95 protein-coding genes and 3 tRNA genes (1 of these 98 running past the window's edge) are annotated in these 115,343 nt (G+C 53.6%); 48 read left to right on the forward strand and 50 right to left on the reverse strand.

Going from position 1 to position 115,343, the window contains the following annotated elements; translation table 11 throughout:
• Positions 1–200, forward strand: a 200-nt coding sequence (locus DDZ13_RS09170) for a transposase (protein WP_146209314.1), incomplete at its 5' end; no start/stop codon positions are given.
• Positions 201–303: 103 nt separating this feature from the next.
• Here the strand turns inward: DDZ13_RS09170 and DDZ13_RS09175 are convergent.
• The 6 genes from DDZ13_RS09175 to DDZ13_RS09200 all read right to left on the reverse strand — a co-directional run bounded on the left by DDZ13_RS09175 (position 304) and on the right by DDZ13_RS09200 (position 4,335).
• Positions 304–380, reverse strand: a tRNA-His gene (locus DDZ13_RS09175).
• A 92-nt stretch (positions 381–472) separates the two neighbouring features.
• Positions 473–664: a transglutaminase family protein gene (locus tag DDZ13_RS09180; RefSeq protein ID WP_110131161.1), complete on the reverse strand. Its 192-nt coding sequence runs from the start codon at positions 662–664 to the stop codon at positions 473–475.
• Positions 665–739: 75 nt separating this feature from the next.
• The gene (locus DDZ13_RS09185) at positions 740–1,336 is read right to left on the reverse strand and encodes a PqiC family protein (protein WP_110131162.1); all 597 of its coding nucleotides are present in this window, start codon (positions 1,334–1,336) and stop codon (positions 740–742) included.
• A gap of 12 nt (positions 1,337–1,348) precedes the next feature.
• Positions 1,349–2,353 (reverse strand): MlaD family protein, encoded by a 1,005-nt coding sequence (locus DDZ13_RS09190; RefSeq protein ID WP_110131163.1) that lies wholly within the window; start codon positions 2,351–2,353, stop codon positions 1,349–1,351.
• 42 nt (positions 2,354–2,395) lie between these two features.
• The gene (locus DDZ13_RS09195; RefSeq protein WP_110131164.1) at positions 2,396–3,181 is read right to left on the reverse strand and encodes an ABC transporter ATP-binding protein; all 786 of its coding nucleotides are present in this window, start codon (positions 3,179–3,181) and stop codon (positions 2,396–2,398) included.
• A 2-nt stretch (positions 3,182–3,183) separates the two neighbouring features.
• Complete coding sequence (locus tag DDZ13_RS09200; protein ID WP_110131165.1) at positions 3,184–4,335, reverse strand: MlaE family ABC transporter permease; 1,152 nt, start codon at positions 4,333–4,335, stop codon at positions 3,184–3,186.
• A 109-nt stretch (positions 4,336–4,444) separates the two neighbouring features.
• Here DDZ13_RS09200 and DDZ13_RS09205 point away from each other — a divergent pair, with 109 nt between their 5' ends.
• Together DDZ13_RS09205 and DDZ13_RS09210 are read left to right on the forward strand one after the other, a co-directional pair.
• A complete protein-coding gene (locus tag DDZ13_RS09205; RefSeq protein ID WP_158279860.1) occupies positions 4,445–5,092 on the forward strand; it encodes an HAD family hydrolase in 648 nt (215 codons plus the stop codon).
• A gap of 14 nt (positions 5,093–5,106) precedes the next feature.
• Complete coding sequence (locus DDZ13_RS09210; RefSeq protein ID WP_110131167.1) at positions 5,107–5,757, forward strand: HAD family hydrolase; 651 nt, start codon at positions 5,107–5,109, stop codon at positions 5,755–5,757.
• 53 nt (positions 5,758–5,810) lie between these two features.
• On the opposite strand, the gene DDZ13_RS09215 is transcribed toward DDZ13_RS09210, so the two are convergent.
• Positions 5,811–7,049 carry an aminotransferase class V-fold PLP-dependent enzyme gene (locus tag DDZ13_RS09215; protein ID WP_110131168.1) on the reverse strand — a complete coding sequence of 413 codons (1,239 nt, stop codon included), beginning with the start codon at positions 7,047–7,049 and terminating at the stop codon, positions 5,811–5,813.
• A gap of 95 nt (positions 7,050–7,144) precedes the next feature.
• Here DDZ13_RS09215 and DDZ13_RS09220 point away from each other — a divergent pair, with 95 nt between their 5' ends.
• A complete protein-coding gene (locus DDZ13_RS09220; protein WP_110131169.1) occupies positions 7,145–7,828 on the forward strand; it encodes a hypothetical protein in 684 nt (227 codons plus the stop codon).
• Here DDZ13_RS09220 and DDZ13_RS09225 read toward each other — a convergent pair.
• The 11 genes from DDZ13_RS09225 to DDZ13_RS09275 all read right to left on the reverse strand — a co-directional run bounded on the left by DDZ13_RS09225 (position 7,822) and on the right by DDZ13_RS09275 (position 29,380).
• On the reverse strand, positions 7,822–8,379 hold the full coding sequence (locus DDZ13_RS09225; protein WP_158279861.1) for a lytic transglycosylase domain-containing protein: 558 nt from the start codon (positions 8,377–8,379) through the stop codon (positions 7,822–7,824). The two genes, DDZ13_RS09220 and DDZ13_RS09225, sit on opposite strands and share 7 nt — an antisense overlap.
• Positions 8,380–8,439: 60 nt before the next feature.
• A complete protein-coding gene (locus tag DDZ13_RS09230; protein WP_110131171.1) occupies positions 8,440–9,294 on the reverse strand; it encodes an RluA family pseudouridine synthase in 855 nt (284 codons plus the stop codon).
• 50 nt (positions 9,295–9,344) lie between these two features.
• Positions 9,345–10,442, reverse strand: coding sequence for a hypothetical protein (locus tag DDZ13_RS09235; protein WP_110131172.1), 1,098 nt, complete (start codon positions 10,440–10,442; stop codon positions 9,345–9,347).
• Positions 10,443–10,470: 28 nt separating this feature from the next.
• On the reverse strand, positions 10,471–11,070 hold the full coding sequence (locus tag DDZ13_RS09240) for a Maf family protein (RefSeq protein WP_110131173.1): 600 nt from the start codon (positions 11,068–11,070) through the stop codon (positions 10,471–10,473).
• Positions 11,071–11,120: 50 nt separating this feature from the next.
• Positions 11,121–13,631 (reverse strand): VWA domain-containing protein, encoded by a 2,511-nt coding sequence (locus tag DDZ13_RS09245; protein WP_110131174.1) that lies wholly within the window; start codon positions 13,629–13,631, stop codon positions 11,121–11,123.
• 5 nt (positions 13,632–13,636) lie between these two features.
• Positions 13,637–15,406 carry a vWA domain-containing protein gene (locus DDZ13_RS09250; RefSeq protein WP_110131175.1) on the reverse strand — a complete coding sequence of 590 codons (1,770 nt, stop codon included), beginning with the start codon at positions 15,404–15,406 and terminating at the stop codon, positions 13,637–13,639.
• Positions 15,403–16,281, reverse strand: coding sequence for a DUF58 domain-containing protein (locus tag DDZ13_RS09255; RefSeq protein ID WP_110131176.1), 879 nt, complete (start codon positions 16,279–16,281; stop codon positions 15,403–15,405). The genes DDZ13_RS09250 and DDZ13_RS09255 overlap by 4 nt, the downstream gene beginning before the upstream one ends.
• On the reverse strand, positions 16,278–17,261 hold the full coding sequence (locus tag DDZ13_RS09260) for an AAA family ATPase (RefSeq protein ID WP_110131177.1): 984 nt from the start codon (positions 17,259–17,261) through the stop codon (positions 16,278–16,280). Before DDZ13_RS09260 ends, DDZ13_RS09255 begins: the two co-directional genes overlap by 4 nt.
• 20 nt (positions 17,262–17,281) lie before the next feature.
• The gene (locus DDZ13_RS09265; protein ID WP_110131178.1) at positions 17,282–18,886 is read right to left on the reverse strand and encodes a coiled-coil domain-containing protein; all 1,605 of its coding nucleotides are present in this window, start codon (positions 18,884–18,886) and stop codon (positions 17,282–17,284) included.
• A 14-nt stretch (positions 18,887–18,900) separates the two neighbouring features.
• Complete coding sequence (locus tag DDZ13_RS09270; RefSeq protein WP_110131179.1) at positions 18,901–27,867, reverse strand: tetratricopeptide repeat protein; 8,967 nt, start codon at positions 27,865–27,867, stop codon at positions 18,901–18,903.
• Between the two features lie 139 nt (positions 27,868–28,006).
• On the reverse strand, positions 28,007–29,380 hold the full coding sequence (locus DDZ13_RS09275) for a TolC family protein (protein WP_158279862.1): 1,374 nt from the start codon (positions 29,378–29,380) through the stop codon (positions 28,007–28,009).
• Between the two features lie 76 nt (positions 29,381–29,456).
• On the opposite strand from DDZ13_RS09275, the gene DDZ13_RS09280 reads away from it, so the two are divergent.
• Positions 29,457–31,106, forward strand: a complete 1,650-nt coding sequence (locus DDZ13_RS09280; protein WP_110131181.1) for an NAD+ synthase — start codon at positions 29,457–29,459, stop codon at positions 31,104–31,106.
• A gap of 38 nt (positions 31,107–31,144) precedes the next feature.
• Positions 31,145–32,452, forward strand: coding sequence for a glutamate-1-semialdehyde 2,1-aminomutase (hemL, locus tag DDZ13_RS09285; RefSeq protein WP_110131182.1), 1,308 nt, complete (start codon positions 31,145–31,147; stop codon positions 32,450–32,452).
• A gap of 209 nt (positions 32,453–32,661) precedes the next feature.
• Here the strand turns inward: hemL and DDZ13_RS09290 are convergent, their stop codons facing one another.
• From DDZ13_RS09290 to pduL, 12 genes are all read right to left on the reverse strand, one after another.
• Positions 32,662–33,501, reverse strand: a complete 840-nt coding sequence (locus tag DDZ13_RS09290) for an SCO family protein (protein ID WP_110131183.1) — start codon at positions 33,499–33,501, stop codon at positions 32,662–32,664.
• Between the two features lie 185 nt (positions 33,502–33,686).
• Complete coding sequence (locus DDZ13_RS09295; RefSeq protein WP_110131184.1) at positions 33,687–34,685, reverse strand: malate dehydrogenase; 999 nt, start codon at positions 34,683–34,685, stop codon at positions 33,687–33,689.
• Between the two features lie 147 nt (positions 34,686–34,832).
• Positions 34,833–35,915 (reverse strand): class II aldolase/adducin family protein, encoded by a 1,083-nt coding sequence (locus tag DDZ13_RS09300; RefSeq protein ID WP_110131185.1) that lies wholly within the window; start codon positions 35,913–35,915, stop codon positions 34,833–34,835.
• Between the two features lie 33 nt (positions 35,916–35,948).
• Complete coding sequence (locus DDZ13_RS09305; protein WP_110131186.1) at positions 35,949–36,248, reverse strand: EutN/CcmL family microcompartment protein; 300 nt, start codon at positions 36,246–36,248, stop codon at positions 35,949–35,951.
• Positions 36,245–36,505 carry a EutN/CcmL family microcompartment protein gene (locus DDZ13_RS09310; RefSeq protein ID WP_110131187.1) on the reverse strand — a complete coding sequence of 87 codons (261 nt, stop codon included), beginning with the start codon at positions 36,503–36,505 and terminating at the stop codon, positions 36,245–36,247. Before DDZ13_RS09310 ends, DDZ13_RS09305 begins: the two co-directional genes overlap by 4 nt.
• Positions 36,505–37,974 (reverse strand): aldehyde dehydrogenase, encoded by a 1,470-nt coding sequence (locus tag DDZ13_RS09315; RefSeq protein ID WP_110131188.1) that lies wholly within the window; start codon positions 37,972–37,974, stop codon positions 36,505–36,507. Before DDZ13_RS09315 ends, DDZ13_RS09310 begins: the two co-directional genes overlap by 1 nt.
• 48 nt (positions 37,975–38,022) lie before the next feature.
• A complete protein-coding gene (locus DDZ13_RS09320) occupies positions 38,023–38,337 on the reverse strand; it encodes a EutN/CcmL family microcompartment protein (RefSeq protein WP_110131189.1) in 315 nt (104 codons plus the stop codon).
• A 9-nt stretch (positions 38,338–38,346) separates the two neighbouring features.
• Positions 38,347–38,652 carry a BMC domain-containing protein gene (locus tag DDZ13_RS09325; protein ID WP_110131190.1) on the reverse strand — a complete coding sequence of 102 codons (306 nt, stop codon included), beginning with the start codon at positions 38,650–38,652 and terminating at the stop codon, positions 38,347–38,349.
• A gap of 144 nt (positions 38,653–38,796) precedes the next feature.
• Positions 38,797–39,981 (reverse strand): acetate/propionate family kinase, encoded by a 1,185-nt coding sequence (locus tag DDZ13_RS09330; protein WP_110131191.1) that lies wholly within the window; start codon positions 39,979–39,981, stop codon positions 38,797–38,799.
• A 115-nt stretch (positions 39,982–40,096) separates the two neighbouring features.
• The gene (locus tag DDZ13_RS09335; RefSeq protein ID WP_110131192.1) at positions 40,097–40,375 is read right to left on the reverse strand and encodes a BMC domain-containing protein; all 279 of its coding nucleotides are present in this window, start codon (positions 40,373–40,375) and stop codon (positions 40,097–40,099) included.
• A gap of 20 nt (positions 40,376–40,395) precedes the next feature.
• On the reverse strand, positions 40,396–40,665 hold the full coding sequence (locus tag DDZ13_RS09340) for a BMC domain-containing protein (protein ID WP_146209315.1): 270 nt from the start codon (positions 40,663–40,665) through the stop codon (positions 40,396–40,398).
• A gap of 142 nt (positions 40,666–40,807) precedes the next feature.
• The gene (gene pduL, locus DDZ13_RS09345; protein WP_110131194.1) at positions 40,808–41,491 is read right to left on the reverse strand and encodes a phosphate propanoyltransferase; all 684 of its coding nucleotides are present in this window, start codon (positions 41,489–41,491) and stop codon (positions 40,808–40,810) included.
• Between the two features lie 98 nt (positions 41,492–41,589).
• Here pduL and DDZ13_RS09350 point away from each other — a divergent pair, with 98 nt between their 5' ends.
• The 5 genes from DDZ13_RS09350 to DDZ13_RS09370 all read left to right on the forward strand — a co-directional run bounded on the left by DDZ13_RS09350 (position 41,590) and on the right by DDZ13_RS09370 (position 48,163).
• The gene (locus tag DDZ13_RS09350) at positions 41,590–42,351 is read left to right on the forward strand and encodes a DeoR/GlpR family DNA-binding transcription regulator (RefSeq protein WP_110131195.1); all 762 of its coding nucleotides are present in this window, start codon (positions 41,590–41,592) and stop codon (positions 42,349–42,351) included.
• 18 nt (positions 42,352–42,369) lie between these two features.
• Positions 42,370–43,881, forward strand: a complete 1,512-nt coding sequence (locus DDZ13_RS09355) for a rhamnulokinase (RefSeq protein ID WP_110131196.1) — start codon at positions 42,370–42,372, stop codon at positions 43,879–43,881.
• Positions 43,882–43,952: 71 nt separating this feature from the next.
• Positions 43,953–45,461, forward strand: a complete 1,509-nt coding sequence (gene mqo / locus DDZ13_RS09360; RefSeq protein WP_110131197.1) for a malate dehydrogenase (quinone) — start codon at positions 43,953–43,955, stop codon at positions 45,459–45,461.
• A 388-nt stretch (positions 45,462–45,849) separates the two neighbouring features.
• Positions 45,850–46,950 carry a PfkB family carbohydrate kinase gene (locus DDZ13_RS09365; RefSeq protein ID WP_110131198.1) on the forward strand — a complete coding sequence of 367 codons (1,101 nt, stop codon included), beginning with the start codon at positions 45,850–45,852 and terminating at the stop codon, positions 46,948–46,950.
• A gap of 34 nt (positions 46,951–46,984) precedes the next feature.
• Positions 46,985–48,163, forward strand: coding sequence for an aldose 1-epimerase family protein (locus DDZ13_RS09370; protein ID WP_110131199.1), 1,179 nt, complete (start codon positions 46,985–46,987; stop codon positions 48,161–48,163).
• 212 nt (positions 48,164–48,375) lie between these two features.
• Here the strand turns inward: DDZ13_RS09370 and DDZ13_RS09375 are convergent, their stop codons facing one another.
• Positions 48,376–49,149, reverse strand: a complete 774-nt coding sequence (locus DDZ13_RS09375; protein ID WP_158279863.1) for a TIGR01458 family HAD-type hydrolase — start codon at positions 49,147–49,149, stop codon at positions 48,376–48,378.
• 305 nt (positions 49,150–49,454) lie between these two features.
• On the opposite strand from DDZ13_RS09375, the gene DDZ13_RS09380 reads away from it, so the two are divergent.
• Entirely contained in the window at positions 49,455–50,264 is an 810-nt protein-coding gene (locus DDZ13_RS09380; protein WP_146209316.1) for a hypothetical protein, read from the forward strand.
• Positions 50,265–50,303: 39 nt separating this feature from the next.
• Here DDZ13_RS09380 and DDZ13_RS09385 read toward each other — a convergent pair whose 3' ends face one another.
• Complete coding sequence (locus tag DDZ13_RS09385) at positions 50,304–52,784, reverse strand: alpha-amylase family protein (protein WP_110131202.1); 2,481 nt, start codon at positions 52,782–52,784, stop codon at positions 50,304–50,306.
• 106 nt (positions 52,785–52,890) lie between these two features.
• Positions 52,891–54,756, reverse strand: a complete 1,866-nt coding sequence (locus tag DDZ13_RS09390; protein ID WP_199221096.1) for an MGH1-like glycoside hydrolase domain-containing protein — start codon at positions 54,754–54,756, stop codon at positions 52,891–52,893.
• Between the two features lie 42 nt (positions 54,757–54,798).
• Between DDZ13_RS09390 and DDZ13_RS09395 the strand changes: the two genes are divergently transcribed.
• The 4 genes from DDZ13_RS09395 (at position 54,799) to DDZ13_RS09410 (ending at position 59,528) form a co-directional block, all read left to right on the forward strand.
• Complete coding sequence (locus tag DDZ13_RS09395) at positions 54,799–55,350, forward strand: DUF4148 domain-containing protein (protein WP_146209317.1); 552 nt, start codon at positions 54,799–54,801, stop codon at positions 55,348–55,350.
• Positions 55,351–55,492: 142 nt separating this feature from the next.
• Positions 55,493–55,783 carry a hypothetical protein gene (locus tag DDZ13_RS09400; RefSeq protein ID WP_110131204.1) on the forward strand — a complete coding sequence of 97 codons (291 nt, stop codon included), beginning with the start codon at positions 55,493–55,495 and terminating at the stop codon, positions 55,781–55,783.
• Between the two features lie 123 nt (positions 55,784–55,906).
• The gene (locus tag DDZ13_RS09405) at positions 55,907–57,409 is read left to right on the forward strand and encodes a sulfatase (protein WP_110131205.1); all 1,503 of its coding nucleotides are present in this window, start codon (positions 55,907–55,909) and stop codon (positions 57,407–57,409) included.
• Positions 57,360–59,528: a PQQ-dependent sugar dehydrogenase family protein gene (locus DDZ13_RS09410; protein WP_146209318.1), complete on the forward strand. Its 2,169-nt coding sequence runs from the start codon at positions 57,360–57,362 to the stop codon at positions 59,526–59,528. The genes DDZ13_RS09405 and DDZ13_RS09410 overlap by 50 nt, the downstream gene beginning before the upstream one ends.
• Before the next feature lie 169 nt (positions 59,529–59,697).
• Here the strand turns inward: DDZ13_RS09410 and uvrA are convergent, their stop codons facing one another.
• Complete coding sequence (uvrA, locus tag DDZ13_RS09415; protein WP_110131332.1) at positions 59,698–62,541, reverse strand: excinuclease ABC subunit UvrA; 2,844 nt, start codon at positions 62,539–62,541, stop codon at positions 59,698–59,700.
• Between the two features lie 124 nt (positions 62,542–62,665).
• Between uvrA and DDZ13_RS09420 the strand changes: the two genes are divergently transcribed.
• The 8 genes from DDZ13_RS09420 (at position 62,666) to rpe (ending at position 73,496) form a co-directional block, all read left to right on the forward strand.
• A complete protein-coding gene (locus tag DDZ13_RS09420; protein ID WP_110131207.1) occupies positions 62,666–62,953 on the forward strand; it encodes a glutaredoxin family protein in 288 nt (95 codons plus the stop codon).
• Positions 62,954–63,153: 200 nt separating this feature from the next.
• Positions 63,154–64,764 carry a peptide ABC transporter substrate-binding protein gene (locus DDZ13_RS09425; RefSeq protein WP_110131208.1) on the forward strand — a complete coding sequence of 537 codons (1,611 nt, stop codon included), beginning with the start codon at positions 63,154–63,156 and terminating at the stop codon, positions 64,762–64,764.
• 86 nt (positions 64,765–64,850) lie between these two features.
• Positions 64,851–65,768 (forward strand): ABC transporter permease, encoded by a 918-nt coding sequence (locus DDZ13_RS09430; RefSeq protein WP_110131209.1) that lies wholly within the window; start codon positions 64,851–64,853, stop codon positions 65,766–65,768.
• Positions 65,761–66,645, forward strand: coding sequence for an ABC transporter permease (locus DDZ13_RS09435; RefSeq protein ID WP_110131210.1), 885 nt, complete (start codon positions 65,761–65,763; stop codon positions 66,643–66,645). Before DDZ13_RS09430 ends, DDZ13_RS09435 begins: the two co-directional genes overlap by 8 nt.
• Positions 66,646–66,723: 78 nt before the next feature.
• Positions 66,724–67,656 (forward strand): uracil-DNA glycosylase, encoded by a 933-nt coding sequence (locus DDZ13_RS09440; RefSeq protein ID WP_110131211.1) that lies wholly within the window; start codon positions 66,724–66,726, stop codon positions 67,654–67,656.
• Positions 67,657–67,658: 2 nt separating this feature from the next.
• Positions 67,659–68,630 carry an adenylate/guanylate cyclase domain-containing protein gene (locus DDZ13_RS09445; RefSeq protein ID WP_110131212.1) on the forward strand — a complete coding sequence of 324 codons (972 nt, stop codon included), beginning with the start codon at positions 67,659–67,661 and terminating at the stop codon, positions 68,628–68,630.
• Positions 68,631–68,899: 269 nt separating this feature from the next.
• On the forward strand, positions 68,900–72,754 hold the full coding sequence (gene hrpA / locus DDZ13_RS09450) for an ATP-dependent RNA helicase HrpA (RefSeq protein WP_158279864.1): 3,855 nt from the start codon (positions 68,900–68,902) through the stop codon (positions 72,752–72,754).
• A gap of 79 nt (positions 72,755–72,833) precedes the next feature.
• Positions 72,834–73,496, forward strand: a complete 663-nt coding sequence (gene rpe, locus DDZ13_RS09455; RefSeq protein WP_110131214.1) for a ribulose-phosphate 3-epimerase — start codon at positions 72,834–72,836, stop codon at positions 73,494–73,496.
• On the opposite strand, the gene DDZ13_RS09460 is transcribed toward rpe, so the two are convergent.
• Positions 73,493–74,284, reverse strand: coding sequence for a nitrilase-related carbon-nitrogen hydrolase (locus DDZ13_RS09460; protein ID WP_110131215.1), 792 nt, complete (start codon positions 74,282–74,284; stop codon positions 73,493–73,495). The genes rpe and DDZ13_RS09460 overlap by 4 nt on opposite strands.
• Before the next feature lie 78 nt (positions 74,285–74,362).
• On the opposite strand from DDZ13_RS09460, the gene DDZ13_RS09465 reads away from it, so the two are divergent.
• The gene (locus tag DDZ13_RS09465) at positions 74,363–74,767 is read left to right on the forward strand and encodes a helix-turn-helix domain-containing protein (RefSeq protein ID WP_110131216.1); all 405 of its coding nucleotides are present in this window, start codon (positions 74,363–74,365) and stop codon (positions 74,765–74,767) included.
• An 8-nt stretch (positions 74,768–74,775) separates the two neighbouring features.
• On the opposite strand, the gene DDZ13_RS09470 is transcribed toward DDZ13_RS09465, so the two are convergent.
• On the reverse strand, positions 74,776–76,668 hold the full coding sequence (locus DDZ13_RS09470) for a bifunctional lysophospholipid acyltransferase family protein/GNAT family N-acetyltransferase (protein WP_110131217.1): 1,893 nt from the start codon (positions 76,666–76,668) through the stop codon (positions 74,776–74,778).
• A 21-nt stretch (positions 76,669–76,689) separates the two neighbouring features.
• A complete protein-coding gene (locus DDZ13_RS09475) occupies positions 76,690–79,713 on the reverse strand; it encodes an ATP-binding protein (protein WP_158279865.1) in 3,024 nt (1,007 codons plus the stop codon).
• Between the two features lie 162 nt (positions 79,714–79,875).
• Here DDZ13_RS09475 and DDZ13_RS09480 point away from each other — a divergent pair.
• The 7 genes from DDZ13_RS09480 (at position 79,876) to DDZ13_RS09510 (ending at position 85,485) form a co-directional block, all read left to right on the forward strand.
• Positions 79,876–79,952 (forward strand) — tRNA-Val (locus DDZ13_RS09480).
• A gap of 62 nt (positions 79,953–80,014) precedes the next feature.
• Entirely contained in the window at positions 80,015–80,488 is a 474-nt protein-coding gene (gene ilvN, locus DDZ13_RS09485; protein WP_110131219.1) for an acetolactate synthase small subunit, read from the forward strand.
• Between the two features lie 48 nt (positions 80,489–80,536).
• On the forward strand, positions 80,537–81,565 hold the full coding sequence (ilvC, locus tag DDZ13_RS09490) for a ketol-acid reductoisomerase (protein WP_110131220.1): 1,029 nt from the start codon (positions 80,537–80,539) through the stop codon (positions 81,563–81,565).
• A gap of 140 nt (positions 81,566–81,705) precedes the next feature.
• A complete protein-coding gene (gene hemC, locus DDZ13_RS09495) occupies positions 81,706–82,560 on the forward strand; it encodes a hydroxymethylbilane synthase (protein ID WP_110131221.1) in 855 nt (284 codons plus the stop codon).
• Positions 82,560–84,095: a uroporphyrinogen-III C-methyltransferase gene (cobA, locus tag DDZ13_RS09500; protein WP_110131222.1), complete on the forward strand. Its 1,536-nt coding sequence runs from the start codon at positions 82,560–82,562 to the stop codon at positions 84,093–84,095. Before hemC ends, cobA begins: the two co-directional genes overlap by 1 nt.
• Positions 84,096–84,185: 90 nt before the next feature.
• Entirely contained in the window at positions 84,186–84,656 is a 471-nt protein-coding gene (locus DDZ13_RS09505; RefSeq protein WP_110131223.1) for a peptidylprolyl isomerase, read from the forward strand.
• A 31-nt stretch (positions 84,657–84,687) separates the two neighbouring features.
• Complete coding sequence (locus DDZ13_RS09510) at positions 84,688–85,485, forward strand: alpha/beta fold hydrolase (protein WP_110131224.1); 798 nt, start codon at positions 84,688–84,690, stop codon at positions 85,483–85,485.
• 5 nt (positions 85,486–85,490) lie between these two features.
• Here the strand turns inward: DDZ13_RS09510 and DDZ13_RS09515 are convergent, their stop codons facing one another.
• The 4 genes from DDZ13_RS09515 to DDZ13_RS09530 all read right to left on the reverse strand — a co-directional run bounded on the left by DDZ13_RS09515 (position 85,491) and on the right by DDZ13_RS09530 (position 88,790).
• A complete protein-coding gene (locus DDZ13_RS09515) occupies positions 85,491–86,045 on the reverse strand; it encodes a DUF4136 domain-containing protein (protein WP_110131225.1) in 555 nt (184 codons plus the stop codon).
• 176 nt (positions 86,046–86,221) lie between these two features.
• A complete protein-coding gene (locus DDZ13_RS09520) occupies positions 86,222–87,346 on the reverse strand; it encodes a metallophosphoesterase (protein ID WP_110131226.1) in 1,125 nt (374 codons plus the stop codon).
• Positions 87,343–87,801, reverse strand: a complete 459-nt coding sequence (locus DDZ13_RS09525) for an abscisic acid-deficient protein Aba4 family protein (RefSeq protein ID WP_110131227.1) — start codon at positions 87,799–87,801, stop codon at positions 87,343–87,345. The genes DDZ13_RS09520 and DDZ13_RS09525 overlap by 4 nt, the downstream gene beginning before the upstream one ends.
• A gap of 122 nt (positions 87,802–87,923) precedes the next feature.
• The gene (locus DDZ13_RS09530) at positions 87,924–88,790 is read right to left on the reverse strand and encodes a phosphoribosylaminoimidazolesuccinocarboxamide synthase (RefSeq protein WP_343192836.1); all 867 of its coding nucleotides are present in this window, start codon (positions 88,788–88,790) and stop codon (positions 87,924–87,926) included.
• Positions 88,791–88,962: 172 nt separating this feature from the next.
• Between DDZ13_RS09530 and DDZ13_RS09535 the strand changes: the two genes are divergently transcribed.
• Positions 88,963–89,040, forward strand: a tRNA-Glu gene (locus DDZ13_RS09535).
• Here DDZ13_RS09535 and DDZ13_RS09540 read toward each other — a convergent pair.
• The 6 genes from DDZ13_RS09540 to DDZ13_RS09565 form a co-directional block, all read right to left on the reverse strand.
• Entirely contained in the window at positions 89,028–90,674 is a 1,647-nt protein-coding gene (locus DDZ13_RS09540) for a recombinase family protein (protein WP_158279866.1), read from the reverse strand. The two genes, DDZ13_RS09535 and DDZ13_RS09540, sit on opposite strands and share 13 nt — an antisense overlap.
• 103 nt (positions 90,675–90,777) lie before the next feature.
• Positions 90,778–91,398 carry a hypothetical protein gene (locus DDZ13_RS09545; protein WP_110131230.1) on the reverse strand — a complete coding sequence of 207 codons (621 nt, stop codon included), beginning with the start codon at positions 91,396–91,398 and terminating at the stop codon, positions 90,778–90,780.
• Positions 91,399–91,474: 76 nt separating this feature from the next.
• Positions 91,475–92,281 (reverse strand): hypothetical protein, encoded by an 807-nt coding sequence (locus DDZ13_RS09550; RefSeq protein ID WP_110131231.1) that lies wholly within the window; start codon positions 92,279–92,281, stop codon positions 91,475–91,477.
• A 63-nt stretch (positions 92,282–92,344) separates the two neighbouring features.
• The gene (locus DDZ13_RS09555) at positions 92,345–92,707 is read right to left on the reverse strand and encodes a hypothetical protein (protein ID WP_110131232.1); all 363 of its coding nucleotides are present in this window, start codon (positions 92,705–92,707) and stop codon (positions 92,345–92,347) included.
• Positions 92,708–92,849: 142 nt separating this feature from the next.
• The gene (locus tag DDZ13_RS09560; RefSeq protein ID WP_146209319.1) at positions 92,850–93,404 is read right to left on the reverse strand and encodes a hypothetical protein; all 555 of its coding nucleotides are present in this window, start codon (positions 93,402–93,404) and stop codon (positions 92,850–92,852) included.
• Between the two features lie 115 nt (positions 93,405–93,519).
• On the reverse strand, positions 93,520–93,822 hold the full coding sequence (locus DDZ13_RS09565; RefSeq protein WP_110131234.1) for a hypothetical protein: 303 nt from the start codon (positions 93,820–93,822) through the stop codon (positions 93,520–93,522).
• Between the two features lie 50 nt (positions 93,823–93,872).
• Here DDZ13_RS09565 and DDZ13_RS09570 point away from each other — a divergent pair, with 50 nt between their 5' ends.
• Positions 93,873–94,442, forward strand: a complete 570-nt coding sequence (locus tag DDZ13_RS09570; protein ID WP_110131235.1) for a PD-(D/E)XK nuclease family protein — start codon at positions 93,873–93,875, stop codon at positions 94,440–94,442.
• 43 nt (positions 94,443–94,485) lie between these two features.
• On the opposite strand, the gene DDZ13_RS09575 is transcribed toward DDZ13_RS09570, so the two are convergent.
• The gene (locus DDZ13_RS09575) at positions 94,486–95,130 is read right to left on the reverse strand and encodes a hypothetical protein (protein ID WP_110131236.1); all 645 of its coding nucleotides are present in this window, start codon (positions 95,128–95,130) and stop codon (positions 94,486–94,488) included.
• 887 nt (positions 95,131–96,017) lie between these two features.
• Here DDZ13_RS09575 and DDZ13_RS09580 point away from each other — a divergent pair.
• From DDZ13_RS09580 to DDZ13_RS09615, 8 genes are all read left to right on the forward strand, one after another.
• Complete coding sequence (locus DDZ13_RS09580; RefSeq protein ID WP_158279868.1) at positions 96,018–97,529, forward strand: hypothetical protein; 1,512 nt, start codon at positions 96,018–96,020, stop codon at positions 97,527–97,529.
• A gap of 213 nt (positions 97,530–97,742) precedes the next feature.
• Positions 97,743–97,913, forward strand: a complete 171-nt coding sequence (locus DDZ13_RS09585) for a type II toxin-antitoxin system ParD family antitoxin (protein ID WP_110131238.1) — start codon at positions 97,743–97,745, stop codon at positions 97,911–97,913.
• 4 nt (positions 97,914–97,917) lie between these two features.
• Positions 97,918–99,474: a type I restriction-modification system subunit M gene (locus DDZ13_RS09590; protein WP_110131239.1), complete on the forward strand. Its 1,557-nt coding sequence runs from the start codon at positions 97,918–97,920 to the stop codon at positions 99,472–99,474.
• Positions 99,471–100,745, forward strand: a complete 1,275-nt coding sequence (locus tag DDZ13_RS15340; RefSeq protein ID WP_146209320.1) for a restriction endonuclease subunit S — start codon at positions 99,471–99,473, stop codon at positions 100,743–100,745. The genes DDZ13_RS09590 and DDZ13_RS15340 overlap by 4 nt, the downstream gene beginning before the upstream one ends.
• 32 nt (positions 100,746–100,777) lie before the next feature.
• Entirely contained in the window at positions 100,778–103,438 is a 2,661-nt protein-coding gene (locus DDZ13_RS09600; RefSeq protein WP_110131240.1) for a TrlF family AAA-like ATPase, read from the forward strand.
• 30 nt (positions 103,439–103,468) lie between these two features.
• A complete protein-coding gene (locus DDZ13_RS09605; RefSeq protein ID WP_110131241.1) occupies positions 103,469–104,584 on the forward strand; it encodes a DUF4268 domain-containing protein in 1,116 nt (371 codons plus the stop codon).
• Positions 104,585–104,614: 30 nt separating this feature from the next.
• Complete coding sequence (locus tag DDZ13_RS09610; protein ID WP_110131242.1) at positions 104,615–106,564, forward strand: RNA-binding domain-containing protein; 1,950 nt, start codon at positions 104,615–104,617, stop codon at positions 106,562–106,564.
• 3 nt (positions 106,565–106,567) lie between these two features.
• Entirely contained in the window at positions 106,568–109,771 is a 3,204-nt protein-coding gene (locus DDZ13_RS09615) for a type I restriction endonuclease subunit R (RefSeq protein WP_110131243.1), read from the forward strand.
• A 42-nt stretch (positions 109,772–109,813) separates the two neighbouring features.
• On the opposite strand, the gene DDZ13_RS09620 is transcribed toward DDZ13_RS09615, so the two are convergent.
• Complete coding sequence (locus tag DDZ13_RS09620) at positions 109,814–111,064, reverse strand: hypothetical protein (protein ID WP_110131244.1); 1,251 nt, start codon at positions 111,062–111,064, stop codon at positions 109,814–109,816.
• Between the two features lie 125 nt (positions 111,065–111,189).
• Here DDZ13_RS09620 and DDZ13_RS16015 point away from each other — a divergent pair, with 125 nt between their 5' ends.
• The 6 genes from DDZ13_RS16015 (at position 111,190) to DDZ13_RS09650 (ending at position 114,823) form a co-directional block, all read left to right on the forward strand.
• A complete protein-coding gene (locus DDZ13_RS16015; RefSeq protein ID WP_110131245.1) occupies positions 111,190–111,543 on the forward strand; it encodes a winged helix-turn-helix domain-containing protein in 354 nt (117 codons plus the stop codon).
• Between the two features lie 18 nt (positions 111,544–111,561).
• Positions 111,562–112,182 carry a hypothetical protein gene (locus tag DDZ13_RS09630; protein WP_146209321.1) on the forward strand — a complete coding sequence of 207 codons (621 nt, stop codon included), beginning with the start codon at positions 111,562–111,564 and terminating at the stop codon, positions 112,180–112,182.
• A gap of 59 nt (positions 112,183–112,241) precedes the next feature.
• Positions 112,242–113,303 (forward strand): hypothetical protein, encoded by a 1,062-nt coding sequence (locus tag DDZ13_RS09635; protein WP_110131247.1) that lies wholly within the window; start codon positions 112,242–112,244, stop codon positions 113,301–113,303.
• Entirely contained in the window at positions 113,300–113,746 is a 447-nt protein-coding gene (locus tag DDZ13_RS09640; RefSeq protein WP_110131248.1) for a hypothetical protein, read from the forward strand. Before DDZ13_RS09635 ends, DDZ13_RS09640 begins: the two co-directional genes overlap by 4 nt.
• Before the next feature lie 136 nt (positions 113,747–113,882).
• On the forward strand, positions 113,883–114,260 hold the full coding sequence (locus DDZ13_RS09645; RefSeq protein WP_110131249.1) for a DUF2958 domain-containing protein: 378 nt from the start codon (positions 113,883–113,885) through the stop codon (positions 114,258–114,260).
• A gap of 98 nt (positions 114,261–114,358) precedes the next feature.
• The gene (locus DDZ13_RS09650) at positions 114,359–114,823 is read left to right on the forward strand and encodes a hypothetical protein (RefSeq protein WP_110131250.1); all 465 of its coding nucleotides are present in this window, start codon (positions 114,359–114,361) and stop codon (positions 114,821–114,823) included.
• On the opposite strand, the gene DDZ13_RS09655 is transcribed toward DDZ13_RS09650, so the two are convergent.
• A protein-coding gene (locus tag DDZ13_RS09655) for a DUF4417 domain-containing protein (protein ID WP_158279869.1) crosses the window boundary here: on the reverse strand, positions 114,806–115,343 show its 3' portion. The gene runs 440 nt beyond the window's last position; only the last 538 of its 978 coding nucleotides appear in the window; its start codon lies off the right edge, out of view; the stop codon is at positions 114,806–114,808. The genes DDZ13_RS09650 and DDZ13_RS09655 overlap by 18 nt on opposite strands.

Genomic DNA, 115,343 nt, shown 5'->3' on the forward strand with positions numbered 1-115,343 from the left:
ACACCGGGCTCAGCCCATTGATCAAACTCGCCAACTCACTGACCCAGTGGACCGAACCAATCACGCTCATGTGGCGATTCTCCAAAAACAACGCCGTCACCGAAGGCTTCCACAGAAAAATGAAACTCATACAAAGACGCGCATACGGCTTCAAAAACTTTGATAACTACCGACTCAGAGTCATCGCCCAGTGCGGTTAAAGATGAACCAAGAAAATAGAAAGGAAATGCTCCGGTCCCCAAACTTTGGTGTAGACCCTATAAATAAAGTAAGCCCTTCAAATTGAAGGGCTTACATGAAAATTGGGGTGGAAGACGGGACTCGAACCCGCGACCCTCGGTACCACAAACCGATGCTCTAACCAACTGAGCTACATCCACCATCTGGAGAAAGGTGCGAAGCGCATCCTCCCGAAAGATTGGGAATGCTCTGATTTCGGAGACCGTTGTCAATAATCCGTTACAGATTTTTTCTACCAATCGAGTCGCTGTATTTCTACAGCGACATCGAGGTTGGCAGCGCTGTCCCCGCGATAGCTTCCCGATAGCGGCCTCACATCGGCATAGTCCCGGCCGTGTGCCACCTTAATATAGGTTTCGTCCGTTTTTCGGTTATGGGTCGGGTCCTGCCCCACCCAACCGATGCCCGGAAGGTAGCATTCCAACCAGGCATGCGAGGCAAGGTTGTCGTCCTCGGTACCGACTCTCGTCTTTTCGACCCAGAAATAACCGCTGACGAATTACTCACTTCGAAGTGCTTTTTCGATATCGAGAGCAAGTTGCTGAAGCGCTTCATTGTAAGCCCCAATAAGCGTTTCTGGTTCACCAACAGTCCATTCTAAGGACTCCGACACGAATTGGCCGGAAACGGTGTTTTCATTCGTACGTTTTAAAGACCAGCGTACAACGACGTGCACATCACCCAAATCCGTTGCTCCAAAACTTTGAAAATAAAGTGAAAGACGGGATGCTTCCGTTGACGTATTCGGCCATGGGTAATACCCGATAATCGTACCGATATCCGAGCCTGAGAAATACATAGACATGGCACGCGCGATTCCTTCAGCGAGGGGCTCGGCCCAACGGGAACCTGTCATACTCTCCACTTCTCCGCTGGCCGAACGGTAACTCAAGCGCTTATCGTCGAGGTAGGTCGGTACTTGCGGACGCATGATATAAATAACTTCTCCCGACTTCAGGTTTGGCACATCAAGAGTCATACCCACGGGGCCCAAAGTGAAGCTCTCGCTCTGCGAAGGTACCGGTTTTAAATTAACACAACCCCAAAAGCCGAACAAACAGAGTGAAACTGTAAAAATAAACGCTGCTTTATGCATATAAGTGATAGGCTACTCCGGATTTGGACGACCGGTCAGGATTGAATTGGGATTTTCCTCGAGATAATCAGACAAGGCTCGTATGGAGCGGGCGGCACGGGTCAACTCGCGTAGCATTGATTCAAGCTCGTAGCGCAGGCTCCCGTCCGGCGCCATCATTTCATCCGCTTGAGTTGTCAGTTTTTGCAAGCCCTGGAGTGTCGTCGTCAGGCTGGACGTCCAGGTATTGAGTTTTTCCGCTAAAGGACCGTCCTCGATATTGAAGGATTTCACCGTCCGGGAAATCTCTCTCATGGCCTCTTGAGCATCTTCGATGGTTTGCGAAAATTCCCCGGACTGCATGAAGGTCGTCACCGAATCAGCCGCTTTGGTCACAGAGCGACTGATTTCCCTGGAATCAATTCCCTCCAGAACCACTGCCGTATTTTCAAGAACACGGTTAACATTATTGTTCAGTTGATCGATATCCAACTCACTGAGATCCGCAATAATGGCCGCGACATCGTCGGTAATCTCGTCGAGCGAGGAACTGAGTGTCGGGATTTCCATCATTTCACTGTCTCCGACCAAGTGCCACTGCAGTCCGTTGCTGCGTTCCGGATCAAAACTGAATTCTACAAAAAGCTGGCCCGTAATAAAACTCTCCAAGCTCAATTCAGCAACCAACCCGCGATCAATCGAATCCTTGATAAATACTGGATCAAAAGCCTCATCCATCACACCGAGATCATTTTCAAGACGTGTGCGATCGATCTTGATAATAACCGGGATGGCCGTCGAATCGGAATGCTGCCCTTGTGCCCGGATCATGATGCGCTCCACCGAACCGACCGGCACACCGCGAAACTTAACCAGCGAACCTTCGTTGAGCCCGTTCACCGATTGATCAAAAAAAAGAATGAATCGTGTATTTTTACCAAGAAAGCTGGAGGAGCCCAAAAACATCACCATACCTACCAGAAGCAGCAGCGAAGCCGCAACAAAAGCACCGATTAATCTAGGACTGGGTCGATTCATGTTCAATTAATTCGAGTGTTCTGAGCTAATGTGTGGATTTGTTCAATCATTTGCTGGATCCCGCCCTTCGTGACCAAGCTCGCCCCGTTTAAGGAAATTCCGTACTTTACCGTCAACCGAGTCGTCATCGATGAGGTCGTTCGGGTTCCCGTCACACAGTGCAGACTTCGTATCCGCGTCCAGAAAGAGCGCGCTGTCGGCTATGGCAAAAATGCTGGACAGTTCATGGGTCACCACGACCACAGTCGCGCCAAGAGCGTCACGCAGCTCGAGAATCAAATCATCCAGCCGACGGGAGCTGAGCGGATCCAGCCCGGCAGATGGCTCATCGAAAAACAATATCTGAGGATCCAGGGCGATCGCACGTGCGAGACCGGCCCGCTTACGCATTCCGCCACTGAGCTCAGAGGGATAGCGTTGCCCGAATCCGGCCAGTCCCACCAATGAGAGTTTGAATTCCACAACGTCACGAATCTCGTCCCTCGTTAGCTTTGTGTAAGACTCCAGAGGAAGCGCGACGTTCTCGGCGACACTCATCGAACTCCAAAGCGCGCCCCCCTGAAACAATACCCCGAAGCGTCGGCAGAAACTATCTCCGACCGTTTCCTCGGGGTCGAACAACGCGCCGTCGTAAAAAATTTGCCCCTGGCGGCTGCGCTCAAGTCCAATCATATGCTTCAGCAAAGTACTTTTGCCGCAACCACTGCCCCCCATGATCACTTTCACCTCACCCCGTTTCACGGAAAAGTTCAGCGACTTCATGACGACAAAATCACCATAGGCCATGGTTAGATTCTTCACCGAAATTTTCTGTAGAGTATCCTCCATGATTATACTCCCAGGATGTGAAACATTACTGCGAAAACCGCATCAGCAATCACGATCCAGGTGATGGCAGTCACCACTGCCGAGGTCGCGGCCAAGCCCACTGCGGTGGCATCTTTCCCGCAGTTCAATCCACGGTAGCAGCCTGCCATCGCAACAATCAGGCCGAAAACCGCGCTTTTGAAAATTCCCACCGCGAAATCAGTCGTCGAAACGGCATGATCAATTTGATTGATGTACTGGGTCACACTGACATCTGAAATTGTGGTTGCCACCACCATGCCCCCGGCGATCGAAACCGCATTGGCGAAGACACAGAGCAGCGGCATCATCAAAACCATGGCGATGACCCGTGGCAGCACGAGAAACTGCATGGGCGATATGCCGAAAGTTGTCAGTGCATCGATCTCTTCATTCACCTTCATGCTTCCGATTTGTGCGGCAAAGGCCGCCCCGGTGCGACCAGCCATAATGACTCCCGCCATAACCGCAGCCAACTCACGGGTCGTGGCGAGCCCCACCAGGTCCGCAACGTAGATATCGGCGGCGAATTTCTGAAGCTGGATCACACCAATAAAAGCGATGATCAAACCAGTCAGAAAGCTCAGTAAGGAGACAATGGGCACTGCCGTAGCCCCCGTGGTTTGAAGAATAAAGAGGAAATCCTGACGGCGTATTTTCGCCCTGCCGGTGACAAAGGCCAGAAGGTCGAGCACAAGCTCACCGGAAAAAGCAAGATAGCGCATCACGCCGTCCAGTACGCCGAGAGATTTTTGGCCCAGACTCGAAAGCCAGTCCCTTCCTTTGAATCCTCCCGTACTCTCGTTTTTCGGTACCACACGGGACAAGCGAACAAGATTTTGCACCCCCTCCGGTAAATCTCCCAGATGGCAATTAAGGCCGTTTTCGTTCGCCCAGTCCTGACACGCCCGGACGAAAATCAACAGGCCCGTATCCCATGATTGAAGACAGTGAATATCAAAATGTATCGATTTGTAAGCCGACGGATCTACCTTGGACAGCACATCCGGCAGCTTCGGGCGTTGCCGGGAAAGCAACCAACGACCGGACAGATGCAGCACCAGCACACCCGCATCGTCAGCTGAGCCCCGACTGGAGGCCAGACACGCCGCTTGATCTTGCTCATCGGTCGTCATCAAATTAAATAATGCGCATCACTCCTTCGCTTGCCATAACTGTATGACATGCCCATTCAGTAGACGCAAAGGTGGACCATACACCCTCTTGAATAAAGCACTTTTTCTCATGCAAAACATCCTTTTCGACCTCGACGGCACATTGATCGACCACTTCAGCGCAATACACCGTGGCGTTGCCTATGCACAACAAAAGCTTGGGCTTCCCGAAAGCGATTATGCCACCGTACGTGCAACGGTGGGCGGCTCGGTGCCGATTACCCTGGGTAAGCTCTGCGGCGAAGAACATGTCGAGGCCGCCATCCCCTATTTCCGGGATCACTTCGCCGAGATCATGTATGATGACGTCGAAATTATACCCGGGAGCGACTGGTTACTCAAAGCCCTCAAGACGAACGGGCATAAGCTCGGTGTATTCACCAACAAATACGAGACCCATGCCGCGGCCATACTCGAGCATCTTGGCTTAGCTCAATATCTCGACGTCATAGTCGGCACCGGACACGGCCATGGCCATCGCAAGCCGGACCCGCGTTTTACCATGGAAGCTCTTGAGCGCATGGCTTGCGCTTCCGATGAAGCTGCCATGGTCGGCGACTCTCCCTACGACTTTGCGGCCGCACAAGCCGGCTGTCTGCCCTGCTATCTCCTGGCCACGGGCAGCCACACCGCTGAACAATTGGCGGATGCAACCGGCAGCTCCACAATTTTCAATGACCTGCGAGAACTGGGTGAACGCGTTTTTTCAATTACTTAATCCTCGGCGACTGCATGAACCGACCACTACCAAAAGCCGTCCTCTGGGATATGGACGGTACCCTTATTGATCAAACTGCGCCCATTATTCAGTGCTACACGGAAGTCATCACTGCACTGGGGCATACCGCACCCGACACCGACGTCATTCGTCGCAGCCTCGGCGGACCGATGGCATCGACCATGGGTCTTTTTGTTGAAAATGAGCGCATGGAAGAAGCCTGCCTGGCTTTCCGCAAACGCTTTCCCGAAATCATGCTGGACGGACTGATTATATTGCCCGGTGCACTTGAATTGATCGACTTTTTTGCCGGAAAAGAATGTCCGCAGGCCATCTTTACCAACAAACATGGCGAAACCGCGCGTGCTGTGAGCAAGCACTGCGGTTTCTCCCGGAAAATAAAGGTTTGTATCGGTAACACTGATACTGAATGGGCCAAGCCCGATCCTAAGCTGACAAACTACGTACTCGAACAGATAAAAGCGCAAAGTGAAGGTGCCATTTTGATCGGTGACTCGCCCACGGATGCAGAGACCGCACGGAATGCCAATCTGATTTTCTACGGTGTCAGTACCGGCGCGCACAGCGTTGAGGAGCTTAGAGCCGGCGGTGCCGAGATGGCCTGCCAAAGCCTTGAAGATCTATTACATCGCTTTAACGCGTAATGCGGGCGGACGCCTGTTCTACAGCCCCCGCCCTAGCAGGATAAAAATCTTAATTAGCCGAAAAAGCGCTGCAGTTTTTTCACGGCATTGGCCAATCGTTCGACGTCGTCGAAGTTATTATAAAAGGCAAACGAAGCTCGCGCGGTGGCAGGTAAACCAAAGCGTTTGAGCAGAGGCTGGGTGCAATGGTGCCCCGCGCGTACGGCGACCCCGTCGGCATCAAGGAACGTGCCGATATCATGGGGATGAACCCCGTCGATTACAAAGGAAAGGATGGATGCTTTGTGCGGAGCCTTGCCGATGATGCGCAAATTATCCACATCGGAGAGCGCCTCAGTCGCCGCCTGAAGTAGAGCCGCTTCATGACGAAGCGCGCCATCGCGGTCCAACCGCTTGACGTATTCAATGGCGGCAGCAAGGCCGATCACCCCCGCAATATGCGGCGTTCCGGCTTCGAATTTTGCCGGAATAGGTTTGTAAGTAGTCCCTCCGAAATCGACCTGCTCGATCATGTCGCCCCCGCTCTCGTAAGGCGGAAATTTCTCCAACCATTCCCGCTTGCCCCAGAGCACCCCGATACCGGTCGGGCCGAAAAGCTTATGTCCGGAAAAAACAAAAAAGTCACAATTCAGCTCGGAGAGGTCCACCTGCATGTGCGGCACCGACTGGCAACCATCCAACAGTACGGGAACCCCTGCCGCATGGGCTTTTTCGATCATCGCCTGCACAGGATTGATGGTGCCGAGCGCATTGGAAACGTGAACGATGGAAAGCAGCTTTGTCCTTTCCGACAACAGGCTCTCAAACGCGTCTATGTCAATTTCGCCTGCTTCTGTTACGGGAATCACCTTTAATTCAGCTCCCGTTTTTTCCGCAGCAATCTGCCAGGGCACAATATTGGCATGATGCTCCATGTGACTGATCAGAATCTCGTCTCCCGGCTTGAGAACTGTCTCGATGAAGCCGTGAGCGACGAGGTTTATTCCTTCCGTTGCGCCGCGGGCGAAAATAATTTCGTCAGGGTCACTGGCTCCGATAAAGTTCGCCACCGTACCACGCGCTGATTCATAAGCCTCGGTGGCTTGTTCGCTCAGGAAGTGTAAGCCCCGGTGGATGTTGGCGTTCTCCGCGCTGTAGTAGCGGGATATCGCCTCGATCACGGAGAATGGTTTCTGTGCGGTCGCTCCGCTGTCCAAATAAGTCAAGGGCTTGCCACGGACTTCCGTGCCAAGGATCGGAAAGTCAGCGCGGATTTGGGCCGGATCAAACTGTGCAATATCGCTCACGGGCATCAATGTCTGCTCAAATTGAAGAATCTCAATGGAATTAAGTGAAAATTTCTGTCGAGGTTTACGACTAGATTAGCATGGTAGGCTTAATGACACTTATGTCAAAAGAAGCACGCAGTGGTAAAATTATCGTGACCATCGTTCTACTGGCCGCAATTGCGACCGCGGCCGTGCTGGGGGTGGCCTTTTACTTTTCCAGTTCCAGCATTCATAGCCTGCTGACTGAGAATCATAAACTGAACAAAGCCATCCGAAACCTCACGGATGAACAGCAGATTGGTTTCGCCACCCTGAAGTCGCGCTCACGCAACGAACTAGGCCAGGTGGAAAGTCTGGTGCGCTTTGTACAAACGGCACCGGGAAACCCCGATGAAGTTATTAGCGAAGAGCTTTTCGTGGTCGAAGGTGAGGTGATTCACTTTGATGCTCTGATTGTTAAATTCGGCGACGAATACGTGAAAGACGGCAAAGGTCGGGCGCTCTATCTCTGGCGTCGCATCTACGGCGATGGTGAAGCTCCATCTGAAGGCGCCCCAATTCAAAAACCGGGCCAGGCGCCGGAACGTTACAGCGCGATCACGCAGTCCCTTCGACTGAAAAATCAACCTGTCTTCTGGGAGGCAATCTGGGAATTGGCCAATAATCCCCGGCAGCTGAGCGAGTACGACATTCAGGCTGTTTTCGGAAACGCCATCTACACGCGCATGGAACCGGAAAAGGTCTACCTTTTCAAAATAAGCCCTACCGGTCAAATCTACCCGGAAGTGCTGAGCTATCAATAATCCGCTATGGCCGGAGGCCGCACGGGTCGGATATTCCCTTCGAAAATACGTTTATAGATCTCGTTTTTCGGGGCACGCACCTGGTTGAGATCAAAGCCCCGCTTTTGCACGTAGTAGGGTCCGTAGCGATAACTGGCAGCCAGGAGAGGATAGGAAAATGCATCGTGGCGCTTCAGGAAATCACGACAAAATGCGAGATAGTCCACCCCCACTCTAATGTTGGTCTTCCAGTCCCAGGCATGACGGTAGGATTCCTCCGAAACCTCACGCCAAGCCGACTTGGTGAGCTGCATCATTCCTCGGGCGACGGAGCTGCGCGCCTTGGCATTGAGACTGCTTTCCGCCCAAGCGAGCGCGTAGACAAACTCAGGATCGAGTCCTTTCTGATCGGAAGCCTCTTGAACATAGGTCCAAACTTTCTCTGGTGACACCTGTTCAACGCGCGAGGTCATACTTTTCGCCAGTATGAATGCCAAAACACCGACAACGATACCCAGCACGACCGCAAGACGAACCAGCATACGTTCATCGCGGAGGTAGTGATGATCCATCGGCATGGTTACCACCATGCGGAATTTTGCAGCTCTGACAAATAAAAGCGCGATTTAATCTCAAACCGCTTTAAACCGACGCCCCTTCAGGTTTGCGGAATCCTGTTTTTCCGACTGGTTTTCAGTGGGCCTGGGCTTCCCCATGCCCGGACGGAATCCCAGCACTGCTTGAAATGCTTCAGGAAGCTCAGAATGCGCCCGAAAGGTCTTTGCCTTGCCCTTGTAGGTGTAGTTTACGATGCACTCGGACGCATGCAGCATCATGCGCTTCTCACCCGTCTCCAGAACGACTTCCTTGTTGAAGCGGAAATTGCCGTAGCTGCGGTCCCCCACGATCGGATGGCCATGCTTGCTGCATTGAATCCGTAGCTGGTGGGTGCGTCCTGTCACAGGAACAAGTTTCAGTAAAGCGATCGGAAAGCCACCGACAGGCGTCTTCACCAGTTGATAACCCGATTTGGCTTTAATCTGACGGCCTTTCTTGATCTTTCGCCCGTTGTTAACCAGATCCTTACTGATGACATCCGCCCAGATACCAGCATGCTTGTGTGGTTTGTGCCGCACCAAGGCATGATAGTTTTTAGTTACTTTGTGGGTGCTGAACTCCTGCTTAATAATGGCTGCAATCTCCGGATTCAGGCCGACTAAAATCACGCCGGATGTCGGCGAGTCGAGACGGTTGATTAACCAAACCTTTCGCTCCACGCCTTCTTCTGTCTCCCAGAAAAAATATTCGTTTTCATAATCGTAACTGGCCTGAATCATGGAGCGCTTGATATCCGTGGCTTTGTTGGGGTGCGACATGGCACCGAACGGCTTTTCGAGCGCGACCAAGCCGTCCTCATTCGCCGCCAACAGATGCACACCCTTGTTCAAGGGCAGTTCATCAGGCTGTGCTGTATCTTGAGAAGACATGTCCGGATATAAGCACTGTTGAGCTAGCCGATTGGATCAACTCCCTTTTCTCAGCGATAGTTAAAGACCACATTGATCCATCGCTCCTTTCCAAACACTTTGACCATTTCCTCGGTCCATGGCCGGAATGGGGAACGCTTTGAAATCGCTGTTTCACAGATCACAGTAGCAATTTTACTGGCAGTGCTCTTAACCGCTTCAACCTTATCCACCTTACCGTCGGCCTTCAGCCGAAAGCGGACATGGACCCGAGTCGATGTATCGATAGGCTGAAAGAACTCGATTTCCTGATACCAACCGGTCTGGATGGCAGCGTAAAATTGCTGCTCATACTCGCCAAATTCGCTGAAAGTGGCATCGATTGCCAGATCACCCCTCTTGCTGACTGAACTTTTCGACTTCAACAAAGGCCCGGTAATCAGTTCCGGTGCCAGCCTGGGACGCTCTCTGGGCATGGGCCTAGCTTCAACAGCACCGCCATCGCCATCACCGGGCTGTACTTGAGGATTCACCTGGGCTGGTGGACGATAAACATTGATCGATGCATCCGGCTCCGGCTGTTCAAAAACTTTCTGTGCGTCAGCAGTCAGGTCGACGCTACTGCCTGGGCCTTCCTCATCCACAGGCTTTTGACGTATAAAATCCGGTGCCGGCAAGGGTTGGGCGGGAGCCACCTGCTGCTGTGATTCGGCGCCTTGCCGTCCCCCCTCCACCCCCTCGCCTTCTCCTGGTTTGGCGCGGGGCGAATACACCCCGGGCGGCACTGGTGGAGTTTGCTGGAGTTGCCCCTGCACCACTTTAAGTGAATCCACCTCTCCATCCACCTTAGGTTGATTCGAGCTTTCCGTCAGCGGACTTTCGTCAGCAGCTTGCTGCGCACGAAATGAATACTGCTCCGTACGATCCGGTTCATTTTCCGGCACCTCCGGATTCGCCTCCACGTAGCGCATGTCCTCGGGTTCGGCCAAATCGATCTCGTAAATGACAGCCTCTTTCTCCCTGGTTTCACGATGCACTGGCAGCATCCGCTCCGGGATGGCCAGCACGACGAAGAGATGCACCATTAAGGTGATGCCAAACGCAACCATCGCAGTCCGCCAACGGCCGGACCGAAACTCATCAAAAGGATGCGCTAGAAATGTCTCCATACATATTCCCTACTCGCGGGAATTGGTGTTAGACCCTAAAATCAAACTTGAGTTCAGCAAGTCTTTGCGCGAGTGCCTGCACCGGCAAACCCATGACATTTTCGACCGAGCCGTCGACAGACTCAATAATCATCTCCCGCGCCTGCTGTATCCCGTAGGCACCGGCCTTGTCCAGCGGGTTCACCAATTGAATATATTCTTCGATCACTTCCACGCCAAAGGGCTTGAATTCCACCTCGCTCCTTTCCGTAAACACCTCCTCCAGCTTACCGTTCTGCCAGTATAGGGCGACCGCAGTGTAAACGGTATGGCTCCGCCCGGATAAACGTTGCAGCATGGCACGGGCCTCCCCCAGACTCGCGGGCTTATTGAGGACTTCTTCATCCAGGGCCACAGTCGTATCAGATCCTAGAATCAAAGCATTTGGAAACGAGGAGCACAATGCAGACGCTTTCAATGCCGCATTTGCCGCAACCATTTCGGAAGGGCCGTGAACCGGATTATTATCCTCCTCCACATCGGCAGGTTGAATTTCAAACCGCAGGCGCATGCGCTCAAGCAGCTCCCGCCGGCGAGGCGAGGCCGAAGCCAGAATCAACTGAGTGGGTTGTGCCGCATTCACACGCATGGGGCTATCAAGGTGGCGCCGCCGGAACGGTCAAAACAAAAGGAATTTGGTTACAGGCGCCGAAGGGCGATGCCCAACATAAAGAAGACCATAGCCAGTATGACAAGCAGCGGAGTTGCCGAGCGACGGATCGTAACGGGCTCGAGCCCCTCGTGGATCATTGACGGATCGTATGCGGCCAGCGTGGATACATCCTCCGGAATTTCTGCTCCGAGACGATATTCAGCGGGATAGGGCCGCTGCCAACGCACGACACGGCTACGCCCATAGTCTTCATCCCGGATGTTCAGGGAAACACGCTCCAGGCCACGCAAATCAACTGTGCCTTTGTAGCGCCCCAGCCCACTCTGCCGCAGAATCATTTCACGGGAATTACCGGTTTGGTCAATCGCATCCGCCGACCATTTTATCTGGTTAACCGGGCGCATGGCGGAATCCTGACGCAACACCTCGACATGCAAACGGTCAGCCTCGACATTTGTGCGCACGGTCATCCCCGTACCGGTCTCTTTTTTCAAAATACCGCGAAGCACTTGCGCCCAGAACTTCGCGCCCCCGGGCCAGGCCAACCACTCGCTCCCCCAGCGCTCCGTCAAATCTGAAGTATAAGCCAGGCCGGTACCGAGCCCGTATCGCGTAACCGCCAATAAAGGATCACCGGATTCGGCCACAAGCAGCACCTGGGCTGTGGGATTGGGACGAGTCATGACATAGCCGAGCACCAGTGGTAACTCCGCATTCTCATAGCCGGACAGTACTGGGTGATCACTCGCCTGAATCGAACCAAAAAGATCTTCCTTAATCGCCGACTTCGAGGCCTGCATGGTTTCCTTAGTGAAAATCTGAGGGACCGAGGCGGGGTCATTCGTCTCATAGTAGCGCCCTCGACCGGTCTGCGCGATACTGTTCATTAACTCGCGGGCCGCGCCGCCGCCGAGCGCAACCGTGGAAACCGTCACCCCCCGATTCGCCATATCCTGGGTCAAGGCCAGGTAATCCCCGCCCGAAGTCTGACCATCGGACAAGATAATCATATGTTTTATCCGGGCTGAAGCACGATCCAGCATGTCGCGCCCAAGAAGCATGGCAGGATACAAGTTCGTCCCGCCCCCGGCTGCGAGGGAGTCGATGGAATTTGCTATCAAGCCTTTGTTACCCGCTGAAGTCATGTCGCAGATCACGACCGGCTGACTGTCAAAACCGATGACGGCGATCTGGTCGTTCCCGCTCAGCAACTCTGCGGCGGACTTGGCGGCTTGACGTGCCAGAGCGATAGGCACGCCATTCATGGAACCGGACTTATCGATGACCAGAGCCATGGCTAAAGATGGTTTTTGCTTTTCCTTTTCGAAACGGGAGGTGAGAGGCAACACTTCTTCCACCGGCGTACGATAATATCCTCCAAGACCAAAAGAGTTTTCCGAACCGAGCATGGCCAAGCCACCTCCAAACTCGGAAACATATCGTTTCAAATACTGCATTTGCACGGGCCGCAGATCCGTGGCCGGAACATCTGAAAGCACCACCGCATCGAATGCCAAGATGCCTTCCAGGGTGTCCGGTAACCCGCGTGCGCCGCGCACATCCAGTTCAATACCTTGTTTTTCCATGGCCCGTGCAAAAGGACGCATGTCACGACTCTTCTGGTGTAATACCAGCACTCGCGGCCGCCCCTTGACTTCGATCGTGGCCGCCATGCGGTTATTCACCAGGAAATGGTCCTCATCGGGCACAATCTCGGCCTCCCATCGACTGGCTCCCGAGCTGGTCATTTCAATATCGGCATTCGCGAAGTTGCTCTTCCCGGCTTTCAACGCGACCTGCTGTTCAGCCACAACCACACCCTTATGGAGAATACGAAGTTGTGCGCTCATATCACGGTTGGCCCGCATACCGACCCGGAGGCGGACTATTTCGCCCTCAAAAGCAAATTTGGTCGCCGGTGCCAACTCGATGAGTGCCGCCTCAGCTTTTTTCAGCGATTCCTTACGACTAAAACGCACATCAATACCCTCCTCGGCCATCTGTTCCATGGCATCAGTGAGCCCGTAGCCATTCGCCGCACCATCCGAAAAAACCACCATCCGCTTGGACTTGCCTGAGGGAAAGCTAAGACGGGCTGTCAACATCGCATCCGACCAGCGGCTCGCTGAACGAAACGCAGCATCGGCCACACCACCCTCGCATGATTCGATGAAAGCATCGAGCCCATCCAAATCGATTTCTCTCAAGCCCTCGGCAAAAATGAACAGCGAATGACTGTCGCCCGGATTCAAAGAGTTAATTGCCTCTTCTGCTTGTTCCCTCGCCTCATCCATCTCGGAAATCTCCATCGACTCCGAAACATCCACCAGTAAGGCCAAATGCATATTGTCGCTCTGCGCCTTAAAGTAGGGCCGGCAGACTGCCAGAATCAAAAGCAACAAGCCGATCAGCCGGCAGGCAAAGGATGCGAGTTTCATCCTGCGGGGCCGGTCGACCAGGGAATAACGATAAAATACCACCAGGCCGGCGACAATCAGGCACAGGAACAGGGGCTTGTATGTGAGAAACTCAATCATCTGCTTTAGCCTACTTTCCTCCTATGGTAGAGCACGGATTCAGCCGTCAGTATTAACAAACCCAGCAGAAGAAGCCAAATCGCAATCGGCCAGCCGGACGCGATGGCGACAAGCTCGACGGCCTCCGATGCCCTGAGATTGGAATCGACCGGGGAAAGCAATCCGGCCCCCAGGACCCAGCTCCCCTCTTCGCTTGTCAACTGATAGGCGCCTGCCGATCCAAAGCGAAGCGACTGCCCCCCAAACATCTCACGGTTTACGCCATCAGGACCGGTGACTTGCCACGCCGTGGTCGCCTCTCCGGGTAGCTCGACGGCAAAACCGGTGGCATAAACCGGGGCGAACTCATTTTCACGATTGGCTAGGTGAAGAGCGGCGGCATGTATCAACACGGGAAACCATGGAGAGAGGAAAAAGTCCTCCTGTGATGGATCAAAATTCATGACCACGGCCTGCTGGCCTTCGAGGAATGTCTTGTAAATCAGAGGCACACCTTGCTCTGTCGCCATCAACACGACTGAACCGGGAGGCACCTCTATTTCGCGCGCGCCCGGAAAACCAAAGTCCTTAAGCTCAACATGCTGCAGAATAGGGTGTTCCGGAATGAGTGTTTCAGCGAGTACCGGCGGCAAAGGCTCGCCCAATTCAGACCAAAACAATGAATCGCCCTCCGGTCTGAACACGATCCGCATGGGCGCTTCCGTATTCACAGGTCCTTCGCTAAGGCGTATGGGAGCACCTTCTGCGGCGACCTGCAGAACATCGCCGGCTCGGGCAAAGGCACGCACGCAGTTCTCAAAGAACCAGCGATTGCCCGCCTCAATCCCGACAAACAAGGGTTGCCGTGGATTGAGCCCGAGCGTAATCGAGTTGTCCAAAGCAAGCGCATCATCCACGACCAAATTCGCCTTCCACTCCCCTGGGTCAACGCCCACTAATTCATAAACCTGCTCCAGTGCCTCGCCGGGCGGAATGGTAAGACTGGCATATTTACCGATGACACCGGTTGCAGCATGCACCAGTTCAAAATCGACCGTTGCGGGCTCCTCGCCGGAGTTGAAGACACGACAGTAGAAACTGGCCACTCCGGGTCGTCCGGGCTGCCACTGCAAATCTGCCGCAACAAAGCCGCAGTTCGGCAATCTCTCCGAGGCCAAGACCAGCGTCTCAATACCTTCGGGATAGCTTTCGAGACCGTGGCGCCCGTCCGTTAAAAAGACGACACGATATGGACTGTCTTCCGCCGCAACGATTCCTCCCAACTGTCGCATCGCATCCGTATCGAGGCTTTGGTCGCTGGCGCTGATTGCGTCGATCGCCTCCAATAGCTGACGCGGATGGGAACTCAGATGTGATTGAAAATTCAAACGGGAATCAAGCGAGGCCACTGCCGCCTGGCGGGTGCCATTAAGCGCCTTCACCATCTCAACGGCTTCATCCTTCGCCCGGTCTAGTAAACTGCTTCCTCCTTCGAAAGCCTGCATCGAGGCAGAGCTATCCATCACGATGATCAGATCACTGTCATCTTTCGAATCGATCCGCGGATTCGATAGCGCGAATGCCAGCAATGCGAAAGCGAGCAGCATAAGTAACAGAGACCATAAATCGCGAAGGCGCCGAAAAAAAGCGCTGGAAGACTTTTGCTGATAAATCTGCTGCCACAGAAAATAAGCGTTCGTCGGTTTACGCCTGGGCCGGACCTTGAGGAAATACAGGGCCGCAAGCAGGGGCAGCGCGAGCAAGCTCCAAAGCCAGATGGGCGATAGCAAACTCACGCGACCAAACCCCCTCTTCGCAAAATATCCTGTATCACCGCATCAAAAGCCACCTCCGAGGTCACTGAAGCCAGACCGATCCCCCGGCGCGCGCATTCCTTTTTCAATCCGTTATTCCAAGCCGCAATCGCATCTTCATAAGCTCGGGCTTCTTTCGGAGAGACCGTCACACGCATGTGCGCATCGCTCTCGACGCATTGCACATCGACATCGCCCTTCCAGTCGCATTTCAAATCCGCCGGGTCGTGTACCTGCAAACAATAGACGTCATGACCGTGCCAATTCAGTAATTTGAGCCCTTGTTCGTAACCACCCGGAAAAAGAAAATCGGACACCACGATCACCATGCCTTTACGGTGCCGCCGCGCCTGGAAAGTCTTACAGCAGGTCGTAAAATCAGTGTCCTTACCCACGGTCTGCTGCTCATCCAGCTTTCGAAGGAAGGGAAAAACACGCGCACGCCCACGGGTAGGATCCAGAATCGGATCCAAGCGATCCGCGAGCGAGTAAACCGACAATCGGTCGAGGCAGTTCAAGCCGATGTAACCAAGGCCCGCCGCAAGCTGTCTGGCCATGAGGAACTTGCTCTTCATCGAATGACTGCAATCGAGCAGAATGTAAATTGTCGCGTCTTCTTCCAGTTCGAACAGTTTGACCACCAGTTCGTCGAAACGTGCGTAGACACGCCAGTCGATGGAGCGGTAATCATCCCCCATCTGGTATTCGGCATAATCCGCAAATGTAATCCCGGCCCCCTTACGCGTGGATTTACGGTCAGCCTGCAACGTCCCACCGAGCACCTTGCGGGCCAGCAAATAGAGCGATTCCAGGCGCTGAATGAAGCGCGCATCCGTCAATGACTCGGTCGACTTCATCGAACGAGTGACTCTTCGATCGCCGCACGAATCACCTCATCCGCTGAGATCCCTTCGGCTTCACCCTCAAAAGATAGAATCAAACGATGCCGCATGGCCGGGATCGCGGATTTCTCGACATCCTCTCTTGCCACATGAAAGCGTCCGTCAAGTAGGGCTCTTGCCCGTGACGCGGCAAGAATTGCCTGAGCCGCACGGGGCGAGGCCCCGTTACGCACAAAGGTCCGCACTTTTTCCGGCGAGTCCTCGTGGTCGGGATGCGTGGCCCGCACGATTTTCACGAGAAAGTTCTGCACGTCTTCGTCGATCGGAATTTCGCGCAGGACCCGCCCCATCTCAATAATATCCTCACCATGAGCGACTGCTTCGATATCGGGCTGACTGTTGCCACCGGTGCGATTCAGAATTTCGAGGAAGTCTGCGTGGCTGGGAAGTTCGACGCTGAGTTTAAAAAAGAAGCGGTCCAGCTGCGCTTCGGGCAAAGGATACGTACCGTCGTTTTCAATCGGGTTCTGGGTCGCCAGCACAAAAAACGGATTGCCGATGCTGTGGGTTTGGTTGGCGACCGTAACACGCTTCTCCTGCATGGTTTCCAGAAGCGCGGACTGCGTCTTGGGGGTGGCGCGGTTGATCTCGTCCGCGAGAAGAATATTACAGAAAACCGGCCCCTGTTGAAACTGCAGCGAACGGCGCCCTTCCGATTCCACCAGTACCTGCGTGCCCACAACATCAGAAGGCAAAAGGTCCGGCGTAAACTGGATGCGTTGAAACTTCAGATCCAGCGCCTTGGCCAGGGTATTCACCAATGCCGTCTTCCCCAGGCCCGGCACACCTTCCAAAAGCACGTGACCGCCACAGCAAACGGCGATTAAAACATTCTCAATGATATCATCCTGACCGACAATAAATTTACCCACCTCGGATCGGATGCGTTTGAATGTTGCGGTAAACTCTTCGGCGGAAGCCTCCAATGTGCTCATATATTTATTTTGGTATTTGTTTATTCGGCACCTGTAGTTGCGGTGTCGCGCACCGCATCAGGTGAGTAATTGTGAATGGATTCAAAGTAATTTCCGACCGCGTATTTCACCGACTCCGGGATATCGTCGCGCTGAACAAAAGATTCATACTGACGTTTGAATTCCCGCTCCCGTGCAACCGCTGTTCGTCTGGAGACACCACTTCCGGACTCCGCATCTTCAATCTTGCTTAGAGAGGGGCCTTCCCCTTTCTGTCCCGTCAAATTCGTGTATTGCCCGTTATCGGCAAGCGCCTCCCGCACATCGCGTCGGGAATTATCTGTTCCGACCCCGGCCCCCTGACCGCCCGGCATTTTTGCCATGCCCGGGCTGCGGCCACTGGCAAAACTCTGCGCCATGGCTAGTTGCTGGCGTAGTCCCGCCAACTTCATCTGTGCCTGATTCTTCATCTGCATCTTCGCCAGTTTGCGTGCAATCGAGTCGATATCCTCATTCAACTGGCAGGCCATTGCTTCGCACTGTCCCGCGTTTTCCTGGTCGCTCAATTCCAGTTCCTCCAGCTTGCCTTCCATCATTTGGGCATTCTCGTCCAGCTCCCCCAGCATGCCCTCCATCGATTGTTCGCTGCGCTCTCCATTAGGATCGCTTTCCGACATGCGGGCGTCGGGGTCCATTTTCGATCCATTGGCCGCTGCCATCCGCTTTGAGATCGCCCGCAACTTGGCCAGCTCCTTCTCTCTTTCGCTCAACTTGGTCGTTTGCGCTTCACTTTGTTTGAGCTCATTCAATTTTTCCGCGGCCTCTTTATAATCTTTTTTCTTCAGATCTTCGGCCAATTGACGCGCCTCAGTCTCGTCCGCCTTTTCCAGTTCTTCCGCGGCTTTGCGCAGGGCTTCCTCATCGTTGCGCTGGTCCAGCTTCTCCATGCGCTCAGCCACCTCCTGTTCGATGCGTGCAAGCTGGCGCAAGGCCTCGCGCTGATCTCCCGTGGCCTCGAGTTCCTCGACCGCGATTTTCAGCCTTTCCAAATCAATCTCCTCGGCTTCTTCCTCGTCCATATTCTCGGACAAGTCTTCGATCCATTCCTCCAGAGCCTCCAAACTTTCCTCCGAACGCGCCATCATAGCTTGCTGCCGGGCCTCCGCGGCTAATACCGCATCACTCGGGGGCAACAGAGCCAGGAGGAACATGAGCAACGCGCAGAACACAGTCGCCAGGGCAATTCGACGGGGCAGTAACCAAGGGACCTGTTTGGGATCAAGCGGCTCGACGGAACGGTCCGAAAGCCGAATGGTTAAATCATGCGCTTCTTCACGCTCAGGCAGGGCCTTGAAGTGCATGCTGCTGATTAAAATATCCTTGAGGTGGAAGGTTTCATCCGCAAAGCGGGCGGCTTCCGCCTTGCTCACACGACGCAATGCCGCGATCAGGAGGCCCAGCAAGCTAACGGGAAGAGCAATCCAGAGATAACCGATCTCCGGCACGGCATATCCGCGAACAATGTAATAGAGGCCATAAAGCACGGAAATTACCGTCGCAGCGAACAGGGCAAAAACGACAAAACGAAGCAAGACACGCCGGTTCAGGCGCTTGCGGATAATCGTGATAAACTGCTCGGTAGACATGTTTTCCAAAGGGGCTATTCGACTACCGAAACAGTAGTTAGTTCTTCTTTCAAGCGCTCAACTTCACCCTGCATCTTTTTTGAGAGAGACTCCGGTGAGACTTGTTCCAGGTATTTCAGTGCGGCCTCCTTGTCCTTATCCTTATCTGCAGCAATTTTTGCCAACTGCAAGGCTGCCTCACTGGATACGTCTTCCAGCTCAGGATATTTTTCCGAAGTTTCGATGGCATGGTTATACCATTTTCTGGCTTCTTGATACTCATCGTCACGCCCCTCAAGGTAGGCATTTGCCAGAATCATCGCCAGCCACGGTTCCCGGGGATGGTTCTTCATCGGTAAGTCCGAAACGACGGCTGTAATATCAGTATTTTCATAACGGGAAGAATAATCCAGCCCTTCCGTTAAGGCATCGGCTGATGTCGACCAAACTGTTTTGATATATTCTTTGTCGGCCAGCATCAGGGAAATAATCTCCTGCCGGGTTCTACTTTGCTTCTTACCGCTGCCACCACCGGCCATATCATCGACCAGAGAGAAAATCTTTTCCGGATTTTCCCATTTTTCCTTCAGTTTTTGAAGGCGCTCAATCGTGGTATCGGGCAAATTTTCATTGGCAGTCGAAGCCAAGTCCTTGGCCATCCTTGTCAGCAGGTAGTTGAAATATGGCAACACCTCGCGACTGGTTGATTCATCACTGAACGCGAGATTAAGCATGATTTCAGCAAGCGAAGACAACTCGATCAATGCGCTCCGGTCAGCCCGGCCCAGCACGTTCTTCAAATGGTCCTCATACAGATTGTTGTATGTTTTGAAATAGCGTTGGACATACCGGTCTCCCATGTGGCCGACCAAGCCGCGTACCTGATTCGTCAAGGCATCAATGTTGCCTGATCCCATCTCATGCTTGATAAACTCCTCGAGCAGATCCAGCTCTGCCCGGGCCGGCTGAGTGCGTCCAAAAGAATGGTCGTGTGCCTGCCGAATCACTTCCCTCAGGTCCAGTCCGCCGACCGCCTTTTCGATGTGCGCCATGGTCAGCTCAGAATCGGAAACAATCCGAACAATTTCATTCAAAAGCTCAGCATCCAAGCGCGAATCGCCGAGTTCAAGGCCCTGAATCAAGCTACGGGCGCGTTCTTTCTGCTTTGGAATTTCGGTTTTCTTCAGGTCATTGTCATCGCGAACCAGATGCAGCGCCGCTTTCGCGCGGAATCGCAGGTTTTCGTTAGGGACCTCCTCCAGAAACGGAACGAGATTCTCATGAAGGCTAACATCATAGCGAATACTGCTGTCCAAATCAAAATCGAAGGCATTCGGCATCAGTCTTAACGCATCACGATATTCGCCCGCCCGGATCATCTCCACAAAGAGGATGCTATTCCCCTCGAGAGCCCAGTAATGTTTTCCTACAAGTGACTTGGCAGCCTCGAGGTCCTTAAGTTTGAGTGCCATCTTGGCCAGGGCGTCCAAATATCGCTTCATCTCGTTGCGGTCGCCCTGCCCATAAGCCTTCGGAATGTTATCGACCAAATAGGCAAAGCATTCGGCATGGGCATCCCGGCTCTCTTCAACCATGTCCATAGTAGCAAGGTGAGCCAGGTTGTTGAGAAAGTCCTGACGGAGCGGTTCGTGACCAGCCTCGAGAAATGCCTGGAGGTCACTCACATACAGTCTGTTTAAATCAGGATTCTTTTCCAACCAATTGCGTATATCGCTCCGGGAGATGCTCCTCCAGAAATCCGTGCGCAGCTCTATGTTGATTTCATCCGAACCGAGCAATGTGACCATTCGATCCGCACCTTCCTTGTTTTCGCTGTCCCCGGAAGAGGCCTTCGCGATCACTGCCGCGGCAAAAACACGGTGCGACAGCGAAGCATCCGCCGGAATCTCCGATGCCCAGGAGGCCAGATCTTCAAGTTCATCATCGCCCAACCGCATACGCTCCATCGCATACGACCAGAGCGTTAAGGCGGCAAATTGGGCCTCAACATCAGTCTCCCACATTTTGTCAAACTCACTCAGCATCATGGGAACAAAGGCCGAATACTCCTTATTCCCTGACTTGGCTGCCTTCTTTTCATAATCATCAAATGCCGGACGCCAGCCTTCGCGGATCTGGTTGGTCATGTAATTGATATCACCGAAGCTGTCCCCCGAGCCCTCTTGTATGATTGCGGCAATGAAGCGGATCGACGGCCCAAGCCCCTCCGAAGAATTCCGGAATGGTTGTATCGCCTGATAAATCAACGAGCGATTGTTGCTCATAATCTGGGACTGGCTCTGGTTCATCCGTAAACGAAAGGCCTCTTCGCTTCTCTCTGTCCACTTGCTGTAGAGTTTGGCACAGGTCGACATGTCATCGACAAGCATGTTGGACAGCCATTTTTGTACCTGCTGGCGCTCGTTATAAATCTGATTTTGATCGACCGGTACGTCCCCCTCGAGATAAGCGGTAACTTCGCTCTCCAGGGAATCCAGCAACCGCGACTGAACCAGATGCAGCGCCGGATTTGCTTCCTTGCCGGCAATCGATTCCTTGAACCAAAATTGATATAGGTAAGCCAGTTCAACCTGTTCCCTTTCAGACATCGCACGCACCGCATCAAGCTTTCCTTCCAGCACCTTGATTGCGGTATCCTTGCCTGAGCTCCCTTCCAGCATAGCCGCCAGAAACGTCTCACTGAAATCCCCCTTCTTCAGCTCCTTGATGAAAGCTTTACGCTTATCTTTTTTATCCTCACCAGTAAACGTGATACGACTCAATGCACGTTCGTAGATCGATGCACTTCGATTGGGCGGTAGTAATGGAATTTGTCCCGGCCCGGCCGCCCCGGATTGATTCCGGAACACCTGCTCGTCCAGAATGATGAGCGTATCAAAGTCCTCGATCGAACCGAACAAGCCCTGGTTTCGGCACCAGCCCATCGCGGCTTCTACGCTATCAAAGCCCTCGCTGAGTTCGTTTCTAAGTTCGTTCAGAGCATAACTCTGGATTCCGATTTCATGTTTTTTCGTAAAGCGGAATACCGTAATCGCCAGCTCGGGGTTCTCCTTCGCGATATTGGCCAAGACCTGACGCAGCATGCGGATTTTATAACTCGGATGATTGCCGCCGTAATACTGGTTGGTCCATCCCCAGCGGCGGATAAATTCCTGCCAATTATCTTTCGGCCCGAGGTACTCGGTCGTAATCGATTCCAACCATTGTCCCACCAGCTGAAAGTCTTCCACCCCGTCCATCATATCAGCGATTCTACCGATAACTTGATTAATGTGACCGGTGTTTTGCTGAGCGAGCAGAGGTACTTGAATTCGCTTGATGAAGTTCAGCAAGGCCTCGCCTTCCATCCCCCGTGCTTCGATTAGGAATGGAAGGATATTCAGTTTATCCTGGTTCGCTCCATAAATGTAAGTGGCCTCACGACACCATTCCACGCATGATTCAGTAAATTCAGCATCATCCACTCCAATGAGCTTCACATATTCCTTGATTGAGGCGGCCAGCTCGGGGTCTCCTTCAACCACGATATCGTGAAGCTTTTCCAGTCGTGAGACACCCTTGTCTTCATCCTTCTGGTATAGCTGCATCAAGTAGACAAAAGGTGGCACTTCATTCTCCACGCTGCGACCACCGTAGGTATGCCTTCCCTGGAAAGTGTAAGACCAGCGGTTGGACGACCCGCCATAATAAATTTGCCTGAATGACGTCGCACCGACTTTCACATCGTTCTCGATGGCTTGCAGCGCGAGCGGTTCATACAAGGACTGCTTAATCGGTTTTTCCTGAGCGGTATCAAAGGCGTATCGGAGGATGAAAGCCTCTTCTGAAAGTTGCGGATGCCGCTGCATGCCTTCAATGAGCCTGACAAAATGCTCACGGCGAAAATCCCTCTTATCTTCATCGCCCCTACGGCTATTTCGATTCGGCCGCAGCAGGTCGGAAAAGCTCATCCGCCCGAGATAAACCGAAGAACCTACGTTGACAGCATAGTGAGGTGCCCAGTCGATGTTGCGATAATCTTCAAATTCCGGATCGAGTTCTTCGAGATAGGTGACGGTGAGTTCCAGCAATGCCATCCATGTTTCCAAATCCTGATTTCGCTGGGAGTAATTCATCTTCTTGACAATCCAGTCCCCCATTTCGTCCTGATAGACGGAATCCACCTCAGTAAGCTTACGGATCGCCTGCAGACGTTCCTCACTTTTGAGGAATAGAATCAATTCAAGTTGATACTGCGGCTCTTCCGGTCGCAACTCAGCCAATCTTTCCCAGACTTGCCTGGCCTCATCGCGACGTTCGAATTGCTCGAGAATCATCGCATACGTTTCCATCCGTCGGCGTGACTTTGTCTCTCCTGGATCAAAGCGATTGAGAACTTCGTCTTCGAGTCTGGCCCCGGTAATGCGCTGCACAACCTGCTTCAGACGTGGCGGATTGTAATGATTGGCTTGCTGGATCAAGCGTCGGACTTCACGAACCGCTTCGCTCGCCGCTGCCGCTTTCTTGCCGCTACCGGCAAGCTCGGTTATGCGATCCATAGGGTTGGATCTTCGTGACGAACCATGGGAGTAGCCAAGATGGGACATGGAACTCATGGCAAATCCCATGCCGGAGCTTGGCCCTTTGATGATACGCTCGGCTTCATCCTCAAGTCCCAGTTCATTCAATACGTCCGCGTAATACTGAAGTTGATGGCTGCGTATAGTAACCGTCTTGCGAAGCCGCAGTGCCGCGCTGCGTGCCGACTCGAGAACATCCTCGTCGATGGAGTCCAGATCCTCTTTTCGAACCATATCCAGAACCACCGCGACAATCGCTTGTTCATAACGGGATCGGGAAGCCCGTGCCTCCGGGTGTTTTAAAGCCTGCTCGAGAGTCTGAACTGCTGCCTTATTGTCTTCTTTTTGACCATACAGCCAGGTTGCATAGACAAAGAGTTGGTTCGGGTCGGGATTGTCCGAGACCAGTTCGTCGAACATTTTATCACAATTCTCGATGTCCTCTGCCATCCAATATACGAGCAACTTGAGTTCCGGACGGCTGAATGCCTCGACATGGGAGATCAAATCCAAATCACGCCAATCATCAGCCGCCAGGGCAGCACCTGGATAACCGGGACTTATGGTCCCCGGCTTAGCCAGAAAGCGGCTAATCATCGGATTTGCCAATTCAAGGTATGCCTCCTCAAAGGCAGGCAGTTGTAACTGCAGGTTACTGTGATGCCTGCGGTAGCCGTAATAGGAACTGTAAGCGGAACCGGGTGCAGTATTCGCCAGATTTTCGAGACGCGTAAGCTGTTCTTCGAGGACCCCGATCAATTCCTCTGTCGTGCCCTGATTGAGATAAAGTGTCGCGAGCACATTGAACCCCATCATCGCCAGCTGTGCTTTTTGTCGATCGGTCGACGTTGCGTCTTCGCTGTAGTAAAAGGCTTCGACCCGTTCTTTGAGTTTTTGCATCTGCGCGTCGCTTAATTCAACCACACCCGCATTTCGACCTGTGTTGCCGTAAGCAGGAGAAAGCAGCCGTAGCAATAGTTGGCTACTATGCCCGATCGACTCCTGGTCCTCAAAGCTGACATATTCGATGATGTGATCGACGTAACGTTCCCCCTTTTCCGGTTCGCGCATGAGCAAAGCCAATGCAAACTCGGAAGCGACCGCTGGGTTTTCATCCATATAGCTGTCGTAACCACGTTCTAAAATCTTTTCGGGAATAAAAGAGCCCCGGTGGATATAGCCCATCAGTAGCGGATAGGCTTCCGCATCTTCCGGATTTTCCTCGACGTATTTCAGCAACCGCACCGGTATGGAATTTGAGGAACGCCCGCCGCCAAGCGCGATCAGGATTGGCGCACAATCCAGGCCGGCACGACGCATCGCCTGAATGGCTTCACTCCGTTGCCCCTCATCCCACTCGGCAACCAGCGCACTCATCTGCAGCGCACACATGTCACGGAGAGTTTCCCGGTCGTTCGGCAGGAAAATTTGCGGCATCCCGAAGCCGGAGAGCCCCATGCCATAGCCGTGACTGCGGTGTGAATTCTGATTCAGGTAGGAAAACGTCTGGTTACTCTGAAATAATATTTTGGCAGCTTCACTTCCTTCCCGTTGCAGGAATCGGGCATTGTAACCATAATAAACCCGTTGTCTGCCCTGCGGCGGTTGCGGTAAGCCGATTAATTCCTGCTGAGGGCTTAATAAGCTCAACCATTTTTCAAATGCCTTCTCATCCTGTCCGGTCGCCTCCAGACAAACGCCCAGCAAGTAGCCCAGTCTCCAGTCATCCGGATGTTTCGCCACCGCCTCCTGCGCTTGCTTCAGGGCAATCTCCCACTCCCTCGCTCCAGCCAGCGAGTCGATGATCGACTCAAGCTCTCTGGCTGAGTGCCCGCCGGCAGGAGCCGATTGGAAGATAAGGTCATACGCTTTTTCCGTTTCCCCCATTCTGAGATAAAACGCGGACAGCGTATTCACATTGGCACTGTCGTCATCGATTCGAACCAAACGCTGTAGCGCTTCTTCCGTGGCTTCCAGGTCACCGTAGTTTTCATGCAATGCGGCCACCTGCCGGAGAAGCTCAGGATTGTCGGGCTGCAAATTGGAGGCTTGCATCAAGCTCTCACGGTACTGGTCCGTAAGGTTGCTCTCCCGGTAGACTTCAGCCAGGGCCAGCAGAGGAAAGACGGATTCCCTCTGTTGCTTGCGCATGGTGTTCAACTTTTCAATGAGTTGATCCGTCGTGCCCCGTTGGAGGTTGAGCCTGGCCAATTCACGCATCCAGCGCAGGCGCTCCGAATCCTTTTCTTCCTGATTAAACAGTCGCCAGTAGATGCGTGCCGCCTCTGCATATTCGCCTGCTGACTGATGCAGAGCCGCCAGGCGCAAAGTCAGGTCCAGATCGTCCTCGAATTTATATAATCCCCGCCGCATCTGCTGGATCGCTTCGTCATTCCGGCCTGCCGCCTCAAGCAGATCGGCCTCCTGTAACCATACTTTGGAATCGCCAGGGGTAAGCGCCTTCCAGCTATCGACGTACTCAATCGCACGATCCCACTCGCCCAGTTGCTGCAGCAAGCCGACAATTCGACGCAGGTTGAGCGGATTCTTGCCGGCATCCATCGCAATGAGCGACTCCATGGCTTCAACGGATTCATCCAGACGCCCCTGCATTTCTAAAATTCGGGAAACTTCGGAATAAGCAATAACGCCTCCAACCTTACGAATCCGCTCAACGGTTTCATCAACCGATAAACTGTCCCCGCTGACATACTCCAGATGAGCCTTCAGACAGAGCTCCTGTAATTTAAGCGAATCGCTCGATTCAAACTCATCCAGAAGGTTATCCACCTCTTCCGCGCGCTGAATAATACTAACCGCCAAATTCAATGCTGAGCTCAACTCAAACGCAGTCTCAGCCTTCAAGACAAGGGTGCGGACCCAACCGAGCGCTTGCTCCGGTACGGACTGGGACATCGCGAGATTACTTAATTCCTGAAGATAGAGTGAATCGGTCTTAAAATCATTGAGACGTGATTTCAGGAGCTCATAAGCCCTCTCTCCCAGAGATTCGCTTACCAGAGTACGTGCAATACGAATAAGGTCTTCACGGCCGACATCGGCAGCCATGGACTCCAGGAGGTCGATGGCCTTTTCATTCTTCCCACGCCCAAAGAGCCAGACCGCATAATTTTCCACCGACTCGACGTCTTCCGAATTCGCCTCAGCGAGTGATTTATAAATCGGCCCGGATTGGTCATAAAAACCGAACTGGTCAAAAACTTGAGCCACCTGTAAGCGTTCGCTCGAAGTGCTCCCGAGCAATTTTTCGTAGGATTGAAGCGTATCGAGCAGCGCTTCGCGGTCGCCGCTTCGGTCGACAAGAGAGGCATGCTTCAGGCGCAATTCTGCATCTTCAGGGTAGAGTTCGCAAAGTTTCCGGCTACTCTCGACCGCACGTTCCAAACGATCACTGCGCTCAAGAAAATCAACAAACGCTTCGTGGTTTTGACGATCACCGGGCGTCAACCGCAGTAGCTCTTGATACTGTTCGATGGCCGTATCCACGTCACCACTGGCAGCCAACGCTTGAATGCTACGTTTCCAGACTTCGACCCGTTGCGGGTATCGCTCGCTCAATTCACGGTAAAAGCTTCGAGCCGCATTCAAATCATTCATCCCGGCAACGACCAAATCCAGCTGGGCTAGGATTTCTTTCTCCAGCCATGAACCGGCCCCGACTTTATCCAGCAAGTCGCTGAGGTGAGTTTGCGCTTTGGAACGGTCTTCCTGCCGGACGTAAATTTCGCCGACATCAATCTGGTAGAGTGCTCTCTGATAAGGGTCGCTGGTGGAGTCGACCAGTTTGAGCGCGGTTCTCAGTGCCTCCTCCAGCATCCCTTCGCTAATCTGCAAATCGATCAGGTCCTCCATCAGCTCATGATCGTCGGGGAAATCCTTCAAAAGTTCACGCCAGATGAGGTCGGCCTCCTTGGTGCTGCCGGAGAGCGCGAGACAACTGCCCTTCAGGCGCTTTGCTTCGAGCATCTGTGATTCATCCAACTCACAGTTGAGTGCCCGCTCCAAATTATTTAATGCTTGCTCGTAATCCTGTAGTGCCTTGGCCGACTTGGCACGACTGAGCCAAAGCTCCCCATCCTCCGGTGCCAGTTCTGTTGCGGATTGATACGCCTCCAGAGCCATTCCTTCTTCACCCCGCTCGAGATAGAATACTGCAAGTACATGCCAATCGCGCGCACCCCCTGATTCGGCATTGGATAGAAGAAACTGTTCCAACTCCTGAATACTTGCGGAAGCCAACCATTCATCATAGAATCGGGTAAAAATGACTTCGGAGTCCGGCCGTTTTAAGAGCAACTCATGATATTTGAGCGCCTTCTCGTTCGTGACTTCTTCCGCATGGGCGGAAGTCAGAAAAGAAATAATGAGCAGACAAGAAACAAGGGGGCGGAAAAAAAACATGTCAAATGGGGCGAAATGCACACAAACAATACGTTCGCAAGAAAGTTCCCGCCTTTCTGTTGCCCCTTTCGAATCGAGTCAAGCAAAGCGTCCTATCTGCCTAAGAATAAGGCAGGTTCCCCTGCAATATATGCAATTCTTACTCCAAAACCCGCTCAACGGAGCCAATCGCCCGGGCAAAGGACAAACGACTGAGTCCATATAGATAGATTGCCCGCAAGTGGCTGCTTTCCGCATCAGCCAGACGCTGTTGGGCATCGATCAGCTCTCGGTTGTCTGCGAGGCCTTCGTTGTAGCGCTCGCGGGCCTGGTCGACCTCATCTTTGCCCAGTCGAACCTCGTCCCGCGCAATCTCGATCTGCGCGTAGCGTGAATCCATATCGAGCATGGCAAATTTGAACTGGCGCTCGATTTCATTACGCAGCTGACGGGTGGCGTATTCGTTCTGGCGAACCGCCGCCCGGGCTTCACGACTCTCCGCTGCAATGCGGCCGCCTTCCCAGATGGGGATACTCGCTTCGATGCCCACCATCCAGGCTTCGCCTTCCTCGCCATCGAAAGCCTCGTTCGAGTCGTAACCCCAATCGGCAAAGAGCTCAAGCGAGGGCAGGCGTTGCCAGGTGACCGCCCTTTTCGCCAACTTAGCCTGGTCGAGTTGCAATTCCTGGCTTTGAAGTTCCGGTCGCAACTCGGTGAGGTCGGCCATTAGACCGTAGCGCTTCAGTGCCGGCGGCGACTTGACCCCATCCACCAACGATCGATCAAGGACAACTTCCGTATTCAGATCGATATCCAATAGATTCTTCAGTTGCAGTATCGAGTCGTCGGCTGCGGTTTCCGCTTCCATGAGCGAACGTTTCACCGTGGCAAGTCGAACTTCTGCACGGGTCACATCGATTTTTACCGCGACGCCGGCGTCGAATTGTTGCTGCGCCAAATCAAGCAGGCGCTGTTCCCGCTCAAGGTTACCCTGGAAAATTTCAATGCGCCGTATGTCACGCAACTGCGTGAAATAGAGTAATATGGCCTGATCGAGAAGATCCTGCACCGCAACCTCGTAATCGAGCTGTTCGATCGCATGCGACAACTTGGCGATACGGAAATCGGCATAGCGTTCCGCATCAATCAGGCTGAGACTGCCCTCGATACGGGAACCGAAAGAGTTGAACGGGGGCGAATTCGTATTGGCTCCCGCAAACCCCCGACCCAATTGCGTGCGCATTTGTTGGGCCCGCAGGCCGAACTGCGGTAGCAACTCCGCCCGACGCTGGTAGGCCTGCTCCAGGGCGCGCCGCACATTCTCCTTTTGAATCAGAAGCTCCAGATTTTGACCTTTTACCCGCTCAATCACGTCCTCGACGCTCAGGTGCATGGGCCCGGAGACATCAGGCGAAGGCGCTTCTTTAGAAGAAGCCTCCGCGGCAAAAGCTGCGAGCGCACCGGCCGCAAAGTTGGCAAGGACTAGACTGATTATCTTGAATTCTCGAATCATGACAAAATAGTAGTGTCGCATCGGACGCACTGACGGCAGTATTTTCTGAAAGTCCATCTTTGCAAGTCGCCAAATCAAACAATTGTTTAATTTCCATATGAAAATCGGCATCGCTCAAATCAATACCACCGTCGGCGACCTTTCCGGCAACAAAGCACTTATCCTCGATGCCTACCGGCAACTTACCGAACTGGGTGCCGAACTCGTCGTATTTCCAGAGCTGGCGGTTTGCGGCTATCCACCCCGAGACCTCCTCTTCAAGAGCCGGTTCGTTTCGAACACGGAGGCGACCCTGAAAGAGATTGCCACCCAGACAACAGAAGTCCCCGCCGTGGTTGGCTTTGTCGAAAGCCGTCCCAAGGGCAGCAAGGGCCGGCCCTACTACAATGCGGCGGCATGGTGTTCACATGGCGAGGTGCAACACATCGCCCGCAAGTCGTTACTGCCGAACTACGACGTCTTCGATGAAGAGCGCTATTTTGAGCCGGCCGAAGGGCCCAGTGTCATCGAGTGGCAGGGCCGGAAAATCGGCATCACCATTTGCGAAGACATTTGGACCCATAGTGACATCCCGACCAGTCGCCGTTACTGCGACGACCCGGTAGCCGATTTGGCGACTCAGGAAATCGACTTATTGCTGAACCTCTCCGCCAGCCCCTGGCACGAGGGCAAGAACGAAGCCCGTGAGCCTTTGGTCCAGGACGCAGCTTCCCGCTGCAAGTGCCCGGCCGTCTATTGTAATGCCGTTGGAGGGAATGATGAGCTGATTTTCGATGGCGGCAGTCTGGTCGTCGACCCCGAGCGCGGCCTGATTGCCGGTCTCGCCGCCTTCGACTCGGAAAGTTGTCTCATCAACCTGGAGAAGCCGGAACCTTATTTCTCCGAAAAATTCAACCTCAAGGGCAATGCCGCCACGCAAAAAGCGCTGGTTCTCGGCCTTCGTGATTACGCCCACAAAAGCGGTTTCAAGAAAACCCTCATCGGTCTCTCCGGAGGCATCGACTCGGCGGTGGTCTGCGCCCTGGCCGTTGAAGCTTTCGGACCGGAGAATGTTACGGGCATCGCGCTCCCCTCCTCCATCTCCAGCCAGCACAGTCGCGACGATGCCGCCGCACTGGCCAAGAACCTGGGCATCGAGTACCACGAAGTCGCCATTGCGGAAAGCGTTGCCGCCTCGGAAGCGGCCCTCGCCCCGCTCTTCGGCGACCGGGCCAAAGATGTGACCGAAGAGAATATTCAGGCCCGCACCCGCGGCCTGCTGCTGATGGCCATGTCGAACAAACTCGGCGCCCTGCTCCTCACCACCGGCAACAAGAGCGAGATCTCCGTCGGCTACTGCACGCTCTATGGCGACATGTGCGGTGGACTCGCCGCAATCTCGGACCTGCCGAAGATGAAAGTTTACGCCCTCGCCCGGCACATCAATGCCGATGCCGGTCGCGAACTCATTCCGGTCAACACCATCGAAAAGCCCCCCTCCGCCGAACTTCGGCCCGACCAGAAAGATGAAGACTCGCTCCCCGCTTATCCCGTCCTGGACGGCATCCTGCGGCTTTATGTCGAAGAAGGCCTCTCCCGCGCCGAGATCGTGGCGAAAGGTTACGAGCGGGAAGTCGTCGACGACATCGTGCGGAAGGTCGATCTGAACGAATACAAGCGCAAGCAGGCCGCCCCGGGACTCAAAACCACCCCGCTCGCCTTCGGTATCGGACGACGGATCCCGATCGTCCAGAAATATGTGAGTTGAGAGTTGAGAGGTGGAAGTTGATTGTTGAGAGTAGCCGCATGGCCAACTTTCAACCAGCAACCAACACCCATCCACCTTCGAAAGATCTCTTCGAACGCGCCCAGCAACTCATGCCCGGCGGGGTGAACTCTCCGGTCCGTGCCTTTCGTTCCGTCGGCGGTGCGCCATTCTTTACCAAATCGGCAAAGGGCGCGCACCTGACGACGGCCGACGACCGGGAACTGATCGATTTCGTCTGCACCTGGGGGCCGGCCATCCACGGACATAACGATCCGGATATCCGTGAGGCCGTGGCCGCAGCCCTGGAAAATGGAACCAGCTTTGGCACGCCCAACCCTTACGAGGTCGAGATGGCGGAACTCATCGTCGAATTGGTCCCTTCGGTTGAGAAGGTCCGCATGTGTAACTCCGGCACGGAGGCTACCATGTCGGCCATCCGTCTGGCCCGTGGCTACACCGGTCGCAGCAAGATCATCAAGTTTGCCGGCTGCTATCACGGCCACGTCGATTCACTCTTGGTCAAGGCCGGTTCCGGCGCCCTCACCCTTGGTAATCCGGACAGCGCGGGCATCCCTGCGGGCTTCGCCGCCGAAACCATTGTGCTCGATTACAACGATGTGGACGGGCTGGAGAAAGCCTTTGCCGAACACGGTGAGGACATTGCCGCCATCATTGTCGAACCCTACCCGGCCAATTGCGGGCTCATCCTTCCGGACGAAGGGTATCTCGAATCTCTGCGGACACTCTGCACCGGCAACGGTACCGTGCTCATCTTCGACGAGGTCATGACCGGCTTCCGCGTCGCTCTGGGCGGGGTTCAGGAGCGGGTCGGCATCACGCCCGACCTCACCGCCATGGGCAAGATTATCGGCGGCGGACTGCCGGTCGGTGCGCTCGGCGGAAAGACCGAAATCATGGACCACCTGGCCCCGCTCGGTCCCGTTTATCAAGCCGGCACGCTCAGCGGCAACCCGCTGGCCATGGCGGCGGGAATCGCTTCACTGAAAAAGCTCAAGGCGACCAATCCCTACGCAACACTGGAAAAGCTGGGCGCACAGATCCGCGATGCTCTCCTCGATGCCGCCAAGGCAAAAGGAATCGCACTGCAGATCCCCCAAGTTGGCTCCATGTTTTCCCTCTTCTTCAACGAAGCCCCTGTTCGTGACTTCAACGACGCCACTGGTAGCACCACCGATCATTTCAGTAAGCTCTTCCACTACGCGCTCGATCACGGAGTGTATCTGCCGCCTTCGGCTTACGAAACCTGCTTCCTCTGCTCCGCGCACGACGGCGAGGCCATCGAGCAGGCGGCCGAAGTGCTGGCTGCGGGAATCAAAAAACTGTAGGGGCTTTGCTTGCAAAGCCCGCATCGCCTTCCAGTCGATGCCCCAAAGGTTCGAAGCGCCCCGCCAGTCACGCATTGAGCGTGCGGCTGAAGTCTTGAGGAACGGAATTAAGAGTTTAGCTGAGTAATTGGAGCGAGGACATTCCTGTCCTCGTTGCACGCGTGGGTGGACAATAATGTCCACTCTCCAAATGACTTAATCCGATCCGCTCAGAGTTTCTTCGCCGCTTCAAGGAATCCGGCTACTTTCCACGAAGGACCTTCTTCGCGGTAGGCAACCTTACCCGTCGCATCGACCAGCAGGGTCGCCATGGTATGGTTGATGGTGCCGTCCTCCTCGATTGTCATGATGGCAAACTGACGGAGCAGATCGTCGACCACCTCTTGGTTCATCGTGAGCAGATGGAAATTATCGAACTCCACTCCATAGCCCTTCCCGTAGCTGCGAAGCGTTCCCGGAGAATCAAACGCCGGATCGAAACTAATCGTCACAAAGTGCAAATCGTCCAGGCCCGCGCCCCGTGCCGCCTCCTGGAGTTTCTCCATCTTGGAGCTGGACGCCGGGCACATCTTGGCCGCCTGGCAGCGGGTAAAAATAAAATTCAGCACAAAGGGATGTCCACGCAGATCCTCGATCTGAACGAATGCGCCGTGCTGATCGATCATGCCAAAGTTCGGTATGCGGTCGCCTTCCCGTAGATACTTTCCCCGCCCCATCGCTTCGGTCTCACGGTGCAGGATGCGGTTGACCAGCCGAACCTCATTCGCCCCTTCGCCGTCCAATGGAAAGACCTGCTCCAAATGCCAGGCCTTGTTGTAGAAGTTTGCGTTCGCGCGGATCCGCCGTCCGACATAGCCGATCTCGAGATCACCGCGACTGACGCGAAAGCTCTGCTTTTCACCGGTCGCCACCTCCGTGCTCGCCGACTTCAAAACCTGTACTGCAAAGGTCCTGGCCTCGGGATCCACCGAATCGACCCTGCCCTCGATGACAAACGCGGCTAGCAGCGCGTTCTGTACGAAAAGAAAAAATACGAGAAAACGTAACACTGCAAAAACGATGCTCGTTGCCGCTTAAAACTCAAGGGGAGTTGTTGAATCCGCCATCATTCAGTAGGAAAGGTGGGCAAAACCGAAACGACTTCTAATCATGGCGCGTACCAGATGAAAGGCGCAGGCAAAACCGCATGTGTGGATCATCGGCCTTACCGACCGATGCGACGAAAGCTGTGCGATTAAACGCTCAACCCAAGCTGCCCGAAGGCGACCTTGCGCTCCTCCAGCAGTTCATCATTGGAGGCCTTGATCTGCGCTTTGGCGTAGTCGTTGAGTTGAATCCCTTCGACCACCCGCCAGTTGCCCACAGCGTCCACTTTGATCGGCAGCGAGGTAATGATGCCGGCCGGGGTGTCATACTCGCCCTTGGAGAGGACGCAGACACTGTGGAAGCCACCGCGCGTCGGCGTGTTCAAATCACATACCGTATCCACAACCGCATTGGCGGCGGACGCAGCCGAAGAAGCACCACGGGCCGCAATGATGGCGGCGCCGCGCTTGCCCACAGTCGGAACGAAAGTATTTTTAAGCCAGTCCTCGTCGGTAATGACATCGGTGGCCTTTTGCCGGGAAATCTTCGTATTGTAGAAATCCGGGAACATGGTCGGGCTGTGATTGCCCCAGACGCAGAGCTCGGTCACTTCCTGCACCGGCACCCCGGCTTTCTGGGCCAGTTGAGTCTTGGCCCGGTTCTCGTCCAGACGGGTCATGGCGAAGAACTGCTCGTCGGGGATATCCGGCGCGCTCTTCATCGCGATCAGGCAGTTGGTATTGCAGGGGTTGCCCACCACCACGACGCGTACGCTCTTCTTCGCGTGGTCGTTGATGGCCTTGCCCTGCCCGACAAAGACCTTGCCATTGATGCCAAGCAGATCGGCACGCTCCATCCCCTGCTTGCGCGGCACCGAACCGACAAGCAGCGCCCAGTCGACATCCTTGAAACCTTCACTGAGGTCGGAAGTCTGCACGACCTCGGTCAGCAGCGGGAAGGCACAGTCATCCAGCTCCATGGCCACGCCCTTGAGCGCGTCCATACCCGGCTCGATCTCGATCAAATTCAGCGCCACCGGCTGGTCCGGCCCGAACATCTGTCCGGAAGCGATGCGAAAAAGAAGGGCATATCCAATGTTACCGGCAGCACCGGTGACTGCGACTCGTATGGGGGGATTTTTTTTCATAAAAAATCAGTTTTCTAGTTTTCAGTTGGTGAGCTCCGGGGAATTTCGCATCGTAGGGGTGGTGCTAGTGCCACCCGTGAAGCTTGCGAGGTGTACCGTATCTTCCGCTGTGACTACGTGTGTTCGCGGGCTTCGCAAGCAAAGCCCCTACGCGAGTTTCTCCATAATCATGTCGGTGATCTTCTGGACAAGGGCCTCGTCGACATCACCGGCTGCGGGCGCGCTGTTCGTTCCGCAACTGCAGGCTGCCGGTTGCGGCTGGGTATGCACGGTGTAATCGCCCGCGTCGCAGAGCTCGCATTCCTTGAGTTCGTCGAGACGATGGTCGGGCATGCCGAGCTTCTTGCGGAGTAAAATCAATTCCTTGAGCTTGTCGGGGCCGTATTGCTTCGGTCCGCCGATCTGCGTGGTCACGGTCACCGTATGACAGAAGGCGTCGGTGTTTTCCATTTTCCAGTAGGCGTCCTCGACGTCCTTGCCCCAGCAGATGACACCGTGGTTTTGCATAAGGATGGACTGGTGCTTCTTCGCCAGTTGGCCGACTTCCTTGGCGTTCTCGGGGGTCCCGGGCGTCTGGTAGCTGGCAAAACCAATCTCGCCGAGAAAGACTTCCGGCTCGGGAATAAGGCAGGACGGCGGGGTCACTCCGGCCACGGCGAAGGCGGTGGCGTAGACCGGGTGCGCGTGCACACAGGACTTGGCCTTGGGCTCGTTTTTCATGATGCCGAGGTGCGTATTGACCTCCGACGTACGCGGACGGGTGCCGGCGACCTGATTGCCATCGAGGTCGACCATGCAGATGTCGTCCGGCGTCATGAAGCCCTTCGAAATCAGCGTCGGCGTGCAGAGAACGAGGTTGTCCCCCACCCGAACCGTAATGTTCCCACCGTTGCCGTCGACGTAGCCCTTGCTCCAGATGCGCTTACCGATGTGGCAGATGCGCTCCTTCAGGGCGTGAATTTCCGGGGAGTAGAAAAACTTCTCCAACTCGGCAGCAGTCTGTGGGTCGCCGCCGGGTTTCCAGTTGTATTCCGCATCCGGCAGGACCGGGGTGTGAATCTTCGGCTTGTCCCCGGAGACAACCAGAGACGGTGCAGCCGGCTTGCCCCGGTGCTTGCGCATGATGTCGCGTGCCATCGGCGTCAGCTTGGCATTCTCAGGAATCGTGCTCAGGCACTGGCCCTGCTCGATCATCTTCTCGAGGTCTTTGGCGGTATATAATTTGCTCATATTGAAAAGGAGTTAGAAAAAAGAAGTTGGGAGTTAGGAGGACGCCGGCGGCGCATAAGCGTAGTGGTCGAGTATCGCGACGTTGATAGCGTCGAGAGGAATCGGCTCGGGAAAAGGCTGGGTGGCTTCGGCGCCTTCCACGTAAAGGATCTCATCGCCGACTCCAGCACCGATCTTGTCATAGACGACCGGCGTGGAGGCCTGGCTGAGTCCGGCGTTTTTACCGCTGAGCTCGTCCTTCCCCATCGGACTGACCAAGAGCCAGCGGGCTCCGCGGAACTGCGGGGCTCCCTGACTGAGGGTGACTGTGCCAATGACGCGTCCGGGTTTCATGATTCGTCGAGGATGCCGATCACCTGGTTGCGGATCGGTGAGGTTTCGTCGTGAACGGTATTCTGGGTCCAGGACCCGTCCGTGGTGATAAAGACTTTGGCATGCCGGCCCGCCCCGATGGGATCGACCGCTGCGATAGGCATACCCGCGTCTTTGCCATTTTCATCCACCGGCGTGCAAAAGACGATCTTCTGTCCCTTGAGGCTCGGGTGAGCGATGGTGGCTGTAGCCCAGCCGTCTATGCGGGCGTGCAGCATTAACCGATGATGTTGAGCTGGTCCACGAGGGCGCAGCGGCGGAAACGGGTAAAGGTCTTCGGGGTGGTGATGCCTTCCCCGGTGGTCGTTGCGATCGAGAAACTAATGTAGCCTTCGCCGCCCATTCCGAGACCGGCCACGCAGGGGCCGTTCTTGACAAAGAGCGTGGTATCCATGGCCTGCCCCATCTTTGTCATGTTGGCGACGTTCATGGTATGCACCATGGCGGAGTGCTTGTAGCCGTGTTCGGACTCCTTGGCGATGCGGATGGCATCGTTGAAACAACCGGCACGTACAATTGGCAGAAGCGGCATCATCTGCTCCTCGTCGACGAAGACATCGTCCGCCTCGGTTTCCGCAATGAGCATTTCCACTTTGGGATCGATCTTCAGCCCGGCGATGGCGGCGAGCTTGACGGGGTCGGCACCGACGTATTCGCGGTTGAGCACGGCGTGCGAGCAACCGCCGTCACCGTCCTTAAAGTCGAAGACCTCTTTTTTGATCGCCTCGAGCTGTGTTTTGTTGAGAAGCACCGCTCCGTTCCGCTTGAGCGCATCCAGTGTCTTTTTGTAGCTGTCGCCGACGGCGACAATTTGTTTTTCGCCGATGCAGAGCAGATTGTTGTCAAAGCCACCGCCCAGGATGATGTCCTTGGCCACCTTGTCGAAGTCGAGCGCATGACAATCGTCGACCACGACCGGTGGATTGCCCGGACCGGCGCAAATCGCGCGCTTGCCAGTCTTCATGGCCGCGTCCACCACGGCCGGACCGCCGGTGATACAAAGTAGATCCACATCCTCCGAGGCGCAGAGCTCGTTAAAGGAATCCAGCGAAGGTTTTTCCACGGTGCAGATCAGGTTTTCAATCCCTGTGGCCGCCTTGATCGCTTCGTTGAATTCATGGATGGCGATGGCCGCACAGGCGGCACCACCCGGGTGCGGATTGAAGACGACTGCATTTCCGGCCGCCACCATATTGACGACATTACCGGCCAGCGTCGGTACCGAGTGGGTCACCGGTGTGATACTGCCGATCACACCCCAGGGGGCACACTCTTCCATGGTGATCCCCGCGTCGCCGCTCATGCCGAAAGGCGTAAGAAACTCCGTGCCGAGCACGTTCTTGATGCCGTGCAGCTTGGCGATCTTGTGGTCGAGGCGACCGATCTTGGTTTCCTCAAACTCGATTTTACCCCAGCGGTCGGCGTGGTCCGCACACATCGTTTTCACGATCTCGATCACCTTGGCACGACCGGCAAAGCCCTGCTTCTTCAATTGCTCGAAACCGCCGCGCGCCGCCCGGGCAGCACTGGAGGCGTCTTCGAATACACCGTGCCTGGCCCCGCTGGCCTGGATCGCTACCGATTTCGGCGCGGAAGGGGCGACATAAGCTGAAACCGATTGGGTTTGCAGTGACGACAATACCTCGGTGACGACATCGCGGATGGCGGCTTCACTTAATTGACTCATCTAAATTCCTTTTCTTTTGGAACAGGCGTCTCGCCTGTTTGCATCGTTTTAACCATTCTTCGCTTCGTAGGTTTTCTTGCCCTGCACGCTGACGGTATCAACGAGTCCGACAATGGCCGCGTCGACCGGCATGGTCTTGAGTCCGTCGGCCTGACGGGCGGAACTGCCTTGGGCAAACATCACGAGTTCACCCTCCCCGGCTCCGAGCGTGTCGACGGCAACGATGGTGTTACCGCCGGGCTTGAAGCGCGAAGGGTCCTCGGGGTCGATCAACATCGGACGAAGCAGGAGGAGCTTTCGACCCCGCATGCTGTCGTCCTTCTTGGTTGAGACGACGGATCCTATGACTTTACCCAAATACATGAGAAAAAGTTACTTGGATGCGGTTGAGCGCTTTGCCTTCGCACCGGGAACCACGATATCGGTATCGTCGTGCGGGCGTGCAATGACATGGGCGCTGACGACTTCACCGTAGCGGCCTGCGGTTTCGGCTCCGGCTTCGATCGCTGCATTCACTGCCGCGACGTCTCCGGTAACGACTGCGCTCACGAGCGCGCTGCCAACACCCTTCATCGGGCCGGTCAGTTCGACGTTAGCTGCTTTGAGCATTGCGTCCGTGCCTTGGACGAGAGCGATAAGGCCCTTGGTTTCTAGTATTCCGATTGCTTGTTTTGCCATGATATTTTGTGGGTTAAGTTATGAGATTCGGGATCCGTGAAGTGGGATTCGAGATTTAGTGATAAGGGATATGTGAGAGAGTCCTTTTCGTAGCCGAAGCCCTTCGGCTTTGAGTTATAAGAATGAATATATTTTTAATTTTGGTTAGTGAGATTGTTTAAAACGGTAAACTTCGCGAGCGATGACCAACTCCTCGTTGGCCGGGATCACGCAGACTTTGATTTTGGATTCGGGGGCGCTGATGATGCCTTCCTTCCCCCGGACTGTCGCATCGTTGGCGGCGGGATCGATGACGACACCAAGGTCCTCCAGACCGGCGCAAACTTTGGCCCGTAGATTGGCATCGTTTTCGCCGATGCCGGCGGTGAAGGAAATGACTTCCGCACCACCCATCTTGAAGTAAAAGGAACCGGCCCAGTGGCGGATACTGTCGATCAACACATCGACCGCCAATTGGGCGTCCTTGTTGCCTTCGGCCGCAGCTTCGCGAACGTCGCGGGCATCATTGCTGACACCGGACAAGCCGAGCAGTCCGCTCTCCTTGTTGAGCTGGCGTTCCGCCTCCTCCATCGACAAGCCGAGCATCTTGTTGACATAAGGGATCGCCATGGAATCGAGATCCCCCACCCGGTTGTTCTGCGGAAGGCCGCTCTGCGGACTGAAGCCCATGCTGGAACCGATGGCGACGCCGTTTCTGATACCGACCACCGAGCTGCTGCCACCGAGGTGGCAGGAGATCACGCGGAGCGGATCGCCGGAATAGTCGCTCGGCCCATCGACATAGAGACCGCGGGCACGTTCGAACACGGCATCGTTACCCACAAGTTCCGCCGAACGCTCGGCGATGAACTTGTGGCTGGCCCCGTGGAAGCCGTAGCGCCGGATGCCGAGCTCCCGCCAGGACTGCGGAATGGCATAAACCGTTGCCGCCGGATCGACCCATTGAAAGAACGCGGTTTCGAACAGGGCGACCCGCGTGACCGCGGGCAGCTTTTCTTTGAAACAGCGAATCCCTTCCGCGTAGGCCGGGTTGTGCGCCGGGGCCACTTCCTTGAATCCGTCCAGTGCCGCGAGTACCCGATCGTCGGCTTCGACACAGCCGCTCAGGTCCTTCCCCAGCACGGTCTTAAAACCGACCGCGTCCAGGTCGTCCCCGGAGGCGAGATGCCCGTCAGCCTTCAGAGTTGCCAGCATTTCCCCGATACAGGCGGTATATTCGGAAACGCGCTCAAAACCGCCTTTGGCCAATAGCGTGGCCTCGGTATCGCCCATATCAAAAAGACGATACTTGAAGGAGGTGGATCCGAGGTTGGCGACGAGAATTTTCATGCGAATTCGGAGAATTCAGTTGTTCAGCTACCAGTTGCTCCGTTTTCAGTTCCTCGATTATCAAACTGATAACTGGAGAACCGAAAACCGGTTAACTGCGAAGCATCGCTTCGCTCTAGCCAATCCAGCTTCCCAATTTACCGAGGTCATCGTGCGGGCGCGGGATCACCTGGACCGCGACCACTTCGCCGACCTGTCCCCCGGCATCCGCACCGGCTTCGACCGCGGCTTTGACCGCGGCAACGTTACCTGTGAAGAATGCGGTCACGAGACCACTGCCGATCTTTTCCCAGCCGGTCATGGTGACATCGGCTGCTTTCAGAGCGGCGTCGCTCGCTTCCATAAGGGCGACAAAGCCCTTACATTCGATCATTCCTATTGCTTCTTTTGCCATGATAATTTCTCCGGTTAAAGTTATGCTTCAAAAAATTTGAGAAGGTCATCGTGCGGGCGCGCGATCACGTGGGAGGCGACGAGCTCGCCAACATTGTTGGCCGCTTCGGCACCGGCTTCGACGGCGGCTTTGACGCTGCCAACGTCCCCCTTAACGAGAACGGTCAAAAAACCGCCGCCGATGGAGACTTGCTTGACCAGGCTGACAGACGCTGCCTTGGCCATGGCATCACTGGCTTCAATGGAACCGGTGAGACCCTTCGTTTCGATTAATCCAATGGATTCACTCATGATAGTATGTGGTTTGGTGTGATGTGTTGATTGAAAATGCGATGCGGGATGCTGGATCCGTGATACGCGGTTTGAGATTTTTTATTGGGAATTTCTAATGAAACCGCGTGAGGCGAAGCCTTTTACGCGGCAATGTTCGGTGTTACTTGATCAATTCGCAGGGCACGTCCTGGGAGAAGCCGCAGGCATTGCCCTCGTCGGTGTCGATATGGACTTCCAGTTTAAAGGAGGGGTCGACGCGCACGAAGATGCGATCGAATGTCACGCCGACATCGCCGCCGACACGGAGCTTCATGAAGGACTTGTTCTCCACACCGTAGAAGGCGGCGTCTTCCGGCGCCATGTGCACGTGGGGAGCGGCGCGGATCACGCCTTCGTTCATCTCGAGAAAGCCGGCGGGCCCCATCAACATGCACCCCGGCGTACCGGCGATGTCGCCGGAGTTGCGCACCGGCACCTTGAACCCAAGCGAAATCGCATCCGTGGCGGCGAGTTCGACCTGGTCGAAATCACGGCAGGGGCCGAGAATTCTCAAATTGGAAATCACCCGGCTCCGGGGGCCGATCAGCGTGACCGATTCTTCCGCCGCGTATTGCCCTTCCTGGTACAGCCATTTTTTCGGGGTCAGCTGGTGCCCCTTGCCGAACAAGGTCTCGACCGATTCCTGGGAAAGGTGGCAGTGACGCGCGCTGATGTTGACCACCAGTGGATTGGGCCCCTGAGACGCCTGGGGCGAAGTACCGTTTTGCACGTGACGACGGAGACTCTCACGCACAAGCTGGGCAATCTGGGCTCGATTGATAGAGGGGTTGTTTGCTGCAGCCATTCGTAGAAATTTGGAATTCAGCGCTAAAAAACCAACTTTTTAGGCCTAAAGTCAACATATTTCTTGCATAAACCCAAAATTATCCAGATTTTGGAGCAATGTTAGCCCCCGAACGTCAGCAGCAGATTCTCACCCTGCTGGAAGAGCGCGGTACCGTCCGTACCATTGATCTGGCTGAGGAATTCCAGGTGACGGATGAAACCATCCGCCGCGACCTGCAGATTTTGGCCGACAACGGCCAGCTCACGCGCATCCACGGTGGCGCAAGCAATCTCAACGGCCGGCCGAAACTGCAGTCCTTTACCGAGCGCCGCTCCATCCATGTGGAAAAGAAGCGGGCCATCGCGCGGACCGCGATCGAATTCATCCAACCCGGGCTGACCTATGCCTTCGACAGCAGCACCACTGTCTTTGAGCTGGTTTGCTCCCTGCCCGACCTGCCCTTCCGGGTGGTCACGAATGCCTACGCTGTCATTGATCAACTGATCGCCCACGAACAGACCGAGCTTATTTCCACCGGAGGCCGCTACCATCCCAAAACCCAGACCTTCGTCGGCGGGGACAGCTACCACTCCCTGCGGCGACACAATATTAACTGCGCCTTTGTTTCCAGCGTCGGCCTCGACCCGGTGCAAGGTGCGGCGGAAGGCTTTGAAGAGCAGGCCGTCTTCAAGGAAAACCTCGTGCAAATGTCCGAGGAGGTGATCCTGCTCATCGACTCCACAAAGCTGATGCAACGTTCGGAATATTTCTTCGCGGGCATCAACCAGCTCTCGCGTATCATTACCGACAACGAAGCCGACCCGGAGGTCATTCGCAAATTGATTTCATCCGGTTGTTCCGTCACGGTGGCCGGGTAATCCGTTTTTATCCCTTTCATGAGTCAGAATAAAGTTTATCTCGCAGTCGATCTTGGTGCTGGCAGTGGACGTGTCCTCGCCGGAGAGTTCGACGGAAAACACATTGAGCTGCATGAGCTCAACCGATTCGAAAATATCGGCCTCGAACTACCCAGCGGTTCACACTGCAATGTGCCGGCACTCTACCAGAATATACTGGATGGCCTGAGAATTGCCGCAGACAGATACGGCGATGCGGTCATCAGCCTAGGCATCGATACCTGGGGCGTGGATTATGGCCTCCTGGATAAGGACGGACGTCTCCTGGGCATCCCCTACTTCTATCGCGATAGCCGGACTCAATCCATGATGGAGAAGGCCGAACAGATCGTGCCAAAGGAAAAGATCTATGAGGCGACGGGCATACAGTTCATGTTCTTCAACTCACTCTACCAATTACTCTCAGAGGTCGAAGGCCGGAACTCGGGCCTGCAAGTCGCGGAAGACCTGCTCTTCATTCCCGACCTCCTCGGTTACTGGCTCACCGGTAAAAAAGTCCAGGAACGCAGCATCGCCAGTACGTCCCAGCTCTACAATCCAAGGAAGAACGACTGGGATTACGAGCTGATCGAAAAGTTTGGCCTCCCGAAGCATCTTTTCAAAAAGCTCAGCGATCCGGGCCACGTGCTCGGCGGGCTGAGCGAAAAAGTCGCCCGCAGAACCGGCCTAAACGGGACCAAAGTTATCACCGTGGCCGGCCACGACACTGCCAGCGCCGTTGCCGCCGTTCCCAGCCAGTCAGCCACTCCGGCTTACCTGAGCAGTGGCACCTGGTCGCTGCTCGGGCTAGAACTACCCGAACCGGTCATCAACGAGCAATCGCTAGCGGACGGTTTCACCAATGAAATCGGCGTCGGCAACACCATACGTTTTTTGAAAAACATTTGCGGTCTCTGGCTCATCCAGCAGAGCCGCCGCTACTGGCGGGCCGCGGGCGAGGATATCGCTTACAGCAAAATGGCTGCTTTCGCGGCAGAGGCGGAACCATTCCGCAGCTTCATCGATCCGGACAGCCCGCTCTTTGTCGAAGAAGGCCACATGCCGGAAAAAATTCAGCAATACTGTAAGAAGACAGGTCAAGCCGTGCCGGAGACCAAAGGCCAGATCATCCGCTGCATTTACGAGAGTCTGGCACTGCGTTACGCCGAGGTTTGGCAGAAACTGCTCGAGTACACGGAAACACCCCCGAAGACGCTTCACATCGTGGGCGGCGGCTGCCAGGACAAGCTGCTCAACCAATTCACCGCCAATGCGCTCGGCATGCAAGTCGCTGCATGCCCGGTGGAAGCCACGTCACTGGGCAACATTCTGGTCCAGATGATGAATGACGGCGCGATCAAGGATTTGCAGGAGGGTCGCGAGATCGTGCTGAACTCCTCACTGGTCGAACGCTATGAACCGGAGGCGCAGGAGGCATGGGCCGCCCAGAGAGACCGCTTTGCCGATGTCATCTCCGGCACCGCAAGAAGTGAAACCGACTTCTCTATTTAAAATATTATTTTACGACTAAAAATAACGACCCGCTACCGCTAACCGAGCACCCACCATAAACTGAACACACAATGAAAAGCGAAAATCATATTGATAATCCCGATGTCATTCTCATCGGAAGCGGTATCATGTCGGCCACTCTCGGTGCCGTCCTCAAGCAGTTGGATCCCCGCCTGCGGATCCAGCTTTACGAAGTTGCGGAAGAGCTCGCCATGGAAGCGTCCAACGGCTGGCACAACGCCGGTACCGGCCACGCCGGGCTCTGCGAGCTCAGCTATACGCCCGACTATGGTCCCGACGGGGAGGTCAAAGTCGACAAGGCCATCGAGATTTTCAATCAGTTCGAGCAGTCCCTCCAGTTTTGGGGCTACGCGGTGCGTAACGGGATGATCCAAAACCCGAAGGACTTCATCAACCCGGTCCCCCACCTCAGTTTTGTTTACGGTCAGGAGCAGGTCGACTTTCTGCGCTCGCGCCACCGCCAGATGACGAAGCACCATTTCTTCAGCGAGATGGAATACACCGAGGACCGCGAAACGATCCGCGAGTGGGCCCCACTCATTCTCGAGGGCCGCGATCCGGAGGAACCGGTGGCCATGACCCGGATGCCGCACGGTACCGACGTCAACTTCGGCGCGTTGGCCACCCACCTGATCGAGTGGCTGGGTAAGCAGGAGGGCTGCGGCTATGCCACCCTCCACCGCGTCACCGATCTGACGCGCAACGCCGCGGGTGGTTGGGATGTGGAAGTAAAGAACGTCGAAGCCGGCAAGACTTTTACCAACCAGGCTAAGTTCGTCTTTATCGGAGCCGGCGGCGGCAGCCTCCCGCTCCTGCAAAAGTCGGGCATCGATGAAGCCAAGGGCTTCGGCGGCTTCCCCATCGGCGGCCAATGGCTCATCTCCAAAAACCCCGAACTGGTCAACCAGCACAACGCAAAGGTCTACGGCATGTCCCCGGGGGCCGCCCCCACCATGGCGGTACCGCACCTGGACACCCGGGTGATCGACGGGGAGAAATCCCTTCTCTTCGGCCCCTACGCCGCCTGGACCACCAAGTTCCTCCACGAAAAAGGCAGCGCCTTAGACCTGCCCGGCTCCATCCGCTTCGACAACATCGGCTCGCTCATCAAGGTCGGACTCGGCAACATTCCGTTGGTTCGCTACCTGATCCAACAAGGCACCCAAAGCATGCAAACCCGGATGGGGGAGCTGCAGAACTTCTTCCCCGGCGCAAAGCAAGATGACTGGGACCTCATCGACGCCGGCATCCGCGTGCAGGCGATCAAGAAGGAAGACGGCGACGCCGGCATCGTCCACTTCGGCACCGAGGTGGTGACCGATGCGGACCGCACGCTCTCCGCCCTGCTGGGCGCCTCCCCGGGCGCCTCGGTTTCCACCAACATCATCGTCGAGATCATCAAGAAGTGCTTCGCCCAAAAACTGGAAGAAAGCGAGTGCCACGAGCGCATGAAGACCATGATCCCCAGCTACGACGAAGACCTGATCGATCCGTCCATGGCAGAGCGCCAGGAAAAGCTCAACCGGGAAGCCCTGACCTCGCTTCAGGTCATGTACTAGTATTTGTATCATCGATACGTCAGGATGTCCCGTTAACGAAGCTTAATCGGACAGCCGCGCCTCCACTGCCCGGGCAGCGTGAACAGGAATGCAATTCCCTCTGCAGGGGAAATGCGCTGCTTCGTGCCGGCATCCCGGGACTCATCACAGGGATGAAAAACTCGCCCAACGGGCGTCAGGCTATTATCTTTTATTCTCGTGCCCGGAGAGGCAATCACTACGATCCCGCAAATGCGTCAAAGCGGCCAAACGTCCCAAAACCAAAGACTTCTTTCCCGGCCGGAACATTAGCCCCTCACAAACAGAGCATCACGCCAACTACTACCCGCCGGCCGTGCTTCGATTAATATCCCCCATTCCTCGTTAAGAATCATAAACTTCCCTCCCCATGAGCGCGATAATGCAAAAATACGTCGATTACATTAACAACTTTAACGGGAACATCCTGCTGGGCTGTGACGGCTTCGTGGACGAGACTTACGAGATCGTCGAGGAGCGACGGAGCCAGACCGACTACACCGCCATGCCCAAGCTGAAGAATTTTGGCGAGCTGCTGGTCGAGCGCGCGGACGGCGGGGTCGGTGTCGAGCTGGTCTGGAAGCGCCGCTGCGAAGGCGGCTGCGGCATCAACACCGGACGCATCGCCGCTTGCCTAGGGATCAAACCCATCCTTCCAGGCCTTTACGGTGACAAGGAGATCGATCCGGCCTTTGAGGAATTCAGGGACAGCTGCGAAATCCTCAGCCTGGGCGACCCGGCCTTGACCATCGCGCTCGAGTTCCCGGATGGCAAGGTGCTCATGAGCGACCTGAAGGCCGTCTCCAATCTCACATGGGCGGATGTGCAACAACGGTTGGGTGAGGCCAAGCTCAAGGAAATTTTCAAAGACCTCGACATTCTCGGGCTCGGCTACTGGTCGCTCACGTCCAACTTCGACGATATCTTCAAGGGCTTTATGGCCGAATGCGAAGCCAGCGGCAACTTCCCCGGGCGTATGTTCTTTGACTTCGCCGACATCAAGAAGAAGTCCAGCGAGGCCTTCCTGAAAACCCTGGACCTGGTCCAAAGATACAACGACCGGGTGCCCCTCACCTTCAGCCTGAACGAGCACGAGGTCTTCGAACTCTTCGCCCGGATCGGGGTTGAGCGCCCTCCCCTCGAACCGGCCGCCATCGCCGAAGCCCTGAAAGTCGCCCGCGAGAAAATCGGATTCGACGAGCTGGTCGTGCACACCCCCGACTTCGGAGCCGCCTCCAGCGCCAAGGATGGCGAAGCCTACGCCCTGCAGGAGCGCCAGACCGAAGTCGTCCGACTCGCCGGGGCCGGTGACAGCTTCAACGGCGGCTACCTCTGCGCCTCCCTCGGCGACCTGCCCCTCAAGGAACGCCTCGTCATCGCCAACGCCGCCACCGCCTTCTTCGTCTGCAACGCCACCGGCCCGACAAGAGAGCAACTGATCGCGCAAATCGAAAAGGCGAAGGATAAGTGAAGATCCAGCGTAGCCGGACAAGCAATTCCCCATCATGAAAACACTCCACAAACTCCCCCTCCTTGATCCGGAATCCGGTGACGACTTTCAACACATCTTTCTCGAAGCGGACGAAGGCGCGGCTGCTGATTGGTCGGTGCAGTCCTATACCCTGCGCGGCGGTCTTCAGGAAGGCGTACAGGTGGTCGAGATCCATAACGGCAAGCTCCACTTCGCCGTCCTCCCCACCCGCGGGATGGGCATCTGGAAGGGCGAATGCGGCGAGATCACACTCGGTTGGGACTCGCCGGTCAAGGATCCGGTTAACCCGGCTTTCATCAACCTGGAGGAACGCGGCGGACTCGGCTGGCTCAAAGGCTTCAACGAATGGTTCGTCCGCTGCGGGATTAACAGCATGGGCGCTCCCGGCATCGACACGGTGACCGACTACAGCGGCAACTCGATGGACGTGCCCCTCACCCTTCACGGCAAGATCGCCAACATCCCCGCCCGCGCTGTCTCGCTGGAAGTGACGGACGGGGCCATCGTCCTGCGCGGTGAGGTCGACGAAACCATGATGTTCGGTCCGGCCCTGCGCCTCAACGTCGAGATCCGCACCGACCTCGGTTCGGACGCCATGACCATCACCGACACCGTGACCAACCTCGGCCAGAACCCGCAGGAGCACGAGATGCTCTACCACATCAACTACGGGGAAACGCTTCTCGAAAATGGATCGCGATTCGTCGCGCCCTTCAAACAGGTGGCGCCACGCGACCCGCGCTCGGCCGAGGGCATTAAAACTTTCGACCGCTACGGCGACCCCCAGGCCGGCTTCGTCGAGCAGGCCTACCTCTACGACCTGGCCGCCAAACGGGGCAGCCGCGAGACCGCCGTCATGCTGCGCAACGCCGCCGGTAACCAGGCCTCCGTCCTGCGCTTTTCCCTGAAAGACTTCCCCTGCTTCACCCAGTGGAAAAATACCGCCGCCCGGGCCGACGGCTACGTCACCGGCCTGGAACCGGCGACCAACTACCCCAATCCCCGCCGCTTCGAACGGGAGAAAGGCCGGGTCATCACCCTCAAGGGCGGCGAGTCACGCAACACCACCCTGACCATCGAGGCACTCGATACCAAAAAAGCCATCAGCGAGGTGGAGAAGGAAATCCGCCAGCTGCAGAAGACCGTCAAAGGCATCGTCGATCCGGAACCGTTGGGCAAGTTTTCGGGCTAGCGGTCAGCACTGGAATACCGGGCGTGCGATCGCACATTTCTACAGTACCGAAAACCCTGCAGCGAACGCTTATTCAAGGACATGAAGAAAGAAATGCTGGAGCGTTTTAAACTATACCTAAACATTGACTAGTATTGACCCTGAAGGCAGAGCCAACCGCTTGGTCACCAAAAGGGGGTCCAACGCAAAATATAAAGATCCGAGAGTCCGGCTCAAGAACTTGAAAGCAGTTCCGGCAGGACCGCGATGGACTCAATGACCGCGTCCGGCTTTTGTTCCATTTGATCCAGTTGATCCCGGTTGAATTTTCCGGTCTGCACGAGGATCCCGATCAGTTTGTTATGCATGGCGCCAAGGACATCGCTCTCCAAATCGTCCCCGACGACAGCGACCGATTCAGCCGGCACATCAAGCTCGGCCACCGCGTTTTCAAAAAAGGCTTTGGAGGGTTTCCCCAGGCAGACTGGTTCCTTTCGAGAGGCGTAGGCCAGGGCCTCAACAAAGGGCCCCATATCGAGAAAGAGCTCGCCACCTGACTCAAAGCATCGATTCCGGGCAAGCGCATAGAAGGCGGCACCGTCAGCGATCAACCGAAAGGCCTGATTCAGGGTGTCGTAGTCAAACTCGCGGCCGAGGTCGCCGAGGATGACCACATCCGGGTGCGCACGGTCTTCCGGAATTTCCGAAAAATCCTCTTTCGCTTCCTCGGCGACGAAGAGTGCGGCACTGGCAAACCCGTCCGCCCGGAAGCGCTCACAGGCCGCGGCCATGGGAGTGAGGATCCATTCTTCTTTCGTTACGACTCCCAGCGAGGCGAGCTTCTGCACAATCCGCGCCCGCGATTGAGTGGTCGTGTTGGTCAGGAAGCGGTACGGTATGGCCCGCCTCTCAAGCTCGGCGAGGCAGCGCCGCGTGCCCTCGATCCGGTCGCTCCCGGAATAAAGCGTGCCCGATAAGTCGAGAAGCACTCCTTTAATTTTAGCCATACTCATAACTAAGATTACGGCAGAAATCGTGCCAGAAAATTTGCCTAAGATCAGAAGGGATATTGGGCACGGATGGCCCGGACTTCGATGAGGCAACCCCTCTCCTGTTGCTCCCTGGGAACCCCGCCTACAGGAAAGGGTTTGGTCGCTATGCCTGAAGGCGGAATATCCAACACAGGCGATGCCTGCCCACCTTGCATATCTCGATTGCCTGACAATGTCCCTGGCCTCATGTTACAAGTATGTCTCCAAGTTTATTGCGTCGTTGGCTAAAAAATGGCGCGCGCCTGTTTCTTTTCATATCTGTGATACTTCAGAACGTCTTTGGCGAGGAAGACGATACGCCTATATCGCACGGGCGACTGATTGAAGATTTTCCCACCGTGGACCAGAGAGTCCTTACTGGGGCCGAATTCAGATGCGGCTCTATCGCGCTGGGCTCCTGGTTGATTTGGCTGACGGAGAAGGAAGTTCTTTCAGCACCCGTCGAACGAAAGACGGAATCGAGTCCAATCTTCAATCAGGCCGGGTTAACGATAGAAGAACAAGCGATCCTCGCCGAGGTGGATACTCTCGCCGGAAACACGGGCGAGATCAGCCTGATGCGTCTGATCGAAACTTTAATCCAGTACTGCCACCGTAATGCGGGTGACACAGGATTAGAGATCTATTATTACAATCTACCGAATGACAACCTACTTCACCAACTGGTGGATTCCGAATTGCCGGTAATTTTGTTCCAGGGCATCTATAGAAAGAACTCCCAGAGCAAACAACTCGAGAGGCAGAGAGGTCATTACTCCTGCTTAATCGGGAAGAATGGTGAGCAGTTGATCGCCAATACTTACGCACAAAACCAAGTGTTTACAGTAGAAGCGCTTCCTATGAAGAGCCTGATTGAAAATGACCGCTACCGCCCGACCGGCAGCGAAAGTTACCTTTACCTGCGTTGTCCTCCAGAGCAATACCCGCGCTATATGTTCCGGGCATTCGTCCCCTCGGCCCCGCAGACCGCACGAAAACAAATTTTCCGGGGCACACCACTCTTCGCCCGGCCCGAGGAAACGATCCTGATCGAAGGCGCCTTGGCCTTTCGAGTGGTTGAAAGGCATTGAGACAGGCAGGAACCATCGTCTCAACAGTGTCTCATAAGCTCAGCGAACGGACCACTGGACATCCGACGTTTCCCCAGCATCGATCGCCAGGACATAAAGGTCATCTGAGGTGGGGTGCGCTTCCAGCTTTGCCCGACCCTCATTGACAGTGATCTCTTCCAACCCTATACCGTTGCTGGCGATGACGATGCGGAGAGTTTCCCCGCCGATGACTTTGGCGGTGCCGTTCAGGCTTTGTTTCGCGGCATCCCAGCGCACGTCTTCCAGTTCGACCCAGCCCTGCAGCAGGTGGCGGTCGGTGCTGAGGACCTGGGGATGGTCCAGCGCCCGGCGGACGGAGATCATGGCACAGTGGCCGGGGTCGAGGGGCCACGCCAACTCATCGCGGCCCTTAAGTTTGCCGACATAGGTATCGGTCCAGAACTCGTAAGCGTGGTAGGACTGGCGGGGATCCAGGCCGATGGCATTCTTGACCCGGTCACCGCTCAGAGCAGTGGATACCTCAGCCTTCTCCTCGCCCGTGTTGTAAAAGGTGACCTGGCGCCAGTCCGGGGTGAGCTCCAGTTCGTAAACCTGCGGGTCAGTCACGCCGGTAAAGGCGTCCAGCGGACGCGCGCTGACAGGGTCCGGATAGTGCGGGTAACTGCGGGAAACAATTCGCGTAATTTCCGGGGTAAAGAGCGAATAGGAAGTGGCGAGATCGAGACGACCACTGGTGAGAAAGTTCAGCGTAATGAGCGATTGCAGCTCGGCCGGTTCGAGACCGTGAACGGCCTTGGTATCCGAATAGTAGTTAAAGACGGTGCGGTTCTTGTACCAGCGTAGGCCGCTGCGGGAGACCATCTCGGGCACAAACTCGTTGGAGTCGGCCCAGGTACGCTGGGTATCGATCACCCCGGCGGTGAGGTCGAGGCAGGGCCGGCCGGATTCGCCGAGGTTACGCTCGTCAATCAGCGCGTCCTCCCCCATCGCTTCGCGCAGCAGTTTGAAGGCACGCAGATAGGCCGAGTTGGTGCTGGCATAGCGGTCGTCAAAGCCTCCCTCCGGGCGCCAGGCGGTGGCGGGATAGTCGACCTTCACGCCCTGAATTCCGGCCTCCGCGATCGCGGACCAGACCTTGACGAAATGCTCGGCAAAGCTCTTGTCTGTGTAGTCGTAGGTGACATAGGGCTGGTGATGGTGGTGCTTGACCTCTTTCCTCCTGAAATTGGGGTCCACCCGGTCCACCTCGGAGGCGTCGTTGAAAAGCATCCATTCCGGATGGGCGCGCGCGAAATCATCGGAGGGCATGCCCAGTTGCATGTAGATGTAGCCCATTGCGTCACGCTCCTCCAATGCCGTACAGAATTCCTTCAAAGTTTCGTAGGGTGGCACGAGGTGTCCGTATTGACGGAAGACCTCATTATCCCACCAGCCCTGCTCCGTATCCAGATGATACTTGTCCGGCTCCAAGCGGTTCATGATCTTCGTGTATTTCGTCATCCCGCTGGCCACGGCATGGTCAGCTTCTTCAACGAGTTTGGCACTGTTATTAATACCCGGAAGCTTACTGATCGCCCCCACGCTCCATCCGCATAGCACAGGATAGTCATATACATTGGGCGAGGCATCATTGGCGGCGCGCAGGGCCAGACCATAGCGCTCCAGCGCGGCAAATGGGTCCGTGCCGGTGAGATCGAGATAGAAGGTATCCTCGGAGAGAAACTCACGGTCCTCGTCGATGAGCAGTCCATACGGGTCCTCAGCCAAGAGGCGGAGACCGCCATCCTGCAGCTCAGCCACCTTGCCGTAAGCTGCCTGTCCGAGGCCACCCCAGACGACGGTGCGTTGCTTGCCCTTCACCTTACCAGTCAGCATCAGGCTGTTCGACGAAATGCGATCCAGCCCGGGGAGCACATAGGTGGCCACCGCGCCGGCCGCACCGTTGAGGGTAAGCGGATCTCGGATCCTGGCCCCGCCGAATAGCTCACCCTCCCCGCTCAGGACCTCCGCATCCCGCAGGCGAATGCTGTAGTAGTTATCGGTCAGTAAACCGAAGCCGAGCACCAGCGCCGGGTACTCATCGTAGAGAGTAAACGAGAGCAAGCGCTTCGGTGGCACACCGGACCTGAAATGCGTCGCGTAGCGGTAAAAGCCATAATCGGTCAGCGCGAGGATGATACGCTTGCCTTCTCCCATCGCATCCGAGACAGCTTCTTCACGGTGCACCTTCAGTTCGGCGCCTTTATCCATTCCCACCTTGATTTGAGAATCGGTCAGCAAAGGCTCACCGGTCTTGCTGTCGTAGACGGAAAAGCGGAAATCCTCCAAATCGAATGCCACCGTAACGTACTCGTTCTTCAACTCGACCGGAGCAGTCGATTTGCTCGACGCGGGCGTAGCCCCGCCCTGGTCGGCGGAGGGTCCGTCCGGAGTGGCCGAGAGGGACAAAATCGGCAAGGCGGCCAGCACTGCCAGTCTCATGAGAAAAGTCGCTTGGCCGGTGAAAAGCAAAGGACGGTTTTTTGAAGGATGTGGCATGATGTATGGATGATTTTGTTAAATTGGAATGATGTGAAAGATCGGTAAGGCAGCTGCGTCCTCGAACCGCGCGATAGCTCTGCGGCTCCTCTTTTTAATCGATTCATCAATTGATCGCCGGTGGAAGATTAAAGGGCACGGACGACTTCACTTCGGCTCCCTCCTCGTTAATCGCATAAACCGTATTGGGCTGCACGAGCAAATCGGTCATACCCGTGTCTCTTTTCAATTGAAAGCGCACCGGTTCGGGCGTTGCGCCGACCACTTCAAGAGCCTTGCCGGACAGATCGGTGATGACCCGTGCCCCCGCACTGCTAGTGAAGACAAGCTCCCGGCCCACATAGGCCTTCATCACGCCGCCCTCCTGGCTCAGGCGGAAGCTGCGGTCGCCCCAGCTCTGCTCGTAACTGAAATCGGCCGCCCCGGGATCGACTGCCGACCACCACACTCTTCCCTCGTCCACCTCAAGGTGGATGCCCTGCATCCGGGAAAGGTATTCGAGTGCGGCCAACATCATGGGACCGTAGCCGTCGGGTCGCTGCCCGGAGGGCGCCCCGGTCATGGGATCGAGTTGTTGGGTAAAACGGCAGTTATTTTGAATCAGAACGGGCAGCAGCTTTTGTCCGAGCAAGGTGACCTCGGCATAATGTCCGTAGTTTTCCAGCGCGTCGATGGCACGCTGATAGGTCAGTCCCTGTGGCTGGCCGCTCCAATTGTTCCGCTTTCCGTTGTAGAAAAGCGGTTCGTTGATCGCGATCGAAGGCAGCGGGACGGGCGTCCAGAAGGTTGTCGGGTCAAGCATGTGATGTTCGATCCAGGCATCGGCCATCTCCTGGGTAAAGATCCCATACCACATGCAACGCATGTTGTTGTGAATCAGCTCCGGCAGAACTTCGCCGTCGCGGTCCCGATCGAAACAGGCCTTGCGCTCCGGATCCCAGAGATTCTCGACCAGCGACTGGCGCACCTCTTCCGCCTTCTCCGCCCAGTAGGCCTCCTTGCCATTGCCGAGCTCCTTCGCGACTTTGGCCAGCGTGGCCCGGGCGCTGTAGCTGTAAGCCATAATGTCCATGGACTGGAAAGGCACTTTCACTTGCTCGAGGGTCGGCATCGGCTCGCGGGGCCCCTTATGCCAATAGCGGCGCAGGTCGTCCGGATTTTCCGGGCGCGGCATGCCTTCGGCTCCCGGCGGCTTGTCGAAGGGCCAGCGATTCGGAGCCCAGCGGTGTTCCAAGCGGGTGCTGGCATCCTCGCCCGTATCCCAGACCGCCCAGGTTTCCAGCACACCGTCACCGTTGGAGTCACGGGTTTTCCAGAGATAAGCATCGTAGCCCTCCAGCACGTAATAGAGCTGCTTCAAATAGGCGCGATCTCGCCCGATCCAGTGGTAGATCCGCCAGGCTGGCTCGGGAAAGCAGAAGCCCTGAAACATTTCAAAATCCGCCAGGATATCGACTTCGGGCATCCAGATATGCGCCTCGGGCGGGTCTTGATCCCAGCCGTTGCGGCGCGCGGTATCTCCAGCGATAACCATGCCCGGCAGCCGCCCGTCCTTGCGCTGCGTGAGCATGAATATGAGTTGATTGTTCAGGCCCACCTGCAGGTTGCGCTTGGCAAACATTTCCCCGCCCATCGGCTGCGTCTCCAGCCAGGCGTTGGGATAGCCGCCCCCCTCAACCAGCACCTGCATCGAATCGGTAAATGCCACCAGATTCTCCTGCAAGCGTGCCACCGCGGCGTCGTGCAGATGCTGCAACTCGATGTCCTCCGATTGAAACGCGACCCGGGTGAAGGGCCCGGACTTAACGGCCGCCACATCTGTGGCCCAGGCGAGCGGAGCAAAGATACAGCTTAAGGTAAGCCCAAATGGCACCCAGAGAGAATTAGATGAAAGAATACTGCCCATGGTAATAAGTGCGCAGTTCTTTGTACTCCGTTCCTGCCATGACACAATCCTTTTAGTCAGTGCCATCTGTCCTAAAATATAACAGGCTGCCAAGTGAGCTTAATATGAATGAGGCAACAGTTGAGTGAAAATATGTTGCCCACTCATAATCTCGCAAGCTTAATGCTAAAAGAGATAAACCCGAAAATTGCCTGCTTCAAGGATCGCCTCATCGACCATAACCCCATGAAAACAGTCTTCACATTACTCAGCGTATTCTCATTCGCCCTACTGACCGGATGCCAAAGCATTCCTCAAGCAGACGATGCAAAAGGAACCAGCACCGGATGGCTGCCGCTGGCACAATTCAATGCCGAACTCGCCCGGTTGGAAAAGAAACAAAACGGAAAGAATTTTTGGGACGAAGGACATTGGGTCACCTCGGTGGATGGGCGCTGGAACAATGGCATAGCCGAATACAGAATGAGTTATGCTGAAGTTCCCGAGAATGAAGGCTACTGGTGGTATTGGTGGTTCAATCAGGAGGAATCCTCATTCGAACAACGCAAGCGCTACTACAGCGATGAGGGGTTCACTATGGTGCACTCGCAGTCCTACCTAAATCCTGAGGGTGAGAAGCGATACCAAGGCGTTTGGCATAAGATTTATCCGAAGAACTAAGACGGAAAACTTTGCTTTATAATCCAAAGAGTTTCGGCTTTCACCCACAATAAATCCACCGCCAAAACAGCTCAGGGAGACAAGGCAAATGATCAGAAATATACTAATCCTAGTGTTCGCTACACTCACACTTTCTGCCTGCATGAAAGTCGACACCGGGAATAAAGATCAGGACGACTCGGAGAACCATACCCTGAATCATGTGGTCGGCTCCTACGTGACGGTGTATCTGAAAAGAAATGATCTGGGCATGGCCGGTAATTTACCTATGTCCGCCAATAGCGGCAGTCTGAACGGAGCCAAAACGACACTGCTTGGCAGGCTGGTGGCCGTCCACGACGATGCGATTGTTTTACGCTTGTCGGAGCCTGAAATGAATTCATGGATCCCACTTCACTCGATTCTGCACGTCATGTACGCGCAGGATAAGTGAGGAGAAAAACACAAGGCTGTCCTCAATATGTTGAACATGGGTCTTCAGCTAAGTCAGGGCTGACAAGCGATAACTTTCACTGCGGCATTGCAAAGCCGCAGGTTTGGCGAATCCTGTGGAATTATGATACAGAGACACCTGATTTGCCTCCTAGTGGCATTGGGCTTTGCCCAGGCAGATGTTAGCCGCCCCAATATACTCCTCGTTTTGATCGACGATATGGGGCCCATGGATACCTCAGTTCCCTTTTTGGCCGACAGCGAAGGTCAGCCTGTAAAACATCCGCTGAATCAATTCTACCACACGCCCGAAATGGAAAAGCTGGCGGCGCAGGGCTTTCGCAGCAGCCGATTCTACGCCAACAGCGTATGCTCCCCCACCCGGGCCTCGATCATGACGGGCCAGTCCTCGGCCCGTCACCGAACGACCCAGTGGATCCGGCTGACCGGACGCAATGGCGGTTCGCATGATCCGGCGGACTGGAATTGGAGCGGTTTGGGCAAGGATAATGTCACACTGGCAAGATTGCTACAGTCAGCTGGCTACCGAACGATTCATTGCGGCAAAGGACACTTTGCTCCCTTCAACCATGAAGGCTCGAATCCGAAGGATATCGGCTTTGACGTGAATATCGGCGGTGGCTCCATCGGTCGACCATCGAGCTACTACGGTGAGGAAGGCTATGGTCACATTCGAGGCACCAGCAAGATACACGCCGTGCCCGGCCTTGAAGCCTACCGCGGCACCAAAACCTATTTGACGGAAGCGCTGACGCTTGAACTGAAGAAGGAAATTTCCGCCGCGGTTGAGGCCAAAAAACCCTTTTTTGCCTACATGTCGCATTACGCGCTGCACTCTCCCTTTCAAGCGGACCCGCGCTTCAAGGACCGGTATGCGGGCATACAGGGACGCAGCAAGAGAGAGGTAGCCTATGCCACGATGGCCGAGGGAATCGACAAATCTTTGGGCGACTTGATGCGGCACATCGAATCGCTGGGTGTCGCGGAAGATACACTGGTGGTTTTCCTGGGCGACAACGGCTCGGATGCGCCCATGGGAAACTCGCACGGCCACACTTCTTCCGCGCCACTGCGCGGCAAGAAAGCGACCCACTATGAAGGCGGCATGCGGGTGCCCTTTATCGCAGCTTGGGCCCAACCGAGTGAGGATGCCCAGATTCAAAAACGCTTTCCCATCACTCAAGGCATTCTTGAGCCCACCGATATCGGCACCGTCCACGACCTGCTACCGACCCTCCTGAAAGTGACCGGTGTCGAGGCCCCGGAGGAGCACGTTATCGACGGCGCCAGCCTATGGCCCTGGTTTGCCGGCATAGAAACTGCCCAGCCCCAGCGCTTCCTCATGCATTTCCCTCATTCACACCGCAGCAGCTATTTCACTGTCCTGATTGATGGTCACCGCAAGCTGGTTTGGCATCAACTCAATGAAGGCGACGAACGCTTTGAGCTCTTCGATCTCGAGGCGGACCCCTACGAAAAGAAGAATTTGGCAGAAGATCGCCCGGCCCTGCTAAAAGAGATGCGCGGGTTAATGGCCGAGGAACTCATGGCGGTCGATGCACAGGCTCCCAAAGGTGTCGACATCCGGACGGCCCTCATTCCGTAATCTCTTTTTTACCGGTAAACTCTACCCCTTCGTCATTATGCTGAGACTGCCTTTCGCCATTTTAAGCCTCTGCATCGGCCTGCTTGGAACCGCAACGGGCGCCCCCAACAAAAAACCCGAGACCGGCGGACTGGATACCGAGCCAGGGCTGGGCCTTCGCATCTATTGGATCGGGGATCACTTTGACGAGCCAGGCGAACCCGTTGCAATCGACCCCAGTGCTTCGGCCAACGTCGATCTGACCGTCCCCAGTGTTGAGGTCGAGGCAGATACGGTCTTTCAGAATGATCAGCAGATCATGGAGAGGGACAAGGAGAAGATCCGCAGCCAATACATTGCCGAATGGTCCGGCTGGATTCGCATCCCCATGGAAGGCGCTTACAGCTTTGCGCTGAACACAACTGCACCCACACGCTTCATGATCGGCGGGGAACGCGTGGGCAGCGACACGAAGATAATCCCCCGGGGCTGGCATACGTTTGAACTGATTCAGATCGTAAAAAATAAAGCGGACAAACCGATCCGCCTGGCGTGGAAGACCCCCCGTCGCCCCCGCCAGCCCGCAGCTGTGCCCACCGGAAACCTACTGGCTCCGAAATATTACTTCCGCCCGACTCAGAGCGGCCAAAAAGCCCTGTCCGGAAAAAAGACGCGGCCCGGCTTGGGCAAGAAACTTGACGCGGTCCACCCCGGCTACCGCGCGACCAATATCCGCCCAGGTAATCTGGAAATGCCGGTGGGCGGGCTCGGCATGTTATCGGACGGCCGCCTCGCGGTGGCTCGCTTCGATGCACAAACACTTAAAGGCCCCCACCCGACGAAAAAGCCGAACGGCGAGCTCTGGCTGATCTCGAATCCCGGAAGCGACGATCCGTCAGAGATCACTGGTGAAAAAATCGCCGATGAGCTCTTCGAGCCGTCCGGGCTGAAGGTCTTGGATGACGCAATCTACGTCAGTCAACGCAACGAGTTAAGCTGCTACTCTTATGACCCTATGATCGATCAGTGGCAGAAAACGGTGGTGGCCAAGGGTTGGACGACAAACGACTTCCACCAGATTTCCGCCGGTCTCCCCTGGACTCCCGGACCGACACCGGGCCACCCCGGCTATCTCTACATGTCGCGTGGTTCCGGCCTGGGCTTGTGGCAGAACCCGCCCAACCACGGCGCCGTCTGGAAAATCGACCTGAGCCAAGCGGTGGGCGAAAACATCGAAGTGCTCGCCGGCGGACTGCGGACGCCCAATGGCTTGGGACTGAACGCGGAGGGCGAATGCTTCGTCATCGACAATCAGGGCAATTGGACTCCGGCCAATGAAATCAACCATGTGCAGAAAGGCCGCTTCTTCGGGTTCTATCAACCCAACCGACCACCCAAAGCACACCCTTCGCCATTTCAGCCAAAAGAACATGGGAGTAAAGCAGGCGTGACCGAAGCCGCCATCAAGCTCCCTCAGGATGAGATTGCCAATTCGCCCACCCAACTCCTGCTCTTTCCCGATGGCCACCAATTCGAGGGCCAGTTCGCCGTGGGCGATATGCGCTACGGCGGTATCAACCGGGCCTACCTGGAAAAAGTCAATGGGGTCTACCAGGGCTGTATCATGCGCTTCACCCAGGGCCTCGCGGCCGGCCCCAACCGAATCCTCTTTGGCCCCGACGGCTCGCTCTACGTCGGAGGCATCGGCGGCCGCCATGCCCGTACCTGGTATTGGAAAGATCCCAAGAAAAATAACCAACCGATCTACCAGGGGCTGGAACGCCTGACGCCAACGGGAGAGACCGCCTTTGAAATCCACCACATGTCCGCCACCCCGGACGGCTTTGTCATTCATTTCACCGAAGCGGTGCCGAAAGAAACACTCGAGAACCCGGCGGCCTACGCCCTCGAACAGTGGACCTACCGGGCCACCCGTCACTATGGCGGGCCTAAGATCGACCAGGAAGAACTCTCCGTCACCCGGGCGATTGCCTCCGAAGATGGTCGCTCCGTCCGGCTCACCGTTCCCGGACGCAAACAGGGTTATGTTATCCACCTACGCACCGATCCAATCGCCTCCTCCGGTCGTGCCATCTGGTCCGGGGATGTCTGGTACACGCTCAACGAGATTCCGGAATAAAAAACGTCGGTGGCCTCGCTGATAACAGCGGGGTCGATGCCTTGCGAACCCCTGCCTCGTGTCTAGCTATCCCCAAAACTGTGTTTTGAGGCTACAATTTAACGTGGCCCCGCTGGTGCAAGCGGGGCCCGGTGCCTTGAGAACCAACCAACAAGTTACAACCTATTCCTCACAACACCTGCTGCGTCGGCGTCTCGTTACCCACTAGGAATCCGGCCGCTTCCCCGCAGTAAAGTAACTCCCCGCCAGCCTCGCCGCCTTCAGGCCCAAGCTCGACGATCCAGTCGGCCATGCGGATGACATCCGTGTCGTGCTCGATGATCAGGATCGTGTTACCTGCGTCGCGGAGCTTGAAGAGCAGATCCATCAGGCGCTGGATATCGATCCAGTGGAGCCCCGTGGTCGGCTCGTCGAGAATGTAGAGAGTCTGTCCCTGCTGGCGCTTACTGAGTTCAAGCGAGAGCTTGATCCGCTGGGCCTCGCCACCGGAGAGTGTCGTGGCCGGTTGTCCCAGCTTGATATAGCCAAGCCCGACATCATTCAGGGTATGCAGCTTCTCCGCGATGCGCGGCTGTTTGCCAAAGACCTCCAGCGCTTCGGCCACACTCATGTCGAGCACGTCGGCGATGCTGTAACCTTTGAAGCGTACGTCGAGCGTCTCGCGGTTGTAACGTTTCCCGTGACAGCTCGGGCACTCGCTGTAGACGTCGGCCATGAACTGCATGTCGAGTTTGATCACCCCGTCGCCCTTGCAGCGTTCACAACGTCCGCCGCTGACATTGAAGCTGAAGCGGCTGCGCTTGTAACCCCGGATTTTGGCCAGGGAGCACTTGGTAAAGAGATCGCGCAGCTGATCGAACAACTTGGTAAAGGTAGCCGGATTCGAGCGCGGGCTGCGCCCGATGGGGGACTGGTCCACCTGAACCACCGAGATAAAATTATCCAGACCCTCGATCTTCCTGTGCTTGCCCGGAATACTTTTAGCCCGGTTGAGTTTGAAGGCGGCGGCCTTGGCCAGAATATCGTTGATCAAGGTGCTCTTCCCGGAGCCCGACATCCCGCAGACGACGGACAGAAGACCGACCGGGAAGTCGACATCCACGTTTTTCAAATTGTGTTCCGTTGCCCCGAGTATCCTCAGGCGGTCGATACCGGGCCTCAGAGTGTCGGCGTACTTTTCGACGGCGAGGGCACCACTGAGGAAGCGCCCCGATCGGCTGGTCTCGGAGTCATACGAAGCCTCGGGCCTGCCCTCGAAGATAAGTTGCCCGCCTTCGGTCCCCGCGCCGGGGCCAAGCTCGATGATATGGTCGGCCGCGCGCATGGTCTCGGCGTCGTGCTCCACCACCACGACCGAGTTTCCTCGGTCACGCAGGCCTTCGAGCGTCTTGATCAGGCGCCGGTTATCAAGCGGGTGCAAGCCAATGCTGGGCTCATCGAGCAGGTAAACCACCCCGATCAATGACATACCCAATTGCGTGGCCAGACGAACCCGCTGGGCTTCACCGCCACTGAGCGAGGTATAGCTCCGGTTCAGGGTCAGGTAGCTCAGCCCGACTTCGTTGAGAAAGTGCAGGCGTGAATCCAATCCGTTGATCGCATCCGCGACCGTGTCATAAGCCTCACTCTGCTTCAGCTTATCAATGAAGGCCTCCGCTTCCTGCAGGGACATGTTGAGAAAATCCGTGACCGCATTCCCTTCGATCCGCACGCTCAAACTTGAAGGTTGGAGCCGCTTGCCGCCGCAAGTGGCGCAACGGCTACTGGTTTGATAGGCCATGAGCCGGGCGCGCAGCCCGTCACTTGTGGTGTTGCGCCGTGTGGCCTCCAGATCCGCCAGCACCCCGTCAAATGTCATCGACTCTGGCTTGGTGTTGCCGCCCTTCAGCTTGAAGCTGAAAAGCCGGTCGCCCGTGCCATGGAGAATCTGGTCCCGAACCTCGGCGTCGAGTTCGTCCCAGGGCACGGTGGGGTCAAAGGGCAGTTGTTCCGCGAGTTGCTTGAGAATCGCGTTGCGCTTGATGATCATCTGCTTGGACCCGAGCCGCCAGGGTTTGATCGCCCCGTTCTTGACCGACTTGGAGCCGTCCGGCACCAGCAGCTCCGGCTGGAATTGCAGGGTCTCCCCCAGCCCGCCACATTCCGGGCAGGCCCCCTCGGCATGATTCCATGAAAAATGACGCGGCGTTATCGGCTCGTAGATTTTGCCGCAGTTCACGCAGGACAAACGGTTGCTCAGGGAAAGTTCGCGCCATTCTCCGGATTCACGATCTTCGATCAAAATCACGGCACGGTCATCCCCTTCACTGAAGGCCAAATCCAGAGAGTCGGCCAAACGACTGCGCTGGTCTTCTCTCAGTACGATACGATCGACCACGATCTCGACCGCGATCTCTTTCGCCTTGGAATCGATCAGGTCGCGCTCATCAAGTCGTCGAACTTCCCCGTTGAGACGGACACGCTGGAAGCCGCGTTGCTGCAACCGCGGGAGCTCCTCGCGCAGGATGGCCGGCTTCGCCCGCATCCAGGGGGCCAGGATCATCATGCGGCTGCCCTCCGGTTCGGCAAAGACCCGGGCCAGGCAATCGTCCATCGAGCGTCGCTCGATCCGGCCACCGTCGTCCGGACAATAGGCCGTCCCGCAGACCGCCCAGAGCACGCGGGCATAATCTGCGATCTCCGTGACCGTCGCCACCGTGCTGCGGGGATTGGCGCCCCCGCCGGACCGTTGCTCCAGGGCGATTACCGGAGACAGCCCCTGGATAAAATCCACGTCCGGCCGCGGGATCTGCTCCAGAACCGTCCGCGCCTTTGTCGAAAGACTGTCGATGTACTTCCGGTAGCCCTCAGCGTAAATCGTATCGAAGGCCAATGAAGACTTCCCTGAACCACTCATCCCGGTGACGACCACGAGTTGATTACGCGGGATTTCCAGGTTAATGTCTTTGAGGTTATGTTCCCGCGCGCCCTTGACAGTTATGGACTCGGCATGCGGCATACTTGAACAACTCATTTGCTTGGAAGCGGCGCTTATATAGAAGTGTTCAACTTTAAGCAAGCGCCTGAATACTAAAGTTTATAAAAGGGCTGAAATACGTTGTCAGATCAGTGCAACAAGCTACCATTATTTACAAGTTATGAGTAAAGAAAGATTGCCCGTTCTCTATATCAAATCCGGATGCCCCTGGTGTCGGGAAGCACTCTCATTTTTTAACAGCAATGGAGTCGATCTAGACGTGCGCGATGTCACGGAGAATGCCAAAGACATGGATGCAATGGTATCGATCAGCGGCCAAACCAAAACACCGACTTTTGAGTACGACGATTTTGTCGTGGCTGACTTCTCCGTAGACGAATTTTTGGCTGAACTGAATGAGTTCCCGGAAGTACGTCAGAAGCTGGGTATCAGCGATGACGAAAATTAGAAGCCGTGGACACAGTCATAAGGCGATTAGAAGGTAGCGCAGGTGCGTCCCCGCACCGCACAAACCTTCGATAGGCCCCGCCAGTTTCGATGCGGTGCGTCCCAATAAAACATTTCCCTCAGGCCGTGATGCGACCAGGTCGCCCGAAGAATCCACGAATCCGTCTTGTCAATCATGGGGATAGCCCCTGAATGGCGCATATGCGAATTCGACTGACAGCCCTGCTCTGCGCCCTTTGCGTGTTTTGTGGCTGTGATTCCCGGCAAACCAACGTCGAGCGTGGCAACGCCGAAAAGGAACTGTATTTCGGCATCGGCACCGAACCGGCCGGCCTCGATCCCCATCTGATCACCGGACTGACCGAACTGCATGTTACAGTGGCTTTGTTTGAGGGACTCGCCACTTTGAACAGCGAAACCATGGCGATCGAACCGGGGGTGGCGAAAAGCTGGGACATCTCCGAAGACGGCACCACCTATACCTTCCATTTCGATCCGGAAGCCCGTTGGTCGAACGGTGAGCCCGTCACGGCGCAGGACTTTCTCTATTCTTTCGAGCGCATCCTCTCCCCTGCCCTGGGAGCACCCTACGCCTACATGCTTTACGACATGGTAAACGCCGAAGCTTTTCATAGAGGCGAACTGTCCGAATTCGATAAAGTCGGTGCCCGTGCGCCCGACCCGAAGACGCTCATCATCGAACTCAATCAACCGACGCCCTATTTTCTCAGCCTTCTCACGCATTATACCTGGTGGCCGGTTCACCCGCCCACGATCGAAAAACACGGCGGTATGACCGAGCGCATCTCAGCATGGACAAAACCGGAAAATTTCGTCGGCAACGGACCCTTTACCCTGGAAAGCTGGCGGATCAACAGTTCGATTTACGCCAAGAAAAATCCACTCTATCGTGACCCGGACTCGGTCTGGCTCCTCGGCATTCACTTTCTGCCGGTCCAGGTGGATGCCGAGGAGCGGGCCTTCCGGGCGGGCCATCTGCACTTAACCTCCACCGTCCTGCCGCACCGCATCGACTGGTACCGTAAAAATATGCCCGAGCGCATGCGCTTCGATACCGCGCTGGGGGTGTATTACTACATGCTCAACACCGCCCGTGAGCCCCTCGACGACCCCAGGGTGCGCAAGGCCCTGGCTTATTCGATCAACCGCGAACTCATCACCGAGCACGTTCTGAAAGCCGGCCAGAAGCCGGCCTACCATTTTACGCCGCCCAACACCGGCGGTGGCTACACTGCGGAGACGCGTTTACCATACGACCCCGACCTCGCCCGCAAACTACTCGCTGAAGCCGGTTATCCCGATGGCGAAGGCTTTCCGACCTTTGAAATACTTTACAATACCAGTGAGTCGCACCGCAGTATTGCCGTGACGATCCAGCAGATGTGGAAGCAGGAACTCGGGATCGACGTAAAGCTCTACAACCAGGAGTGGAAGGTCTATCTCTCCACGCGCGAAACGGGAAACTTCGATATCCTCCGTGCCGCATGGTTCGGCGACTACGACGACCCCAACACTTTCCTCAGCCTCGGTGAAACCGACAACGGCAACAACCACACCAACTGGAGCAACCAGGAATACGACGAACTGATCGAGCAGGCCGCGGTGGAGCAAAACCCCGAAAAGCGCTTCGGGATTTTTCAGAAAGCCGAAGCGATCCTGATGGAGGAAATGCCGGTCATCCCCATTTATTTTTACGTCACCAGCCGCCTGATTCACCCCAGCGTGCAAGGCTGGCACGCCAACATCCTCGACTACCACCCGTATCAATCGGTGCGATTGATCGAAGATTGATGATTTTCGATTCCTAAAATGATGTCCGCACGAGCAGCGATGCTTCAGAAATCCAAAATCCACAATCTGAAATCAATAATCATCTAATGCTCAATTTGATCGCCAGACGACTGCTGCAAGCCATCCCGACCTTATGGCTGATTGCGACACTGACTTTCGTGCTCCTGCATCTGGCACCGGGCGGACCCTTTGACGCGGAAAAGCCCGTCTCCCCCGAAGTGAAAAAGCAGATCGAGGCCCACTACGGATTGGACCTTCCCCTGCATGAGCAATACCTGCGCTTTCTCGGAAACATCCTACAGGGTGACTTTGGCCCCTCTTACAAACACGCCGGTTGGGGGGTCGACGAAATCATTGGGCAGAGCTTCCCCGTCTCACTGGAACTCGGGGCAGTCTCACTGCTCATCGCTCTCTTGATCGGGATTCCACTGGGCGTCATCGCCGCCCTGCATCATGGCAAAAAGACGGAAACAGCACTGATGAGTGTTGCCATGATAGGGATCTGCTTGCCGACCTTCGTGCTCGGACCGCTCTTGCTGCTCGTATTCAGCTCGGGGCTCGGCTGGTTTAATCCCCTGGGCTGGTCGGTGCCCAGCGACCGCATCCTGCCCTCGCTTACCCTCGGGCTCTTTTACGGAGCCTATATTGCCCGCCTGACGCGTAGTGGCATGCTGGACACCATGCACCACGACTACATCCGCACCGCCAGGGCCAAGGGCCTGAAAGAGCGGATGGTGGTGCTGCGCCACGGTCTACGTAACGCGCTCTATCCCGTGGTGGCCTATCTAGGCCCGGCGGTAGCCGGGCTGATCAGCGGCTCATTTATCGTGGAAACGATCTTTTTCATCCCCGGTCTCGGGATGTTTTTCGTCAACTCCGCCTTCAACCGGGATTACACCCTCGTTATGGGTACGGTGCTCTTTTACGCCGTGCTCATTATTCTCTTCAACCTTCTGGTCGACCTCATCCAGATGTGGATGAATCCACGTACCCGCCATGACTAAAATGAAGCGAGAAGCCGCGGCATCCGAGGCACGCTCATTGGGGCGCGATGCCTGGGATCGGTTGTGCCATAACCGCATGGCGCAGATCGGGGGGCTCCTCTTTATTTTCATCAGCGCACTATGTATTCTCGGGCCGCTCTTCATTTCCCACTCCTATGAAACCACGAATCTTGCCTACGGAGCACAACCACCCAGCTTGCAGCACTGGTTCGGCACGGATGACCTGGGACGCGACGTACTGGTGCGGACCCTGGTGGGTGGGCGCATCTCGATTGGAGTCGGTTTTGCCGCCACTGCGGTCGCACTGATCATCGGCGTGGCCTATGGCATGATTGCCGGTTACAGCGGCGGTCGGACCGAAAATACCATGATGCGCTTCGTCGATACACTTTACGCCCTCCCCTTTACCATCATCGTCATTTTACTGACCGTTCTTTTCGAAGAGAGCAGCATCTACATTATATTTATGGCCATCGGCGTGGTCGAATGGCTCACCATGGCGCGGATTGTGCGGGGTCAGACCAAGGCCTTGCGCAAGCTCAACTTCATTGATGCCGCCCGCGTTAATGGTGTCACACACGGGCGTATTCTGCTGCGGCATATCTTACCCAACCTGATCGGCCCGGTGATCGTCTACACCACGCTGACGATTCCCGCGGTTATTTTGCTCGAATCGGTCATCAGTTTCCTCGGACTTGGCGTGCAGCCCCCGATGAGCTCTTGGGGCACGCTCATCCATTCAGGCTCACTGAAACTCGACGTTTATCCCTGGTTGTTGATTTTCCCGGGCCTCTTTTTCTCTCTGACTATCTTTTCCCTCAACTTCATGGGCGACGGGCTGCGGGACGCGCTCGACCCCCGGGACACGAATCAGTAGGCCATCCGCGGAACGATGATTCTGGATAAAACGAAAACTGACTCGACGCGACTTTCCGGCATGGGCAAGTTTTAGGACATGTCCGATGCCTTGATTGCCATAAACGAAGAGCTGCGCCGATTGCAGCAGGAAGGGGTGGACCGTGTCTTCGTTGAAGAATCGACGCTTTCACTGCTCCAACCCGTGGCAGCCAAAGAACGCACCGCCCCTAAAAAGGAAACCACAGCCGGCCCGATTAGTGAGCTGGAGGAACTCGCTAAAGGAAAGGAAGTGAAGAAAAAAGCCACCCCACCAAAGGCGACATCCGTTTCCAGGCCAACCGGCAAACCATTACCTGAGCAAGCCCCCGAGTTCGAGATCCCCGAAGGCGATGCTGCGACGCAAATTGCCTGGTTGAAAGAACGCGTCGAAAACTGCCCCACCTGCAAGGAACACCTGAGCGAGCACGGCAAGGTGGTCTTCGGCACGGGTAGCGCCGAGGCGGATATATTCTTTTGCGGCGAAGCCCCCGGTGCCGACGAGGAGGTTCAGGGCGAGCCCTTTGTCGGCAAAGCCGGCCAGCTCCTGACCAAGATTATCGCTGCGATGGGTCTGCAACGGGAAAATGTTTATATCGCAAATATTCTGAAGTGGCGTCCGGAGCATGACAAACCCTACGGCAACCGGCCGCCGACCGTTGAAGAGATGAACTTTTGCCTGCCTTATGTTAGGGCGCAGATTGAAATCGTGAAACCGAAGGTCATTGTCGCACTGGGGAATACCGCCGTAACCGGCTTATTGGGCCCCGACCCGAACCGGCGCATGGGTTCGATTCGCGGCACCTGGCAGGAATTTGCAGGCATTCCCCTGATGATTACCTTTCACCCCTCCTATTTATTAAGAGCCGAGTCGCAAAATAACCCGAATGCCAAAAAACGACTGGTTTGGGAAGATATGCTTAAAGTTATGGAAAAAGTTGACCTGCCCATTAGTGAAAAGCAGCAAGGATTCTTCCTGCCCAAGGAAAAGTAAGCATGCCTTCCACCATCATACGCCGCCAATACCCGATCGTCGGATTAAATTTCCGTGATTTTTGGGATATTTGCAGCCGTTTCCAGACAGTGCATCCGGAATACCGGCATGTTTACTTTACCGTCGACGGGTTTGATAACTTTCTCGTTCTGGATGAGCCCGACGTCTCCAAAGTCTTGAAAAAACTTGAGGGCAAGGAAGACAAAGTCCGAAAATATTCGGCACGCTTCTACACCAGCCGAACGCAACACAGCGAAGGCTACGGTATATCCGAACTACAATATCGTCCGGTGGCCTACGAGCGCTACCTGCAGGGTCTCAATTTCTACAGCGACTCGGTGGGCAAAGCGAGCTACTACCAGTTCGAAGAGGAGATCTTCACAACATACCCATTTATCGAGAATCAGGAGCCGGAAGTTGAATTCGGCAAGCCCTGTGAGGTACTGGCCCTGGTCATCGACATCCGGGGCTTCAGTTTGTTTTGCGAAAAACCGGAAATCGAATCGCCCTACACTTGCGGACTGATGTCGGCTTTTTACCACATGGCAAATCGGGCGCTTCAACGCTTTCCCCCGGACATGACAAAATTCCTCGGTGATGGTGTATTGGCCATCTGGGAAACGACGCCTGCCGAGCGCGAACTCGCGGTTGGCGTGGCCCTCAAAGCCGCACTCGACCTTCACAACAAGTGGAAGATTGTCATGGACAGCCCGCACTTCACGCACGGAGCTCCGGAAGACATTGGCGCGGGGATCTGCTTCGGTTTGGCCAGTCACCTCGAGATCGGAAACGACTACATCGGCCGCCCTATCAATATCGCCAGCCGACTCTGTGGGGCCTGCCCCGGAGACCGTGTCTACGTCGACCGGGCCGTACCCAACATACCGCTGAACTACAAGAAGGAGGAATATGTGGCGCACATTAAGCCATACGGACGGCACAACGTCTGGTCCTTCACAACGAAGCGGAACTAAGTGTAGAGTCTCCGCTTAATTTTGTCGTATTCTCAATCATGGTCTAAAAGGAATGGCACTTGGCTAAGAGCATCTACCGTAGTCGCTCTGCTTCAGCCGTGCGACCCGAATCAGCCAAACGGCAGCACTTGCACACTCGGGTGACCGGCTGAGGCGGGCCACCTACGTCCAGCAGCGGGAACACATGCTTCTACCGCTTAACTAAGTGCCATTCAGTTTAGTAGCCAATTATTAAAGAATAACGATTAAGAGTAAGATTGAGAGAAATTGTGAAAAGCGTTCCAAAGCCAAGCTATAGTGGTGAGCTCCCGATCCATCAGCGACGCGAGGAGATCCTGCAGACCCTGCAATCGAACCAAATCGTGGTCATTGCCGGTGAGACGGGCTCGGGAAAGACCACCCAAATTCCAAAATTCCTGCTGGAATGCGGCTTCGGGTCAAAGGGCTGGATCGGCTGCACCCAGCCCCGCCGGGTGGCGGCACTATCCGTAGCCCAGCGCATCGCGGAAGAGCTCAATGTAAGATACGGACATGAAGTCGGAGCGAAGATCCGTTTCACAGATGAGACCCGAAAAGATTCGCTTATCAAGGTAATGACCGACGGCATCCTGCTCAACGAGCTACAGGATGACCCGATGCTCACCAATTATGAAGCGATCGTCATCGACGAAGCCCACGAACGCAGCCTGAACATCGACTTCATTCTGGGCTGCCTGAGAAACCTTGCAGAAAAACGCAAGGATCTGAAAATCATCATTACCTCGGCTACGATCGACACGGAAAGATTTTCGGAAGCTTTTAATAACGCACCCGTCATCGAGGTCTCCGGACGGATGTATCCGGTGGACACCCTCTACCGCCCGGTCGAAGATCTAGCACAAGGCAACAAGGATTATGACTATATCGATGCGGCCGCTGAAGTCATCGACGAGATCCTTTCGGACAACAGTGAAGGCGACATACTGGTCTTTCTCCCCGGCGAACGCGACATACGTGAACTTCGCAAAGCCCTCGAAGACAGTCCGGCACGCCTGTGCGACCTGCTTCCCCTTTACGGGCGACTCGCCAAAGGCGATCAACAGCGTATTTTCCACCCCGGAGGCAGACGCCGCGTTATCCTCTCCACCAACATCGCGGAGACCTCACTGACTGTCCCCGGTATTCGGTACGTGGTCGACACCGGCCTCGCAAGGATCAGCCGCTACAGCCCGCATTCACGCACACAGCGGCTGCCGATTGAACCAATTGCACAATCCAGTGCCGAACAACGCAAGGGACGTTGCGGGCGCGTGAGCGACGGCACCTGCTACCGACTGTATTCAGCAGAAGACTACGGTGCCCGGGAAGCGTTCAACACTCCGGAGATCCATCGGTCCAATCTGGCTTCCGTCATTCTGCGAATGATGGCCTTCAAACTGGGTGACATTCGAACTTTCCCTTTTATTGAGCCGCCGGGGGAGAGTGCCATCGTGGGAGGCTACCGACTCCTCTCGGAATTGGGCGCCGTCACCCGTGACGAGAAGAGCCCGAACGAAGATGATTACCGTTTAACCAAACTCGGCCGTCGACTATCCCGGCTACCGGTTGACCCGACCGTAGGGCGAATGCTTCTACAGGCGCAGGAAGAAGGAGCACTCGATGAAGTGCTTGTTATTGCATCCGGCCTTTCCATACAGGACCCAAGGGAACGTCCTGCCGAGGTGGCAAAGGAAGCAGACGAAATACACAAGCAATTCGTCCACCCCGAATCGGACTTCCTCACACTGCTCAATATTTGGAACAGCTATCACGAAAAGCTGGATGCCTTGAGCCACAGTAAATTACGAAAATTTTGCCGGGCTCACTTTCTCTCATACCAGCGCATGCGGGAGTGGAGAGATACCCACCACCAGATCGAGCGCATGCTCGATGAACGCCGAACATCGAAGAACAAACGTCGAACAACAAATGCTGTGGAGAACAGCCAAACCTGCATGGATGCGCAATATGCAGCCATTCACCGCAGCATACTGGCTGGCCTGCTGAGTAACATCGCCTACAAGGAGGAAGAGCACAACTACCGCGGTCCGCGAAACCGCAAAGCCCTGCTCTTTCCCGGCTCCGGGCTTTTTGACCACAAAACGGCCAAAAAACAGCGTAAGGCCGCCTACGCGAAAAAGACCCGACCCAAACCGGCGAAAACGACGGCACCGAAATGGATCGTCTGTGGCGAATGGATGGAAACCAACCGCCTTTATGCCCGAAACGCAGCGAGAATCGAAGTCGATTGGATCGGGGCAATGGCCGGCGACCTACTCTCAGTTCGTCATACCGAGCCATACTGGAGCACCAAGTCGGCAGCAGTGCTCTGCAAACAACGAAAGCTACTGTTCGGCCTGGAGATCAGTCGCTCCAACGTCAGTTATTGCCGCATCGCTCCGGACGAGGCCACAGACATCTTCACCCGCAATGGTCTGGTCGAAGGCGGTATTCAAGAACGCCCGGCATTTTTTACGCATAACGAAGCACTCCGCGAAACAGCTGCCTCGGAAATAGCCCGCCAACAACTGGGCTCGACTCAGTTGATCGAGGATCAACTTTTTGAGTTCTACCGCACGCGTCTATCCGGAGTCGGTTCCTACTCCGACCTCAGACGCTTTGCCAAAGCCGAGCACGGTGGCTCACTGGACTTCCTCAAGGCTCAGCTTCGGGATTTGCTGCCGCGGAACAGTGAAGTCGCGGAAGAAGACTTCCCCAGGACAATTCAGCTCGGCGGGCACCTTATGCCCCTATCCTATCGAAACGAACCCGGGCACGAAGCAGATGGCGTGACCCTGCGCATTCCGGTCTCGCAACTCGATGCGATTCAAGAGGGCGTCCTCGACTGGGCCATCCCGGGCCACCTTGAAGCAAAAATCGAAAATCTGTTGCGCAACCTGCCCAAGCCCCTGCGCATCAAGCTTCACCCGCTGAAGGAAAGGGTGAAAGAACTGCGTGAAAAAATCCGCCCATCGGATACAGCACTCAGCGAACAACTGACTGATCTGCTCAAACGTGACTACGGAATACAAACCTACCGCGATCAGTGGACCAGTGAGATGCCAGAACACCTCAAGCTACGTATTCAGGTAGAGAACAGAGAGGGCGAACCACTGGCAGAGAGCCGTGATCTCGAAACCCTCCGCAAGAAACTGGACCGAAAATCCAAATCCGTGCGCTCCAACGACGGGCTGGAGAGCATCCCGGCATGGCAACGTGCCGCAGAGAAGTTCGAACGCGAAAATTTGAATGAGTGGAATTTTGGAGATTTGCCCGAACGAATCGACCTGTCCGGCGAATCGGGTCTGCCGCTGGCAGCTTATCCGGCACTGGTTCTGGAATCCGGCAAGGTTCACCTTCGTCTCCTGACGGAACGGGCAGCTTCGGTAAAAGCAACCAGAGAAGCGTGGCCTGACCTATGCGAGCTGGTTTTGGGCCGCGAACTTGCCTGGATTCGCCGCGATCTGAAAGAGCTCAAAGGTTTGGGCGTCGGATTATTGCCTCTGGGTGGCTACGAGGCCATCAAAGACAGTAGCTGGCAGCACCTTCGCCGACACCTTTTTGCGTGTGATTCGCTTCTACCTCTGAAGGAAAGCGCATTCAAAAAGACCCTTGAGCGAGCCGACCGGGAAAAGCGTGGCATCGTACAAAAACTGAACGAGCAACTGGCAGCAGTTTTGGAAGCACGTGCCGACGTGGCACTTATCCTCGAAAAGAAAAAGACCAAACAGGCCATCAGTTATCCGGGCATGCGGACTCAGCTCCAACGTATCGCGCCAGCCGATGTACTGGATCAATTCGAATTCAGCGACCTCCCTCATATAACCCGTTTTCTAAAGGGGATGATCATTCGTGCTCAACGCGCCCGGGAAAGCATTCAACGTGACATGGAGAAAGCCAAACGTGTCGCACCCTTCGAAGCCAAATTTGAAAGCCTTTCCAAACTGGCGTCCCAATATAAAGAGCCAGAAGCGGTAAAAGGATACATGATTCTTTTGGAAGAATTCAAAATCTCGGTCTTCGCCCAGGAGCTCGGCACCGCCCAAAAGACTTCCGAAAAACGACTGGACGATCTGGCCAGCCAAATCGAAGCTTTGCTTCGATAATCAAGTCGGGCAAAATCTTCACCGTCATTCCCATCAAGAGACGCTTGCCAGTTTATCCGACTCGGGCTTAGCTCATCGCATGCTCAGTCCGAACGCATGCCTACTTGCCCCTTCAATTCTCGCCGGAGACCACGCCAACCTGGCCGCCAGCCTAAAGGAGATCGAGTCTGCCGACCTGAAATGGGTGCATCTCGATATTATGGATGGACATTTCGTGCCCAACCTCAGTTTCGGCCCACAAACCGTCAAAGCACTGCGTCCGAATTCGAAACTCTTCTTCGATGTACATCTGATGCTGGACAACCCGGATAAGTATATCGATGCCTTTCTCGATGCCGGAGCCGACCAGATCACCATTCACGTCGAACCGGACTACCCCGTCATGGAAACGCTGGATTATATACGCTCAAAGGGCTGTAAATGTGGCATCGTGCTCAACCCCGGCACCGATGCGCAAGTGGCCAAACCCTTCCTGGAGAAGTGCGATATTATTCTCTGTATGACCGTGCAGCCCGGTTTTGGCGGACAGAGCTTCCGGGACGACGTGTTGCCGAAAATAAAACAGATTTCTGATTGGCGGGAAAGCATGGACCTGAACTTCAGGCTCGAGGTCGATGGTGGTGTCGACATGGAAACGGCACCGCTCTGCATCGAACACGGAGCGGACACGATGGTCGCCGGCACAGCATTTTTCAAAGCCGTCGACCGCCCGGGATTTGTCAAAAAAGTGACCGGCCGTTAACACAGGTCGAGCCGCCGATCTTTCAACACAGACATTTTGGAGCGGGTCTCTGATACACGATCCAAATCGAGGTTCAGCGTAAGAAACTCTGATTCCTCCCCGGCCTCAACCAGAACTTCTCCCCAAGGGTCGACCACCATGGAATGACCAAAATAGTGAGTTGAACCCACACCCTCACCGTGGCCTTCCACTCCGGACTGATTAACCGCGATAAAATAGCACTGATTCTCGATTGCCCGGGCACGTACTAATGTGCGCCAGTGGTCCAGGCGGGGATGTGGAAACGCGGCAGGTAGAATTTGTATTTGAGCGCCAAGATCGGTGTTTTTCCTGAACAGTTCTGGAAATCGCAAGTCATAACAAACAGCAAAACCAGCCCGACCGTGTTCGATATCCGCAACGACGAATTTGTTCCCCGCCTCAACATGCTGATCCTCGTTAAAAAGTGAAAACAAATGTATTTTGCTGTATTTAGCTAAAACCTCTCCCTCTTTATTAAAATAGAACAGCGTATTTCGTGGCATTCCGGAATCTGAACGCTCCAAAAAAGAACCGCACAATGCCACTTTATGGTTTTGCGCGATCCGGGATAGCTCATCGTGATGTTGCTCCGCATCGGACAGGAATGCCCGGTTTTTGTCCCAATCGAACCCGGTCGTTGCCATCTCGGGAAGGCATAATAAATCAGATTCCTCTGCGGAAGCAGCTTCGGCGGCGCGTCGAATCGAATCTAAATTATATTCAGGATCACCTCGTCTTACATCCAGTTGGGCGATTGATAATTTCATAAAATAAAATAATTATAAACTATTATAACTTGACGAAGTAAGAATGTGTTTTCAATTCAAGCTACTAGAAAAAGTATTATGGCAAAGCGCACTATCAAAATAAACATCAAGCTTCCCGCCGGGGTTACGGCCGACAACGAGCTTGTGGCCAAAGCAACCAAAGCTGCCAACGATGCGGTATCCGATGCAATAGGAGATTTGGTCGAAACCCAGAAGCTGGCCAAGAGTCTTGCCGAGAAAGGCATTCACATCAGTGCCCGTGAACTCTTAAAGCACAAAAAGGGAAAACCTGCACCTAAGAAGGCTTCGAAAACAACTGGCACACGCAAGCGTGTTGTGCTGAGTAACGCCAAGCGCAAGCAACTGATTGCCGACCTTAAAGCCGGAGTAACAATCAAAGGCGCGGCTGAAAAGTACGGGGTTTCGGGGGCCACGGTCATGAACATCAAAACGAAAGCCGGGCTCACGAATAAACGAAAGTGACCTCTCGGTTATAGTTTCACTTCGGCCTGCTCTTCTCGAGCAGGCTTTTTTATGTCCGGATGATTCCGGTCGCCGTTCAAGCTATTCTTCGCGTGATACTCCGCTATCTTGGCATACGCCGACTTTCCAAAATAGCGCTCTAGCAACCTTCCTTCCGATTTCATCACGTCCACAAGAATGAGTCCGTCGATCACATCGTTAAACGCCGGATCAACGTTAAAACTGATGAGAACCCCATTCAATTTCAGGTAGTGCCGAAGCAGGATCGGGATTCCCTTTTTATCATCTTCGAAACCGGAAACGATGGCAGAAACCGAATCAATCGAAGTGATCGATTCGGCAATATTCTTAAGTGAAGTCCCCCGAAGCTTAGCTTCGGATTTCGGAGGTTTCCGTGCACTCACCAGTTGCGACATCTCATCATCGAAACTGTGCTCTCTAAAAAAGTGGACCATCAGGTTTTTGGAAATACTGTGATAAGCATCCGATATACTCACCGGTCCGAATAAAATCCGGTAACGCGGATGTTTTGCCATAAACTCACCGATCCCCCGCCATATGAGGGAAAGTGACGCGTGTTTCTTTTGATATTTAATTCGAATAAAAGAACGGCCCAGCTCCAGGCATGGTCCCAATTTCTCCATAAACCCCGGACGAAACTGAAAGAGCGTGGAGGTGTAGAGCCCCCTAAGCCCATGCTTTTCCACAATCTCGTCGGCTAAGCCGACACGGTAGGCACCGGCGATTTCCGCCTCAGAGCGATTCCATAAAAACAGGTGCACATAATATTCGTCGAATTGATCCAGATCCCGGGCCGATCCGGTGCCTTCCTGGACTGCGCGAAAGGTTTCTTCACGCAACCGCCCAATTTCCTGAATAATGCAGGGGATCTGCTTGGAACGCGCGTAATAGACTTCCAGATCACCCTGCTCCACCAAGCGCTGCCCGGATGGGAGTGCCCTGACTTCCGCTGCAAGTAGCTCCGGGTCCTGCGGGGGAACCAAGGGCTCAAGCTTGTTTTTGGCCGCCGACGCCGAACGAAAGGGAAACCTAAGCTTCCCACTTCGGGACGGGGTCGTACTGAGTGAGTAGGTCTTGAGCCGCAGATATTCAGCGGCCGCCAACTTACTCTCAAAACGTTCCGAACGCTCTGGCGGAATAGGCTGACCTATTTTTATGCTGACGCTTCTTCCCTGCATGCGGCAAAGTTCCCGCCCCAACAAGAGGGTGCGAATGCGCGGGTGAAGCATACCCAGAACTTGAAACAAAAAACTATTCCGCCCCTTGAAGTAGACCGGTAGAACCGTCGCACCGGTTTTTTTTGCCAGACTGACGACATGGGGCGACCAACGTGGATCAATCACCGCCCGGCTGCTCATGTGAAAATGAGAAACCTCGCCGGAGGGAAATACGCCGAGGCACCTCCCCTCCCGAAGATGCCGGATCGCTGCACGCATGCCAGCTATATTCGACTTTGTCGATGCAGAGCGATCAAAGGGATCGACTGTAATCAAGCTCCCCCGGATACCGTCGAGATGTGCCAGAAGATAATTCCCCATCATCTTGGCATCAGGACGAATATTCTTCAGTAGCGCGCCCAGAATAATTCCATCAACACCACCGTAAGGATGGTTTGCGACGACCAACAGAGGACCACTTTTGGGAATCCGTTCATAGTCCTCGGTATCGATTTCAAACTGCACTCTAACAGCACGCAGAGCCTTGGAGAAAAAAAGTGGATCGTCCTCCAAATCATCCAATTCGGAATGAAAGCGGCGGTAGGACTTATTGATATGCGTTAATCCGGTCAACCAGCCGAAACCCGGAGCCAAAACAGCCGCGAGAGCTGCGGGCACACCTACCCGCTGGATTAACTGGGGGATGGAAACGAGTTCAGGCATAGGTTTACGCCTTTAAAGGAATCAATGCTGCGCTGCCAGACTTGCGCGTTTCAATGCTTCCTTAAGTTCGTAGATTTCCACCGGCTTCCGAATGTAATCGTTCATCCCGACACTGAGACATTTTTGACGGTCTTCGTTCATCGCATAAGCAGTGACCGCTATAATATACTGATTTTGATTCTCTACCTTCTCCTCTCCGGAACGAATCGCCTCCGTGAGCTCAATACCACTTCGGCCCGGCAGGCGAACGTCCATGAGCACGGCGTCATAGCTGCGGTTCTTCAGCTGACAGAGTGCCTCCTCGCTGCTTTCGACCACGTCCGGGCGATAGCCGAGCATTTCAAGAAGTTCCCGTATAACCCAGCGGTTATCCTTATCATCCTCACACAGGAGTAATTTAAGTGGATTCTTAATGGCAAACTCAGGCTCCAAAAGCTCCTCATCGTCGACAGCATCTCCCTCTTTTCGCGCGGCGCCAGGCACTGATGCAGCATGCTCCAGTCTGACATGAAACTGGAAATTGGAGCCCGCCCCCAGCTCACTTTCAATCCAGATCTCACCGTGCATACGCTCGACCAAGCGCTTGGAAATCACAAGCCCAAGGCCTGTTCCACCAAAGCGGCGGGTTGTCGAAGAGTCCACCTGAGTGAATGGTTGAAAGAGTTTTTCGTATTTTTCTTTCGGGATGCCGTGCCCGGTATCAATCACCTCAAAGTGTAGCACATCAGAATCATGCTCCGAGTCGATGGCTTTCAGACTCACCCTTATCGTAATGGACCCTTTACTGGTAAACTTGATGGCATTGCTCGAAAGATTCAGCAAGATCTGCCTGAGACGGTGAGCATCACCTATATAGAACTCCCTCACGTTCGGATCGATTTCGTAATCCACCCTGAGATTCTTGTCCTTCGCCTGGGGGAGTACCTCCTCAAGTGCCTCGCAGATGATTTGTTCGAGATCGAATTGTTCCGCTTCAAGATCAAGTGATCGTGACTCAATTTTGGAATAATCCAGAATATTATTGATCAAATCCAGTAGCGCGCGGCCACTGCGTTTGATGATAGCTGCGTGTTCGGACTGTTGCTGGTCGAGGTCCGATTGAAAGAGCAAGTCCGTGTAACCGATTATGGCATTCATGGGAGTTCGAATTTCGTGGCTCATCATCGCGAGGAATTCTCCCTTCGCCACACTGGCCGCGTTGGCCGTATCCTTCGCCAGGCGCAAATCATCCTGATTTTCCTCAATCATGATCAGGCCGGAAAGCCCGGAGGCCAAAAGACGAACCGCGTTAATTTCACTCTCGTTCCAATCATGCGCCTGCTCGCAGTGGTCCACACCGAAGAAGCCGTATAGACTCCCTTCCTTCCACATGGGGATAGCCAGAATCGCACGCGCCTGAAAAACACGAAGCGTTTCGACCTCTTCATCGGAAGCCCTGTTAAAGTCGACCTTTACAATCCCATCCTCGACAAGTGATTCATACCAATGTGGGCAGTATTGTTCAAAAGGTGCATTCTGTAAGGATGGATTCGAAAGCAGGCTCGGGATCTCATCCCGTTTCTGCCACTCGTATTTCACGGCAAAATTGTGAAACTCTCCGTGGTCACTACCCGATACGCGAAAAATAAACGCACGGTCCACGCTAAGCGCTCTGCCGATTTCAGAAAGCGCAGCTTCGATCGCGTCTTCGAAGCCCGAAGTCGTGAGCAAACAGTTGTTGGCATGTGCCGTGGCCCGAAGGATTGTGTCACGGTGGCGAATCGCCTCTTCCGAAGACTTCCGCGAACTGATGTCGTAGGCCACCCAAACAACCTGGTCGTTTTGCTCTTCGCTGTTGGCCATTGGCGTGACCCGTGCCTCAAACCAGTGCACGCCGACATCCACCGATTGGAGGGAATACTCCAGCGTGCTGACACGACCGCTGCGGAGCGTCTCTTTTATCGTATCAATAAACTCCGCGCAGACCTTGTCATTAAACAAGTCGCTTATCTTTTTCCCACGTACGCTGTCGGCATTGAAAATACGATGGTTGGCACAGATTCTATCCGTGGCTGCAAAAACATCATGAATCGTGCCACTGGCGCTCAATACGAAAGCAATATCCGGAAGCGCTTCCGTAAAGGCACGCAGACGCATCTCGTTCTCCGAAATCTGGGCTTCCCGACGCCGCAGCTCAGTCATCACGGCGGCCAGACAGACTGAAGTGACCGAGACAATACCGACGAAAAACCACACGTTAGCAGGGCTTTGCGTGATCGATTCCCCCTGCCCCTGTAATACGGGGACGAGTTCCCAGCCTGCCAGCAGCGCCAATGCCAGCACACCGGCTGATGCGCCTCTCAAACCAAAACGGAAAGCCGACCATGCCATGATTGGAAAAATGGCCAATTCCATCGGATAAAGGAGCGTATCCGTAGGCGCCCAATTCTTAAAAGTCACATGCCCAAAACAAATTAGCGCCACAAACCAGATGAACACTTCAACGAGCTGTTTGGACCCCAGGCGGAAACCAACCGGGTTGGCCCATGTCTGAACAAAAGGCGCAACGATGATGGTGCCGACGGCTGCCGACAACCAGTTGGAAAAAGACAACTCCCAGAACTCCTTAAAAGGAATCCCATTCGGACCGCTGCACAAAAAAAGCGACTGGATGAGGGCCCCAGCAAACGTGGCGACACCCGCGGCCCAAAAAAGCATCAGAAAGGCATCCCGCACACGCTCCATGGTCACATCGACGCGAATCGCATCCAAGACACGACGGGCCAGTGCCGCTGCAGCCACGGCGGCCATGGGTGCACTAAGAATGGAAAAAGTATCAACCTTGCTCACGGCTCCGGGAATTACCGCGCCGATAAAGATAGCAGGCAGATAGCGATAACCACCCACCAATACGATGGAGATCGCAATCCCGAATATAGGCGCGATGTGGTTGACACGCTCATCGTAGCGAACATCCGCTAGTGCTACGGCGATTTGGGAAGCAAACGCAGCAGTCAGGGCAACGAGTATGTATTTTACTCCAGTGCGGAGGAATGTGCAGTTCATTGTTAGGGTTTGTCTAATACGACATACACCCATCCGGAAATCAATAATATGTCGTTGTGATCCAGCAAAAGCTGCCGCGGTCGACAAAACTTTAGCTATAATGAAATTAAGACTTGATTCGCGCAATCCCCCGCGCATTTTCTCCGTTTTCCCAGATTTTGAGGACGGGTAGCTCAGTTGGTTAGAGCAACTGGTTTACACCCAGTAGGTCGTGGGTTCGAGTCCCTCTCCGTCCACCATTTCCGGGCTACGGAGCCGCGCCAAGCGGCAACCGGCGGCGCGGATGCTTCAATTAATTTCCATGCGCCATACTATTTCCATACTCGTCGAAAATAAATTCGGAGTTCTTGCCCGTATTGCCGGACTGTTCAGTGGCCGAGGCTTTAACATTGAGACACTTAATGTCGGCCCGATGCTTGACGATAAGCTTTCCCGCATTACCGCCACAATAATCGGTGACGACGCCGCTCTGGATCAGGCGATCAAGCAGGTTTACAAGTTGGTCAATGTTGTGGAAGTGACCGAATTCTCCAGCGGTCAAGCCACGGAACGGGAGCTTGTCATGATTAAGGTAACCGCAAGCGCGGGCCAGCGCTCTGAAGTCATGCAAATTTGCGACATTTTCCGCGCCAAGATTATCGATGTCGCTCAGGACACGCTTAATATTGAAATGACGGGCAACGCCAACAAGGTGAAAGCCTTCCTCAACCTGATCGAACCCTACGGCGTCGTAGAAATGTCTCGCACGGGAAATCTTGCATTGAAGCGCGGCTGAGTCACACAAATTTAATCACCGGAATTTAACTAACAAACCAAAAGAAATATGCCTGCTAAAGTCTATACAGATAAGGATGCTGACCTTAAAGTAATCAAAAAGAAGACCCTCGCCATTATCGGCTACGGTTCTCAGGGCCACGCCCATGCCCAAAACCTTAAGGAGAGCGGCCTCAACGTGATCATCGGCCTCTACCCGAAGAGCAAGTCCGTCAAAGTTGCCAAGAGCCAGGGTTTTGAAGTTTACGATACTGCCGAAGCGGTAAAGAAAGCCGATGTGATCATGCTGGCTGTACCGGACATGAAGCAGCCGGAAATTTACGAGAAGGACATCCTTCCAAACCTCGAAAAGGGCAAGACACTCGCATTCACTCACGGCCTGGCCATTCATTATGGACTGATCCAACCGCCGAAGGGCGTTAGTGTCATCATGGTCGCTCCCAAGGGTCCGGGGCACGTGGTCCGCAGCCAGTATGTCGAAGGCAAAGGTGTGCCGGCTCTGATCGCCGTACTGAAGGGCTCTTCCAAAGACTCCAAGAAGATCGCCCTGGCTTGGGCCAAGGGTATCGGCGGCACACGTGCCGGCGTGATTCAAACTACGTTCAAGGAAGAATGTGAAACCGACCTTTTCGGCGAACAAGCCGTTCTCTGCGGCGGTGCTTCCGCACTCGTTCTTGCCGGCTTTGAAACACTTGTCGAGGCTGGCTACCAACCGGAAATGGCATACTTCGAGTGCTTGCACGAACTCAAACTGATCGTCGACCTGATGGTTGAATCCGGTCTTTCCGGTATGCGCTTCTCCGTTTCCGAGACTGCGGAATGGGGTGACTACATCTCCGGCCCTCGTGTCATCAATGCCTCTTCCAAGAAGGCAATGAAGGCGATCCTGAAGGATATCCAGACCGGCAAGTTCACCAAAAACTGGGTCAAGGAATACAAGGAAGGTCTGCCCAACTACAAGCAGTACATCAAGGACGGCCAGAACCACCAAATCGAAAAGACCGGCCAGCGGCTCCGCTCGCTTATGCCGTGGGTCAAAAAGCGCAACATCAAGGGCGCTCAGGCTGCTTACAACTAAGTTGTTTCATAACTTCGAAATTTCGAGCGGTCGTCGGTCCTGTACCACGGCCGCTTTTCTTTTGATGCAAGGTTGCGCTTCGCCGGAACCGCTGTATGCCGTAGTGACAACGCAATTTAGTTGACCTCTCATCCTCTGGAATGTCCTCACCCATTTATATCGCCACTCGAAAAAGCCCGCTTGCCGTAAAGCAAACGGACTACGTCGTCAGTTGGCTCAAGGATAAGCTACCCGAAGACCAATTCGAGCAGTTGCAGCTTTCGACGAAGATCGATGAGCGGTTGAACTGGTCTTTGGAAAAACGCGGCGGGCTCGGGCTCTTTACCAAGGAACTTGAAGAGGCCCTTCTCGACGGACGTGCCACGCTGGCGGTTCACAGTGCGAAAGACCTGCCGACCACCTTGACCGGAGACTTGTTTATCGCCGGCTATCTCCCCCGAGCCAAGGCCAGTGATACCTTGGTCAAACGTGAGGCTTGTGACAAACCTGCCAGTATCGCATCAAGCAGCCCTCGTCGCCGCGCCCAGATCGGGGAGCTTTATCCGGAAGCGGAGTGGACCACGATTCGCGGCAATGTCGCCACCCGCCTGCGGAAGATTGCTGACGGCGAGGCCGATGCCTCGATTCTGGCGGCGGCCGGGCTGGCGCGACTGGAAATTCACACGCATGAGGGCCTGGAATTTATCGAACTCCCATTTGATGAATGTGTACCCGCCCCCGGACAGGCTGCGATTGCCATCCAATGCCGGGAATCTGAACTTGAGAAATACCGCGAGCTCTTTTGCGAGAAGACCAAACTAGCCGTAACACTGGAACGCGAGTTCCTCCATCGTCTGGGTGGCGGCTGCCAGACACCGGTCGGCGCGCATTACGACGGTAAGGTTTTTTACATCTACCACCCCGACATCGGCTTTACGACCTTCGAATTCGAACTGAACAACATTATTGATATCGAGGCGGTCCTGCCTGCGATCATGGATGATTTGAAACTCTGATGGCTAAAAATGGAAAAGTATTCTTAATTGGTGCCGGCCCCGGAGATCCCGGTCTCGTGACCGTGCGCGCCCGCGAGCTCATCGAACAGGCGGATGTCATCGTGTACGACTATCTGGCCAACCCCAAGCTGCTCGACTGGTCCCGCGGGGATGCTGAGCGCATCTATGTGGGTAAAAGCTCGGGGCGCCACTCCATCCCTCAGGATGAAATCGAAGAACTACTTGTGGACCGCGCGAGTAAAGGGATGAAAGTCGTCCGACTGAAAGGAGGAGATCCCTTCGTTTTCGGACGTGGCGGTGAAGAAGTCAGCGAACTCGAGACCGATCAGATCGATTACGAAATCGTACCTGGTGTGACGGCCGCACTTGCGGCTGCGGCTTATGCAGGCATTCCCCTCTCCCACCGTGACTACAGTTCCTCCATTACCTTTCTAACCGGGCACGAAAATCCGGAGAAACAGACTTTAAGCATCGATTTCCGGTCTTACGGCAAAAACACCGGTACACTTTGTATTTATATGGGAATCGGACAACTCGCACGTATTGTTAGCGAGTTGCAGGAAGGCGGGATGTCCGGTGATATGCCAGTCGCCATTATCGAATGGGCAACGCTCAACCGACAGCGCTCCATTCAGGGAACATTGAATACCATCACGGATGACCTTGAACGCTCCGGCCTGGGCGCACCGGCGATCGTGGTGATCGGCGAAGTCGTGGCCCACCGCTCCAAAACCGAATGGTTCGAAGGCCGACCACTCTTCGGCAAACGGATCGTGGTGACCCGTGCCCGTGAGCAGGCGGGGCAATTATCCAGAATGCTGGAAGACAACGGCGCGGAGGTCATCGAACTTCCTTTTATTAAAGTGGAGCCAAGTTTCGATCAGAAGCTCTTGACCGAAGTGTTGGCCGGCATCGCCGTCTATGAATGGGTCATCTTTACCAGTGCGAATGGGGTGAAAACCTTCTTTGACCTTTTTTACCGCGCTTATGATGACATCCGCTGCCTTGGGCCGATGCGCATTGCCGCCGTCGGCGCCGCCACCGCTCGCGAAATCGAAAAACATAAGTTAAAAGTCGACCTCGTTCCAAAAAAAGCCAACGCCAAAGCCCTGGCGAAAGAGCTGATCGAAAATGAGGGAGTTGAGAGTGTCCAGGTGTTGGTCATTACCGGTAACCAAAACCGGGAGGAACTCGTCCAAAGCCTTGAAACGGAGGCGAGGGCCATCGTCGATACCTTACCACTTTATCAGACCAGCAAGACCAACCTGACAAATGAACCGGCCGCAGCACGCTACCGCGCAGAAGGTGCGGACGCCGTGCTCTTCACCAGTTCCTCCACGGTTAAATCCTTCGTCGAGCAGCGGACGGCCCTCACCCTCGAAAAAAGTGCCCGGAAGCCCGTGTACGGCAGTATCGGGCCCATGACCAGCAAGACATTGCAGGAACTCGATTTACCGCTTGGCTTTGAGGCGCCGCAATCCAGTCTGGATCATTTCGTCGTCGAGACAATTGCACACCTGAACCAACAAGCTTAATCACAATTCTGATCCCGGATTGAGATTCACAGCAAGACTTAGAATAAATATTCAACCACCCTCCAATCAACAACTTAACCACACAGCAACATGCCCAACGTCATTCTCGAAACCACTCAAGGTAGCATCGAATTCGAACTTTTCGACGATGTCGCTCCGAAGACCTGCGAAAACTTCACCACTCATATCAAGAACGGCTATTATAACGGAATTATCTTCCACCGTATCATTGAGGAATTCATGATTCAAGGTGGCGATCCGACCGGGTCAGGCATGGGCGGAGAATCCATTTGGGGCAAGCCATTCGAGGATGAATGCGCACGCGACCTCGCTTTCGACAAGCCCGGCCTTCTTGCCATGGCCAACGCCGGCCCCGGCACCAATGGCAGCCAATTCTTTATTACGACTGTCGCGACCCCATGGTTGCATATGAAACACACCATCTTCGGAGAAGTCGTCAACGGCATGGACGTGGTCGAGAAACTCGAAAAAGTGGAAAAGGGTCCCGGTGACCGTCCCGTCGAGGACCAGAAGATCATTAGTGCGAAAGTCGTCGAATAACGAATTGAACAATAAAGGCCTTCCTTTGCGAATGGCACGCCGTAGTCGCAGTGCCCCCCACATGACGACTCAAAGCAATTCCCCCACTATTCTAGCCCTGCACGGCTTCACAGGATTAGGGACTGATTTTGCGCCATTCGCCACGTTGTGCGGGGGGAACTGGCGCTACCCCAACCTCCCGGGGCACGGGCCGCCCCCTCAGCCCGATTGCACGCCGGAAACAATCCTCAGCTTCGTAGAAACGGAACGTTCCGCGTTCAATACCGAGGACTCAACACCTCATGTACTACTTGGCTACTCCATGGGTGCTCGCGCGGCACTACTCCATGCCTGCAGACATCCGGCCGCATGGGACGCGCTGATACTCATCAGTCCCAATCCCGGGATTGAAGATGAAACCGAGCGTGCAAGGCGCAGAGATGTGGATGAAAAGCTAGCTCAGCGGATCGAGCTGCATGGCGTGGAACGCTTTATCGAGTTCTGGCAGAACACCCCCATGATACGCAGCCAGAAGAAAATCCGCGAAGACTGGCGCAGCGGCATGCAAATTAAGAGAAAAGAGCATACCGCGGCAGGGCTCGCGGCCAGTCTTCGCCAGTTTGGTCAAGGCAGTTGCCCCAACCTATGGCCTGAACTCGCCAAGCTGAACATCCCTATCCTGCTGATCAGCGGCAGCGAGGACGGGAAATACGTAAGGATCGCAGAACGTATGCTTCACGCGCTAGCTGAGGCTGTGTGCGAGACAATAGAGGGTGCCGGTCATATGCCCCATTTGGAGGAACCCAAAATCAGCGCAGAGATAATCAGTGACTTCCTAAGCAATCTTTGAGCTGACTACTCTATGTCCGGAAGCGAAGGGTCCTTCTTGATACGTTCCGGAAAGTTTTTCACCGCACGCTGAAGCGATTCGACGACACGCTCCTCTGTGAATTGAACGGCATCAAAAATATTGGGCAGCTCTTTTCTCCAGAAAAGGTTACGGGTGGCAGTCTCGTAAATTTCCACCGTGAGGTGCAGGCGTGAGGCGAAACGGTAGCTCGGGTTGTCCCTTCGGTTGAGTGAAGCGGCTGGCCCGTCGATGCTGTCAAAAGCATCCGGATAACTGCTGACGGCTTTATTCCACTTGGCGACCACATAGAAATCACTACCTGTCTCCACCGGTTCAAATCCGCGCTTTTCCAATTCAGAGACCAGAACTTCCTCTGAAAGATTTTCCAGCAATTGCTCTTCAGATTCCCTGAAATCCATTCCAGTGACTAAAGTGTGCTTGAAGCTAAAGCTCTCCAGAGAGGAGAACGTGATGGATTTTACAAACTCCGAATGAGGACTGTTACTGACACAACCGGCTAACAACACTGAGACTAAAGCGATAATCAGTTTATATTTCATGGATCTTATCTATGACAGAATCCGTGAAAAATCAAACCTTGTGCTCCGACAGAAGAACACGTGCTATCCCGCCATGCGACTCACCCGACAGGAACGCGTCAGCTTAAGCGTACTCTTCATTATTTTTCTTTTAGCAGTCATTGGCTGGTATATTTTCTAGCCAACTACTTATGAAGTTAACGGATGCTGTGAAGCGGTACGAGTTCGATTAAAGTCATTTCCGTCGGGCAGTTAAAGCGAATGGGCGGCAAGCCATGACGGCGATTCGAACCAGCCCCGGCCGAGACGTTCAAATACGGGATACCTATACGCCTGAAGCCGCGGGCCCACTCCTTGGGAACATTGCTGTAAGTCGTGAGTGGTCCGACGACAGGCAAACGGACCTGACCGCCATGCGTGTGGCCAGCCAGACAGAGATCGATAGGCCTCTCAGTCATCCCCATAGCATAATCGGGGGAATGCCCCATCAGAATGCGAAACTCGAATTCCTCCGACTGTTCCAGCCATGGGTCGACAGACCTTTCGGCCCATTCCGCTTTGTTCGATTCATAGAGACTAAGGCCGTGCACGCTGAGCACCCCTCCGGTCGTATCTATTCTGGCAGTACGGGATGAAAGCATCTCGAGTGGCTCAAGCGATTCTTCCGGCACGCGATAAAGCTCCAGTTCCGTATCCCCAAAAACACCATAGATTCCATACTTGGGGTTCAGCGTGCGGATCAAGTCAACGAGCTTGGGCAGTTCGCTTTCAAAAGTAGCCGGTGGCACCTCCTGTATGTAATCACCGGTGTTGAGAATCAGATCCGGATCCAATTCTGCGATACGCGCGAAGATTTTTTCTTCATACTCCCCGATCGATCCGGCCTGTATGTCCGAAATGTGTAAAATGCGAACCGGTGCTTTCAGCTTTGGAGTTTCAATTCGAACTTTCCGTAACACGAGTTTCTCGGGTTCGACATGTGTCACGTAGTAACGAAGCACAAACAAATCCACAGCCAAAAAAATGTAGATACCACAGAGAGAAAACAACGGCTTGCGAAGACTGGTCCAGGTGACGCTCAAACCCGCGAACAACAAGCTGATGACAAGTAGCCCTAGCGGCAAGTACCAGAGATTAAAATCGTAGGCATCATGAATCAGAGAAAAGTCAGGATTCAACATTCCATCGCTGACAAACAAATAGTTCCGAATCAGGACGACGGCAAGGACCGCAAAAAGGCTCACGCCGCCAACCAACCAGACACGCCAGTGCCGTGGCTTCGAAGCGACGTCGGTCATCCCCAGTCCGGTTAACTCATTCATGTCAGGGATTTCTTGCGGACGAGGAGGCGCAGAGCAAACAGGATCAAGGCCACCGCGCCGACAAACCAGCAGAGCAAAAGCTCGATCGGAGCACGCATGCCCGACCGCATGGCCTTTTGATAAATCACCGTACCTACGGTAAGGTTGAGGATTTGCAGGTTACAAAACAGAGCGAGAAAGGAAATCGGATGGCGCGAGAATTCACGCGCGGATTCGTAAGTAATCGGCGCGTAGGGATCCGGCAAAACCGCAGACTGGTGGGACTTCCAGAGAAGGACAAAAAGAACGATACAATAAAGCGGAGGTAAAAGATATGGTTGTGCCAGTGAACGTACGAGCCGGGATTGGGGGAAAGCCACCATCGCCACCCACACCGGCCCTGTCATTAAAAGAAGGAGGATGAATGTACTATCCAGATCCCCGGCACCAAAGACTTCAATCAACCAAATCGGCATAAAACTAGATATGAAGGTGGAAAAGCATTAAGAGCTATGCGTTTGAGCGGGAATGTGACAGATCATCAACTGACAGGCAAATCTTTCAAATCTCGCACTTTCTTACCTGCCCGGTCCCATGCTTACACAACAATCGTCGTGTAAGCTTCGATGTAACGCTCAAGTGTGCCTTTAAGCACCTCATCGGGTAAATTCGGGGGCGGTGGCGTCTTGTCCCATTCCAATGACTCAAGATAGTCGCGCACGAACTGCTTGTCATAGGAAGGCTGAGGCCCACCGGGTTGATACTCGGACTTCGGCCAATAACGTGATGAATCCGGCGTTAAAATCTCATCAATGAGAAAAAGTTCGCCCGATTCGTCTGTGCCGAATTCAAACTTTGTATCCGCAAGGAGAATACCGGCGTCGGCTACCTTCTCAACGCCCATCTTGTAGAGTGCAATGCTCAGGTCATGCACCCTTTGGAAAAGCTCCTCACCAATCAACTCAGCTGCATCGGCACAATGAATAGGCATGTCGTGGCCACTGGCCGCCTTGGTGGTTGGGGTGAAGAGCGGCTTGGGAAGTTGGCTGCTCTCCACCAGACCTTGAGGTAAATCATATTCGAACAGTTTACCCTTCTCGCGGTATTCTTTCCAACCCGAGCCGGAAAGATAGCCCCGCACTACGGCTTCTATAGGCAAGGGTTTTAATTTCTTCACGATCATGCTGCGATGCTCCAGATCGGGATAGTCACGCGCCAACTCCTTGATTCGCTCAGCATGATCATCAACAAGATGGTGTGGTGTCAGTGCGGCAGCCTGCTCAAACCAATAAAGGCTGATCTGCGTGAGCAGGCTTCCTTTACCGGGCAGACCCTCGTTCATGATCACGTCAAAGGCAGAAACCCGGTCTGTAGCCACCATCAAAAGAGCGTCGCCCATATCAAAGACTTCACGGACCTTGCCTTTGGCGACAAGCGGATAAGGCAGCCCATTGACGGACATCATTGCTTCTTCGGGCAGTGGGAAAGGTAAATCAGGATTCTGCATGCTTTTTAGATGAACCGCTAACACTCACGCTGCAAACGGTTTCTGAAATTTTGAGATAAAATTATGACATTTTTTTAAAAAAGACTTGCAGCACTTAATCCGAAACGTAGCTTCTGCCACTTCCTTATTCCTCCCGTTCGTCTAGCCCGGTCTAGGACACCTGGTTTTCATCCAGGCAACAGGGGTTCGAATCCCCTACGGGAGGCCATTTTCGTTTAAATACGAACTCTTAACGGCCTTATTCCAAATCTCTTGGAATAAGGCCTTTATGCAGAAGTCGACGTCGATCCGGTAACACGAAGTTCGTATTTGTAGGTCGTAAACACCCAGTTTTGAAGGAATCTTGTCTTTTTCAGGGTCAATCGCTGTTACACGGACCTTCTCAATCAGGAGTTCCATCAATCGGCTTCGATCCTGAAAGTCTAGACTCTCAAACACCTCCGAAAAGTTACCGAGCGCCTCTGCCACCATGTGCTCGTTCAGCAAATGCCCCTCGCTGTGCTTAATCTGAGCCTCGATGACGGACTTCTCTCGATTTAGTCCTTCCAGGCTCTCAGCGATCCGCTCTGCCTCTTCGAGCTCGAATTTACGCAACTTCCCTTTGGACTGCTTTAGAATACGCCTGGAAGCATCCAGTTCCCCTTCCCGCTCCTTGATGGCCTTTCGTAGCCGAGCAAGCTCTGACTTTAGAGGTCTGGTCGATCGTTTTGCCTCTTTTTGAGTATTGGCGAGCGTTTCTTTGATGATCTCGGGGTGTTTCCCAAATTCACCGATTATTTCGACCAGGAAGTCATCAATCGCCTTTCCGGGAAGGTTCCTTATCGCACAATCGGAGCCTCTACCGTAGGATATGACATTCTGACAGACATAATAGTTTCTGGGATTACCATCTTTATCCGGCTTGCCTCCCGGTTTCGGCGACATCGCTTGGCCACAGTGTCCACAAAACAACTTACCCTTCAGCAGCATTTCGTGCTTATTCGACCGGGATTCCAGTGGAATCGGACGAGTGCTGTCCAAGCACTTCTGTGCCGCATCCCAGATTTCGGGACTAACCAAGCCGCTCCATCTACCTTTATACTCCTCCGTGCCCCCGGGTGCCACTTGAAAACCTTTGTAAACGGGATTGCGAACGATTCGTTGGACCTTGTCAGCCGTCCATTTCTTACCGCCAACGCGAGTTGAGCCATCTTTTCGATTATAGTTTCGTGATCGTGTGCGGTGGCCTTTTTCGTTCAGTTTATTGGCCACGCAAGCGGGTAAATCCCCCTTCAAGACCCAGTCGTAGATCTTTTTGACGACCTTTGCTTCCTCAGAATTCGACCGAAGGGAGCGATTTCCGTCATTTTCATAGCCGTAGGGTGCCATCCCCGGATGCTTTTTCCCTTCCTTGACTTCTTCGATTTGCTTCTCACGGACACGCTCTGCAGTCATTTCCCGCTCAAATTCAGCAAATGTCAGAATGATATTAAGGACGGCTTTGCCGAGTGGGCTGGACGTGTCGATGTTCTCCGTGCATGAAAAAAGTTCAACACCATGGGCTTCCATGGCCTCCCAAAGATGGTAGAAGTCCTTGATCGAGCGCGTCAGTCGGTCGATTCGCAACACGATGACGAGGTCGATCTCTTCAGCGCGTATCAGATCAATAATTTCGCGCATTCCGGGGCGATCAAGCGATGACCCGCTTCGCCCCGGGTCTGTGACTTCATGAACAAGCTTCCATCCCTGCCCTTCCCTGCATTCTACTTGGGAGCGCATGATCCGTTGCTGATTGTCGATGCTCGAATAATCGCCGTGCGTCTGCTCCTCTGTGCTCACTCTGGCGTAGGCGAGGCAGCGCACGATGTTAGACTTTTGACCTTTAGAATGACCCCTCGGCATATTTCGATAATTTTATCCTATACAGTATTAGCAATTACGAACTTTTTAAAACGCCTCAGGCGCATCAAAGATCGAGGACCACAAATCCACCGATTCGCTTTGCCGTAAACTCCAGGAACTCACCATAGATTATATGGCGCTCTTTCAGACTAATACGCCCCGCTTTGAGATCACGCTGATACTCCCGCCACATGACATCCAGCAACTCCAGCTGATTTCCATCAAGAGCGATGTCCTCGATGCTATCGACGAGCCGATCCGAAACGAGAATGAGACTGAGGTAGGACAATGGATCGCCTCCCCATAATTGGTATGGTGTCAATAATCGCCCCGTGTATTCCAAAGGTCGAGGATGCAGAGGCTGCGACTTACAGATGAAATCATCTTCGTCGATGGAAACAATTTCCCGGGTGCTCAATGTCAACTTGAGAAGCTTATTACGCCCGTCCAAGTCAGGCATTGTTTCTTCAACAACAAGCTGGACCTCGCGGATATCTGAGGTCTGAGAGGTAGTCAAAAAGCGGCCCAGCGCGGGCGACGTGAACGCATAGACAATCTTGTCATCTACTGGCTCACGGATGATGAAGGTCACTTTACCAAGCTGATAGAGCTCCAGCTTGGAAATCCGGTGACTCAGGAGAGTCGCCTCGTTGAGACGACTGATAGCAATGTTGATTTCTTTCATAGTGCATAAGAAAGGCGGCACCTTTTCGAGGTGACGCCTATTAGTTAGTTTTAGTTGTCTGCTTTTAATGTAGTTATTATTCGAATACGCGGAACCGCTGAGGCACTTCGCCGGGAAGATAGATGGCCACACGGCCGCAGAGATGCTCAACGATTGAGAAAAAACCAGTCGATGATTCAACGCTTAGCTCGATATGCACGTCATGGTACGGTGAATTTTCGATCGCGGATTGGATGTCACTCCAGAGATGTCGCAACGCTCGTGACGGTTCCATCTCCCCGAAGTTCTCGCAGATCCTGTCGATCGCGTCGTCGGAAATGATCATTTGATCGTAAGGCGGGTCATGGGCGATTCCCCACACATCAGAGGCTATACTTAATTTCGGGTCCTCGTTGGGCTCATCGACGAGTGGATGCATGCGATAGGCGTCATTCCCAGAAGTCACCATGAAAATGACGCCCGTACGCAAGACGAAGCGTATTTCGAAATCGGTTTCTATCTCCTCACTCATTTCTTCACGAACTATCGTCAAAATTTGGACGTCGAGAAGTTCCCTCTTAATTGAGTCCAGCAAATTTTCACAGAACTCGGATTCAAAGGCGAACGTTGGTCTCGTCATGCCTTTGGGGAGATAAGCAAATCCCTCTTCAAAATAGTAGAGAGTACCGTGGCTATTATGCACGACGCCTATTGCCTTCTGTTGCATATTGATAAGATTTGGGTCTAATTTTTTCATTTTTTGTTTTTTGGAATGGTTCTGATTAAGTGCGCCTTTTTTGGGGGGCTTTGGAAGAGGCCCCCGGCGCAGGGGTGAGTCTTTAAGCATGATCGAAAACGAATATCCCCTGGTGATTCCGAATTCATCCCCTGCGAAACGATTCATTTTCAGAGGAACGCCACGCTTCGACAGCACTTTGATTTTAGATCACGCAATCCGAGAGATTGCTTAGTTCCGCTCATTATATTCATCGTAGAGCGTTTCGATATTCATGCAGAGTTCGAGATCATTACCTTCGGTGAACTGATACACACATCCGTCAGCTTCGGTTAGCCGAATGACGAGCAACCCGGTCTCTTCGCAACAAAGGCAAAGAGGACGAAAAACATTAAATTCGACGATTTTCCCGGCAAGACGCTGCATGAGTAGGTAGAAAATCTCCGACTCGATCACAAGGAATGGGTCAGTTTGATTCGGGCCGTAGAAGGCATAGGTATACTCTTCGATTTCGAAGATGGATGCATCGCAAGCAGGGACGAGGTCGACCGCGTTCGACGGTCTTTTTATATTAATATTCAATATTATTTTCATGTTTACAGTGGGTTATAAAAAAGGGGTCTCTTGGTGAAGAGACCCCTTAAGGATTTATGAGATGCCTGAAAGAACAGGCACCAGATTGGTTTAGAACGGGTTCAAGCGCGTCGGAACGTAAGCGCGAGGACCCCCAACGAGATCACCTATCTTCGATGATCTCTTCAACCAGCCGACATACATACTGCAGATGACGTTTTAGAATACTCGTTTGAATAATTAATTGAGCATTGAATGCGGTTAATTTCGGAATTCTATGCACTGGCATCAGCAATTGCCTTGCTGCCGTATACATCTGAGATTTCGAGGCTGGTTTTTTAAGCCATGCAGCATTCGATTCTAAGAAACGGTTGGGTATATGATCCAGAAGCGCAGTCTCTGATACAACCGCAGATAGATCCCATGTTGAAAATTGTTTTTCAAGTATGACAGCAGATCTTAATCGTGGAACCCAAACATAGAGAAACATTGTGTTTCCATGATTATGGGTCTCCAGAATGTGCATGTAAGGCATCTCCTGATGATGTAGATACCAGCGAACCGCAGTTTCTTCCGAGTGGGGAAAGACCATCGAGAAAGTGTCAATTTGGTCTGTATATGATTTTTGACGCATCACACAGCGGAGCCGAGTATTAAGTTCCTTGGGAAGAGTATAATTTGAGCAGATTTTCTCTGCCGTCTGTAGGTTAATTTTCATTCGTTTTTGGGTTAGAATTAGGCGCATTGGCACCATCAATCCGTTTAGTGGATTAACACCCAAAAAAATTAAATCGCATGCTGAAGGTCCGAGAATCGGACCCACAGCATGACTGTCACCTGCCAGACTTGTCCTTCGGTAGTAACGAACCACCTGCCTCATCTACCATTTTCTGTAAGATCTTCCTCTCCTGCCCTTCAGTTAAACCCAGATCCCAGTCGACAACTAAGCGCATCTGGCCGTCTCGCGGCCAATTGAACGGTTCCCCTGAATTTTCGAATTCGAGCATGCCCTTCAAGCCCTCTTTTATAAACCTCTTGATCATGAGCGGTCGCTCAATTGAGAGCCTATCGGCAATCCGATCAAGTTCAGCCAGATCGCTGTCAGATAGCCTGATTGATACTGTATGAGATTTCATAAAAACTTTCTTGTTGCAAATGTCATAATTTATGACTTTAGTGACGCAAGATGAAAGTGACTGATTTTTCAAAGGGTTTTTCCCATTCTCAAATAATGACGGACTTGTCCCCTGCCGTCGACGTACCGCTTGCCACTTACCGCTTTTCCGCAGGTGATCTCTGCATGAAAAACTCCTTGAATGCAGGCGTAAGGCTCCACGAAGCGTTCGCAGCATACTCCACTGGCTCTTGGTTCAACCCAAGGTACACTGGAGCCTGCCAAGCCATTGTTGGAGCACTAGCCGATCTTGGTGTCAGAGAATTTGATACAGAAGTCCCTCTCCATGGAACCCACCTTCACGGTGTCGCCGACATAGTTGGACATACATCTGAAAATAGATTAGTCATTGCGGATTTGAAGGCCACACTTGGCGAATATGCGCTCCCACCCAAGGCCGCCGAACTCCTCCAGCTCGCATCTTATGCCTTGCTGGCGGGAGACGGGCCATATCGCCTGATTTGCGTCAGGGCGGCTCTCCGGCAGAGGCGAATTAACGTTTTTGAAGTGGACGAGCAGAGAGTACTGAAATTGATGGAACTGATCCGCGTCGAGATAACTTCAGAGAGAGTGGCAGCCTAACCATCAGCGCATCGTGCCATCGGTATTATGATGCTCAATGCGATCACTTCGATTTCCAGCGCGCAAGACCTCCGCTCTTACGGTTCTTTATCACGGGCGTATGCTGCTTGACTACAACTTTCAAGATCCAGTATAACGGCATTGAGAGCGCCAACTGGTCGCAAATTAACTGGCAAAATATTACCTTTGGAATTGAATCATCCTCGGATAGCAGCTCTGAGATCAATGCATGTTGCAACTTCATTTTCAGATTATCTTGGAGAATGGACTCGATCTCATTCCGCCTAAATTCAAGAAGTAACGAACCGAAATCAGAAACGACTGCCAAATGATCGCAATATAAGGTGTAAGCAAAGTTACGTGCGGCCTTTGACCTGAGAAACCTCCTTTGCTCGATTTCTGGATCATAATTCGGCTTTTCCCTCTCCCTCGAGGAGTCCCTTTTGAATGTGATCAGGCTTGAATTCTCATTAAGACTCATTTCGAGGGCATTTATTATCCAGGATGTCGTAAAGGTTTCAGCAAGCTTTTCGGATAAGGTTGCATGAATTTCCCGTAAATCTGAATTATCCATCAGCTGCGTATTCACCGCGCACTCCAAAAGCATTTTTGTGACGCGATTAGTGACGTCGGGTTTTATGATGTCCCATTCTTCGAGGGTTTTTTTAATATAAGTATTTTCTTCCATGAAAATATACTTTGGAAATTTTTCCGATTTTTCATAATAGTTTTTTCCTGGGAGGATAAATATCCGTCACTTTCAGAAAGCTGCATCACTTTGTTCTACATTTAGAGTGCTGCCTTTCCTTCGGATGCTCCATTAAGCTCAACGCCTGTTGCAGCTTGTCGGATTTAGCGCATGCTGCATTCGATTAATTCGTAATGCTTCATTTGAGTGTGGCTTCATGCCACAATTGTAGTCCCTACGACGCTTGAGTAGCGAGGCGCACTTTTTAGCATCCAACCGTTCTCGGTTGGTGCAAAAAGTGCTACTCGCCTCCAAAATCGGGCTTTTTTAGCCCGATTTTGTCGGTTTCCGGTGGCCGGATTGGCCACCGATGAGCTGGCCGCATATTGGCGCCAGAGCGAATCCCCTTCGGTTAGAATTCGGCGTGTCAGCTGCCGCCTTGAAGCTTTCAGCAGATTGCCGCTGGTCGCGGCAATCTGTCGAAAGCGAATTATCCCGGTAGTGCTAAGTCTCGCCGGTGCGAGACGCCAGCAGGTGTGGATTCAATGCGTCCCATATTGGGGACGCATTATTTTGGCTGGCTGCATAGCCAGCTCGCCGCTAGATTACTATCCAGCGACGATGATTTTCAACTAAGTGAATTCTTATGAATTCCCGTGAAGTTGGAAGTGGGCATTCATAGATGATTAAGATTCGCCTATGGGGACAGCTCACATCTCTTCTTTCGGTCTTCAGGATTATTAGCTATAAGAGAGAGTAGAATGCACATCGGGAGGAAAGTCACACTAGCCGGCTTTAAAAAGGCTTACGCACACCTGCTTCAAAAATCAGCAAGGCACAAAAAAGATGTGCTTCTAAGTGATCCCCTCGGCGAACGAAAGTCGCTCATGGAAGCAACGGATTTCGAGCCAGTCTTTCGCCACGTGATGAACGTAGAAGAACTTCACTCACATGCAAAAGAAACATCCGTCAGTCCTACTGGCTATCAACGCAAGTTAGTCGGCACGCGATTCATCTGGTCTCCACCAGATACTGCGCAGGCTCTCATACATGCCCTGCCAGAAAGCCAGCGCCGAGATTTGCTGGACGGGCTACAGGAAGCCTATGACCTCACTCTTGAACGTTCGTTCGGAACACAACCGAGGACCATGGCAATACATACGGACAAAGTGCGCTTACATATCGAAGCGATTGTCCTCAAATTTCAAAAAGACAAAATTGTGCACCCCGGTTTCAAGGGAACAAGCCGCGGGCATACTGATGATACATCACGGGCAGTCTCAGCAGCTCAATTTGGCTGCTCATGGCAATTTAAGTACTTCCACTCAAGAATGGCCTACGAGATGACTCGTTGCGTGATGGAAAAAATTCGTCACCTTTACACGACACAGTATGCCAAAGAACCAGATGCCTGCATTCATCGACTAGCCGTTGCCAATGAATATCTCGATTTCCTAACCATCGCCGCTACCGATGAAACGCTTTCTGCCCGGAATTCTCTGAGAAAGAGCGCCGATTTCAAGAGGCCCGATTTTCCTTTCAGATATTACCTTGACCAACATATCCCAGACCCGCAGCCGGTCCACAATCCCCCAAATTTCATTTTACGAGCCCGGATCCGTATTCACAGGATTCTTCTGCGGCGTGCGCGTGAGAAAAATTGGCTACACCAAAAACTGTCACGGCAAGCTCGAATGATACTTTACTCCTTCGCACGGAGACCTCACATCTCTGCCCGTTTCAAAGATCCGGATGGCGATGCGATGGTCAAAGCGGCTGCGAAGGAGATTGAACAGGCAAAATTAATGAGCGGCATCGAGAGAGGGATTCTATTACATTATACAAGTTCAGTTAAAGAAATCGAAGAAGAGGTCAAGTCCTCCGCCGAGAAGATCCCGATCCTAGCCGAGAAAGGAACTTCCGTTGCAGATGAAGATCCGCAACCAGCTAAAGAGGAAACCAAACCAGTCACCAAGACCGCCAACAAAACAGGTACGGAACAGGCAAAGGGGGATTCCGCCCGCCAGCTTCCGCCAATCGAGAGTCATGACCTCCCAGAGGGAATCAAGGACTCAGCTGTTCCCTCGTCTCCCGCTGACAGAATTTCCCCACCGGGACAATCCGAGGAGCCGGAAACTTCACAGCTTCCCCCTCAACCCGGATTTTTCAATGACCTAACAGATGTCGAAGTGCCACAGATACCAGAGGATCCGCTTTTCGATGAGTGGATGAAGCATTACAAACCGACCCCCATGGAACAAGCAATGATGCGTCAAGAGGGCGGCTTTGAGGATTATCTGTCTATACGAGTCAAGGAGTTTGAGGAGCGGAAAACAGAGATCGCTGCGAAACTCGTGAAGAGTAAGCGCTCCAAGTCGAAAGATGAACCGGAGATATAAACCCTGAGAACCGGCAACACCCTATCTTGTTTTTCTTCCCATCCGGCTTACTGGGCCATCGCCGCCGGAAGGAAATCCGGACCATATCCGCTCATCCTTGCAGTGATGAAAGTCACGGAAAAACCGAGGCCTCTGGCGCATCGGCGTAAATTTCGTATGCAACTTCAGTAACAGACTTTGACATTTTTTTACCGACCCGTGACTATCGCCCGAATGAATGTGTCCCTGACCCCGAAACTGGAGAAACTCGTCGAGCAGCTTGTAGCGCAAGGGCGCTACCGCTCAGCCAGTGAGGTTGTCCGTGAAGGGCTTCGTCTGCTCGAAATTCGGGAATCTCAACTCAAACCGGATTCAAGAAGTATTACAGGCTCCAAGAAAAAATAACCCTATGCCCGCGAAAAAGAAGACCGCCAAGACCTCAGAACCATTTGAAAAGCAGCTTTTTAAAGCTGCCGATAAGCTCCGGAAGAATATTGATGCTGCTGAATACAAGCATGTCGTGCTGGGGCTTATCTTCCTAAAATACATTTCGGATGCCTTCGATGCCTATCGTGAGAAGCTCAAGGCGGGTGAGACGGACTTTGGCGATGGCGAATTCATCGACCTTGAAGACCGCGACTTCTATGCGGGTGCGGGTGTCTTCTGGGTGCCGACAGAGGCACGCTGGGAGACGATTCACGGATCCTCCAAACTGCCGACCATCGGTAAGACGCTGGATACGGCGATGGATGCCATCGAGCGGGAAAACCCGTCACTTAAAGGCGTGCTACCGAAGATTTATGCCAAGGAAAATCTCGACCAGGCCACGCTGGGCGGCCTGATCGACCTGATTGCGGATACCGCGATTGGCGATGCTGCCGCGCAGAGCAAGGACTTGCTCGGGCGCGTCTATGAATACTTTCTGGGCGAGTTCGCCAACGCCGAGGGCAAGAAAGGTGGCCAGTTCTACACCCCCAAGTCGATTGTCCGTTTAATGGTGGAAATGATCGAGCCCTACAAGGGGCGCGTCTATGACCCCGCCTGTGGCTCGGGCGGCATGTTTGTCATGTCCGAAAAATTCGTGGAAGAACACGGCGGCGGACTGGATGACATTTCGCTCTACGGTCAGGAAAGTAACCAGACCACCTGGAAGCTCTCACGCATGAACCTTGCCATCCGTGGTATCGACGGTAGCGGAATCAAGTGGAACCCCGAAGGCTCGTTCCTGAAGAATGAGCACCGTGATTTAAAGGCAGACTTCATCATCGCCAACCCGCCCTTCAATCAGGACGAATGGGGCGTGGAGTTGCTTCAGGGAGATGCCCGTTGGCAATATGGCACACCGCCGAAGGGCAATGCCAATTATGGATGGATTCAGCACATGCTCTACCACACTGCGCCCACGGGCATTTGTTCCCTGGTGCTGGCCAATGGCTCGCTTTCCTCCAACCAATCCGGCGAAGGCGAAATCCGTCAAGCACTCGTGAAGGCCAATCTGGTGGACTGCATCGTCGCCCTGCCCAAACAGCTCTTCTACAACACGGGCATACCTGCCTGCCTGTGGTTCTTGCGCCGTGGCCGCACGCAGGAAGAAACGCTCTTCATCGACGCCTCCAACATGGGCTTCATGGAAGACCGCACCCACCGCGCCTTTGCCGACGAAGATATCGAGAAAATCCGCGACGCCTACCTCAACTGGCGTAAAGGCAATGGCTACACGGATGAAAAAGGGTTCTGCAAAGCCGCCAGCCTTGTGGATATAGAAAAGCACAAGTTCGTGCTCACCCCTGGGCGGTATGTGGGCATTCCTGAAGAGGAAGACGATGGTATCCCCTACGAGGAAAAAATCGCGGAGCTTACAAGTAAGCTCGGTGCTCAAATTCAGAAGGAAGAGGCATTGAATCAGGAAATTCAGAGTCAGCTCTCCAAATTAGGCATCACCCTTAATTTTGATTCCAACTCATGAGTACGGCTGAACAGGCAAAAGAAGGCTTTTATCTCAGCGAGGATGGCGAATTTGTACCCAATGGATGGGTGAATTCACAACTCAATCAAGTCATTTCAGACTTCATTGACTACCGCGGAAAAACCCCGAAGAAGACTAATTATGGTATCCCTTTAATAACTGCAAAAGTGGTTAAAGACGGGAGAGTATTTCAGACTGAAGAGTATATTGCAGAATCTGAGTATGATTCATGGATGCGTCGGGGTATACCAAAAGCAGGCGATGTAATTCTAACGACTGAAGCTCCACTTGGTGAAGTTGCCTTTATACCGAAGGGAAAAATCGCTTTGGCTCAACGAATTATCACTCTTCGCGGGAAAACAGAAGAGCTGGATAATGGCTTTCTAAAATACAGCCTACAGTCACCGCTAATGCAGTATCGTCTTACTGCACGAGAATCAGGATCAACGGTATCAGGCATTAAATCTTCTGAATTAAAGGTAACTGAGTTACTCCATCCAGAGGATTTAAACGAGCAGGTCGCCATTGCCGCGGTGCTCAACAGTCTGGACGACAAGATCGAACTATTGCGGGAGCAGAACGAGACTTTGGAAGCCCTTGCCCAAACCCTCTTCAAACGCTGGTTCATCGACTTCAACTTCCCCGACGAAAACGGCAACCCCTACAAGGACTCTGGCGGTAATGTTGATGAACTAGAAGAAACAAGTCTCGATAGCTTTGTTGATCTTAACCCGATTGAAAAAATTGATCGTCAAAGAGAGTATCTATTTTTTGATATGAAATGCCTTCCGCTTCATGAGCTCAACTTGCAAGCGGGAGTCTTCAAAAAGTCACTATCAGCAACATCCTTCAGAGAGGGAGACACGCTTTTAGCAAAAATCACTCCTTGCTTAGAAAATGGTAAAACAGGTCTTGTCCAAGATCTCAAGGGAGAAGATTTAGCCCGCGGATCAACAGAGTTCATTGTGATGAGAGCAAAATCGAATGGCTCTAAATGTTTTAATTACTGTTTGGCGCGTAGCTCCAAGTTTCGCAATTATGCAATTAGAAGCATGTCTGGGAGTTCGGGAAGGCAACGTGTTCCAGTGGATCGTGTTAAATCTTATTCAGTGATTAATAAATCTGAATTGATTAGATACTTTGAGGCTCTAGTAGCTCCCAACTTTGAAAAAATCAAAGCCAACGCGCAACAAATTGAAACCCTCATTCAACTACGCGACACTCTGCTTCCGAAACTGATGAAAGGGGAAATTCGTGTATCTATCGAGTAAGTTCCGACAAACCGTTTACAATGTAAATCAGCATGAGCACCGAGACATATACTAAAGCCAAATTCTGGAAATGTGCCCTACAGGTGAACCCTGCAGGCTACATCAAATACAGGGGCACAGATCATGATATGACGGAGGCTGAATACAATCAGCAGCTCCTCAACACTGCTTTAGAGAATGATATAAAAGTGGTTGGGCTTGCGGATCACGGTAACGTCGATGCGGTCGATGCGATACGAGACTTATTCAACGATCAAGGCGTCATTGTGTTTCCCGGCTTTGAGATCGCATCAACAGAGAAGGCCCACTTTGTATGTTTGTTTCCTGAGGATACGTCAGTGGCTCAGCTCAACCGCTATCTTGGGGAATTAGGTTTATCTGATCCTTCAAACGGCGTCCGCCCGTCCCGCTATGGTGGCCAGGAAATCCTCAGAAAGGTCGAAGATCTTGGCGGCTTTGCCTATGCTGCGCACTGCACCAACGATAGTGGCATTTTAAGACTAAAGCTCAACCAAGTCTGGCAAGAAGCACTATTAAAGGCCGCACAAATACCAGCGACCCTGGAGGATTTGAAGAATGACGAATGTAATGGCTACCGACAAGTGCTTCTAAATCGGGATCCAAACTACAGCAGGGAACTGCCCGTCGGGATCATCAATGCGAAAGATGTGGCCGAGCCCAGTGATCTTGCCAATGAGAAAGCTTCCTGCCTAATCAAGATGACGCGTCCGTGCTTCGAGTCCTTCAAGCTGGCTTTTCAGGATCCTGAATCGCGTGTACGGCTAAACAGTGACCGTTCAGAGAAATACTATTCCCGAATTGAAAAGCTCAGAATGACCGGGGGCTATCTCGATGGACTGGAGATCAATTTTTCCGAACACTTAAACGCAGTCATCGGTGGCCGTGGGACAGGAAAATCAACACTACTGGAAAGCCTTCGATTCGCTCTGGATATTGAGCCGATAGGTCAGGCTGCGAAGAAACAGCATCTGGACATCGTCAAAGAAAACTTGGGACGCTCAAAGGCACGGGTCGAATTGACGGTGAGGTCCTCAAAAATGAATGGACGCACATTCAAAATCGCTCGACGCTATGGAGAAGACCCTACTGTAGTGGACTCTGAAGGCAAACCATCGAGTTTTTCACCGAAAGAATTGATGCCTGGTGTAGAGCTGTATGGGCAAAATGAAATCTATGAGATTGCTCAAGATGCCTCAAACCAAGGCCGCTTGCTCGCTCGTTTTTTGGAGGAGGGACAAGCTGATGATGAAGCAAAGATCCGTGAGGCGTTGAAGCAGCTTGGAGATAATCGAACCAAGCTACTGGATGCGCAGAAAGCAGTAGCAGACCTGGAAGATGAAGTAGCTCGCATCCCAAAGCTTGAAGAAGAGGTCAAGCAATTCAAGAGCCTCGGCATAGAGGAGAAGCTTAAAGTTGTTCCACTTTTGGAAACTGAAAAGCGGTTAGCAAGTCGAGTGCTTGAAGAGGAACTACACAACCTCAACATGGCCTTTGAGTCTGTGAAGGATAGTTTGCCCGACATGACCTTACTTAGCGATAATGCGATAGAGTCCTTGCCTCACAAGACGGAGCTTCTTTCTGTGCGTAAGGAACTGAATGCCATCAGGCAGAAAGCAGAGGCGATACTTAAGCAATGGAATACAGATTTTGAAGCCTCTCATACAAGAACTGAGGAAGCGATTGCAAAGGTTGAAGCAGGAATCGCCCAAAAGGAGGAGGAACTAGAAAAAACCTTTAAAGAACTGCCCGCTACTGAAGGAAAATCAGGGCGAGAGGTTGGCATTGAGTTTCAAAAGCTTTTGAAGGATATTGAGCGGATCCGTCCTAAAAAGGCACTAATTGAGAGCCGTAAGAAGCTCCAAGCTGAACTTGCCCAACAACGCCAGGTAATCTTGAACGACCTCTCCCAAAACCGGGCGGAGCGTTCCGCCCGCTTTGACCGCTCTCTGAAGAAGCTCAATCGGAAGCTTAAAGGGAAAATGCGGCTCACTGTAGCCCCGGAAGCTGAAAGGAAGAACGTAACTCAGTTTTTATTGCATTGCCAAATGGAGAATGTAGGTGCTGGTCGTCTCCGTTGGGTGGAAGATGTGGACGATTTCTCTCCTGTAAAGCTAGCCCAGTTGATACGGCAAGGAATAGACAGTCTTCAGAGTGCAGACTGGGGTATCACTCCGAGCGTCGCTGAGTCACTATCGCGACTGCCTCAGGAGAAAATATTACAGCTAGAGGAGATTGAATTGCCGGACCGGGTTTCAATCGAGCTAAATACGGCTCACGAATCTGCGGAGAGCTACCGCCCACTAGGAAAACTTTCTACCGGCCAGCAGTGCACCGCAATTCTTCATCTCTTGCTTCTCCAAAATAAAGATCCTTTAATTATGGATCAGCCTGAAGACAATTTAGACAATGCTTTTATTGCAGACAGAATTGTAACTGAGCTCCGGTCGGCAAAAATCGCTCGCCAGTTCATTTTCGCAACTCACAACGCAAATATCCCTGTATTCGGTGACGCTGAATGGATTGGCGTCTTTGATGCGACTGATGATAAAGCGAGCATGCCTCCAGAGTTTCAGGGGGCCATAGACGTCCCTAATGTTAAAGAAAAGGCTGCTGAAATTCTGGAGGGTGGCAGACCAGCTTTCAATCAACGTAAAGCAAAATACGGATTTTAAATTTGCCCCAAATTACGACACCAAAGCCACATGTTCCAAATCAACGCCACCTCCAACGAAATTGTTCAGCTTGTGCCCAAGCGTTTTTCTGACCTGGGCTTCACGGAGCGTGGCCATTTACAGGAATGGATTGCCAAGATGCCGGAATCGCTTGGGGAAGAGTTGCTCATCATCCAGAAGGAATTTGACGGCTTTGATGAAACCCGCGAACGGTTGGACTTATTGGCACTGGATAAGCAAGGCGACCTTGTTGTGATTGAAAACAAGCTCGACGACTCGGGCAGAGACGTGGTCTGGCAGGCCTTGAAATACGCCTCCTATTGTTCTTCCCTCTCAAAGTCCCAGATTGCCGAAATCTACCAAGCCTATCTTGACCAGAATGGGGAAGAGGGAAACGCCAGGGAGCGTATCGTTGAATTTCTAGGCGCGAGTGACTTCGATGAAGTGCTTATAAATGAAGGTGTCGGCCAGCGGCTGATCTTTGTGTCCGCGAATTTTCGCCGCGAAGTAACCTCGACCGCCATGTGGCTACTGGAGAACCAGATTCGCCTGCAATGCTTTAAGGCCACACCCTATCAGCAGGGCAACCAGCTCTTTTTGACCCTCGATCAAATCATTCCGACACCTGAGGAAGCCGAGTTTCGGGTGGGCATTTCCGAGAAAAAGAAGGAGCAGAAAACTGCTGCCAAGTCGCAGGCAGTATCACTTGAGCTGCGCCCTCGCTTCTGGACCAGAACGCTGGAGGCGATGGAGGCTGCCGGAGTGCAACGCTATGCGACTGTCAGCCCGAGCAAAGACCACTGGCTTTCCTGCGGGTCAGGCTTAGGTGGGGTGATTTATTCTCTCATTTTTTCAAAGAAGGAAATTCGAGTAGAGATTTATATGAGTGCCAATGATGCCGCGACCAACAAAGCGGTCTTCGATCAATTCTACGAAAACAAAGAAGCTATTGAGAACAGATTTGGCCATAAGTTGGAATGGCAACGACTCGACGACAAGAAGGCGTCTCGCGTAAAGTATAGTCTAGCCGTTGACGGTTATGATGAAGAGAATTGGGAGATGATGATCGACTGGCTGGTCGAGCATTTTCCTAAACTGGAGAAGGCTTTTCGACCGGAGATCGAGAAGGTAAAACGGAGCCGATAGGATGAGCCCCCTACCCGCTGGATATTTATAATGACCGATTCACCCATAAATTTCGCCCTCCTCAAAGAGACGTATGACATCGAGTGCAAGGCGGCTCAGGGACGTGACGGGCTGGGCGAGCTGCCGAAGGATTTCTGGGAGAGCTATTCGGCCATGGCAAATACCGATGGTGGCAGTATTTTTCTTGGAGTAGCGGAGAAGAAAGACGCCTTCAAGGTGCTCGGGATAAAAAAGCCTGAAAAGGTCATCAAGGACTTGGTGGATACGGCGAACAGCCGGGATAAGGTGAGCGTGAACCTTCTGACCAACTCTGACATCGTACGGCACACTTTCGAGCCTGGGAAGGTCATCGAGATCAAAGTGCGTCGGGCCACGCGTCAGGAACGTCCGGTCTATCTCAAGAAAACACCGATAGGCAATAGCTACCGTCGACGCCATGAGGCCGATCAGCGGATGACGGATGATGAGGTCAAGCGGATGCTGGCCGATCAGCAATATGACAGCCTGGATCATCGTATCCTCAAGGGCTACGGTTTGGAGGATCTGGACAAGTCAAGTTTGAGCGCTTTCAGGCAGTCGGTCGCAGTGCGCAGTCCGGAAACCAATTTCGATGCGCTTTCGGACTTGGATTTTTTGAGGCAGATCCGCGGCTGGAGGAAAGATCGCGAATCTGGGGAAGAAGGCCTGACCGTTGCCGGCTTGCTCATGTTTGGCAGCTATCCGACAATTCGAGACGAGTTCCCGCATTATTTCGTGGATTACCAGGAACAGGCGGCTCCTGGGGAGGAACCCCGCTATCTGGATCGCATTTGCCCGGACGGAGCTTGGTCGGGAAATCTTTATGACTTCTACCGCAAGGTCTATCCGAAGCTGGTCAGCGATCTGAAGGCGGAATTTCTACTGAAAGGAGGGGTACGCGAAGGCGAAAGTCCGGCGCACGTCGCAGTCCGGGAGGCTTTCGTTAACGCGCTGGTGCACGCAGATTACTCCGTGCCCACTTCAGTTTTAGTGGTGAAACGGCCCGACTTCTTCAGTTTCAAGAATCCCGGGCTGATGCGCGTGCCTTTCGCGGTCGCCATGGCAGGAGGCGAATCCGATAGCCGGAATAAGAGTATTCAGGATATGTTTCGCATGATCGGTGCAGGAGAGCGTCAGGGCTTCGGTATTCGTAAGATCCTCGATGGGTGGAAGAAATTTGATTGGCGGATCCCCTACTTCGAAGAGAAAGACGAACCTTCACCCCGAGTGGTCGTCACTCTCTCGATGCTTTCGCTTTTTCCGGAGCAAGCGGTGCAAATCCTGTCCAGCCATTACCGGAAGCCCTGGGGGCAATTCTCCGAGACGGAAAAAGTGGCGCTGGTGTTGGCCTTCACGGAAGGTGCGGTGACGCATGGCAGACTATCTCAATTTTGTGTCGATCACCCCAGAGATGTCAGTGCAACACTTCATGGCTTGGAGAAATCAGGCGCTTTGGAGACGACCGGGCAGTATCGTGCCAAGACCTATCACATCCCCGGACATATGTTGCCGACTGCGGAGGATGTCTTTGAGAGCACTACGAATAGCGACGTGAACACTACGAATTTAGAGCCGAGCACTACGAATTTGGAGCCAAGCACTACGAATTTGGAGCCGAACACTACGAATTTAGACGACAAGGGAAGAATTGTGCACGTCCAGTTCCATCACCCGTTTGTCGATGATATTGCGACCCTGACACCCGCATTCAGGCAAGAACTCGAAACAATTGCTAAATTGCCGAGAACTAAGAAAAAATTGAGTCGTGATGAAATGATAGAGGTGATCTTGGAGCTTTGCCGGAACCAATACGTGACCTCGGGTGCTCTATCCGTTCTCCTCAATCGAGAGATCACCACATTGAGAGGACAATATTTGGCCCCGCTGAAAGCGGAAGGGAAGCTGAAACTGGCGTTTCCCAGAACTCCCACCGATCCCAAGCAGGCCTATCTGGCCACCTGAACCATGTCAGAACGCATTACAGAGTCAGCCGTGGAAGAATTCTGCCTCGAAGTCCTGGAAAACCAAGGCTATCGCTTCGTTGCTCCCGAAGAGCTCAATCGGCTTCAGCCTCAGAAGGTTATTGTGGAGGAAACCCTGCGGGAGATGGTCGCGGCACTCAATCCGAAGGCGCCGAAACAGGCTCGTGATACTGCGGTGCGTATGGTGCTGTCCCTTTCCAGCCAGAATCTCTTGGAGAACAACGAGGAGTTTCACCGCTACCTGACGGAGGGAATCAAAGTTGAAATCCAGAAAGACGGCGAAGCGCGTGGCGAGATCGTGAATCTCGTGGATTTTGAACATCCGGCGAACAACCGATTGGAAGTGACCAATCAGTTTACGGTGCAGGCTTCGCAGCGTGGCACGATCGTCACGAAGCGCCCTGACGTGGTCATTCTGGTCAATGGCATGCCGCTGGTCGTAATCGAGCTGAAGAATCCGTCCGATGAGCATGCGACGGTTCGCAAAGCCTATTACCAGCTCCAGACTTACAAGCAGGAGATTCCACAGCTTTTCTACTATAATACCGTTCTAGTGGCCTCCGATGGTATCGAGGCTCGCACAGGCTCGCTGACGGCTGGCTTTTCCCGCTTCATGCGTTGGAAGACCGTCGACGGCATCAAGGAAGATGATCGTGTCGTGCCACAGGTCGAAACCCTCTCCAAAGGGATGCTTCGTCCTGACGTGCTCCTCGACCTGATTAAACAGTTCACAGTATTTGAGAAGACTGAGAGCGAGGATGAGAACGGCCTGAAGCAAATTCAGACCGTAAAGAAAATCGCGGCCTATCACCAATATCATGCCGTGAATCGGGCGGTGGTATCGACCCTCCGTGCGACAGCAAACACAGAGACGGAGACCGCAGCAGAGGACCCCGGAACTTATAACAACCTGCCGTCTGTCAAAGACCAGCCAGCGGGTGACCAAAAGGCCGGCGTCGTTTGGCATACGCAGGGATCAGGTAAGTCGCTCTCGATGGTATTCTACACCGGAAAGATCGTGCTGGCGCTGAACAACCCCACAATTGTCGTGCTGACAGATCGCAACGACCTCGATCAGCAGCTCTTTGATACCTTCGCGAGCTGCAAGCAGCTCCTCCGGCAGACGCCCGTGCAGGCGGAAGACCGCGAAGACCTGAAGAAATTGCTCAAAACCGAGGGTGGCGGGATTATTTTCACGACCATTCAAAAGTTCGCTCCCGAGGAAGGTTCTTCGGTCTATGAGACACTCTCAGAACGGCGGAACATCGTCGTCATGGCCGACGAAGCACACCGCTCGCAGTATGGCTTTGGTGGAAAGACCGTGGAGAAAGGCGATCAAGCTGTCATCAAATACGGTTTCGCCAAGTATCTGAGGGACGGTTTGCCCAAGGCCAGCTTCATCGGGTTCACCGGAACTCCGATTGAACGGGATGACGCATCGACACCAGCCGTCTTTGGCAACTATATCGACGTTTACGACATTGAGCAGGCCGTGGCAGACGGGGCGACCGTGCGGATTTACTACGAGTCGCGTCTCGCCAAGCTCAACTTGGATGAGGAGAAGATCCCCGAGCTCGACCGTGAGTTTGAAGAACTGACCGAAGGCGAGGAGGAATCAGCCAGCCAGAAGGCCAAGGCAAAATGGACACAGCTCGAAGCGATTGTCGGCCATCCCAAGCGGATCGAAGCGGTAGCAGCAGATTTTATCCAGCACTTTGAGACGCGTCAGGAAGCCTTTGAAGGTAAGGTCATGTTCGTCGCGATGAGCCGGCGCATCGCCGTCGAAATGTATGAGGCGATTGTGACACTCCGCCCAGAGTGGCACGATGACGACCTGAGAAAAGGCAAGATCAAGGTGGTAATGACCAGCAGCAGCTCCGACCCTGTCGAATGGGCAAGGCATGCCACCAATAAGCACGACCGCCAGAACCTGGCCGAGCGACTGAAAGACCCGTCCGACGGCCTGGAAATCGTGATCGTTCGGGACATGTGGCTCACTGGATTTGATGCACCCAGCCTCCATACCCTCTATGTCGATAAGCCCATGAAGGGGCATAACTTGATGCAGGCTATCGCACGGGTGAATCGGGTCTATAAGGACAAGGAAGGTGGCTTGATTGTCGATTATCTGGGGATCGCTACATCTTTGAAAGAAGCTCTGGCCACCTACACGGAAAGCGGTGGCAAAGGAAAACCGACCTTCGATCAATCCGAAGCGATTGCGCTCATGCGCGAGAAACTGGAAGTCGTCGCGCAAATCCTCCACGGATTTGCCTACGATGAGTATTTCGAGGCCGATACGCGTCGCAAGATGATGATGCTGGTGGAAGCGCAGGATTTCATTCTCGGCATCGACGATGGCAAAGAGCGTTTCTGTAAGGAGGTGAATGCGCTATCCAAGGCTTTTGCTTTGGCGGTTCCGAGTGTGGAGGCGATGGAGGCAAAAGACGAAGTCGCCTTCTTCCAAGCCGTCAAAGCGAGACTGGCGAAGTTCGATGAAGCGGGTGGCGACAATGGCGGCAAAAGCTCGACTGAGATTGAGTCGGCCGTGCGCCAGCTCATCGACAAAGCCGTTGTCTCTGAAGGCGTGGTCGATGTGTTCGATGCCGCCGGAATCCAAAAGCCGGACGTCTCCATCCTCTCGGATGAGTTCATGGATGAAGTCCGTGGAATGGAGCAAAAGAATCTCGCCGTGGAGCTACTCAGAAAGCTCCTCAATGACGAGATCAAGAGCCGCACCAAGCGCAATGCGATGCAGAGCAAAAAGCTCTCTGAAATGCTGGCCAATGCGATCCGCAAGTATCAAAACAACGTGCTGACCGCTGCAGAAGTCATTCAGGAACTGATCGAGATGGGCAAGGAAATCAAGGCCTCCGACCTTGAAGCTCAAGAGGTCGGACTATCCGACTACGAATACGCCTTTTACATGGCCCTGGCCGATAATGACTCGGCCAAAGAGGTCATGGATAACGACACCCTGAAGGACCTGGCCATCGTCTTGGTAAACCTGGTTCGCAAGAACGCCACGATTGACTGGACGAAGCGGGAGAAGGTCCGAATCAAGATGCGAGCCTTGGTCAAAACCACACTCAAACGCTTTGGCTACCCACCGGACTTGGAGAAAATCGCAACCGAAAACATCCTCAAGCAGGCCGAACTATTGGCGGATGAGTTCGCAGCGGCGTGAGCCCTTCCGCACCAGAGCTTCGATACTCAGCCGTTCACAAGCTCAGGGCTTCAGCACAATATCAAAGGGAAGAGAAATCCGCCTACCCTTTCTTTGGATCTTTCTCGTGGTCGCGTTGATTGCTAATTTAGTCGAATCCTTAAACTCCTTGATTCGTCCTAATGCCTGAAATGCTCGGGGCCCTGCATCCGCGTAAGAAATCCAGATTGGAAATAACTTTTCGCCCTGCTTCACGACAATGAACGGTCGCTTAGCCGGTGGTCGTAAAAAGTGAGTCACCGAAACCCCATCCATATCCTGAACATGCCTTAAAATGTCGTTCACGACAAAATGAAAAAACAGCTTGTCCAGCTCTGCCATGTCTCGTGGGGAAGCTTTGGCTGGTTCCTTTTCAGTGAACTCTTCATTCCCATCGCATATCGACTCCTTTGCGCGTCTCGCACATTTCATAATATCCCCACGGCGCTTCGATGCGTATAGGAAAAAGCCCGAGTCAAAGAAGAGACCAATAGGTTTAGTCACCGCAGGACGAGTCCCTAGGCCTGAAATATCCGTGAGGGCTGGGATCACATTCCAGACGCCAGCACTTTCCAAAAGCTCAACGGCAACCGCTATTTCTTTCGCTCGAATTTTGAGTTCATATGCTCCCGACCTCTTTGCCAAAAAGGTCGGACGAAAAACCTGACCAGATGCCTCAATCGCAAGTAGTTCATGAAGCTTAAAAATCGAGTCACTGAATGAATCCGTTCGTTCAGCGCTGCGACTCAGCGCACATGACCAATCAAAAATGGACCCCGCCGATGGAGCTATATAATCCAAAACAAATTTGCGCCAAGCGCGAGCACGGTTATCAGCGGATTTGCTTAGCCATTGATTGTCGCTAGTGAGCCATTCAACCTTGTAAGGATTAATCTGAGCAGCCTGACAGCTGAAACCTCGACACAAAAGATCTAGAATCCCTTCAATCTCATTTCGGAAAAGATATGATTCTGGGCTGGTCTTTACAGAACGCCCAGAAATCAGGGAATCTAGGTAGTGGCCCCAGCCTTCCATCTGGGATGCGATTGTTTCGCCCCGGTAAATTTCACCCTGTAGTTCTTTAGGTGTGAAGTCTTCGAGACCATCCACTCGCCCTTTTAGAAAAAGGCGGCGCCGTAAGTGACTGGACCGCTCATAAGAACAGCCGAATTCGGCTCCTATCTTTTTCGCACGCTTGAATGGTAAAGTCGGCACGAACTCTCCTTCGGCAAGATTTTTCAATCTTTCTTCAAGTTTTAAGAAGTCAAATTCCATTCTTAACGTATATTATTTTCGATATTTTAAAACCTATCCCCTATTTCAAGGGACTTTCTAGCCTTTTCTGGCACTTTTTTGTGACAGTTGCAGTAAAATAGCGAGCGCTCAAAAAAACACGTTAAATGCAACGTGTTCAATCCAGCTCTAGAAAGGTCAGCCGCCGCAGAAGTCAGTCTGAGGAGCGTATCATTACGGAGGTCGGCCTAATTCTAGCACGAGGAATCATCGCGTGCAGACACGAGCGCCCCGAACCAAAGGCAGTCCGTAAGGCCGATGCCACAGGCGCACCCGAAAGCGTACAGAGCCTCCTACGTCAAAATGCGGGTCAACCGCTGACTTGCAGCGCCATCGCGAGAAGCCTCGGCGTATCAAATTCAACAGCTCGCAACCAACTGAAGCCTCTCCTGAAGACTGGGATCGTCACGCGCCACGGACGTGGACCCGCGACGACCTACGTCTCAGCAATAAATAAGTAATAACAACACATCAAGATCATGAGTAAACATAATAAAAACCAAATAACTGAAAGCCTCACAAACTTCAGTCTGACGAGTATCGCCCGTATAGAGACTGACCCACCTGGCGAGAAGACTCTCGCCCTTACCGACGGGGATTCCAATTTAATAATGGATACAACTTGCGATCCCGATGTAGTCGCTTGCTTCCTTGGTCTCATGCCGGAGGGTCATTTCACCTCGGGCTTTATTTTCGAGCTTTTCAGCGTGCCGATCAGTGATGTTCAAGCCGTTCTGCTTATCGGACTTTTCTTCGATCTCAAACAAGCGGAGGCGATACCAATAGCTCTGTTTCACAACTGGATGAGCTCTAGCTTTGAGAAACGGTTTGCAGCCGGCTACGAAGCCCTAGCCGCGATCATGGATGAATGGGACGACCATGAAATGCCCCCCAGCCTCAAAAAATTGTATTCTGACACGACTAAGGTCCAGTCCGCTTTAAATCAAGCCACCAAGTTGATGCAACGGATTGATGGACCGCTGAACAAAGCTCTTGAGCAACAGCAAGATTTGGAAAGCCCGGAAGGCTTGCGTCTGGAAATTAGCTTCTACTCCGAGGAGGAAGAGGAAGAGGACGACGACGAAGAAGTCCCGTTCTAAACTCAACGTGGGGGATTTATTCCGCAGGGCGGAATAAATCCCCCAAACCCATTAAAATTATGAAGTACAGAAATAAATACATCGTCAACAGACTCAAAGAATGGCTTGCAGACCCACATCGCTGCTCAGCTTCTGATCTTCAACAGGAGCTTGATTACTTCGCTGCGCAACACCTTGGGCCCGCGTTACTTCGGCTTCAAGAAATACCCAAAGATCAGCGAATGGCCGCGATTAAGGAGGAGAATAAGAAATGCAAACACGTGACTGAAAAGTGCCTGCTTTTTATGGCCCAGCATGTTCTCGACACCCCCAACGAGCCGCCCGCATGTGACTTCCACAAAACTCTGGAGTTAAACCGAACCGACTTGTTTGAGCTATCGGATTTAATCGGCTCGGATGAAAAAGATTCGGCCTCTTTTAGAGACCGCCTAATCGAAACAGGTCGAAGAATGATCCAATTCGGCGAAACGGTTGAGCGCTTACGCATCGAGGGACTTCTTCAAACCTATGCGCTCGTTTATTTTTATAACAGATGGGACAAGGAAGCCGCCACGAGAGATGAAAAACATTTAATAGAAGAGTTTGGGCATCCCCTGTTAAAAGCGAGAGGCCTACCATCCGGAAAAACCGCATTGTACAGGGCGATTCACACCTTCGAGGAACTAGCAGAAGCCATCACCGATCAAGCGCCGCCGTCATGCGTGATGACCTGTGAGTTTAAGGAATGGTTTCACAGCCTCATCCTAAAGATCACGGAGATGTCAAAACATGGCCCAGACGGCTTTTCAGACCATTTTCACCTCATGGGTGCCCTCCCCGGCCTGCGTGAGTACGGAAGGTCCGCAGATGCCCAAATCGAGGAGAAGCCCGCACCGAAAAAGTCAACGAAGAAGACACCCGAAGCGATCGCCGAGACCCTGAATGCAAGAAGGCCTCAACAGCGGTCAGCATTTATAACCCGCACCTTCACAAAAATTGATGATGCTCTTAACGTCATCAACCTGCTTGATACCACTGAAATTACAGTGCCCACGGATCAAATATCCGCCACTCGACAATCACTCGAGGCCGCCATCAACAAGTTAAATGCGCTCGATAGAACTGAAGGAGGCATCAAATGAAAACCACAATATCAACAGTTTTATCGAAGAATTATTTCTTTAACAATTACACTATCCTCAAAAAAGAGGACCTATGCCACCTACTACTTAAGGGAGATGTTGTTGCTTCGTCAAAATGCTCAACCGGAGGCTTAGTGCGGTTACTGGAAAACGAGTGTATCATTTGCGCACCGGAGGCATTCTTAATCAGGGAAATTGTAATCAGCGACTTCCATGCGGCACTAGTTGCCAGCCTCTATAAGCATGTAGATGAGGACAAGCCAGAAGAGAACTGGTTCAAGCTGCCGATCATCGAACGCCTATTTACAGGATTAGAGAATCTTAAATCCAATAAATCCGAAACTCTAGCCAATCTATTCAACCAGCTCCACTACTGCCACATGGAGCAATCCATCGTTTCCGGAGAAATTGACTATGAAAATGAGTATCCAATGGACGGATAAAACAAGGCACGCTTGAAGCGAAATAAGAATCAACCAGCCCAAACAGAGTCACACGAAATTCAATTGGTCCCGTTGGAAGGTCTCGGCCAACCAAAAGCCGATCCAAAAAGATAAGAACCAAAGCATAATAACTAATATGAAAGATAAAATACCACATTTGTTCACTAAAAAGCAGTACAACCGACTTTTGGCGAATGGCCAGAAAGGGCTAGATATTGACCACATACCTGTCATCCTAATGACTGTTCCTTGGCATTCAGCATCGTGGCTCCTTACTGCGATTTTACCTGACAATAAAGATATTTTGATTGGCCTATGCGACCTCGGCAACGGCTACCCGGAGGTTGGGTACGTCTCAATCGACGAACTCCTGCAAATAGAGCACCCGGTGGGTTTAAAACTCGAACGGAACAAATACTTCAAGGCCACGTATCCATTGAGCGTGTATGTTAAAGCCGCTAGAAACCTGGGGAGAATCACAATTTCCGACGTTGATCTTGAGCCATTTGCATAATCCAGGCACTATCTTGGAGGAGTCTTGTTCAATATTAGATTTACAAGAACGATACCGATCGCATTAGATCAAGGGCTCAAACATGAGCTTAATATAGCATGACACCATTTTACATACCCCCAGACATCGAATTTGCGCTTACACGTCTTAATGTGTGCTGTGGTCCTGCCTCATTTGCCGCGATTACGGGACTTCCAGTCTGCAATGTCTTGCGCTACTTCGTTGGCTACCCTCAGAAGCAACATACTAATCTTATGTCGATGAGGGACGCACTAATCCTGAGCGGTCAATCTTGGGCTGATCGCAAGGACAAAACTTTCCCGAATGTGGGCCTCGCATGGCTCGAACCAACAGGCCCATGGGAAGGTCAAAAACTGGGATTTTTTAAGGCTCTCAGGCACTCTCATTGGATTGGGCTGTATAAAGAGCACGTCTTCGATGTGAATGAATGCAGGTGGTTTGATATTCAAAACTGGGAAGAGAGCGTTGCCACAAAATGGATAGCGGCCTGCCCGAATGCAACAGGCTGGAAAATAAGATCATCACTAGAAATTTTCGGCTAGAGGAAGCAACTCATAGGACTCAGATATTTCATATATTTCTGGAATTTCCTCAACGGGTTTACCGTCGCTGACTCGCTCAGAATAAACTCTTATATTGTGGTCTAGAATCGCCGAGACGGATTCACCTTCTAGCGTCGGCGAGTGCTCCCAATTCATACCGAGCCCCAAGCGCTGCCGCTTCATCGCTTTCATATATGGCGTATGATTAACCAGGGTCACCGTTTCGAAAACATCCCTCAGTTCCCGGTAGACGCCACCGCCAGCCAAGGCTAACAAGTGCAGCGGTCGGCCAAGTTGACCAGATAGCTCCCTCATCTTTTCGATTGCCCGATCAGCAAGCTCCTTTTGAAGCCAACCGGTTCCAAATTCAGCTGAAACCGTCCTCACTTCAGGATATCTTCTGAGGAAGTGGAGCCAGTATTCCCAATCCTTCTCGAAGTACACCGAGGCCTGCAAGTGAGGAATGATCGGCAAACCCGCAGAAGTGAGTGTCTTCATCACGAACTCGATACGCTTACGA

Origin of the sequence: Coraliomargarita sinensis, from assembly GCF_003185655.1 — a bacterium.
Taxonomy (GTDB): domain Bacteria; phylum Verrucomicrobiota; class Verrucomicrobiia; order Opitutales; family Coraliomargaritaceae; genus Coraliomargarita_B; species Coraliomargarita_B sinensis.

Coding starts and splice junctions, on each gene's coding strand:
- DDZ13_RS09580 (WP_158279868.1), top strand. CDS start 96,018: ATGGAAGCAACGGATTTCGAGCCAGTCTTTCGCCACGTGATGAACGTA.
- DDZ13_RS09330 (WP_110131191.1), bottom strand. CDS start 39,981: ATGAAAATTCTCGTCGCCAACCTCGGATCCACCTCCTTCAAGTATCGT.
- DDZ13_RS09265 (WP_110131178.1), bottom strand. CDS start 18,886: ATGTCTACCGAGCAGTTTATCACGATTATCCGCAAGCGCCTGAACCGG.
- DDZ13_RS09630 (WP_146209321.1), top strand. CDS start 111,562: ATGAGTAAACATAATAAAAACCAAATAACTGAAAGCCTCACAAACTTC.
- DDZ13_RS09340 (WP_146209315.1), bottom strand. CDS start 40,665: ATGAGTGAATCCATTGGATTAATCGAAACGAAGGGTCTCACCGGTTCC.
- DDZ13_RS16015 (WP_110131245.1), top strand. CDS start 111,190: ATGCAACGTGTTCAATCCAGCTCTAGAAAGGTCAGCCGCCGCAGAAGT.
- DDZ13_RS09230 (WP_110131171.1), bottom strand. CDS start 9,294: ATGTCTTCTCAAGATACAGCACAGCCTGATGAACTGCCCTTGAACAAG.
- DDZ13_RS09430 (WP_110131209.1), top strand. CDS start 64,851: ATGCTCAATTTGATCGCCAGACGACTGCTGCAAGCCATCCCGACCTTA.
- DDZ13_RS09390 (WP_199221096.1), bottom strand. CDS start 54,756: ATGGCACTGACTAAAAGGATTGTGTCATGGCAGGAACGGAGTACAAAG.
- DDZ13_RS09300 (WP_110131185.1), bottom strand. CDS start 35,915: ATGAGCAAATTATATACCGCCAAAGACCTCGAGAAGATGATCGAGCAG.
- DDZ13_RS09310 (WP_110131187.1), bottom strand. CDS start 36,505: ATGCTGCACGCCCGCATAGACGGCTGGGCTACAGCCACCATCGCTCAC.
- DDZ13_RS09570 (WP_110131235.1), top strand. CDS start 93,873: ATGAAAGTGACTGATTTTTCAAAGGGTTTTTCCCATTCTCAAATAATG.
- hemC (WP_110131221.1), top strand. CDS start 81,706: ATGTCCTCACCCATTTATATCGCCACTCGAAAAAGCCCGCTTGCCGTA.
- DDZ13_RS09615 (WP_110131243.1), top strand. CDS start 106,568: ATGTCAGAACGCATTACAGAGTCAGCCGTGGAAGAATTCTGCCTCGAA.
- DDZ13_RS09445 (WP_110131212.1), top strand. CDS start 67,659: ATGCCTTCCACCATCATACGCCGCCAATACCCGATCGTCGGATTAAAT.
- DDZ13_RS09220 (WP_110131169.1), top strand. CDS start 7,145: ATGTCAAAAGAAGCACGCAGTGGTAAAATTATCGTGACCATCGTTCTA.
- DDZ13_RS09465 (WP_110131216.1), top strand. CDS start 74,363: ATGGCAAAGCGCACTATCAAAATAAACATCAAGCTTCCCGCCGGGGTT.
- DDZ13_RS09520 (WP_110131226.1), bottom strand. CDS start 87,346: ATGAATGAGTTAACCGGACTGGGGATGACCGACGTCGCTTCGAAGCCA.
- DDZ13_RS09610 (WP_110131242.1), top strand. CDS start 104,615: ATGACCGATTCACCCATAAATTTCGCCCTCCTCAAAGAGACGTATGAC.
- DDZ13_RS09405 (WP_110131205.1), top strand. CDS start 55,907: ATGATACAGAGACACCTGATTTGCCTCCTAGTGGCATTGGGCTTTGCC.
- DDZ13_RS09355 (WP_110131196.1), top strand. CDS start 42,370: ATGAGTCAGAATAAAGTTTATCTCGCAGTCGATCTTGGTGCTGGCAGT.
- DDZ13_RS09620 (WP_110131244.1), bottom strand. CDS start 111,064: ATGGAATTTGACTTCTTAAAACTTGAAGAAAGATTGAAAAATCTTGCC.
- DDZ13_RS09195 (WP_110131164.1), bottom strand. CDS start 3,181: ATGGAGGATACTCTACAGAAAATTTCGGTGAAGAATCTAACCATGGCC.
- DDZ13_RS09605 (WP_110131241.1), top strand. CDS start 103,469: ATGTTCCAAATCAACGCCACCTCCAACGAAATTGTTCAGCTTGTGCCC.
- DDZ13_RS09185 (WP_110131162.1), bottom strand. CDS start 1,336: ATGCATAAAGCAGCGTTTATTTTTACAGTTTCACTCTGTTTGTTCGGC.
- DDZ13_RS09425 (WP_110131208.1), top strand. CDS start 63,154: ATGCGAATTCGACTGACAGCCCTGCTCTGCGCCCTTTGCGTGTTTTGT.
- DDZ13_RS09295 (WP_110131184.1), bottom strand. CDS start 34,685: ATGAAAAAAAATCCCCCCATACGAGTCGCAGTCACCGGTGCTGCCGGT.
- DDZ13_RS09320 (WP_110131189.1), bottom strand. CDS start 38,337: ATGTATTTGGGTAAAGTCATAGGATCCGTCGTCTCAACCAAGAAGGAC.
- DDZ13_RS09275 (WP_158279862.1), bottom strand. CDS start 29,380: ATGCGACACTACTATTTTGTCATGATTCGAGAATTCAAGATAATCAGT.
- DDZ13_RS09440 (WP_110131211.1), top strand. CDS start 66,724: ATGTCCGATGCCTTGATTGCCATAAACGAAGAGCTGCGCCGATTGCAG.
- cobA (WP_110131222.1), top strand. CDS start 82,560: ATGGCTAAAAATGGAAAAGTATTCTTAATTGGTGCCGGCCCCGGAGAT.
- ilvC (WP_110131220.1), top strand. CDS start 80,537: ATGCCTGCTAAAGTCTATACAGATAAGGATGCTGACCTTAAAGTAATC.
- DDZ13_RS09270 (WP_110131179.1), bottom strand. CDS start 27,867: ATGTTTTTTTTCCGCCCCCTTGTTTCTTGTCTGCTCATTATTTCTTTT.
- DDZ13_RS09650 (WP_110131250.1), top strand. CDS start 114,359: ATGACACCATTTTACATACCCCCAGACATCGAATTTGCGCTTACACGT.
- ilvN (WP_110131219.1), top strand. CDS start 80,015: ATGCGCCATACTATTTCCATACTCGTCGAAAATAAATTCGGAGTTCTT.
- DDZ13_RS09600 (WP_110131240.1), top strand. CDS start 100,778: ATGAGCACCGAGACATATACTAAAGCCAAATTCTGGAAATGTGCCCTA.
- DDZ13_RS09635 (WP_110131247.1), top strand. CDS start 112,242: ATGAAGTACAGAAATAAATACATCGTCAACAGACTCAAAGAATGGCTT.
- DDZ13_RS09470 (WP_110131217.1), bottom strand. CDS start 76,668: ATGCCTGAACTCGTTTCCATCCCCCAGTTAATCCAGCGGGTAGGTGTG.
- DDZ13_RS09585 (WP_110131238.1), top strand. CDS start 97,743: ATGAATGTGTCCCTGACCCCGAAACTGGAGAAACTCGTCGAGCAGCTT.
- DDZ13_RS09385 (WP_110131202.1), bottom strand. CDS start 52,784: ATGCCACATCCTTCAAAAAACCGTCCTTTGCTTTTCACCGGCCAAGCG.
- DDZ13_RS09365 (WP_110131198.1), top strand. CDS start 45,850: ATGAGCGCGATAATGCAAAAATACGTCGATTACATTAACAACTTTAAC.
- pduL (WP_110131194.1), bottom strand. CDS start 41,491: ATGGCTGCAGCAAACAACCCCTCTATCAATCGAGCCCAGATTGCCCAG.
- DDZ13_RS09435 (WP_110131210.1), top strand. CDS start 65,761: ATGACTAAAATGAAGCGAGAAGCCGCGGCATCCGAGGCACGCTCATTG.
- mqo (WP_110131197.1), top strand. CDS start 43,953: ATGAAAAGCGAAAATCATATTGATAATCCCGATGTCATTCTCATCGGA.
- DDZ13_RS09565 (WP_110131234.1), bottom strand. CDS start 93,822: ATGAAATCTCATACAGTATCAATCAGGCTATCTGACAGCGATCTGGCT.
- DDZ13_RS09555 (WP_110131232.1), bottom strand. CDS start 92,707: ATGAAAATAATATTGAATATTAATATAAAAAGACCGTCGAACGCGGTC.
- DDZ13_RS09210 (WP_110131167.1), top strand. CDS start 5,107: ATGAACCGACCACTACCAAAAGCCGTCCTCTGGGATATGGACGGTACC.
- DDZ13_RS09515 (WP_110131225.1), bottom strand. CDS start 86,045: ATGAAATATAAACTGATTATCGCTTTAGTCTCAGTGTTGTTAGCCGGT.
- DDZ13_RS09550 (WP_110131231.1), bottom strand. CDS start 92,281: ATGAATCGTTTCGCAGGGGATGAATTCGGAATCACCAGGGGATATTCG.
- DDZ13_RS09640 (WP_110131248.1), top strand. CDS start 113,300: ATGAAAACCACAATATCAACAGTTTTATCGAAGAATTATTTCTTTAAC.
- DDZ13_RS09235 (WP_110131172.1), bottom strand. CDS start 10,442: ATGGAGACATTTCTAGCGCATCCTTTTGATGAGTTTCGGTCCGGCCGT.
- DDZ13_RS09205 (WP_158279860.1), top strand. CDS start 4,445: ATGCAAAACATCCTTTTCGACCTCGACGGCACATTGATCGACCACTTC.
- DDZ13_RS09575 (WP_110131236.1), bottom strand. CDS start 95,130: ATGGAAGAAAATACTTATATTAAAAAAACCCTCGAAGAATGGGACATC.
- DDZ13_RS09395 (WP_146209317.1), top strand. CDS start 54,799: ATGAGGCAACAGTTGAGTGAAAATATGTTGCCCACTCATAATCTCGCA.
- DDZ13_RS09475 (WP_158279865.1), bottom strand. CDS start 79,713: ATGAACTGCACATTCCTCCGCACTGGAGTAAAATACATACTCGTTGCC.
- DDZ13_RS09190 (WP_110131163.1), bottom strand. CDS start 2,353: ATGAATCGACCCAGTCCTAGATTAATCGGTGCTTTTGTTGCGGCTTCG.
- DDZ13_RS09645 (WP_110131249.1), top strand. CDS start 113,883: ATGAAAGATAAAATACCACATTTGTTCACTAAAAAGCAGTACAACCGA.
- DDZ13_RS09315 (WP_110131188.1), bottom strand. CDS start 37,974: ATGAGTCAATTAAGTGAAGCCGCCATCCGCGATGTCGTCACCGAGGTA.
- DDZ13_RS09200 (WP_110131165.1), bottom strand. CDS start 4,335: ATGACGACCGATGAGCAAGATCAAGCGGCGTGTCTGGCCTCCAGTCGG.
- DDZ13_RS09560 (WP_146209319.1), bottom strand. CDS start 93,404: ATGAAAATTAACCTACAGACGGCAGAGAAAATCTGCTCAAATTATACT.
- DDZ13_RS15340 (WP_146209320.1), top strand. CDS start 99,471: ATGAGTACGGCTGAACAGGCAAAAGAAGGCTTTTATCTCAGCGAGGAT.
- rpe (WP_110131214.1), top strand. CDS start 72,834: ATGCTCAGTCCGAACGCATGCCTACTTGCCCCTTCAATTCTCGCCGGA.
- DDZ13_RS09420 (WP_110131207.1), top strand. CDS start 62,666: ATGAGTAAAGAAAGATTGCCCGTTCTCTATATCAAATCCGGATGCCCC.
- DDZ13_RS09370 (WP_110131199.1), top strand. CDS start 46,985: ATGAAAACACTCCACAAACTCCCCCTCCTTGATCCGGAATCCGGTGAC.
- DDZ13_RS09215 (WP_110131168.1), bottom strand. CDS start 7,049: ATGCCCGTGAGCGATATTGCACAGTTTGATCCGGCCCAAATCCGCGCT.
- DDZ13_RS09530 (WP_343192836.1), bottom strand. CDS start 88,790: ATGATGTCCGTCAATGGGCTGCCTTATCCGCTTGTCGCCAAAGGCAAG.
- DDZ13_RS09225 (WP_158279861.1), bottom strand. CDS start 8,379: ATGGATCATCACTACCTCCGCGATGAACGTATGCTGGTTCGTCTTGCG.
- DDZ13_RS09460 (WP_110131215.1), bottom strand. CDS start 74,284: ATGAAATTATCAATCGCCCAACTGGATGTAAGACGAGGTGATCCTGAA.
- DDZ13_RS09505 (WP_110131223.1), top strand. CDS start 84,186: ATGCCCAACGTCATTCTCGAAACCACTCAAGGTAGCATCGAATTCGAA.
- hemL (WP_110131182.1), top strand. CDS start 31,145: ATGGCCAACTTTCAACCAGCAACCAACACCCATCCACCTTCGAAAGAT.
- DDZ13_RS09325 (WP_110131190.1), bottom strand. CDS start 38,652: ATGGCAAAACAAGCAATCGGAATACTAGAAACCAAGGGCCTTATCGCT.
- DDZ13_RS09410 (WP_146209318.1), top strand. CDS start 57,360: ATGCACAGGCTCCCAAAGGTGTCGACATCCGGACGGCCCTCATTCCGT.
- DDZ13_RS09245 (WP_110131174.1), bottom strand. CDS start 13,631: ATGATTGAGTTTCTCACATACAAGCCCCTGTTCCTGTGCCTGATTGTC.
- DDZ13_RS09510 (WP_110131224.1), top strand. CDS start 84,688: ATGGCACGCCGTAGTCGCAGTGCCCCCCACATGACGACTCAAAGCAAT.
- DDZ13_RS09350 (WP_110131195.1), top strand. CDS start 41,590: ATGTTAGCCCCCGAACGTCAGCAGCAGATTCTCACCCTGCTGGAAGAG.
- DDZ13_RS09260 (WP_110131177.1), bottom strand. CDS start 17,261: ATGAGCACATTGGAGGCTTCCGCCGAAGAGTTTACCGCAACATTCAAA.
- DDZ13_RS09335 (WP_110131192.1), bottom strand. CDS start 40,375: ATGGCAAAAGAAGCAATAGGAATGATCGAATGTAAGGGCTTTGTCGCC.
- DDZ13_RS09590 (WP_110131239.1), top strand. CDS start 97,918: ATGCCCGCGAAAAAGAAGACCGCCAAGACCTCAGAACCATTTGAAAAG.
- DDZ13_RS09400 (WP_110131204.1), top strand. CDS start 55,493: ATGAAAGTCGACACCGGGAATAAAGATCAGGACGACTCGGAGAACCAT.
- DDZ13_RS09525 (WP_110131227.1), bottom strand. CDS start 87,801: ATGCCGATTTGGTTGATTGAAGTCTTTGGTGCCGGGGATCTGGATAGT.
- DDZ13_RS09255 (WP_110131176.1), bottom strand. CDS start 16,281: ATGAAGTCGACCGAGTCATTGACGGATGCGCGCTTCATTCAGCGCCTG.
- uvrA (WP_110131332.1), bottom strand. CDS start 62,541: ATGAGTTGTTCAAGTATGCCGCATGCCGAGTCCATAACTGTCAAGGGC.
- DDZ13_RS09280 (WP_110131181.1), top strand. CDS start 29,457: ATGAAAATCGGCATCGCTCAAATCAATACCACCGTCGGCGACCTTTCC.
- DDZ13_RS09240 (WP_110131173.1), bottom strand. CDS start 11,070: ATGCGTGTGAATGCGGCACAACCCACTCAGTTGATTCTGGCTTCGGCC.
- DDZ13_RS09375 (WP_158279863.1), bottom strand. CDS start 49,149: ATGGCTAAAATTAAAGGAGTGCTTCTCGACTTATCGGGCACGCTTTAT.
- DDZ13_RS09305 (WP_110131186.1), bottom strand. CDS start 36,248: ATGAAACCCGGACGCGTCATTGGCACAGTCACCCTCAGTCAGGGAGCC.
- DDZ13_RS09545 (WP_110131230.1), bottom strand. CDS start 91,398: ATGAAAGAAATCAACATTGCTATCAGTCGTCTCAACGAGGCGACTCTC.